This is a genomic window from Mangrovimonas sp. YM274, assembly GCF_030908385.1.
Taxonomy (GTDB): Bacteria; Bacteroidota; Bacteroidia; order Flavobacteriales; family Flavobacteriaceae; genus Mangrovimonas_A.
The window spans coordinates 519,043-634,385 of record NZ_CP133091.1; the positions used below are offsets into that span (position 1 = coordinate 519,043).

The 115,343-nt window shown below is 38.2% G+C and carries 106 protein-coding genes and 1 riboswitch (2 of these 107 only partly in view); of the genes, 55 read left to right on the forward strand and 51 right to left on the reverse strand.

Features of this window, described 5'->3' with window-relative positions; genetic code table 11:
* Window positions 1-378, forward strand: partial view of an LD-carboxypeptidase gene (locus tag RBH95_RS02285; protein ID WP_307901122.1) — the final stretch only. It extends 639 nt beyond the left edge of the window; only the last 378 of its 1,017 coding nucleotides appear in the window; the start codon falls outside the window, past its left edge; it ends in the stop codon at window positions 376-378.
* A gap of 392 nt (window positions 379-770) precedes the next feature.
* Here the strand turns inward: RBH95_RS02285 and RBH95_RS02290 are convergent, their stop codons facing one another.
* On the reverse strand, window positions 771-2,708 hold the full coding sequence (locus RBH95_RS02290) for a S9 family peptidase (RefSeq protein ID WP_307901123.1): 1,938 nt from the start codon (window positions 2,706-2,708) through the stop codon (window positions 771-773).
* Between the two features lie 127 nt (window positions 2,709-2,835).
* On the opposite strand from RBH95_RS02290, the gene RBH95_RS02295 reads away from it, so the two are divergent.
* A complete protein-coding gene (locus RBH95_RS02295; protein WP_307901124.1) occupies window positions 2,836-3,195 on the forward strand; it encodes a YraN family protein in 360 nt (119 codons plus the stop codon).
* 135 nt (window positions 3,196-3,330) lie between these two features.
* Complete coding sequence (locus RBH95_RS02300) at window positions 3,331-3,984, forward strand: hypothetical protein (protein ID WP_307901125.1); 654 nt, start codon at window positions 3,331-3,333, stop codon at window positions 3,982-3,984.
* A gap of 48 nt (window positions 3,985-4,032) precedes the next feature.
* On the opposite strand, the gene nadD is transcribed toward RBH95_RS02300, so the two are convergent.
* From nadD to RBH95_RS02315, 3 genes are read right to left on the reverse strand one after another with little or no spacing between them, the layout of a single operon-like run.
* Window positions 4,033-4,611 carry a nicotinate (nicotinamide) nucleotide adenylyltransferase gene (nadD, locus tag RBH95_RS02305; protein ID WP_307901126.1) on the reverse strand — a complete coding sequence of 193 codons (579 nt, stop codon included), beginning with the start codon at window positions 4,609-4,611 and terminating at the stop codon, window positions 4,033-4,035.
* Between the two features lie 3 nt (window positions 4,612-4,614).
* Entirely contained in the window at window positions 4,615-5,187 is a 573-nt protein-coding gene (gene gmk / locus RBH95_RS02310) for a guanylate kinase (protein ID WP_307901127.1), read from the reverse strand.
* A gap of 7 nt (window positions 5,188-5,194) precedes the next feature.
* Window positions 5,195-6,052, reverse strand: coding sequence for a YicC/YloC family endoribonuclease (locus RBH95_RS02315; RefSeq protein ID WP_307901128.1), 858 nt, complete (start codon window positions 6,050-6,052; stop codon window positions 5,195-5,197).
* 129 nt (window positions 6,053-6,181) lie between these two features.
* Here RBH95_RS02315 and RBH95_RS02320 point away from each other — a divergent pair, with 129 nt between their 5' ends.
* Window positions 6,182-6,658, forward strand: a complete 477-nt coding sequence (locus RBH95_RS02320; protein WP_307901129.1) for a thioesterase family protein — start codon at window positions 6,182-6,184, stop codon at window positions 6,656-6,658.
* Here RBH95_RS02320 and RBH95_RS02325 read toward each other — a convergent pair.
* A complete protein-coding gene (locus RBH95_RS02325) occupies window positions 6,655-7,542 on the reverse strand; it encodes a DMT family transporter (RefSeq protein ID WP_307901130.1) in 888 nt (295 codons plus the stop codon). The genes RBH95_RS02320 and RBH95_RS02325 overlap by 4 nt on opposite strands.
* Window positions 7,543-7,562: 20 nt before the next feature.
* Entirely contained in the window at window positions 7,563-7,919 is a 357-nt protein-coding gene (locus tag RBH95_RS02330; RefSeq protein WP_307901131.1) for an arsenate reductase family protein, read from the reverse strand.
* Window positions 7,920-8,018: 99 nt separating this feature from the next.
* Between RBH95_RS02330 and RBH95_RS02335 the strand changes: the two genes are divergently transcribed.
* On the forward strand, window positions 8,019-8,474 hold the full coding sequence (locus tag RBH95_RS02335) for a DinB family protein (RefSeq protein ID WP_307901132.1): 456 nt from the start codon (window positions 8,019-8,021) through the stop codon (window positions 8,472-8,474).
* 3 nt (window positions 8,475-8,477) lie between these two features.
* Window positions 8,478-9,725 (forward strand): sodium:proton antiporter, encoded by a 1,248-nt coding sequence (locus RBH95_RS02340; RefSeq protein ID WP_307901133.1) that lies wholly within the window; start codon window positions 8,478-8,480, stop codon window positions 9,723-9,725.
* Here RBH95_RS02340 and RBH95_RS02345 read toward each other — a convergent pair.
* Window positions 9,718-10,437, reverse strand: coding sequence for a DUF3298 and DUF4163 domain-containing protein (locus tag RBH95_RS02345; RefSeq protein WP_307901134.1), 720 nt, complete (start codon window positions 10,435-10,437; stop codon window positions 9,718-9,720). The two genes, RBH95_RS02340 and RBH95_RS02345, sit on opposite strands and share 8 nt — an antisense overlap.
* Before the next feature lie 87 nt (window positions 10,438-10,524).
* Here RBH95_RS02345 and RBH95_RS02350 point away from each other — a divergent pair, with 87 nt between their 5' ends.
* Complete coding sequence (locus tag RBH95_RS02350) at window positions 10,525-11,664, forward strand: cystathionine gamma-synthase (RefSeq protein WP_307901135.1); 1,140 nt, start codon at window positions 10,525-10,527, stop codon at window positions 11,662-11,664.
* A 63-nt stretch (window positions 11,665-11,727) separates the two neighbouring features.
* On the opposite strand, the gene RBH95_RS02355 is transcribed toward RBH95_RS02350, so the two are convergent.
* Entirely contained in the window at window positions 11,728-12,570 is an 843-nt protein-coding gene (locus RBH95_RS02355; protein WP_307901136.1) for a glutamate dehydrogenase, read from the reverse strand.
* Window positions 12,571-12,799: 229 nt separating this feature from the next.
* Between RBH95_RS02355 and gdhA the strand changes: the two genes are divergently transcribed.
* The 3 genes from gdhA (at window position 12,800) to recO (ending at window position 17,378) form a co-directional block, all read left to right on the forward strand.
* On the forward strand, window positions 12,800-14,143 hold the full coding sequence (gene gdhA / locus RBH95_RS02360; protein WP_307901137.1) for an NADP-specific glutamate dehydrogenase: 1,344 nt from the start codon (window positions 12,800-12,802) through the stop codon (window positions 14,141-14,143).
* Window positions 14,144-14,272: 129 nt separating this feature from the next.
* Window positions 14,273-16,645 (forward strand): two-component regulator propeller domain-containing protein, encoded by a 2,373-nt coding sequence (locus tag RBH95_RS02365; RefSeq protein ID WP_307901138.1) that lies wholly within the window; start codon window positions 14,273-14,275, stop codon window positions 16,643-16,645.
* 13 nt (window positions 16,646-16,658) lie between these two features.
* A complete protein-coding gene (gene recO, locus RBH95_RS02370; protein WP_307901139.1) occupies window positions 16,659-17,378 on the forward strand; it encodes a DNA repair protein RecO in 720 nt (239 codons plus the stop codon).
* A gap of 30 nt (window positions 17,379-17,408) precedes the next feature.
* On the opposite strand, the gene RBH95_RS02375 is transcribed toward recO, so the two are convergent.
* Window positions 17,409-21,845 carry a choice-of-anchor D domain-containing protein gene (locus tag RBH95_RS02375; protein ID WP_307901140.1) on the reverse strand — a complete coding sequence of 1,479 codons (4,437 nt, stop codon included), beginning with the start codon at window positions 21,843-21,845 and terminating at the stop codon, window positions 17,409-17,411.
* A gap of 115 nt (window positions 21,846-21,960) precedes the next feature.
* Between RBH95_RS02375 and RBH95_RS02380 the strand changes: the two genes are divergently transcribed.
* Window positions 21,961-22,434, forward strand: coding sequence for a regulatory protein RecX (locus RBH95_RS02380; RefSeq protein WP_307901141.1), 474 nt, complete (start codon window positions 21,961-21,963; stop codon window positions 22,432-22,434).
* 55 nt (window positions 22,435-22,489) lie between these two features.
* On the opposite strand, the gene RBH95_RS02385 is transcribed toward RBH95_RS02380, so the two are convergent.
* The 3 genes from RBH95_RS02385 to RBH95_RS02395 form a co-directional block, all read right to left on the reverse strand.
* Window positions 22,490-22,981 carry a DUF6646 family protein gene (locus RBH95_RS02385; protein ID WP_307901142.1) on the reverse strand — a complete coding sequence of 164 codons (492 nt, stop codon included), beginning with the start codon at window positions 22,979-22,981 and terminating at the stop codon, window positions 22,490-22,492.
* 48 nt (window positions 22,982-23,029) lie between these two features.
* Entirely contained in the window at window positions 23,030-23,896 is an 867-nt protein-coding gene (locus RBH95_RS02390) for a cupin-like domain-containing protein (protein WP_307901143.1), read from the reverse strand.
* Between the two features lie 92 nt (window positions 23,897-23,988).
* Window positions 23,989-25,809 carry a TonB-dependent siderophore receptor gene (locus tag RBH95_RS02395; RefSeq protein WP_307901144.1) on the reverse strand — a complete coding sequence of 607 codons (1,821 nt, stop codon included), beginning with the start codon at window positions 25,807-25,809 and terminating at the stop codon, window positions 23,989-23,991.
* A gap of 70 nt (window positions 25,810-25,879) precedes the next feature.
* On the opposite strand from RBH95_RS02395, the gene RBH95_RS02400 reads away from it, so the two are divergent.
* From RBH95_RS02400 to RBH95_RS02410, 3 genes are all read left to right on the forward strand, one after another.
* Window positions 25,880-27,370, forward strand: coding sequence for a PLP-dependent aminotransferase family protein (locus tag RBH95_RS02400; RefSeq protein ID WP_307901145.1), 1,491 nt, complete (start codon window positions 25,880-25,882; stop codon window positions 27,368-27,370).
* A gap of 78 nt (window positions 27,371-27,448) precedes the next feature.
* Window positions 27,449-27,964, forward strand: a complete 516-nt coding sequence (locus tag RBH95_RS02405) for a DUF2975 domain-containing protein (protein ID WP_307901146.1) — start codon at window positions 27,449-27,451, stop codon at window positions 27,962-27,964.
* A 2-nt stretch (window positions 27,965-27,966) separates the two neighbouring features.
* Window positions 27,967-28,173, forward strand: a complete 207-nt coding sequence (locus RBH95_RS02410; protein ID WP_053976844.1) for a helix-turn-helix transcriptional regulator — start codon at window positions 27,967-27,969, stop codon at window positions 28,171-28,173.
* 76 nt (window positions 28,174-28,249) lie between these two features.
* Here RBH95_RS02410 and RBH95_RS02415 read toward each other — a convergent pair whose 3' ends face one another.
* From RBH95_RS02415 to RBH95_RS02445, 7 genes are all read right to left on the reverse strand, one after another.
* Window positions 28,250-28,546, reverse strand: a complete 297-nt coding sequence (locus RBH95_RS02415) for a F0F1 ATP synthase subunit epsilon (protein ID WP_307901147.1) — start codon at window positions 28,544-28,546, stop codon at window positions 28,250-28,252.
* A 14-nt stretch (window positions 28,547-28,560) separates the two neighbouring features.
* Window positions 28,561-30,069 carry a F0F1 ATP synthase subunit beta gene (gene atpD, locus RBH95_RS02420; RefSeq protein ID WP_307901148.1) on the reverse strand — a complete coding sequence of 503 codons (1,509 nt, stop codon included), beginning with the start codon at window positions 30,067-30,069 and terminating at the stop codon, window positions 28,561-28,563.
* Between the two features lie 202 nt (window positions 30,070-30,271).
* On the reverse strand, window positions 30,272-31,876 hold the full coding sequence (locus RBH95_RS02425) for an SGNH/GDSL hydrolase family protein (protein ID WP_307901149.1): 1,605 nt from the start codon (window positions 31,874-31,876) through the stop codon (window positions 30,272-30,274).
* 20 nt (window positions 31,877-31,896) lie between these two features.
* Window positions 31,897-34,677 carry a TonB-dependent receptor domain-containing protein gene (locus RBH95_RS02430; protein ID WP_307901150.1) on the reverse strand — a complete coding sequence of 927 codons (2,781 nt, stop codon included), beginning with the start codon at window positions 34,675-34,677 and terminating at the stop codon, window positions 31,897-31,899.
* A 203-nt stretch (window positions 34,678-34,880) separates the two neighbouring features.
* Entirely contained in the window at window positions 34,881-36,728 is a 1,848-nt protein-coding gene (glmS, locus tag RBH95_RS02435) for a glutamine--fructose-6-phosphate transaminase (isomerizing) (protein ID WP_307901151.1), read from the reverse strand.
* A 6-nt stretch (window positions 36,729-36,734) separates the two neighbouring features.
* Complete coding sequence (locus tag RBH95_RS02440; protein WP_307901152.1) at window positions 36,735-38,450, reverse strand: DUF4270 domain-containing protein; 1,716 nt, start codon at window positions 38,448-38,450, stop codon at window positions 36,735-36,737.
* Between the two features lie 10 nt (window positions 38,451-38,460).
* Window positions 38,461-39,270 carry a glycogen/starch synthase gene (locus tag RBH95_RS02445; RefSeq protein WP_307901153.1) on the reverse strand — a complete coding sequence of 270 codons (810 nt, stop codon included), beginning with the start codon at window positions 39,268-39,270 and terminating at the stop codon, window positions 38,461-38,463.
* A 112-nt stretch (window positions 39,271-39,382) separates the two neighbouring features.
* Here RBH95_RS02445 and panC point away from each other — a divergent pair, with 112 nt between their 5' ends.
* From panC to RBH95_RS02490, 9 genes are all read left to right on the forward strand, one after another.
* On the forward strand, window positions 39,383-40,231 hold the full coding sequence (gene panC / locus RBH95_RS02450; protein ID WP_307901154.1) for a pantoate--beta-alanine ligase: 849 nt from the start codon (window positions 39,383-39,385) through the stop codon (window positions 40,229-40,231).
* 12 nt (window positions 40,232-40,243) lie between these two features.
* Entirely contained in the window at window positions 40,244-40,594 is a 351-nt protein-coding gene (gene panD, locus RBH95_RS02455; protein WP_307901155.1) for an aspartate 1-decarboxylase, read from the forward strand.
* 9 nt (window positions 40,595-40,603) lie between these two features.
* The gene (locus RBH95_RS02460) at window positions 40,604-41,557 is read left to right on the forward strand and encodes a lysylphosphatidylglycerol synthase transmembrane domain-containing protein (protein ID WP_307901156.1); all 954 of its coding nucleotides are present in this window, start codon (window positions 40,604-40,606) and stop codon (window positions 41,555-41,557) included.
* 39 nt (window positions 41,558-41,596) lie between these two features.
* Window positions 41,597-42,739, forward strand: coding sequence for an alpha/beta hydrolase (locus RBH95_RS02465; protein WP_307901157.1), 1,143 nt, complete (start codon window positions 41,597-41,599; stop codon window positions 42,737-42,739).
* Between the two features lie 83 nt (window positions 42,740-42,822).
* Window positions 42,823-43,995 (forward strand): alpha/beta hydrolase-fold protein, encoded by a 1,173-nt coding sequence (locus RBH95_RS02470; RefSeq protein WP_307901158.1) that lies wholly within the window; start codon window positions 42,823-42,825, stop codon window positions 43,993-43,995.
* Window positions 43,996-44,105: 110 nt separating this feature from the next.
* Complete coding sequence (gene radA, locus RBH95_RS02475) at window positions 44,106-45,467, forward strand: DNA repair protein RadA (protein ID WP_307901159.1); 1,362 nt, start codon at window positions 44,106-44,108, stop codon at window positions 45,465-45,467.
* A 93-nt stretch (window positions 45,468-45,560) separates the two neighbouring features.
* Window positions 45,561-48,965, forward strand: a complete 3,405-nt coding sequence (ileS, locus tag RBH95_RS02480) for an isoleucine--tRNA ligase (RefSeq protein ID WP_307901160.1) — start codon at window positions 45,561-45,563, stop codon at window positions 48,963-48,965.
* A gap of 4 nt (window positions 48,966-48,969) precedes the next feature.
* Window positions 48,970-49,353 (forward strand): TraR/DksA C4-type zinc finger protein, encoded by a 384-nt coding sequence (locus RBH95_RS02485; protein WP_053992681.1) that lies wholly within the window; start codon window positions 48,970-48,972, stop codon window positions 49,351-49,353.
* Window positions 49,354-49,467: 114 nt separating this feature from the next.
* Window positions 49,468-50,142: a lipoprotein signal peptidase gene (locus RBH95_RS02490; protein WP_307901161.1), complete on the forward strand. Its 675-nt coding sequence runs from the start codon at window positions 49,468-49,470 to the stop codon at window positions 50,140-50,142.
* On the opposite strand, the gene RBH95_RS02495 is transcribed toward RBH95_RS02490, so the two are convergent.
* From RBH95_RS02495 to RBH95_RS02510, 4 genes are read right to left on the reverse strand one after another with little or no spacing between them, the layout of a single operon-like run.
* Window positions 50,124-50,693 (reverse strand): 5-formyltetrahydrofolate cyclo-ligase, encoded by a 570-nt coding sequence (locus tag RBH95_RS02495; protein WP_307901162.1) that lies wholly within the window; start codon window positions 50,691-50,693, stop codon window positions 50,124-50,126. The two genes, RBH95_RS02490 and RBH95_RS02495, sit on opposite strands and share 19 nt — an antisense overlap.
* Window positions 50,680-51,663 (reverse strand): succinylglutamate desuccinylase/aspartoacylase family protein, encoded by a 984-nt coding sequence (locus RBH95_RS02500; RefSeq protein ID WP_307901163.1) that lies wholly within the window; start codon window positions 51,661-51,663, stop codon window positions 50,680-50,682. The genes RBH95_RS02495 and RBH95_RS02500 overlap by 14 nt, the downstream gene beginning before the upstream one ends.
* A complete protein-coding gene (gene rimK, locus RBH95_RS02505; protein WP_307901164.1) occupies window positions 51,664-52,536 on the reverse strand; it encodes a 30S ribosomal protein S6--L-glutamate ligase in 873 nt (290 codons plus the stop codon).
* Window positions 52,533-52,961, reverse strand: a complete 429-nt coding sequence (locus RBH95_RS02510; RefSeq protein WP_307901165.1) for a RimK/LysX family protein — start codon at window positions 52,959-52,961, stop codon at window positions 52,533-52,535. Before RBH95_RS02510 ends, rimK begins: the two co-directional genes overlap by 4 nt.
* Window positions 52,962-53,089: 128 nt before the next feature.
* Between RBH95_RS02510 and uvrC the strand changes: the two genes are divergently transcribed.
* The 10 genes from uvrC (at window position 53,090) to RBH95_RS02560 (ending at window position 69,002) form a co-directional block, all read left to right on the forward strand.
* Window positions 53,090-54,883: an excinuclease ABC subunit UvrC gene (uvrC, locus tag RBH95_RS02515; RefSeq protein ID WP_307901166.1), complete on the forward strand. Its 1,794-nt coding sequence runs from the start codon at window positions 53,090-53,092 to the stop codon at window positions 54,881-54,883.
* Window positions 54,880-57,132 carry a patatin-like phospholipase family protein gene (locus RBH95_RS02520; protein ID WP_307901167.1) on the forward strand — a complete coding sequence of 751 codons (2,253 nt, stop codon included), beginning with the start codon at window positions 54,880-54,882 and terminating at the stop codon, window positions 57,130-57,132. The genes uvrC and RBH95_RS02520 overlap by 4 nt, the downstream gene beginning before the upstream one ends.
* A gap of 301 nt (window positions 57,133-57,433) precedes the next feature.
* On the forward strand, window positions 57,434-58,594 hold the full coding sequence (locus RBH95_RS02525; RefSeq protein ID WP_307901168.1) for a homogentisate 1,2-dioxygenase: 1,161 nt from the start codon (window positions 57,434-57,436) through the stop codon (window positions 58,592-58,594).
* A gap of 13 nt (window positions 58,595-58,607) precedes the next feature.
* Window positions 58,608-59,768 (forward strand): 4-hydroxyphenylpyruvate dioxygenase, encoded by a 1,161-nt coding sequence (gene hppD, locus RBH95_RS02530; RefSeq protein WP_307901169.1) that lies wholly within the window; start codon window positions 58,608-58,610, stop codon window positions 59,766-59,768.
* Window positions 59,769-59,914: 146 nt separating this feature from the next.
* On the forward strand, window positions 59,915-60,694 hold the full coding sequence (locus RBH95_RS02535) for a DUF3108 domain-containing protein (RefSeq protein ID WP_307901170.1): 780 nt from the start codon (window positions 59,915-59,917) through the stop codon (window positions 60,692-60,694).
* Between the two features lie 6 nt (window positions 60,695-60,700).
* The gene (locus RBH95_RS02540) at window positions 60,701-61,633 is read left to right on the forward strand and encodes a tryptophan 2,3-dioxygenase family protein (protein WP_307901171.1); all 933 of its coding nucleotides are present in this window, start codon (window positions 60,701-60,703) and stop codon (window positions 61,631-61,633) included.
* Between the two features lie 15 nt (window positions 61,634-61,648).
* Window positions 61,649-62,950: a peptidoglycan DD-metalloendopeptidase family protein gene (locus RBH95_RS02545; RefSeq protein WP_307901172.1), complete on the forward strand. Its 1,302-nt coding sequence runs from the start codon at window positions 61,649-61,651 to the stop codon at window positions 62,948-62,950.
* A gap of 2 nt (window positions 62,951-62,952) precedes the next feature.
* Window positions 62,953-64,575, forward strand: coding sequence for a glucose-6-phosphate isomerase (pgi, locus tag RBH95_RS02550; protein WP_307901173.1), 1,623 nt, complete (start codon window positions 62,953-62,955; stop codon window positions 64,573-64,575).
* A gap of 159 nt (window positions 64,576-64,734) precedes the next feature.
* Window positions 64,735-67,284 carry a TonB-dependent receptor domain-containing protein gene (locus RBH95_RS02555; protein WP_307901174.1) on the forward strand — a complete coding sequence of 850 codons (2,550 nt, stop codon included), beginning with the start codon at window positions 64,735-64,737 and terminating at the stop codon, window positions 67,282-67,284.
* Window positions 67,285-67,295: 11 nt separating this feature from the next.
* Window positions 67,296-69,002 (forward strand): choice-of-anchor J domain-containing protein, encoded by a 1,707-nt coding sequence (locus tag RBH95_RS02560; protein WP_307901175.1) that lies wholly within the window; start codon window positions 67,296-67,298, stop codon window positions 69,000-69,002.
* Window positions 69,003-69,074: 72 nt separating this feature from the next.
* Here RBH95_RS02560 and gldD read toward each other — a convergent pair whose 3' ends face one another.
* The 4 genes from gldD to mutY form a co-directional block, all read right to left on the reverse strand.
* Window positions 69,075-69,647, reverse strand: a complete 573-nt coding sequence (gene gldD, locus RBH95_RS02565) for a gliding motility lipoprotein GldD (protein WP_307901176.1) — start codon at window positions 69,645-69,647, stop codon at window positions 69,075-69,077.
* 31 nt (window positions 69,648-69,678) lie between these two features.
* On the reverse strand, window positions 69,679-70,989 hold the full coding sequence (locus tag RBH95_RS02570; RefSeq protein WP_307901177.1) for a gliding motility-associated protein GldE: 1,311 nt from the start codon (window positions 70,987-70,989) through the stop codon (window positions 69,679-69,681).
* Window positions 70,990-71,013: 24 nt separating this feature from the next.
* Entirely contained in the window at window positions 71,014-71,454 is a 441-nt protein-coding gene (locus tag RBH95_RS02575) for a single-stranded DNA-binding protein (RefSeq protein WP_307901178.1), read from the reverse strand.
* A 77-nt stretch (window positions 71,455-71,531) separates the two neighbouring features.
* Window positions 71,532-72,578 carry an A/G-specific adenine glycosylase gene (gene mutY, locus RBH95_RS02580; protein ID WP_307901179.1) on the reverse strand — a complete coding sequence of 349 codons (1,047 nt, stop codon included), beginning with the start codon at window positions 72,576-72,578 and terminating at the stop codon, window positions 71,532-71,534.
* Between the two features lie 133 nt (window positions 72,579-72,711).
* Here mutY and RBH95_RS02585 point away from each other — a divergent pair, with 133 nt between their 5' ends.
* Window positions 72,712-73,002, forward strand: a complete 291-nt coding sequence (locus tag RBH95_RS02585) for an HU family DNA-binding protein (protein ID WP_053976877.1) — start codon at window positions 72,712-72,714, stop codon at window positions 73,000-73,002.
* Window positions 73,003-73,317: 315 nt separating this feature from the next.
* Window positions 73,318-74,859 (forward strand): ribonuclease E/G, encoded by a 1,542-nt coding sequence (locus RBH95_RS02590; RefSeq protein WP_307901180.1) that lies wholly within the window; start codon window positions 73,318-73,320, stop codon window positions 74,857-74,859.
* Between the two features lie 66 nt (window positions 74,860-74,925).
* Here the strand turns inward: RBH95_RS02590 and RBH95_RS02595 are convergent, their stop codons facing one another.
* The 3 genes from RBH95_RS02595 to RBH95_RS02605 all read right to left on the reverse strand — a co-directional run bounded on the left by RBH95_RS02595 (window position 74,926) and on the right by RBH95_RS02605 (window position 77,832).
* Window positions 74,926-75,966: an aldo/keto reductase gene (locus RBH95_RS02595; RefSeq protein WP_307901181.1), complete on the reverse strand. Its 1,041-nt coding sequence runs from the start codon at window positions 75,964-75,966 to the stop codon at window positions 74,926-74,928.
* Between the two features lie 102 nt (window positions 75,967-76,068).
* The gene (locus tag RBH95_RS02600) at window positions 76,069-77,028 is read right to left on the reverse strand and encodes an OmpA family protein (RefSeq protein WP_307901182.1); all 960 of its coding nucleotides are present in this window, start codon (window positions 77,026-77,028) and stop codon (window positions 76,069-76,071) included.
* 42 nt (window positions 77,029-77,070) lie between these two features.
* Complete coding sequence (locus tag RBH95_RS02605; protein WP_307901183.1) at window positions 77,071-77,832, reverse strand: exodeoxyribonuclease III; 762 nt, start codon at window positions 77,830-77,832, stop codon at window positions 77,071-77,073.
* 245 nt (window positions 77,833-78,077) lie between these two features.
* Between RBH95_RS02605 and RBH95_RS02610 the strand changes: the two genes are divergently transcribed.
* Window positions 78,078-81,488 carry a hypothetical protein gene (locus tag RBH95_RS02610; protein ID WP_307901184.1) on the forward strand — a complete coding sequence of 1,137 codons (3,411 nt, stop codon included), beginning with the start codon at window positions 78,078-78,080 and terminating at the stop codon, window positions 81,486-81,488.
* A 77-nt stretch (window positions 81,489-81,565) separates the two neighbouring features.
* A complete protein-coding gene (locus RBH95_RS02615) occupies window positions 81,566-82,177 on the forward strand; it encodes a DUF3575 domain-containing protein (protein ID WP_307901185.1) in 612 nt (203 codons plus the stop codon).
* Between the two features lie 72 nt (window positions 82,178-82,249).
* Here RBH95_RS02615 and RBH95_RS02620 read toward each other — a convergent pair whose 3' ends face one another.
* Together RBH95_RS02620 and RBH95_RS02625 are read right to left on the reverse strand one after the other, a co-directional pair.
* Window positions 82,250-83,791 carry a glycine--tRNA ligase gene (locus RBH95_RS02620; protein ID WP_307901186.1) on the reverse strand — a complete coding sequence of 514 codons (1,542 nt, stop codon included), beginning with the start codon at window positions 83,789-83,791 and terminating at the stop codon, window positions 82,250-82,252.
* Between the two features lie 60 nt (window positions 83,792-83,851).
* Complete coding sequence (locus RBH95_RS02625; protein ID WP_307901187.1) at window positions 83,852-84,736, reverse strand: hypothetical protein; 885 nt, start codon at window positions 84,734-84,736, stop codon at window positions 83,852-83,854.
* A gap of 72 nt (window positions 84,737-84,808) precedes the next feature.
* Between RBH95_RS02625 and RBH95_RS02630 the strand changes: the two genes are divergently transcribed.
* Window positions 84,809-85,486 carry a ComF family protein gene (locus tag RBH95_RS02630; RefSeq protein ID WP_307901188.1) on the forward strand — a complete coding sequence of 226 codons (678 nt, stop codon included), beginning with the start codon at window positions 84,809-84,811 and terminating at the stop codon, window positions 85,484-85,486.
* Between the two features lie 100 nt (window positions 85,487-85,586).
* Window positions 85,587-87,197, forward strand: a complete 1,611-nt coding sequence (locus tag RBH95_RS02635) for an Ig-like domain-containing protein (protein WP_307901189.1) — start codon at window positions 85,587-85,589, stop codon at window positions 87,195-87,197.
* On the opposite strand, the gene RBH95_RS02640 is transcribed toward RBH95_RS02635, so the two are convergent.
* Window positions 87,186-87,965: an amidohydrolase gene (locus tag RBH95_RS02640; RefSeq protein ID WP_307901190.1), complete on the reverse strand. Its 780-nt coding sequence runs from the start codon at window positions 87,963-87,965 to the stop codon at window positions 87,186-87,188. The genes RBH95_RS02635 and RBH95_RS02640 overlap by 12 nt on opposite strands.
* 175 nt (window positions 87,966-88,140) lie before the next feature.
* Between RBH95_RS02640 and RBH95_RS02645 the strand changes: the two genes are divergently transcribed.
* On the forward strand, window positions 88,141-90,243 hold the full coding sequence (locus RBH95_RS02645; RefSeq protein WP_307901191.1) for a S46 family peptidase: 2,103 nt from the start codon (window positions 88,141-88,143) through the stop codon (window positions 90,241-90,243).
* Between the two features lie 55 nt (window positions 90,244-90,298).
* On the opposite strand, the gene RBH95_RS02650 is transcribed toward RBH95_RS02645, so the two are convergent.
* Window positions 90,299-90,772 carry a very short patch repair endonuclease gene (locus tag RBH95_RS02650; protein WP_307901192.1) on the reverse strand — a complete coding sequence of 158 codons (474 nt, stop codon included), beginning with the start codon at window positions 90,770-90,772 and terminating at the stop codon, window positions 90,299-90,301.
* Window positions 90,773-90,890: 118 nt separating this feature from the next.
* Window positions 90,891-92,207, reverse strand: coding sequence for an adenosylhomocysteinase (ahcY, locus tag RBH95_RS02655; protein ID WP_307901193.1), 1,317 nt, complete (start codon window positions 92,205-92,207; stop codon window positions 90,891-90,893).
* Window positions 92,208-92,337: 130 nt separating this feature from the next.
* On the opposite strand from ahcY, the gene RBH95_RS02660 reads away from it, so the two are divergent.
* The 8 genes from RBH95_RS02660 (at window position 92,338) to RBH95_RS02695 (ending at window position 99,630) form a co-directional block, all read left to right on the forward strand.
* The gene (locus RBH95_RS02660) at window positions 92,338-92,964 is read left to right on the forward strand and encodes a 4'-phosphopantetheinyl transferase superfamily protein (protein WP_307901194.1); all 627 of its coding nucleotides are present in this window, start codon (window positions 92,338-92,340) and stop codon (window positions 92,962-92,964) included.
* 3 nt (window positions 92,965-92,967) lie between these two features.
* Window positions 92,968-93,732: a geranylgeranylglyceryl/heptaprenylglyceryl phosphate synthase gene (locus RBH95_RS02665; protein WP_307901195.1), complete on the forward strand. Its 765-nt coding sequence runs from the start codon at window positions 92,968-92,970 to the stop codon at window positions 93,730-93,732.
* Window positions 93,733-93,778: 46 nt separating this feature from the next.
* Entirely contained in the window at window positions 93,779-94,039 is a 261-nt protein-coding gene (locus tag RBH95_RS02670) for a thiamine-binding protein (protein WP_307901196.1), read from the forward strand.
* Window positions 94,023-94,655, forward strand: coding sequence for a nicotinamide riboside transporter PnuC (gene pnuC, locus RBH95_RS02675; protein ID WP_307901197.1), 633 nt, complete (start codon window positions 94,023-94,025; stop codon window positions 94,653-94,655). Before RBH95_RS02670 ends, pnuC begins: the two co-directional genes overlap by 17 nt.
* Complete coding sequence (locus RBH95_RS02680; RefSeq protein ID WP_307901198.1) at window positions 94,616-95,179, forward strand: ATP-binding protein; 564 nt, start codon at window positions 94,616-94,618, stop codon at window positions 95,177-95,179. Before pnuC ends, RBH95_RS02680 begins: the two co-directional genes overlap by 40 nt.
* Window positions 95,179-96,744 (forward strand): DUF4301 family protein, encoded by a 1,566-nt coding sequence (locus RBH95_RS02685; RefSeq protein ID WP_307901199.1) that lies wholly within the window; start codon window positions 95,179-95,181, stop codon window positions 96,742-96,744. Before RBH95_RS02680 ends, RBH95_RS02685 begins: the two co-directional genes overlap by 1 nt.
* Window positions 96,734-97,144 (forward strand): alternative ribosome rescue aminoacyl-tRNA hydrolase ArfB, encoded by a 411-nt coding sequence (arfB, locus tag RBH95_RS02690; protein ID WP_307901200.1) that lies wholly within the window; start codon window positions 96,734-96,736, stop codon window positions 97,142-97,144. Before RBH95_RS02685 ends, arfB begins: the two co-directional genes overlap by 11 nt.
* A 52-nt stretch (window positions 97,145-97,196) precedes the next feature.
* Window positions 97,197-97,288: riboswitch (TPP riboswitch) on the forward strand.
* 146 nt (window positions 97,289-97,434) lie between these two features.
* Complete coding sequence (locus RBH95_RS02695) at window positions 97,435-99,630, forward strand: TonB-dependent receptor (RefSeq protein ID WP_307902218.1); 2,196 nt, start codon at window positions 97,435-97,437, stop codon at window positions 99,628-99,630.
* Between the two features lie 77 nt (window positions 99,631-99,707).
* Here RBH95_RS02695 and RBH95_RS02700 read toward each other — a convergent pair whose 3' ends face one another.
* Window positions 99,708-100,139 (reverse strand): hypothetical protein, encoded by a 432-nt coding sequence (locus RBH95_RS02700; RefSeq protein WP_307901201.1) that lies wholly within the window; start codon window positions 100,137-100,139, stop codon window positions 99,708-99,710.
* Window positions 100,140-100,387: 248 nt separating this feature from the next.
* Here RBH95_RS02700 and greA point away from each other — a divergent pair, with 248 nt between their 5' ends.
* Both greA and RBH95_RS02710 read left to right on the forward strand, forming a co-directional pair.
* Window positions 100,388-100,864 carry a transcription elongation factor GreA gene (greA, locus tag RBH95_RS02705; RefSeq protein WP_053976903.1) on the forward strand — a complete coding sequence of 159 codons (477 nt, stop codon included), beginning with the start codon at window positions 100,388-100,390 and terminating at the stop codon, window positions 100,862-100,864.
* Window positions 100,865-100,952: 88 nt separating this feature from the next.
* Window positions 100,953-101,342, forward strand: coding sequence for an HIT family protein (locus RBH95_RS02710; RefSeq protein WP_307901202.1), 390 nt, complete (start codon window positions 100,953-100,955; stop codon window positions 101,340-101,342).
* Between the two features lie 4 nt (window positions 101,343-101,346).
* Here the strand turns inward: RBH95_RS02710 and RBH95_RS02715 are convergent, their stop codons facing one another.
* Together RBH95_RS02715 and RBH95_RS02720 are read right to left on the reverse strand one after the other, a co-directional pair.
* Window positions 101,347-101,703: a hypothetical protein gene (locus RBH95_RS02715; protein ID WP_307901203.1), complete on the reverse strand. Its 357-nt coding sequence runs from the start codon at window positions 101,701-101,703 to the stop codon at window positions 101,347-101,349.
* A 10-nt stretch (window positions 101,704-101,713) separates the two neighbouring features.
* Window positions 101,714-102,865 carry a HAMP domain-containing sensor histidine kinase gene (locus RBH95_RS02720; protein ID WP_307901204.1) on the reverse strand — a complete coding sequence of 384 codons (1,152 nt, stop codon included), beginning with the start codon at window positions 102,863-102,865 and terminating at the stop codon, window positions 101,714-101,716.
* Between the two features lie 122 nt (window positions 102,866-102,987).
* Between RBH95_RS02720 and RBH95_RS02725 the strand changes: the two genes are divergently transcribed.
* The 3 genes from RBH95_RS02725 (at window position 102,988) to aat (ending at window position 105,221) form a co-directional block, all read left to right on the forward strand.
* Complete coding sequence (locus RBH95_RS02725) at window positions 102,988-103,857, forward strand: flavin reductase family protein (protein WP_307901205.1); 870 nt, start codon at window positions 102,988-102,990, stop codon at window positions 103,855-103,857.
* A 51-nt stretch (window positions 103,858-103,908) separates the two neighbouring features.
* A complete protein-coding gene (locus RBH95_RS02730) occupies window positions 103,909-104,280 on the forward strand; it encodes a DUF3127 domain-containing protein (protein WP_307901206.1) in 372 nt (123 codons plus the stop codon).
* 302 nt (window positions 104,281-104,582) lie between these two features.
* A complete protein-coding gene (aat, locus tag RBH95_RS02735; protein WP_307901207.1) occupies window positions 104,583-105,221 on the forward strand; it encodes a leucyl/phenylalanyl-tRNA--protein transferase in 639 nt (212 codons plus the stop codon).
* A 37-nt stretch (window positions 105,222-105,258) separates the two neighbouring features.
* Here the strand turns inward: aat and RBH95_RS02740 are convergent, their stop codons facing one another.
* Window positions 105,259-105,822, reverse strand: coding sequence for a DNA-3-methyladenine glycosylase I (locus tag RBH95_RS02740; RefSeq protein ID WP_307901208.1), 564 nt, complete (start codon window positions 105,820-105,822; stop codon window positions 105,259-105,261).
* Window positions 105,823-105,915: 93 nt separating this feature from the next.
* On the opposite strand from RBH95_RS02740, the gene RBH95_RS02745 reads away from it, so the two are divergent.
* Both RBH95_RS02745 and RBH95_RS02750 read left to right on the forward strand, forming a co-directional pair.
* Complete coding sequence (locus RBH95_RS02745) at window positions 105,916-106,533, forward strand: thioredoxin family protein (RefSeq protein ID WP_307901209.1); 618 nt, start codon at window positions 105,916-105,918, stop codon at window positions 106,531-106,533.
* 62 nt (window positions 106,534-106,595) lie between these two features.
* Window positions 106,596-106,730 carry a hypothetical protein gene (locus RBH95_RS02750; RefSeq protein WP_307901210.1) on the forward strand — a complete coding sequence of 45 codons (135 nt, stop codon included), beginning with the start codon at window positions 106,596-106,598 and terminating at the stop codon, window positions 106,728-106,730.
* Window positions 106,731-106,811: 81 nt separating this feature from the next.
* Here the strand turns inward: RBH95_RS02750 and RBH95_RS02755 are convergent, their stop codons facing one another.
* The 12 genes from RBH95_RS02755 to RBH95_RS02810 form a co-directional block, all read right to left on the reverse strand.
* A complete protein-coding gene (locus RBH95_RS02755; protein ID WP_307901211.1) occupies window positions 106,812-107,501 on the reverse strand; it encodes an ATP-binding cassette domain-containing protein in 690 nt (229 codons plus the stop codon).
* 339 nt (window positions 107,502-107,840) lie between these two features.
* A complete protein-coding gene (locus RBH95_RS02760; RefSeq protein ID WP_307901212.1) occupies window positions 107,841-108,305 on the reverse strand; it encodes a hypothetical protein in 465 nt (154 codons plus the stop codon).
* A 54-nt stretch (window positions 108,306-108,359) separates the two neighbouring features.
* The gene (locus tag RBH95_RS02765) at window positions 108,360-108,824 is read right to left on the reverse strand and encodes a hypothetical protein (RefSeq protein ID WP_307901213.1); all 465 of its coding nucleotides are present in this window, start codon (window positions 108,822-108,824) and stop codon (window positions 108,360-108,362) included.
* A 108-nt stretch (window positions 108,825-108,932) separates the two neighbouring features.
* Window positions 108,933-109,373: a hypothetical protein gene (locus RBH95_RS02770; RefSeq protein ID WP_307901214.1), complete on the reverse strand. Its 441-nt coding sequence runs from the start codon at window positions 109,371-109,373 to the stop codon at window positions 108,933-108,935.
* An 18-nt stretch (window positions 109,374-109,391) separates the two neighbouring features.
* Window positions 109,392-109,667: a hypothetical protein gene (locus tag RBH95_RS02775; RefSeq protein ID WP_307901215.1), complete on the reverse strand. Its 276-nt coding sequence runs from the start codon at window positions 109,665-109,667 to the stop codon at window positions 109,392-109,394.
* A gap of 223 nt (window positions 109,668-109,890) precedes the next feature.
* On the reverse strand, window positions 109,891-110,607 hold the full coding sequence (locus tag RBH95_RS02780; protein ID WP_307901216.1) for a hypothetical protein: 717 nt from the start codon (window positions 110,605-110,607) through the stop codon (window positions 109,891-109,893).
* 54 nt (window positions 110,608-110,661) lie between these two features.
* Window positions 110,662-110,955 carry a hypothetical protein gene (locus RBH95_RS02785; protein ID WP_307901217.1) on the reverse strand — a complete coding sequence of 98 codons (294 nt, stop codon included), beginning with the start codon at window positions 110,953-110,955 and terminating at the stop codon, window positions 110,662-110,664.
* Window positions 110,956-111,159: 204 nt separating this feature from the next.
* A complete protein-coding gene (locus RBH95_RS02790) occupies window positions 111,160-112,065 on the reverse strand; it encodes a hypothetical protein (protein ID WP_307901218.1) in 906 nt (301 codons plus the stop codon).
* Window positions 112,066-112,237: 172 nt separating this feature from the next.
* Window positions 112,238-112,930 carry a hypothetical protein gene (locus RBH95_RS02795; protein ID WP_307901219.1) on the reverse strand — a complete coding sequence of 231 codons (693 nt, stop codon included), beginning with the start codon at window positions 112,928-112,930 and terminating at the stop codon, window positions 112,238-112,240.
* A gap of 130 nt (window positions 112,931-113,060) precedes the next feature.
* Window positions 113,061-113,462, reverse strand: a complete 402-nt coding sequence (locus RBH95_RS02800) for a hypothetical protein (RefSeq protein WP_307901220.1) — start codon at window positions 113,460-113,462, stop codon at window positions 113,061-113,063.
* A gap of 835 nt (window positions 113,463-114,297) precedes the next feature.
* Entirely contained in the window at window positions 114,298-114,789 is a 492-nt protein-coding gene (locus RBH95_RS02805) for a hypothetical protein (protein WP_307902276.1), read from the reverse strand.
* A protein-coding gene (locus tag RBH95_RS02810; RefSeq protein WP_307901221.1) for an energy transducer TonB crosses the window boundary here: on the reverse strand, window positions 114,731-115,343 show its 3' portion. The gene runs 128 nt beyond the window's last position; only the last 613 of its 741 coding nucleotides appear in the window; the start codon falls outside the window, past its right edge; the stop codon is at window positions 114,731-114,733. Before RBH95_RS02810 ends, RBH95_RS02805 begins: the two co-directional genes overlap by 59 nt.

A 115,343-nucleotide genomic window follows, 5' to 3' on the forward strand; every position in this document is an offset into this window, starting at 1 on the left:
GGAGGCAACCTCACCTTATTGCATACCATGTTGGGTTCAGAGACGAGTATTGATACCTCGGGAGATATCCTCTTTATTGAAGAAATAGGAGAGTATAAGTATCATATCGACCGCATGCTGCAAAGTTTAAAGCGTGCCGGCTATTTTGATAACTGTAAAGGTGTTTTGGTGGGTGATATGAGCAAGCTTAGAAAAAACACTACGCTTTGGGGCACTTCCATTGAGCAATTGATTTTGGATGCCTTGTCTGACTTTGATTTTCCAATTGCCTTTAACATGCCTGCCGGCCATGAAAAGGACAACCGTGCCATGATATTGGGGAGAACTATTGAAATGACCGTTACTAAAGAGGGAACTACGGTGGTATTCATGGAATAATTATGGTTTTTTTTTCTCCTTTGAAATAATTCAACTTCGGGACTTCTCGATACAATTGTTCTTAGTTGGCACTCAGAACAATTACTCGAAGTGACGTTTGGTACGGTGTCATTCCGACGAATGAGGAATCTCTTTTGGCTTTCTCAAGCTTAGAGTAAGGCGCTTCTCGATACTGTTATTTTCATTAGCATTTCAAATAACCATTCGAAGTGATGATGGTGTTGTTTGTTTAGAGTTTGTGATTAACGTCGGTTTGAGTGGAATGCTTGCAAAGCATTTTGTATCGAGAACAACCTTGTGGTGCAATCGTATTTCATTTCAATCCAAAAAAAACATCCCAAAAGCTAATGCTGCCTTTGGGATGTTTCGGAATATAGATATTGGGGCTTTTCTTATTCTGAAATGGTTTCAGAAGATTCGTTCATTAAGGTGTCATCTAACCACTTAAAGAACTCATGTTGCCAAACCAGTGCGTTTTGTGGGTTCAATACCCAGTGGTTTTCTTCTGGTAAGTACAATAGTTTGCTCTTCAATCCTAACATTTTAGCGGCTTGAAAAGCGCTTAATCCTTGCTCGATTGGCACACGGAAATCTTTACCTCCTTGAATGATAAAGATAGGCGCATTCCATTTGGAAACATGGTTGATAGGGTTGAATTCGTTATAGGCTTTTTGAGCCACTTTATTGTCCAAGTCCCAATAGTTGCCACCAAAGTCGTGGTTTACAAAAAACAACTCTTCGGTAGTACCAAACATGGTTCTGGTATCGAACACACCATCGTGGGCAATAAAGGTTTTGAAACGGTTGTTGTGGATTCCTGCCAAATAGAACACAGAATACCCCCCGTAACTGGCGCCAATAGCACCCAAACGGTCGTTGTCTACATAAGGCTCTTCAGCAATGGCGTCGATGGCCGATAGGTAATCTCTCATTACCTGACCTCCCCAATCCTTGCTGATGGCTTCGTTCCATTCTACACCGTGACCTGGCATCCCTCTTCTGTTAGGAGCTACCACAATATAGCCTTGGGAGGCCATTAATTGAAAATTCCAACGGTAAGAATAGAACTGCGATAGTGGCGATTGTGGGCCACCTTGTGCATATAATAGGGTTGGGTATTTTTTAGAGGCGTCAAAATTTGGAGGCAAAATTACCCATACCAACATTTGTTTGTTGTCTGTAGTGGTTACATAACGCTTTTCAACTTTTGGCAAATCGATGCTGCTGTAAAGCTCGTCGTTTACATTGGTAAGTTGTTTAAAGGTTTGCTTTTTTAGGTTGTAGGCAAACACTTCGGTAGCGTGGTTCATGTCGCCACGGGTAACAATAAGGGTATTGTCCAATTGAGCAACGATACCTCTAACGTCAAACTGCCCTTCGGAAATTTGGGTTACCACAGGCGCCATTCTTTTCTTGCCAGGATAGTTGACCTCAAACAATTGAATGGTACCATCTATAGGCGCTGTAAAGAATACTTTTTTACCGTCGTTGCTCCATTTAAAGCTGTTTACGGTACCGTCCCACTGTTGGGTTAGGTTTTGCTTTACACCGTTTTCAAGAACAATAATGTCGTTTTTATCACTTTCATAACCGTCGGTTTTCATTTGCAACCAAGACAAAGCACCTTTTGGGCTAAAGGTAGGATTGGTATCGTAGCCCATGTTTCCTTCGGTGATGTTGGTCGTGGTTTTAGTATCTAGGTCGTACTTGTAAATATCGGTGTTGGTGCTGGTAGCATAGGCTTTACCTTTCAGCTTCTTGCTTACGTAGTAAATGCTCTTGCTGTCTGGAGACCACACATAATCCTCGTCGCCACCAAATGGCATTTGTGGGGCGTAGTAAGGCTCGTTTGGCATGATATCAATTGCTGTATCATCCTCGGCATTGATAGCTTTATAGAATACATGATTGAAACTTCCATCTTGCCAAGTGTCCCAATGGCGGTTGTCCAAATCGGTAAACACATAGGCATCTGCTTTGTCCAAGTTTTTATAAATGTCGGTAGCTTTGATAGCTTCAATGTGCACCGCTTTGTGGAATACTTTATAAGCTCCGTTTGGGGCAATGTTTTTATCGGCTACGGAAATGGCTTCCTTTTCAATGGCTATTGCAGTGCCGCCTTCCACAGGAATTTGAAAGTAAGCGGTGTCAAAGCCATTCTCGGCAATATTTGGGGTTTTTACACTGTAGATAATGTGGGAATTATCATTAGATAATCCTAAAACGCTAATGCGCTTTACAGTCCACAACATTTCAGGATCCATCACTTGTTGGGCTTGGATGGTGTTGGCAGTAATCACTAAACTTAAGATTAAGATTAATTTCTTCATGTAGTTAATTTTTAAACAGCGCCAAATATATCAATTACTTCACGGTTACGGTATTAAAGTTTTTATAAAGTATCCCCATTTTTTTGAACAGGAAGTGTTAAATTCCCCTAAGCTTCTAATTTTTGCTATGGCGCAGCACAATACTTTAGGAAATAAGGGAGAGCAATTGGCAGTGGATTTTCTACTGAACAAGGGCTATGCCATCTTGGAGCGTAACTACAGATTTGATAAAGCCGAAGTGGACATTATTGCCCGAAAGGGCTCTGTTTTGGCTATTGTTGAAGTGAAAACACGCTCCACTGCCGATTTCGGCAATCCTGAGGAGTTTGTAAAACCAAAGCAGATCCAACGGTTGGTAAAGGCTGTAGACGCCTATGTCACAGAAAATGCATTGGACGTAGAAGTCCGTTTTGATATTGTGGCCATTGTTAAAACCGGCACTGACTTTTCCATTGAACATTTGGAAGATGCTTTTTATTATTTCTAGGAAGGTTGTTCATCGATTCTTGTAGGAAAAATTCTTTTCATTAGTATTAATTTGCGTCGTACATCGATTAAATTGTGATTTTGGTCATGCGTTCCGTAATTTCATCATTGATTTAACCCCAAATCTATTTTTATAATGAAAAAAATTACGATCACGCTTTCTGCGTTGTTGCTCCTACTAGGTACGAGCTGTCAGGTGGAAAGTGTCAATGCCGATGATTTTGAAAGTGCCAGTAAAAAGCCTCAAACTTCAAGTGCTCCGGAGGCTGTTGTAAATCCCGAAGAAGTTTCCTTGGGTGATTTAGATACCGATAATCCTTGCGTAAGTGTTAATTTGATTGCAGGACAGCATCATGTTGCTGGAGACGTTTCGGTTTACAATGACGGGGAGCATTTATTTGTTATCTTCAGCTCTAATGGCCAGTGGACGCTTGGAACCACGCACTTGAGCTTAGGAAATTGCGAGGATGATTGGGTGCCTTTAAACGGTGCCGGAAATCCCCAAATAGGGCAGTTTCCATTTACCGAGCCTATTTCCGCTACCGAGTACGAAGTGGTGTATGCCATTAGCTTGGAAAGTTTAGGAGATAACTATTGTTTTGCGGCACATGCCGAGGTTGAAGGGCCTACTGGAGGTGAAACGGCTTGGGCAGAAGGTGCCCAGTTTGATGGCAATAGTTGGGCTATGTTTGTAGAGGCTTCTCTATTGGATTGCCCAGATACTGCTACAGAAGATCCTACCGATGGTGGTGAAGATGACGGAGACGACGAGGCGCCAATACCATCCTAGTAAATGGTACTATTTGAATACTAAAAAAACCTGCATTTGCAGGTTTTTTTATTTATAGAAATTCATCTCATCTATGTACTTCCAGACAGGGGCAGGCAGCATTGGCCTTACATTTTGACCTTCTTTGATCGCTTTTCTTATAAAAGTTGAGGAGAGTTCCATAATGGGAGCATTCACGCGATGGATTTTTGGGTGGCCATCAAACTGTGTGTGCATTTTCCCTTCAGATAATCTCGGGTACACATAAAGGTTGTATTGTTCCAAGATGGCCTCATAGTTTTTCCATTTGTGAAAGCTCTTTAGGTTATCCTCACCCATAATCAATGAAAAGTTGTGTTTTGGGTACTTTTCCTGAAGGTAGGTTAAGGTATTGACTGTGTAATTGGGTTGAGGCAGTCCAAATTCAATATCGCTGGGCTCCAGTTTAAGATAGTCTTCGGTAGCTTGGTACACCATTTCCAATCGCTGGTGGTTATCCAACAGGGTGCTTTTCTTCTTAAAAGGATTATGTGGTGTTACCACAAACCATATTTTATCCAAATTGCTGTTCTCTGCAAGATGGTTGGCAATTATAAGGTGCCCTATGTGGATAGGATTGAAGGTTCCAAAATAGAGTCCGATGTTCATGGTTTACTCCTTTATAAAATTGGACACCAAATTGTAGGCTTCTTCCAAGGCGACATCAAGGTCTTTGTTAATCACAATTTTATCAAAAAGTGGAGCTGTAGCCAATTCGGCAGAGGCTTTGGACACACGCATGTTGATTTTGTCCTCACTTTCGGTTTTACGCTTTTTAAGGCGAATTTTCAACTCGTCGATGCTCGGAGGCTTTACAAAAATGGCCAAGGTGTCTTCTGGAAACTTACGTTTGATACGCAAACCTCCGGACACGTCGATATCAAAAATAACGTGCTTGCCTTTGGCCCAAATACGTTCTACTTCGCTTTTTAAAGTGCCGTAGAAATTATCTCTGTAGACTTCTTCCCATTCTAGGAATTCGTCGTTTTTAATTTTTTGTTTGAAATCCTCGAAGGATAAAAAGTAATAGTCTTTGCCGTCTACTTCTTCGCCTCTGGGAGCACGGGAAGTGGCTGAAATGGAAAATTCGAGGCCTAATTCTTCTTGCTTTAATAAATGTCTAACAATGGTGGTTTTACCCGAGCCTGAAGGCGCAGAAAATACAATTAATTTACCTTTGTTCATTACGGTATTATAATACGTTTAATAGTTGTTCTTTAATCTTTTCCAGTTCATCCTTCATTTGAACTACCAGTTTTTGCATTGGGGCATAATTGGATTTGGAACCTATGGTATTGATTTCACGACCCATTTCCTGACCAATGAATCCAAGTTTCTTACCGTTGGAATCGGGGGACTTTAAGGCTTTTAAAAAGTAATCCAAATGGTTTTGCAGGCGAACTTTTTCTTCGGTAATGTCAAACTTTTCAATGTAGTAGACCAATTCCTGCTCAAAGCGGTTTTCGTCCACCTTTTCTTTGATGTCGGCAATGCCTTTTTCCAATCGGGCACGCACCCCTTCAATACGTTCTGGGTCCATTTCAATCACGGCTTCCAAAAGTTTTCCAATGTTTTGAACGCGATCCTCAAAATCGGTTTCTAAAGCCTTCCCTTCATCCTTGCGGTATTTTTGAATCTTTTCAATGCTTTCGTTGATGGCGGCAGCAATGCTGGCCCACTCATCTTCGTCAATTTCGTCGCGCTCAGTGGTTACGGCATCCGGTAGGCGAACGGCCATTTTTAGGAGCTCGGTTTCATCACCATCCACCACATCCTTAAGCTGCTTGATGTATTCCTTAACGACAGTTTTATTGATTTGCGAAGAGGTTTCTTCCCCAGTGATTTCCATATAGAGAGAAAAATCAATCTTGCCACGCTCCAATTGGGAGGCGATGAGCTTTCTAATACTCAGTTCCTTCTCTCGATATACGGAAGGCATGCGGGTATTTAAATCTAAATTTTTACTGTTTAGAGATTTTATTTCAATGGAAATTTTTTTGCTTGGAAGCTGTAGTACAGATTTTCCATAGCCTGTCATTGACTGTATCATGAACTTAATTTATAAAGTTGTGCAAAGGTAAACAAAAAGCTAAAGGTAAGGATATTATAAAATAGGCCTTATTTGTTATGCTTGCATAGTAAAAATAGCATAAATTTGTTTGAAATAAAAAAGAAAGCTATGTATAAGAAAGCATTTGAGATACGATGGAGCGATGTAGATGCTAATAGACATTTGGCCAATTCGGCATATGTAAATTTTATGAGCCATACCCGTGTGTCTTTTTTTGAAGACCATGACTTCTCGTTGTCCAATCTAGTAAAATTCGACATTAGTCCCGTCATTTTTTATGAGCATATCTACTACTTTAAGGAAGCCTTTATGGGAACACCTATTACCGTGTCCTTGGAAATAAAGGGATTTAGTGACGACGGAATGTTCTTTAAATTTGAACACAACTTATACGATCATAAAGGAAACCATTTGGCAAATTGTGAATTGATGGGGGCTTGGATCAACTTAAAAACTAGAAAGCTTACCGGTTTGCCAGAAAATCTACTAGAGGAAATTATGTCGCTTCCCAAAGCTGAAGACTTTAAAATATTGACCAAAGAAGATACCCGCAAAAATGGGAAGTTACCCCAAAACCTGAATTAGTTTTTGGGTTTTTTAGTTACCAAAAATACCCCAGTCATAATTAAGGCTGCGGCACTTAACTTTATAACGTTTAAAGTGTCGCTGCCCATGGCTACTGCAAAGATGCCTGCTACAACGGGCTGCATATACAGGAATGTACCTACCGTGGACGCTCTTAATTTGGTAAGTGCAAACAAGTTGAGCAAATAGGTGCCAAAGGTCGCGCCAATTACCACAAAGCCCACTGCAAAATAAGTATAAGGAGTAAAGGTGCCAAGGTTGACACTTTGTAATTCACTAAACCCAAAAGGGATTACCCAAATAAGTCCAAAGGTGAACAACCATTTTATAAAGGTAAGCGGGTGGTATTTGTCTACCACTTTTTTAATGATGATAAGGTAGAAGCTATAGGATACAGCATTGATAAACACCAAGAAGTTTCCGAGTAAGATATGGTCGCCTACTTGAGTGGATCTTCCATAAACCGAAAGGACAATAGCTCCTGTGAAGCCAAGGAGCACTCCTAGTATTTTTAAGTTGGTAATCTTTTCTTTCAACAAAATAGCTGAAAACACGAGAACAACAATGGGAACCACGGTCATGATTACCGAAGCGTGGATGGGCGTAGTAAACTGCAATCCTTTAAAAAAAGTAAGCATATTCAAGCCAATTCCAAAAATAGAGGCCAAGAAAAACGTTCTAAAATCTTTGGGAGCTATCTTTTCTTTAGGAGCAAAAACACCAATGATCCAAAAAAGCATTGTTGCGCCCAATACCCTCAGTAGTATGAATGCAAAAGGCTGAACGTACCCAGCGTCAATAACGTCGTTGGCAAAGGTGAAATTTACCCCATAAAGCACCTGTACCACACATGCTGCGATGAGTGCCCATATCCTACCGTTCATATGTAATTTGCTGAGGAAGTTTAGTTGCTGTGGATAGCCTGTTTGGCAGCTTCCACCACTTTTTTGCTATTACCGATAAAGATGGCGTCGTTGTAAATGATTACTGGGCGACTCAAAAAGGTGTAATGTTCCAAAATGTAGTGTTTGAAATCTTTTTCAGTTAGGTTTTGGTCCTTGAGGCCCATTTCCTTGTATAACTTGGCACGTTTGCTGAACAAAGCTTCGTAACTACCAGCCAAAGCCTCCATGTCATCCAATTGTGCTACCGTAATGGGTTCGGTCTTAATGTCCTGGAATATGAAATCGGAAGGAAGATCCAACTCTTTAATGATTCTTACGCAGGTGCTACAGGTTTTTAGGGAGTATATTTTTTTCATGGCCAAGAATTGTAAAACCGAAAAGGAATCTTTTCTTTTGAGGTACAAAGTAAAATCATTTCAAAAGAAATTTACTTACTTTTAGTGAAAATTTAAGACATGGATTGGATTTTTGATGTCATTTACAAAAACAGAATTTTATTAAAGGGAATCTTGGAGCAGTTGAGTTTAAAGGAGCTTAATACCATTCCTTCGGGGTTTAAGAACAATGTTATTTGGAACATAGCCCACACCATTGCCACCCAACAAATTTTGGTTTATAAATTGTCTGGTTTGCCAACCTTGGTTTCGGATGAATTTATAGAGCAGTTTAGAAAGGGGACAAAACCGGAGCGTGAAGTGACACAAGAGGAAGTAGACAACATCAAGGACTTGTTGTTTGCTACTTTGGAACAAACAAAAATGGACTACGCCAATCAAATTTTTAATTCTTATAACGAATATACTACCAGTACAAATAGTACTTTGACCTGTGTGGAAGATGCCATAGGGTTTAATTGCTTTCACGAAGGGATACATCTAGGCTACATTTTGGCCTTAAAAAAATCAATTTAATTTATGGATTACTACGGTATTGCCACTATTTTAATAGTGCTTGCGGCCATTTTTGGCTATATCAATGTTAGATTTTTAAAATTGCCAATTACTATTGGCTTAATGGTCATTACCATTGTTTTTACTTTGGTTGTTTTGGGAGTTTCGCATTTTGACGATACCCTGTTGGCCCATGAAAAAGAGTTTATCTCGCAAATTGATTTTAAAACCGTCTTGCTGGATGTTATGCTTAGTTTTCTGTTGTTTGCAGGTGCTTTGCATACCAATTTTTCTCAATTAAAGGTGCAACGAGGCCCTGTATTGCTATTTGCAACTTTAGGGGTTTTGGCGTCTACGTTTTTGGTGGGAACCTTGATGTATTATCTTTTGTTGATTATTGGTTTGGACGTGGCGTATATATATTGTTTGCTATTTGGAGCATTAATATCGCCCACAGACCCTATTGCTGTTTTAGGAATTCTGAAAAAGGCTAATGCCCCTAAAATATTGGAAACAAAAATTGTGGGAGAATCTTTGTTTAATGACGGTGTTGGAGTGGTAGTGTTCTTAACTATTTTTTCGGTAGCTGCTTTTCCAAATTCGGAGTTGGTAGCGACTGATATTTTGAAGTTGTTTGGACAGGAAGTTCTAGGTGGAATTGCTTTAGGTTTGTTGTTGGGATGGGTGACCTATCGTTTGATGAAATCCATAGACAACTACGAAATTGAAGTCATCATCACCATTGCAGCCGTGATGGGAGGGACTTTATTATCCCACAAACTTCATGTGTCGGCACCCTTGGCCATTGTGGTGGCAGGTTTGATTGTTGGAAATGATACCGTACGGAATTCAGCCATGTCTGACGTTGTGGAACTTTACGTAGACAAGTTTTGGGAACTTATCGATGTGCTGTTGAATACCATTTTGTTTGTCATGATAGGGATGGAAATGTTGGTTTTGAGTTTTGAAACCAGTTATGTTTTGGCTGGTCTTATTGCAGTACCCATCGTTTTATTGTGTCGTTACATCTCCCTTTGGTTGCCAATTAAAGTTTATGCGGAACGATTGGGATTTGTGCCTTTTACCAATTTAATTATGACTTGGGGAGGTTTGCGCGGTGGTATTTCCATTGCCTTGGCACTTAGTTTGAAGCCAGAAATGCACCGTGATTTATTTTTGGTAATTACCTATATCATTGTAGTGTTCTCAATTATAGGGCAAGGCTTGACCGTAGAACCAGTCATCAAACGATTTACCAAAAAAATCAGTTGAAACTAAGAAAGGGATTGGCTTCACTATAAGGAATTAAAAACTCTGTAATGCCTTGAGCATAGGAAGCAATTTCATAGGTGTTGTAAAGGATGATAACACCGTCTTCATTAAAGCCGATAGATTCGGGCAGTTGGAAATCTTTTCCAAAGAAAAGGTCTTCCATGGCTTTATCCTTTGCCTTTTTGGCCTGCTCTTTTTTTAGGTTGTCTTCTACAAGCTTGCTAAACCCAGGTATGTCAGTAATGAGATCTTGGGTGGTATATGGTTGTCCTGTGTTGGGGTTGAAATTTAAAAAGTCAATACGATCGTTGCCATGAGCACCACCGGTATATAGATAGGTGTTTATAGAAATGCACAAAATTTCAGGTGAGTGGTACTGTACTTCTCCCTCAACCAAAGCTTCCCATCTAGCTTCACTATCTTCAAAATCTTCTTTAAATCCGGTATATTCTGTATTGAACTTTTCAATGGCATTTTTGACATCGGTAGTAGGAATGCTATCATTGAAAGATATTTGATTGGCGATATATGAATCGATGGCGGTGTTGATGTTTTTGGCCGCTTCCGTAGAACCTTTTGCTTTAGGATATAATACCTCGATTTTTGCTCCGGAAGGAAGTGAAATAAAGGTGTCTTCAAATTTCAGGGAAGCATCTTCGGCACAGTTGAAAAGATAAAGACTTAGGACAAATAGGGACAAGTATTTTTTCATGGGAAGGTTCAATTTTTGAAAGTTAAAGGTATAACATCCATTTGAATAGAGCGAATTAAAGCCTAAATTTGTTTAAAACCATTTTATATGAAATTTAATACCAAAACCATACATGGAGGGCAGGAACATGACAAGGCTTATGGCGCTGTGATGCCCCCAATATATCAAACATCAACTTACGCGCAATCTACCCCAGGAGGCCATAAAGGTTATGAATATTCGCGAAGCCAAAACCCAACACGCCATGCTTTGGAAAAGGCTTTGGCAAGTATTGAAAATGGGGATTATGGATTGGCTTTTGGTTCGGGGTTGGCTGCGATTGACGCCGTAATCAAATTATTGAATCCGGGTGATGAGGTAGTTTCAACTAATGATTTGTATGGAGGGAGTTACCGATTGTTCACACAAATTTTTGAGCGTTTTGGAATTGTATTTCATTTTGTGGGAATGGAAAATGCCAATACTATTGAAAACTATATAAATAGTAAAACCAAGCTTGTTTGGGTAGAAACACCAACCAACCCAATGATGAATATTATTGACATTAAGGCCATCGCTGAAATTGCTCAAAAGCATCAAATTTTATTGGCAGTCGACAATACGTTTGCGACGCCTTACCTGCAGCAGCCTTTGGATTTGGGAGCTGATATTGTTATGCATTCGGCAACTAAATATTTAGGAGGGCATAGTGATGTTGTCATGGGAGCCTTGATTGTAAAAGATAAGGCGTTGGCAGAGAAGCTGTACTTTATTCAAAATGCAAGTGGCGCTGTGTGCGGACCTCAGGATAGCTTTTTGGTATTAAGGGGTATTAAAACGTTGCATATACGGATGCAGCGGCATTGTGAGAATGGACGAGCCGTCGCTGAGTATTTGAAAGCACACCCTAAAATTGAAATGGTGTATTGGCCGGGGTTTGAATCGCATCCAAACCATGAAATCGCTAAGGCACAAATGAAAGATTTTGGTGGAATGGTGTCGTTTACCACAAAGGGCAATAATTATGAGGAAGCAATTAAAATTGTTGAAAATTTAAAGGTTTTCACCTTAGCGGAATCCTTGGGAGGAGTGGAGTCATTGGCTGGACATCCGGCAAGTATGACACATGCCAGTATTCCGAAAGAGAAACGGGAGCAAACAGGGGTAGTAGATTCCTTGATTAGATTAAGTGTGGGGATTGAAGATGTTGAGGATTTAATTGCTGATTTGGAGCAAGCTATTGGTTGAAAATAATATAGAAAGCAAAAAAGCAGGCCTAGAAGCCTGCTTTTTTTGTTATTGTAGGTTGTATTAATCGAGATAATAGATATATCCAAAATTCAACCAGATTAACCAGTCGTTATATTTGTTGTAGCTCAACTTATGGTTAAAGCCATCAATCCAATCACTAAAATAGTATTGCCAACGTAGATCTAGCATTAAATCGGATAATATACCAAGTTTATAGCGTACCCCAACACTGGTAACAACTGACCATGTGTTGATGTGATCGGTGTTAATGGGGTATTCTCTGGCTAAAGGAGAAGCCCCTGGAGGTAAAGGTGGCAAGTACACAGGGTTCTCATACCAATAAGAATAAATATTACTGGGGTCGTTAATATTACCATTGCCGTGTGTGGTACTGGCTTGAGGAGAAGCCGAAGTATAGTGGGCTCCCAAACTTACGAAAGGGGCAAACCTATAACTAAAGGCTTGAAAGGAACGAATACTCCTTGGAAAGTATTCCAACTGCATTCCAACATCAAAATTCTCTGCCACTCCATGATGGTCTCTTAAACGTTGTGCATTTTCACTGGTTCTGCTAGGCCTTACCCATTGTCCATGGTGATCCAAAATGGTTTTGTTCCAAGAAATTTCAGATCTTAATTTGAAATGGTCGTTAAAATAGGTGTCGGTGGAGTAACAGTTACAATCTGCCCTGTAAGCGAAATTGATGTAATGGATAATTCCAATACCAATTCCAGAATTCCCATAGTTGGTTTCTTCATCATTACGGCTTCCAAAATCAGATCGAAATTGTACAGGACCGATGATTGCCCCTATTTCATGAGAAAAACCTAATTGGGAAAATCCATCATAAGTAAAAACCAATAGGAAAAATATAATGGATAATAGTTTGGAATTAAGCGTCATATGGTTTAGTTTGTCAAAGGGCAAATGATGTTAACAAATATAGAAAAACTGCTTTAACAAACAAACAAATCAATTTTAACAAGTAATTAAGTACAATTTGAAGTGTTGATTATGAGATTAACATTGAGTTAAATTTATTTTGAGAATATCAAAAAAATAAGTTTAATTTTTTAAAGATTCCCTATCTTTGCGCCTCGAAAAGAACCTTTGATTTTAAATATTTTATATAATGAGAGAAAAAATAGACGCATTTTTAGACCTTATAAAAGAAAGAAATGGGCAGGAACCTGAGTTTCTACAGGCTGTAGAAGAGGTTGCTGAGACCGTTATCCCTTATATTGCCGAGCACGATATCTACCACGGTAAAAATATTCTTTTAAGAATGGCTGAGCCTGAGCGCGTGATAACCTTTAGGGTATGTTGGGTTGACGATGAAGGTGAAATCCAAGTAAACAGAGGGTATAGAGTTCAAATGAATTCGGCTATTGGCCCTTATAAAGGCGGGTTGCGTTTTCACCCTTCGGTAAACATGAGTATTTTGAAGTTTTTGGCATTCGAGCAAGTATTCAAGAACAGTTTGACCACGTTGCCAATGGGTGGTGGTAAAGGAGGAAGTGATTTCGATCCTAAAGGAAAAAGTGATAATGAAATCATGAGATTCTGTCACTCATTTATGAGTGAGATGTTCCGTCACATAGGTCCGCAAACTGATGTCCCTGCTGGAGATATTGGTGTTGGAGCTAGAGAAATTGGCTTCTTATTTGGGATGTACAAAAAATTGAGAAATGAGTTCTCTGGAGTACTAACAGGTAAGGGGTTATCATGGGGAGGATCTTTGATTCGTCCGGAAGCAACAGGTTACGGTAACGTATACTTTGCACAAAGTATGTTGCAGACAAAAGGAGATAGTTTTGAAGGAAAAACAGTAGTAGTCTCCGGATCAGGAAACGTTGCGCAATATGCTGCTGAAAAGGCAACCCAGTTAGGTGGTAAGGTGGTTACCTTATCTGATTCATCTGGATATATTTTGGATGAAGAAGGTATCGATGCCGATAAATTGGCCTATGTAATGGAGTTGAAAAATGTAAAAAGAGGCCGCATTAGTGAATATGTAAAAGAATATCCTAATGCTAAATTCTTTGAAGGAAAAACGCCTTGGGAAGTGACGTGTGATATCGCTCTACCATGTGCTACTCAAAACGAGCTTAATGGGGAAGATGCTAAAATGCTATTGAAAAATGGTTGTATATGTGTGAGTGAAGGCGCTAATATGCCATCTACAAAAGAGGCGATTACTGAGTTCCACAAGGCAAAAATCCTGTTCGCTCCAGGAAAGGCATCTAATGCTGGTGGTGTGGCAACTTCAGGTTTGGAAATGACCCAAAACTCTTTACGTTATAATTGGACAAGAGATGAGGTTGACAATAAACTGAAAGAAATCATGTCCAATATCCACGAAGCATGTATTGAATATGGAAAAGAAGAAGATGGTTATGTAGATTATGTTAAAGGTGCAAACATTGCCGGATTTGTTAAGGTAGCAGATGCTATGTTGGCTCAAGGAGTGGTGTAATAAGCCTTAATCAAATAAATTTTAGAAAGCTCCCACTGAAAAGTGGGAGCTTTTTTTATGCCCCTTATGCATATGATTATATCTAAATTCTCGTTTGTAATAAATATATTTGAACCTTAATATTTCAAGATGGTTTATAAAGCTGTACAACTGTTAGTTTTTTTATTTGCAATAAATTGTTTTTCACAGGACTATTCGGTGCTATGGGAAGGACATTTCTCATATTATAATATCAAGGACGTTGTACAGGGGAATGATAAAATATATGCCGCTTCAGAGAATGCCATCTTTATTTATGATGAATCAAATCAAGAATTAGAAACAGTCACTACAGTAGAAGGCCTATCCGGGGACGTTATTTCTACAATAGCATATAGTGAAATTTACGATTTGTTATTGGTAGGATATGAAAATGGGTTGATTGAGGTTGTGCAAGGTAGTGAACATGAGATTTTAACTGTAGTGGATATTCTGGAAAAGGAAACTATTTCTCCAACTTTAAAACGAATTAACGATTTTTACGAGTACGAAGGATTAGTTTATATTTCAACCGACTATGGTATATCAATTTATGATTTAGAGTATTTGGAGTTTGGTGATACTTATTTCATTGGGAATGGAGGTGCTCAAATAACTGTAAACCAGGTTTCAGTGCATGAAGGTTATATCTATGCTGCTTGTTCTAGTAGTATGGGTATAAAAAGAGCAGAGCTAAGCAATCCAAATTTAATAGACTATCAACAATGGCAAACAGTTGTAGGCGGTAATTATATTGGAATAAGTTCGGTAAATGAAAATCTATATACGATTAGAAGTAATAAAACAATTTATGAGATAGAACAAACTACTCTTAATCAATTATACACCTATACGGATATTCCTTTGGATATGAAATCTGTGGGTGAGTTTTTAGTTGTAATAACTAAAAAAGATGTATTTGTTTATGATGCCAATTTTATTCTAACTAGTAATGCCAACGTCACGGGAATTTATACAACTAATTTTAGTGCTGCCACAGTTTCAAATAACCATATTTACATAGGTACCGATAGTTTAGGTTTACTACAAACCGAACTTAATAGTCCCGCTAATTATTTTGAAATTCGTCCTGGAGGACCTTTAAGGAATAGTGCTTTTAAAATTCAGGCAGGGAATAATAATTTGTGGGTCACTTTTGGAGGATTTACTGTTGATTATGCCCCTTCTCCTTCTATATTATATGGAATTAGCCATTTGAAAGGGGAGGAATGGATCAATACTTCCAAGGATAGTGTATTCGGAGCAAGAAATCTTAATTACATAGCAGTAAATCCATTTAAATTGTCTCAGGTTTTTATCAGTTCTTTCCAAAACGGAATTCTGCAGATTGAAAATGAATTGCCAACAATATTGTTAGATAATACCAATAGCGGATTGGAATCTCTAGTTATTCCGGGAAATCCTGATTATTTCAGCATCAGACAAAGTGGTTCTCAATTTGATAGAAATGGTATTTTATGGACCATGACAGGTAGGGTGGATAGTCCTCTCAAATCTTATAATCCATCAACAGGGGATTGGAATTCGTATAGTTTTAATGAAATCATTCCTGATGGATTCAGTGGAGAGTGGGGATACTCAGATTTAGTAATAGATAATAATGGTACCAAATGGACTGGAGGATATCATAATGGCGTTATGGGGTATAATGAAAATGGTAATTCAATTAATAGGGTTTATAACCTTGAACAGAACATGCCATCTTCAGTTGTTAGGGCACTTGCCATGGATAATAGAAATCAATTATGGATAGGAACAATTAAGGGATTGCGTGTATTATATAATACGGCGAATTTTTTGGATAATCCTAATCCAACGGTTAATGAAATTGTGATTCTTGAAGATGATATACCTCAAGAACTACTGGCCGACCAATTTATAACCGATATAAAAGTGGACGGTTCCAATAACAAATGGATTGGGACCCTAACTTCGGGAGTATTTTATTTTTCACCGGATGGGCAGGAAACCATTTATCATTTTACAAAAAGCAACTCTCCATTACCTTCTGATGCCATTAATGACATATCCATTGATAGTGAAAATGGTAGGGTTTATTTTGCGACAGACAAAGGACTTGTTTCCTTTTTAGCGGGAGGCTCTAAAACAGAAGATGAATTGGAAAATGCTTTTGTATATCCTAATCCCGTTAGACCAGAATATAATGTCCTAGGTTTTGATGATCTAAATAACATTACTAAGGGCGTTAAAATAAAAGGTCTTACTGAAAATGTCAATATTAAAATTACCGATATAGAAGGGAATTTGGTAGCTGAAGCCCAATCACGAGTGAATCAGCGTACCTCTAGAGCTGGTTATAATTTTGCTATAGATGGGGGAACGGCCATTTGGAATGGTAAAAACCTTGCCAATAATGTGGTGGCTACCGGGGTGTATCTTATCATGATTTCCGATTTGGATTCTTTTGAGACTAAAGTATTGAAGTTGCTAATCGTAAGATAGAAGTTTATTAATAATGCTCTCTAAAAACAAGGTAATTGTATTATCCAAGCTTAGATACCGGGACCACGATTTGATCGTGAAATGCTATACGTATAATAGAGGGACCGTGAGCTATATTTTGCGAGGTGTTTTTAAAAGTAAAAAAGGGAACTCTAAAGTTGCTTATTTTCAAATGTTGTCTCAGCTCCAAATTGATGAAGACTACAAGCCCAATCATTCGCTTCAAACCGTCAAAGATATAAAAGTAGAGCACTCCTATGCGTCACTACACACAAATCTCCTTAAGGGGGCTATTGTGATGTTTTTAGCGGAAGTACTTTCTACTGCTTTAAGAGAGGAAGAGCCTAATGAAGCTCTTTATAACTATTTGGAAAATTCCCTACTGTTATTAGATCACGAAACCCAATTTTCCAATTTTCATTTGTTGTTTCTGTTACAATTGACTAGGCATTTGGGCTTTTATCCAGATATTTCCAATAGTTCTCAGCCTTATTTTAACCTAAGTAATGGTTTGTTTGAAAGTCATAATGACGGAATCTATTCAATATCTGATGAAAACCTAAGTATTTTAAAACAGTTGTTGAATACAAATTTTGAAGGCCTTTCCAATGTGAAACTGAACTCGAAACAGCGTCAATCCTTCTTGAATATGCTGTTGTTGTATTATGAATTGCATTTAGGTGATTTCAGAAAGCCGAAATCATTAACAGTATTAAATCAGGTTTTCAACTAATGGGTGTTTAGGTTTAATAAAAAGTGAAATTTAACGTTTTATAAATTTTTTGTTCAGAGTTTGCCCGTTGGATAAGCTGATTTTGGCAATATAGGATGCTGTGCTTAATTGTGATAAATTATAAATTTCACCATGATTAATTCCTTTCAAATGATAAATTTTTCTCCCCAACATGTCTGAAATTTCAACTTTGATGATTTGTAATTGGTCATCGTTTAGTTTGAATTTAACTTCGTCATTTTGAAGCTCAAAAACTGATAATTGGCTAGGGTTTGCAAAGTAATCGTTTGTTGACAGAGTATTGGATGTGAATACAATTTCAAACCTATTGTTAAAAGTTCCGATTTCCGAAGTGAACGAATAATTGGCTTCAGAAAGATCATGCGTAATGTTGAGCAAATTATCCTTCAAATAAATAGTATTTGACTCCATAAATGTACCTTCTATTTGAGCTATACTAATTGTGAATTGGGTTGATGATGGGGCCATAGTTTGAAATCCCAAAGGAATCACTTCTTCCAAATTTAAACTTGTTGGGGATTTCCCTTGAATGGCTAAATCTTTATCCATACCCTCAACTATAGAATAAAAAGAAGTATACACATTGTACGTTTGCCTAGGGGCATCATAGGACATGCCATCAAAGCCATTAGTAGCGCCTTCGAGATAGCTAATCAAAATTTGACTAAAACTATTTTCACTTGAAGTCATATTCAACCATAGTCTTTCATTGGGAGTGTTATTGGCAGTTCTAAAAAACTGACTGTTGCCATTCGTGTCCCGAACCCTCATGTCGTTGTTGAATGTAATCTGGGTACTGTAAATTGGGTTCGTGTCCGTTGCTTCTGCATCGTTACTCATTGTAACGAAAAAACCTTGGCAAGAAGGAATGTATCTGTCGTTATCAGTGCCAACTAGTGGGGAAACGCCATCTCCGCCAGCCGTTTGTCCAGACATATTAATAATGGCATAATCGGCTTGTGAAAAGTTTTGGCTTTCATTTCCATTGGCGGAGCTTGAAGGCGCTGTGTTTTGCGACCATAAATATATCGCTCCAGCTATTTTTCCTGTAAGATGGTTTTCTTCAAAGAACTTTTCCACGCTAATGGCAGAAGGGTACGGATTGCCTATAAGATTCCAATTGTCATCGTTAAGTTCTGTGTCATTTCTATAAATATCTACTTCAATACTGCCATTGTTGAATGGGCCTTCAAAGGTATATTTGAATTGAAAGGGAGGAGTTCCTAGTGTGCTGTTGAATAGTCCTGCATTATGGGTGGAAGCATAACCTTTGCCAATTTCCATTAACTCAGAACCTGGAACCCATGTCCAATCGTTGCCATCGTCGTCAATGCCATCTTGGCCAGGCGATGCACTGTTGTCATTGTTGGATTCCATAGTAGCATCCAAATAATTCTCGGCGGTAAATTTATAGCGTCTATTCACTGAAGATTCGGCTAGACCAGTTTGGATTTGTTCATTGGTAACAGGAGAGCTCCAATAGGTGTATTCATACCAATGGTTCATTGGAGCGGTAAATTTTTCGACTGTTATTTTTGAAGGATCATTCAATACGTCTCCCTCAATAATTCCATCGTCATTGAGTTGGACAAAAGCACCTTGAGAAGCTACAATGATATTGCCATTTACCGTTAAATCATTTGTCACCTCTACATAGGTGTTGTTGGCAATGGTAAGCGTATATTCTGAATTTACAATTAGGCTACAGGCTTCGAAACTGGTTTGTCCGTTAAGGTTAGTTCCAGTGTCATAATCTGCATTTATAATAACCGCTTTGTCTGCAGTAGGAGTAGACGACCATGAGCTACCGTCCCAAATAGCGGTAGTGGAAGGGATAGCAATGGCGCTAGAGTTTTGGTAACAGGTGGTGCCGCTTTCCATAACTTGGCAATAGTATTGTGAGCCTTCGAGTGTTGTATTATCCGAAATAATAAGAGTGTTTGAAATCGTTCCTGAATAGATGGTATTGTTGGTAAGTGGAATCCAATCAGACTGGGATGGAGAATTGTAATACCATTGATAAGTCAGGTTATTAGTATCATCCATTTCATTGTAGCCTTCCGTTGCCTCTACAGTTATGGAGGATGAAGTACATCCTAAACTCGTGGCGTAAATAGTGTTCACGGTAGGAGGTATGCCCGTAGAAAAATCATAGTTTCCGATATCGGAATAATCTACATCATTACAATCTTCCCAATTGGAAATGTTCCAATCTGAAGTACTAAATGTAGCATTAGGTAAAGACAAAGAAGCAATACGTTCAAAAGTGGCGCCACTTTCTCCAAGCCACAATCCGTAGGCCCAAGTTTGGTCCCCAAAAACACCAAAAGCATCTATTAAAGAACTGTCTTCATAAAGTCCAATAAAATCATGGCCAATACTGGTATTGTAGTCTTTATGGAAATTAATGCTCACACCCACTGTGGTAATTTCCAATTCAGCCAAAGATCCATCGGCGCCATCGGCAGCACATTGGGTGTCCGTGGTTCCCATAACAATAACAAAAGTGCTATCTTGAAGGATTGTCCCAGAGTTTAAAGAAATAGTATTGTAGCTGGAGGTGTTCCCATTGTTATAGATTCTCAAACTGTAATTGGTAGATGAAAAATCAATATCGGAATTGGTAGCATTGTATAATTCCACATAAGATAAACTTCCGGTTGGTGAATCCGTTACTTGACTAATGAACAGGTTGTCCAAATTTGCCGAATTACTGGTGTCACATCCAGAGATTGATTGGTCAATAAGCGTAAATGTATTGCTGAAGATACAACCACTGGCCAATTCTACACTGATGGGACCACCTATGGTTACGTTCGATGGGATGCTAACTGTTAGTTCTTCAGAAGAGTTTGAAACTATGGGAAGAGATGTGCCGTTAAGGGATGCAGTGGCTCCCAAAAGATTATTTGTGGAACTTATAGAGACCTCTGTTCCAATAGGACCTTCGGTAGGGGAAATTGTGCCACTTGTAGAAGGACAGGTTGCCGTGCCTTCAATCGTAAACGTATAAGGGTTTTTGTTGGGATCGGAATTTGCAATGGAAACTAAGCAGCTTCTGGTCCCCGAATCTGTTGTGGGTTGAAAGGTAATGCTGAAGTCTGCAAAGCTGCCAATGGAAATGACGTAGGGCGTGGAGGCCGTTACATAGAAATCGGCCGTATCTCCAGAAAGGGAAATGTTGGAAACTTCAAGAGCGTCACTGCCAGTTTCGTTTGCAATGCGAAAACTCTTGGTTTGACTCCCGGAATTGATGGTTTGTGATGCGAAAAGGGTATTGTTTAATCCAGAAGTTGTGGTGCTACCATTAGCAATGGTGGGATTGGCGCCAATCACACCTCTCACAATAATATTTGGAGCGGGCGTATAGCCTTCTCCTAATAAATTGATTACGCAATTGCTTTCATTGGCATCATTATTAACGATTTCTAAAGTACCATTTAAAATCCCATCACTTAGAGGTGAAAATCTTACAGTAACAGTAGTGCTGGAGCTTGGATTGACCACAAGAGGCGTTGTAACACTTGGAAGGGTTATGGGATCAATAATTGAAAAATCCCCTGTTAGGTTAAAATTGCTAATTTCCAAATCGGCATTGCCAATATTTTCAATGGTGAAATTGACATCTGTATAGCCATTGTTACTTTCTGTACTCCCAAAGTCCATAGTGTAGCCGCAATTTTGCGGATTGGCATCGGCGTCCAAGAGTTTCAATTCAGGATTAGGGCTTCCACTAAAGGCTGTAATTGAAATGTTGTCTATGGCAAATTCATCTCTAGATTCTGAGCCCGAAATGTCATCGCCACTCCAACGCAAATAATAAAAGGAACCATTTGCAATAGCCAAACCTGTGAGAGTGATACTTTTTTGGGACGTTATTAAAACATCGGTTGCTGCTTGTGGAGAATTGTAGTCCAGTGTTGTTTCATTGGTATATGTTGAGTTATCATCGGAATGTGAGAAATTGAAGCTATTGCTTCGTTCTTGGTCATTAAAACAGAGAATGTCGTAAGTCAATTCCAAAGAATTAATAAGGTCACCTGTGTTATTTTGAATGCGCAGTGTTAGGTTTCCTGGAGTCCAATCGCTGCCACCGGGTTGAATTCCTAATGCGATATCGCCATTATTACTAAAGGCATACCAACCTCCTGTTGATTCGCCATAAGCAGAAGTGCCTCTAGCATAATCTCCTGAATCTCCAGTATCTCCAAAGCTTAGATTTCCATCACTGTTTCCAGTATGGGACCAGGCATCGGAATCTAATTGTCCACTGTTGGGGTTAGGAGACCAGCCACTACCAGTAAAGGCATTGCTGTTTACATTGGTCACGGTGTTGTCAAAATCAATTGTGTATGAGACACCAGTTGAGTTGATTTCTAATTGTCCAAAACTATATGTTGCCAAAAAGGCGATAGCAACAAAACTGAGGGTTGGTTGTTTTGTCATTACGGATTAATTAATTGGTTGGTTAAAAAAGAAGACTTAAATATAATGAAAATATCTAATATTCAGTTAGTTGAGTGTTTTCGGTGATTTGTTTAATTGTTTTTATTTTTGAAACATGCAAACACACAAAACTTATACGGTTGAGGAAGCGGTTAAAAAGTTGGAGCATTATTGCGCCTACCAGGAGCGTTGCCATAAGGAAGTTGTTCAAAAATTACGAACAATGCATATGATTCCAGAGGCTATAGATCATATCGTGGTACACTTGCTTGAACATAAATTCTTAAGTGAAGAACGCTTTGCGAAAAGTTTTGTGAGAGGGAAGTTCCGAATCAAGAAATGGGGAAGAAATAGATTGAAGAATGAACTCAAAGCAAAGGAGATTTCTTCTTATAATATCAACACGGCCTTAAAAGAAATTGATGAGCAGGAATATTTTGAAGTGTTTAATAGCTTGGCAGAAAAGAAATACGAAACTATCAGAGAAACCAATACTTTTAAGAAAAAGAAAAAGTTAGCAGACTACCTGCTGTACCGTGGTTGGGAATCTCATTTGGTCTATGAAAAGGTAAATGAATTGATCAAATAAAAAAAGGCTGTTCTCTAAACAGCCTTTTTTTATATATATGATTTGTTACTTCAATTTACAGATTGAAGGAAGCTCCAAAGCTAATGGTAAATTGATTGTGTAATTTCTCGGCAGGTGTTAAATCGCCAGTATCGTAAAAAGCAATAGGGTAGGTAGCCTCGGTATATACACCAAAACCAGATGTAAAGAAATAACGAGCTCCTAAGTGCCCTCCAAAATTCTTTAAACTAAAATCCAGTCCAGGGTATAAATCGAAATCTTCGTGAATGTTGATAACATTTCCCAAATGTGCATTAAATCTTGCTTTAGCATCAAAACGGTCTATAAAATCAGCGTCAAGGTCTTCTGGCACATCCAAAGCGTATGTCGAGGCAAATCCTAAAGAGATATTTTCTCCTAAACCGAAGTCATAGGTAGCATTGATTCCTGTTGCGTTATCTTGAAAATTGGCTCCAATTTGGAATTTTTTGTCACCTTTGCCTTGAAAGGCTTGCGAGTAGGTTAGTGTGGCGCATAACAAAAATGCCGCCAAAATGATATTTTTCATGTTATTTGGTTTTTTTGTGTGCGCAAATATAGTATAACCTAGACGAAGTTATACGTTTAGATTTATTCTATTATGGGTCCTTGTAATGGCTTGTTCGTTTTTCCAGTCAATCCATTTTTGTCCTTGCAAGCGTCTCATTAAATTGTCTAAATGTCGTAAGACAAAGACGTTGTATATAGCTGTTCCTAAATTTTTGGGATGTCTTGGGATAGCACGTAAACTCATGGAAAATCCAGGTGTTAAATATTTCATGTAGTGCCAGTAGCCTTCGGGCATGTACAATACCTCTCCATGTTTTAATTGGGTAGTATAGCCTTCCACATTTTTTAGAGCAGGCCATTGGTTGAAATCTGGATTTGAAAAATCGATATCCTCCCTGGTGATTAAGGAGTAAGGAATTTTATAGAGATACTTGTTTTGCTTTTGATTAAACAGAATGATTTGTTTTGAGCCTTCAAAATGAAAATGAAAAATGTTGGCTAAATCAATATCGTAGTGCATAAATGTATGCGAATTCTCTCCTCCAAAAAATAACATTGGCAGCTTCTTCATAAGCTTAATACCAAAATCTGGAAAGGAGAAATCACTTTGTAGTTCTGGGACTTCTTTGAGAATGTTCCAAAGGAAAATGCGGTATTTGGTGGGTTCACTTTTTAAAAGGTCGATGTATTCGGCCATTTTCATAGTGGCATGGGGCTGGTTGAAACCATCTTCATGATGTACTGGGCGATCATCGTAAAGGGGAACCGTTTTGTCTCCCGAAACCAATTTCATATACTCGAGCGACCATTTGGAATAGGCCGGCCAATCTTCAGTTAAAGATTCAATAACCACAGGTTTCTGTGGCTTGAAGTAGTTTGCAATAAAGTCCTCTTTGGTTATTGTTTTTATGCGAGGAATGTTATGAAGCTTCAATAGAAAAGTATGAATAGTTAACGTCTAAAGTTAAGAAAACGTTAGGACATGATATTCATACTTTTGCTATTGTTGAAAACTTGCTTTGATCCTTAATTGAAATGATAAGTTGCCCCGAACAGTACATTGCCTTTAGGCATTGGTACTAAGTTAGTTTCGTAATATTTTTCATTGAAAATGTTGTTGGCGTAAAAAGACAAGTCCAATTGTTGAATACTCACTGTAAGTCCTACATCAAAGACAGTATAGGCTTGTCCGGAGGTGCGTTCGGCGTATTTATAGGCCAAACTAGGCTGAACTATTTTAAAGAAATGACCTCGATAGGTTGCTGTTACTTGATGTTTCAAAGAGTTGATAGAATATCTTGAATAGTCGATATCCAAATCTTTAATTTCATCTTCTATAAAGGTATAGCCAAGGTCGATGTGTTGTGTGAGTCCTGAAATCTCAAAATGATAGTTGAGGTTAGCTTCAAAACCTTTGGTGTTCAAATCTCGGATATTCTCTGCTTGCCAAAGATCGTCTTCGTTTACTTTAACATAATCAATAAGTTTTTGGGAATCTCTGTTAAAGAACGCCACAGAGGCATTGATGGATTTTCCTAGGAATTTAATCCCTATCTCCTCTGCAATGGCCTCTTCAGGATCCAATTGGTCATTTCCTAAAGTTGTTGGGTCGCTGTAGTACAAATCGGTGTAGGTTGGAATACGGTAAGTATACCCAATGTTTCCATATAGCTTTAATTGCTCGGAAACAGAATACCCTACATCTACCCCAGGAAATGCATGGAATTTGAAATCGGAAAAATAGGTTACTGCCACTCCAGGAGTCACGTCAAATTTGTTGTTGAAAAATTTGAAACGATGCTCCAAAAATAAGTTGGTCATAAAACGATCACGCTTTCCAAGATTGTTACTTGAGAGGTAGATTTGAGCTAAATCCACTCCAAAACCGGTAGTTCCAATCTTGGTGTTATAAGAACCGTGAAGTTCCGCAGCAATTTTATTGGTTTGGTGTAAGTTTCGGTAGCCTTCAGGATTGGTTCTTGTATATAAGTACATGTCTTGGTTGCGTCTCCAATACAATCTAGGTTTAAGAGTTAGGCTATTATTTCTGTAAGTAGAGGATAGGCCAACCAAACTAGCTTGAGTTTCTTCATATTGATTAATTGCCGAAGGGGAGGCATAAAATCCGTTGGCGCCAAAATCACGTTCTTGGAATGTGGCAATTAAATCGATTGGCATATGGTTTTTATTGAAGCTGCTTTTCAAAAAGTAATTTTGGTTGTCATAATCGGTGTTATGGCGATAGCCTTCAGACGTATTTCTTGAATAGTGAATGATGTGTGAGGTATTGTTAAGTTCGCTGCCTACTGTTACCGAAGCATTTTTTTGTCCGAAAGAGCCTGCTTGCACCCCTAAATCTACTCGGTTGTCCATAGATTTTTTGGTAACGATATTGACTGCTCCGGTAAAGGCATTTTGGCCAAATACTCTAGCGGCAGGCCCTTTGATGATTTCGATGCGTTCAATTACTTCTAGGGGCAAGGCCAAGTTCATACTATGGTGCCCCGTTTGGGCATCTTCCAATTTAATACCATCAATTAACAACAAGGTCTGGTCAAAACTGCCTCCACGAATATAAAGGTCTGCTTGGGAACCAAAAGTTCCACGACGACGAACATCCACTCCGGCTACTTGTTGTAATAAATCGGGAAGATTGGTGGCGGGGCTTTCTTTAATGTCTCTTGAGGTGATTACAGTAATGGTTCTTGAGTTTTCTTTAAAGGGAAGGTCAATACGCGTAGAGGTAATGATGACTTCGTCTAGGGAATCCATTTTTACAGGTTCCACTTGGGCAGTTGCCATAAAGGTTGACAATATCAATGCTGATGACAATAATTTGGTTTTCATGAAATGATGTAATTTAAGACTGCAAAAGTCGTAACTTTCCGGACGAGTAAACTAGTCCAGTTTTAAAACTATGAATAGTCCGGTTAATGACCTCTTAAAACAGCTGATTTTTTTTGAAAAATCAAGTTCAACAGCTGTTTATATTCAAATAGCACAACAAATTATCAATGCCATTCAGAGGGGGTATCTTTCCAAAGGAACGGCATTGCCTGGAACGCGAAGTTTTAGTCAAATTTTCGGTATCCATAGGAATACGGCTGTAGCGGTTTATGACGAATTGGCCTCGCAGGGTTGGGTAGAGATTCTTCCCAATAAAGGAACCTTTGTATTGTTACCAGAACAACGAACGGCTCCCATTAAAGCTTCGGCGCAGCAAATTGACCAGGTTTATAACTATTCAAAAACAACTGGGTTTCCATTTCAACAGTCGTTTCATTTGGCATCCACGGCTCAGGAAACCAATGCGAAATACACCATTAATGACGGGCAACCTGATTTGAGGCTGCATCCCGTCCATCAATTTACAAGATGGTACAGTGCGGCTATGAAGCGGAAGTCCTTAATCGCAAAATGGAATCATACAAGTGAATTGTCGGCTTCATTATTTGAAACCCAATTGTGTAATTATTTAAATGCAACTAGGGGATTCCATATTCAACCAAACAATTTGTTGAGTACCCGAAGTACCGAAATGAGCCTGTACATCGTTTCTCAGCTTTTGATGAATCAAGGGGATCTGGTGTTGGTAGGGCAGTTGAGTAATTATGCTTCCAACATGATTTTTCAGCAGGCCGGTGCTGTTATAAGGACAATTCCTGTGGACGAATATGGTTTGGACGTAGATTATATTAGGACTCATTTTATAAAACGAAGTATTCGCTGTGTATATGTGTGTGCTCATCGACACTATCCAACCACTAAAACTTTGAGTGCAGAGCGTCGTTTAAAGCTTTTGGAGTTGGCCAAAGAATATCAGTTTGCAATTATCGAGGATGATTATGATTACGATTTCCAATTTGAAGGCTCTGCCATGTTACCTATGGCTAGCGCCGATGCCAATGGCTTGGTGATTTATTTGGGGAAATTGGGGCAGTCCTTGTTCCCTAGTTTTCAAACAGGCTTTGTAGTAGCTCCTGAGAACTTGATTTTGGAGGCAAAAAACTATTTGCAATTATTGGATCGTCAAGGTGATTTAATTCAGGAGCAAATGCTTTCGGAATTGATTAGTGAAGGGGAAATGTACCGATTGATTAAAAAGAATGTCATTGTTTATAAACAACGGCGTGATTGTTTGTGTAATTTGTTGAAGATTCATTTTAAGGATGGCATTTCTTATGAGATTCCAACAGGAGGTTTGGCCATTTGGTTGGAATTCAAATCCAAAATTTCTTTGGTAAAATTATCCGAACAAGCTGAAAAGCATGATTTGTTTTTGCCAAAAACCATTTTGTATCAAGATGTAGAAACTTGTGCCATTAGGTTCGGCTTTGGGCATCTAAATCAAGAAGAAATTCAATTTGTTGTGGAACAATTGAAAAGGGCCTATGATGAGGTGGTTTAACTATATTTTATCTTTTTACGGTTAAAAATTATTGAAAAACGATAATTTTGTATAAGTTTGTTTGAAAGAATTGACTGAATGAGAAAATTGAATATTTTAAAGACCTTAATTTGGTATTTATGGTTTTTTGGGGCGTTAACCTTGGTATTACTTATAATTGCGTATATCAATTTTTTATACACTGGAAATGCTGACTTTTTTATCAAGGTACATGGCGATCCTATTGGAACTTATGGCTCTACATATGTAGAATACATTTTGGCTTTTTTGGCAATAGTTTCCTTTGCCATGTTTGTTAGGGCTGTTTATCTATTTGATAAGGTTTTGTACTATTTTAAATTATTAAAGCCTTTTGATGGGTATGTTATAAAGAACTTTAGTATTATAGGAAAGCTTTTTGTGATGAGTGGTATGGTTTCTGTAGTTCCGCTATTATTGTTTTCAGCAATTGTAAAAAGGAGAATAGAGTTTGTATCTTCTACAACTGCCAGTTCTTTTATTCCTATTATATGTATTGGATTGTTTTTTATGGTTTTAAGTGAGTTGTTTAAAATAGCCAAAGCTGCTAAAGAGGAAAATGAATTAACAGTTTAGGGATGGGGATTATTGTGAATGTAGATGTGATGTTGGCCAAGCGTAAAATGAAAAGTAATGAGCTTGCAGAGGCTATTGGGATTACCACGGCTAATCTTTCAATTTTAAAAACTGGCAAAGCCAAGGCAATTCGGTTTTCGACTTTGGAAGCCATTTGCAGAGAACTCGATTGTCAACCAGGCGATATTTTGGAGTATGTGGAGGATTAAATTTTATGAACTGAGTCATAAAAGCAAAAAAGCCAAACAATACTGTTTGGCTTTTTTATATTTAAGTTTCTGAATCTTATTTTTCAACAAGAATGATTACTTTATTGTCTTTCATTTCAACAGTTCCAGAATCTATTTTTAAGGTCAAGACCTTATCATCTGTATGTAAAGGGATGATTTCGGCAGGCAATTCCTTAAATCCAGGTTGACTTTTGGTGTGCGTATGGATTTTGATGATGCCTTGTTGCAACAACGAGATAATAGGCGCGTGGTTTTGCAACATTTGGAATTCACCATCAACTCCAGGCAACACTACTGAGTCCACTTCTGAACTGAACAATGTAGCTTCTGGCGATACTATTTCTAAATACATAGTTTAGTGTTTTATTAAGCTTCAGCAAGCATTTTTTCTCCAGCTTCGATAGCTTCCTCGATAGTTCCTTTAAGGTTGAACGCTGCTTCTGGTAAGTGATCCAATTCACCGTCCATAATCATGTTAAACCCTTTGATAGTTTCTTTAATATCTACCAATACTCCAGGAATTCCAGTAAACTGTTCTGCTACGTGGAAAGGCTGAGACAAGAAACGTTGTACACGTCTTGCGCGAGATACAGCCAATTTATCTTCTTCAGACAATTCTTCCATACCAAGGATGGCGATAATGTCTTGTAATTCTTTATAGCGTTGCAATAACTCTTTTACACGTTGTGCACAGTTGTAGTGCTCATTTCCTAAAATTTCAGCAGTAAGAATTCTAGAAGTAGAATCTAATGGGTCTACCGCAGGGTAGATACCAAGCTCAGCAATTTTACGAGACAATACCGTTGTAGCATCCAAGTGGGCAAACGTTGTTGCAGGTGCCGGGTCAGTTAAGTCATCCGCAGGTACGTAAACCGCCTGTACAGATGTAATAGATCCTTTTTTGGTAGAAGTAATACGCTCTTGCATCGCACCCATTTCAGTTGCCAATGTTGGTTGGTAACCTACCGCAGATGGCATACGTCCAAGAAGTGCAGATACCTCAGAACCAGCTTGTGTAAAACGGAAGATGTTATCTACGAAGAACAATACATCTTTTCCTTGTCCATCGCCAGCGCCATCACGGAAGTACTCAGCAATTGTTAAACCAGACAAAGCAACACGTGCACGTGCTCCTGGTGGCTCGTTCATCTGTCCGAATACGAAAGTTGCTTTAGATTCTTTCATTTTAGACTTATCTACTTTAGATAAATCCCATCCACCATCTTCCATAGAGTGCATGAAGTCTTCACCGTAACGGATAATTCCAGACTCTAACATCTCTCTCAAAAGGTCATTTCCTTCACGAGTTCTTTCACCTACACCAGCAAATACTGATAAACCACCGTGACCTTTTGCAATATTGTTAATCAACTCCTGAATCAATACTGTTTTACCTACACCGGCACCACCAAATAATCCAATTTTACCTCCTTTTGCGTAAGGCTCAATCAAGTCGATTACTTTAATCCCTGTAAATAATACTTCAGTAGAAGTTGATAAATCTTCAAATTTTGGAGCCTCTCTGTGAATTGGCAAACCAGATGTTCCAGCTTTTGGCAAATCACCAAGACCGTCGATAGCATCTCCAATTACATTAAACAAACGTCCGTAAACATCATCTCCAATTGGCATTTGGATAGGAGCACCAGTAGCGATAACTTCTGTCCCTCTGCTCAAACCATCAGATGAATCCATCGCAATTGTTCTAACAGTATCTTCACCAATGTGAGACTGTACTTCTAGAACAAGAGTGGAACCATCAGGTCTCTTAATCTCTAACGAATCGTAAATTTTTGGAAGTTCTGAATCAGCACCGAATTCAACATCGATAACCGGTCCTACAATCTGTGCAACTTTACCTGTAACTTTTGACATTACTTATATGTTTAATGTTTAGATATTTTAATACTGAAAAACAAGGATAAGGCACAAATGTGAGCTCCCCGTTTTTTGCGCTGCAAAGATATATTTTTTTAATTTAATAATAAAGCCATTTTTTTAGGTTTTTCGGGATAAAAAAACGCCTACTTGCAATCCTGAGACAAGTAGGCGTTTTTTATGAAAATTCTTAGCTATATTATTGAAGTGTAGGAGCGTAGTTTGTTGGGAAGTTTCCTATATCAACTAAATTTCCGGAAGCTTCAAAGTTAGATCCGTAAGTTTGGTCAATGGCCTTTAGGAAGGCATTTGCTATTGCTGCATAACCTCTAGAGGTTAGGTGCACGCCATCCAAGGACATAGCGCCTCCAGTTACCAAATTGGCGTTTAAGGTAAAATCGCCGTCTGTTAAACCGCCGTTGGCCAATTGATGTAACATAGCGTTGGCATCAACCATTGCCAAGCCGGCAGAAGAGGCCGCCGTTTGAATGGTGGCGTTAAAACTATTGGTGGCAGTTGCTATTTCGGTTTGCTCTGTTGGAATCAATACCCATTTGTCTTCCAAAGGTAAGGTGATCCCCTCTATTGAAAACTGTCCAGCTAAAGCTTGAGGTAATCCTTGCGCCATTAAAGCTCCGGCATAAGAGGTATTCACTGTGCCAATTACAGTACTACTGGTCAACACAAATAAATCATTTTCGTTGGCTTGTCTTGTCTGTCCGTAGGTTTGTCCTAATAAGGCGGCTACCAATGGAGCTGCTTCCTCCGGAAGTCCAAATTGGCCTATGAATGCAGGGAAAGTTGGGCTGGCCATTAAGGCTCCCGTGATAGTAGATGAAATATCTTCTAAGCTTTCGTCCTTAATCACTACGGCACTTGCTTCTGTTTCTGAAAACACAATGGCTCTTTCAGAAGCACCAATAGCTACGTAAACTTGGTTTAAAGCACCAAAAATAGCATTCAAGGTCGGAATTTGTGGCCCGAAATCAGGGTTGGAAGGATCCAGCGGATTGTAAGGAACAGTTGTGAAATGAGGAATTGTTGTGATGTCCGGAATGTTTGCAACCACCCCTTTGGCTCCTCCTGAGGTTAATGTGGTCACCAACGTAGAGATGGCATAATCAAAGGTTGCCTGGTCTGTGATAGGTGAGGACCCATCGGCACCACTTAAAGCATATCCCAAAACATCATTGTTTCCAATCCACATAGTAAAGAAGGATGGGTTTTGAGCCATGGCCATTTCAATAACACTTGCATCTGGAGTGGCTCCCGTCATTCTTACAAAATAAGGATTCGCCAATCCTGCTGAAAGGTTGGCTAAATTTCCATAACCCGGAGCCAAAAGGTGAAAACTTTTTGCCCCTGGAACTCCCATATTGTTGAAAGGACCAGTTGGATTGTTGGTAGCAATATCCGTAGTGACGGTTACTGGCCCAATCACCGACTCTAAAGGTACGGGTCCAGCCCCGCCAAACACCAATCTTGGGGAGGCAATACGGTTGCCTGCTAGGGCCAAACCACCGTAATTGTCGTTCATTAAAGGTTGGGTGAAACTTCCGCCACCTGCCAAACTGAATTGCGAGGCCAAAATGTTCGGGAAGGAGTTCTCTTGAGAGGCTATAAATAGGGCTCCATCGGTATAACCAGAGGTTAATGAGTTTCCTAAAGAAACGTAATTTGAAAAGTCGGCTTCTCCCGCGGTTAATTCCGGTAGGGGTTCTGTAGAAGGCGCTATTGTGTCGTCACTGTCGCAGGCCATGAATCCTAAGGAGATGGCGAGCAACCATATATATTTTGTATTCATATTAAAATGTTTGGTAATTTTTATAGGTTATTGATGGTCCATGAAACGTAGTACATAGATCCTATGTATCCTGTACCAATGGCAGTAAAGTACTCATCGCCCAATAGGTTGGTGGCTCCTGCTTTGAAACTGGATTTAATGGAAGGTACTCTATAATTAACTTGAGCATCTAAGGTGTGGTATGCTGGAATAGCGCCGTCACCAAAAGTTGCTTGCCAGTAGTAGTCATCGCTCCATCTCCAAGCTAGATTAAATCCAAAGTTTTTGAATAAATCTGTGTGTCCAAAAGAGGCCTTTACCTTGTGCTCTGGAGTGTTGAAATTGGTTCTGAAATCTGGATAGGCTGCTTGATCAAAATCTTGTTTGGTGTAAGTATAGCTTCCTCCTAAATCGAAATCACCAAATATTTTGGTAGAAATCCCAAGAGAACCTCCATAAGAATTCACATCAGCTTCTGAATTGGTATAGGTTTGGTATACATTGTAATCACCATTTGCAATGGCTGCAATGGAAAGTCCGTTGTCACCAACTTCTCCATAAAGAGGCGCCACTACATTTTCATTTGAAATAAAGTCTTTATATCGATTGTAGTAAACACTTAAGTCGATAATGTTCTTTTCCAATTTACCACGGTAGCCAACTTCAAAGGAAGTAACACGTTCTGGTTTTACTAAGTCTGGATTTCCTATTTCCAATAGGGCAGGATTACCGGCTTGTCCAAAGGCTTGTACTGAAGATGCTGAGTAAGAGTTGTTATAGGCTGCCGCTCCTGTTTGCGTAATATTGGAAGGTTGCCCTAATAATTGTCCTGAAGCACTAATGGCATAATCTCTAGAGTAACGGTCTAAATTGTCTGGGGCGGCACCCACCAAAACAGCGCGTCCGGCATCCAATCCAATGAATAAATCCTGTGTAGTTGGGTTTCTGAATCCTGTTTGTACGGAGGCACGAATGTTATGGTCTTCGTGTAGTGTTAACCCTGCCGATAACCTTGGAGATAGAAAGCCGTCAAAGAATTCTGATTTGTCATAGCGAATGGACCCTGTTAATTTTAAGGACATATCGTTATTGAATTTGAAAAGTTTCTGCATTTGCGTATAAACCCCAAACTCAGAATAATCAATGGCTCCGTCATAGTCGGTATAGATAGTTCCAAAAGAATTTAAGTTGTATTGTCTGTAAGAACCTCCAACTTGAATTTCTACAACATCCCATAAATGAGTAAAGTTATAGTTGGCATCTGCATGGTAATATTTGGAAGCATCCTGAAATTTTGATCCAGTACTTAAGTTTGGATCGCTGATACTTCTGTTGAAGGCCGCTTGGAATTCAGGAGACCCTGGTTCATATCTGCCTGTATCGGCTTGAGCACGTGCAATGGCATGGGCTTGTTCATTGGTAGCTCCAGCCAAGGTGGCCTGTACATAGGTTCCAGTATATTCTCCAAACCAAGTTTGATCGTCTTTCCACGCTCTGTTAATATTGATTCCCGTGAAAACCATATCGTAAGAATCTCCAGCTTTATCGGATACTACATAACCTCTTACAAAGAAGTTGTTGTTGCGAACTTCCAATTTGTGTTGTTGTTGGAAGAAGTTGTCAATGGTATATCTATTAGTCCCTTGATAAATAGTTGAACCTGTTCCAACTTTACCAACATAGGCAATTTCAAAATCATCAGCCATAGGTCTGAAATACAATCCCCAATCGGCCTTGATGCTTTCTGCATTATAATTAGTAAGGTCACGTTCTTCATATCCAGTTCTACTTACATCTACCGAAGGCACCAAAGCTTCTGCTCCACTTGGAAGGATACCTAATCCAACCAAGGCAATGGCAACATCTCTGATATTTGTAGAAACTTCATCTCCATAAATATTATATCCGTCATAACCAACGCTTTCTCTAGTGGCTCCAGTACCTGGTTTCCCTTCGTAGTTGTTGGCAACCCAATCAGTACCTTTTAACCAACCAAAATTCACCTTTGCAGCAAATTTGTCACTGAATTTGTAGGCTGCTCTAATTCCTGCATCACGGTAGGTGTTATCTCCAGCGGCATCCTGAGAAGTGATTCCTTGTTTGTAATACCCACTAATGCCTTGGTGGTCAAATGGATTTTTACTGCGCATGAACAAAATACCATTAAAGGCGTTGGCCCCGTATAATGCGGAAGCAGCTCCCGGTAATAATTCTACACTTTGAATATCGGTTTCGTTCATCCCAACCAAATTTCCGATTGGGAAGTTAAGGGCAGGAGTAGAGTTGTCCATTCCGTCCACCAACTGCATGAATCGGGTATTGGAGAAAGTGGCAAAACCTCTCGTATTAATGGCTTTAAAAGTTAAACTGTTGGTGTTGATATCCACACCTTTTAAGTTTTCAAGACCGTCATAGAAATCGGCAGAAGCTGTGTTTTTAATTTCTTTCAAACCGAAGCGCTCTACCGTTACAGGGGATTCAAAAATACGTTCTGGTGTTCTTGAGGCAGAAATGACTATTTCATCCAGTTCTGTTCCTTCGGTTAAAATAATGTCTATGGTTTGAGGGTTGGTAGTAACTTCTTTAGTGACACTTTGAAATCCAACGCTACTCACTTGGATGCTAAATGGAGGTTGTTGATTCACAACAAAGGAATAATTACCATCAAAATCTGATATGGTACCTTCGGAGGAACCAATGGCGATGATGTTCGCTCCAGGGAGTGGTTGTCCATTTTGGTCGGTAATTTTTCCTGATACGGTTGTTTGTGCAAACGAAAAGGCACAAAAAAGCAGCATGAGAATCTTAGGGAGTGTTTTCATTATTAAGAATTAGTTATTAGTGGTGGCAATATATATAATCTTGGAGAACTTTCAATGAGGAATTGTTAGAAAACTATGCGTGCATAGTAATTTTTAGCAAAAAAGCATATCAGATAATGGTAAATAGATAAAAAAAACCTCTAAAAATGCTAAATTCATATTGCATTCTTAGAGGTTTTTTAGGTTTAACCTAGATGTTTTTGTTATTCCACGGTCACCGATTTTGCTAAATTTCGTGGTTGATCCACATTTTTTCCTAGCATTACGGCTATATGGTACGATAGTAATTGAAGTGGAATAGTGGTTAATAACGGTGATAAAGACTCTAAAGTTTCAGGAACTTCAATGACGTGATCAGCCAATTCCTTAACACTCTCGTCACCCTCCATTACAATTCCTATGATTTTTCCTTTTCTTGATTTAATTTCTTGTATGTTACTTACCACTTTTTCATAATGTCCTTTTTTGGTAGCAATAACAACAATTGGCATGTTTTCATCTATCAAGGCAATTGGACCGTGCTTCATTTCCGCTGCAGGGTAGCCCTCTGCATGTATGTACGAAATCTCTTTAAGTTTCAGAGCGCCTTCCAATGCAACAGGGAAATTGTATCCTCTTCCTAGGTAAAGGCAGTTTTTGGAATCTTTGTAGATATCTGCAATTTTTTTAACAATTTCATCAGACTCCAATGCCTTTTGTACTTTTTCAGGAATGAGTTCCAATTCAATTAAATGATGACGGAAGTCGGAACTAGAAATGGTACCTTTAGCTCTTGCCAATCTCAGGGCTATCAAGGACAGTACAGTAATTTGAGTGGTAAATGCTTTAGTGGATGCCACCCCAATTTCAGGTCCTGCATGAGTGTACGCTCCCGCATCGGTTTCTCTAGCGATGGAAGATCCTACTACATTGCAAACTCCAAATACAAAGGCGCCCTTGGATTTTGCCAATTTGATGGCTGCCAAGGTGTCTGCTGTTTCACCGGATTGTGAAATAGCAATCACGATATCTTTCTCAGTAATGATAGGATTTCTATATCTGAATTCCGAAGCATATTCAACTTCAACAGGAATTCTTGCCAAATCTTCAAAAATATATTCGGCAACTAAACCTGCATGCCATGATGTTCCGCAGGCTACAATTATAATTCTTTCTGCATTGAGGAATTTTTTCATGTTGTCCTCTACACCAGCCATTTTTATAATGGCTTGGTCAGTTAGCAAGCGCCCTCTAAAGGTGTCCAAGATAGCGCTTGGCTGCTCGTATATTTCCTTAAGCATGAAATGAGGGTAACCTCCTTTTTCAATTTGCTCAAGGTTTAGTTGTAACTGTTGAATATAAGGATCTACTTTGGTGTCGTCGTAGATTTTTCGAATTTTGATGTCCTTGTCACGACGGATAATAGCCATCTCCTCATCTTCAAGATATACCGCATTTTTGGTGTATTCTAGGAAAGGAGACGCATCACTGGCAATAAAGAATTCTCCTTCACCAATACCAATGGCTAATGGGCTTCCCAATCTAGCAACGACAATTTCATTAGGTTTGGTCTTGTCAAAAACTGCAATGGCATAAGCACCGATGACTTGATTTAAAGCAACTTGAACCGCTTTGCCAAGCTTTAGGTTTTCTTTTTGCATGACATCCTCAATCAGGTTGACCAATACTTCGGTATCGGTATCTGATTTGAATGTAAACCCTCTTTGAATCAATTCTTTCTTTAAGGATTCATAGTTTTCAATAATTCCATTATGAATGATTACCAAATTCCCTGAGTTAGAAAGATGAGGATGTGAATTGATATCGTTGGGAACTCCATGGGTTGCCCAACGCGTGTGGCCTATTCCTAAGGTTCCTTCTGTTGTTATTTCTTTACTGATCCGATCTTCTAGGTCAGTTACTTTTCCTTTTGTCTTGGAAAGTTTGATCTCGCAATTATCAAAAAGTGCGATTCCCGCACTGTCATACCCTCTATATTCTAGTCGCTTAAGTCCTTTTATAATGATGGGATGGGCGTCACGATGCCCAATGTACCCTACAATGCCGCACATAATTGTTTAATTTTCTGGTTCCGTGTAAAAAATTTCTAAATATACCTTCTTCTCCTCGTCCGCTGTATTGTTTCCGTAAAGAACCGTTCCTCTAGGGGATAGGATGGAACTTACAGGGACTTTCACATCATCTTGGGTTAATATTTTGGCCTGTTTAGTGGCAGCACCAGTGCTATTGTTGATTTCCAAATTTACATTGGTGGACACTACCAAACCTAATTTTACATTTGTAGAGTCGTTTTCTATGAGGCTTTTTACGTGTTCCGTAATTCTTAATTTATACTTGACACCTTCACCTGTGACTTCGTCATTGACGCGTTCCAGTTTGCCTAAGTGGTTTGTTCTAGAATAAAGAGGGGAAGTTGTACTAGGGATGTCTCCCAAGTAATCGGCTAGGTATCTCTCATTATCGATGTCGTAAAGATAGATACGATCCGGTTCTTGGCCATTTACCTGGGATTGATCTACATAAAAAACAAGATTAGCCTCATTAATCAATCGTTTTCTCTTAACAAAGTTTCCGTCTTCGTCTGTTTGGGCAAAGAAGTTTTTGAAATTTTCGAAGGTATTTGTGTTTTCTGGGTTTTCATCAATATTTTCACCGTCAAACAATTTTACAATGGCCATGGAACCTTGTCCGCCTTTAAGATATAATTTTTCGTCTCCATCCAATTCATTACCATCCATTAAAGGAAGGTTGAATGCATTGTCGAAAAAGTTTACACTATTGCCGGTAAAGGTTAGGGTGTAAGTAGCTTCTATTCTATCTCCATCTTCAACACTAGGGTCTTTGGTATAATAAATTGTAATGTTTGCTGAGGAGGAAGACAAGTTGAGCATGGACATATTTCCGGAATCACCAATAGCTTCTACCTTAAAATAAATACCTCTAAAGTAATCGTTGAAATTGTTTGAATTACTCAATACAGGATCCCCTTCCTTTGCAATTATTTTTTGGTGCCAATAACTAGGATTTAATTTTACTCTTAAGGCTGGAGCCAAACGCTCGCTAACTTCGTTTTCAGGTTCCTGACCTTCTTCAACTTCTGAGGGTTGCGTAAGTACTATTTGTCCTTCACTAGGTCTGAAGTTGTCAAGTGTTGGAGGTTCGGTTAAGCTAGGTACTTCCGTAATCGGTGTGCCTTCCAAAGTGGCAGGATCAATCATTTCGGTTAAGGAGGTAGCCTTATTGGAATAATAGCGTTGGCTCTCATCAAACTCGGAGCTGGGATCAAAACCTCTCAAGAAATAATTGCTTTCAAAAAGTGATAGTTTAATGTGTCCATCTCCAAAGATAGAATCCAATTCATAGGTGTTCCCTCCTTCGTCAGCAATACCGGTGACATTGCTGAAGTAAGGAATGGTCATAACTACAGAGTCAATTTGGGTGCCTTCACCAAAGCTAGGGTCAGAGGTGGATTGCGCTAATTGGGTTACAAAACTTGCCGTGGTACGACCATAAGTAGGATCGTCATAAATCCCTAAAAGGGAGGAAGGTAAATTGTTGGTTTGAACCGGTCTAAATTGATCTCCTTCTCCTCCTAAAGCTCTATTGTAGGTAATTACATCGTATAGGCTTGTTTCTGAATTAAAATGGGAATTGTTATCGCTATTGATAAGATCCGAATCCAGAGTTGAAAAATCCTCATTACAGCCAATAGCAGCCAACGATAGTACTGCCAGTACCGCAATGTTTTTTAGGGCAATTGTTTTCTTTTTCATGTAAGCGCTTCTATTTTAATACTTCGGTAGTGTAAAACTCTGTATATGGCTCCATAAATTCATCTGGAGCATAGTAGTCGAGTACGGGTTTGCCGGAAGCTTTTAAATATTCTGTCAATTCGTCTGGGATGCTTTCAGAACCTTGAATCAACGCGTCAGAGTGGTCTATGGCCACTTTCATGATGTTGTTGTAATTAGGTGTTTCTAAAGCTTTAACCAGACCTTCATCGATATTGTCAAACTTTATTTTATTGATCATTTCACTATCTAACGTTCCATCGAAGCTTTGATTGTATACCGAAGTTACAATTTTACTTTCATTGAAAAGAGGTTCGTTCTTATAAAACTCTTTTAAATATAGCGGAAGCAAAGAAGCCATCCATCCATTTACGTGAATGATGTCTGGTGACCAATTGAGTTTTTTAACGGTTTCAATCACCCCTTTTGCAAAAAATATAGCGCGTTCGTCGTTGTCTGGAAATAACTTTCCTTCCTCGTCTGTCAAGGTCGCTTTTCGCTTGAAATATTCTTCGTTGTCAATAAAATAAACCTGGATACGTTCTTTAGGGATAGAGGCCACTTTGATAATCAATGGCATGTCTAAATCGTTAATCACTAGGTTGATACCTGAAAGGCGTATTACTTCGTGTAATTGGTGTCTTCTTTCATTAATGTTACCATACCTAGGCATAAATATTCGTATCTGGCCTCCTTGTTTGTTTACCATTTTGGGAGCTTCAAATGACATTGATGAGATCTCTGTTTCTGGTAAATATGGTACAACTTCGGAAGACACATACAATATTCGCTTATCTTTCATAAAATAGGTTCGATTTAGTAAATTAGAAATAAAAAACATGCAAAATTACAAAATTTTATGCAGATTGCCAGTAAAATATTAGTTTTGCACGCTGTTAATGTTTTGTTGTCACGTGAGAATTTATTACAAATCCAGTGAGTTAAAAAGCACTGTCGAAGAATTAAAATCCCAAGGAAGAAGCATTGGATTGGTGCCTACCATGGGAGCTCTGCATCAAGGACACCTGTCCTTAACCAAGCAGGCAATGGACGAAAATGATGCCGTAGTGGTCAGCATTTTCGTGAACCCTACCCAATTTAATAATCCGGAAGATCTTGAAAAATATCCAAGAATGCTGGAAACGGATGTTGAGTGTTTGAAGGAACTTAGTGAGGATATCATGGTATTTGCGCCTTCTGTGGAGGATATCTATGGAACCGAGGTGACTTCAACCGCTTTTTCTTACGATGGATTGGAGCACGAAATGGAAGGGCGTTTTAGGAACGGACATTTTGACGGAGTTGGAACCATTGTAAAACGTTTGTTTGAAATTGGACAGCCCGATAAAGCTTATTTTGGAGAAAAGGATTTTCAGCAGTTGATGATCATTAAAAAGTTGGTTGAGAAATACGAGATTCCAGTAAATGTTATAGGTTGTCCCATTTACAGGGAAGCTGATGGTTTGGCAATGAGCTCTAGAAACATTCGATTGACACCTGCTCACAGAGAGGCTGCGCCCTTTATCTACAAAACGCTGCAGACTGCCAAAAAGAAGTTTGGCACAGAAAGTGCTAAGGCAGTTACCGAATGGGTTGAAAACGAATTTGCGTCTAATGAATTATTGGAACTGGAATATTTCATTATTGCAGATGAGCAAACCCTAAAGACGATTACAGAAAAAACTAATACAAATTCATATCGCGGTTTTATCGCTGTATATGCGGGTGATGTTAGGCTTATAGATAACATTGCTTTAAATTAATATTTTTGCCTCATGCAAATTCAAGTAGTAAAATCTAAGATTCATAGAGTTAAATGTACAGGTGCAGATCTTAATTACATTGGTAGTATTACCATTGACGAAGATCTTATGGATGCCGCTAATATTATTCAAGGAGAGAAAGTTCAGATTGTGAATAACGATAACGGCGAGCGATTGGAAACTTATGTAATTCCTGGACCTCGTAACAGTGGTGAAATTACCTTAAATGGAGCAGCTGCTCGTAAGGTGGCTGTTGGTGATACGTTGATTTTGATCACTTATGCCTTTATGGATATTGAAGAGGCTAAGACCTTCAAGCCCGCATTGGTGTTTCCCAACGAAGCTAATAACTTGTTAAACTAAATCCCGAGATTGAATTCGAAGCTTAAAACCATCCTTAAATTAGCACTGCCATTATTGTTGGGTGTTGTTTTAGTATGGTATTCGCTGTCCAAAATTTCAATAGGGGAACTAATCTCACATTTTAAAAAGGCAAACTATTTTTGGATTGCCTTAGGAATTATTTTTGGGTTTTTTAGCCACTTGTCAAGGGCCTATCGTTGGAAGTTTTTGCTGGAACCATTGGGGTACCACCCCAAAATGCCTAATCGATTGATGGCTGTCTTTGCGGGTTACTTGGTGAATTTTACCATTCCAAGGGCAGGCGAAGTAACAAGGGCTACGGTACTTACCAATTATGAAAGCGTGCCTTTTGAAAAGGGGTTTGGAACTATAGTCTCAGAGCGAGTGGCCGATCTTGTGGTGTTGCTTCTCATTATTCTAGTGACTTTGTTTTTGGAGTTTGAATTCATTTATAATTTCTTCATAAATAAATTTGATACCTTTAAGGTGCTTTCTGCTGCAGGTTTACTAGTTGTATTAGCCTCAGGGATGATTATCTACTTTAAAAACGGGAAATCCCAGTTTGCAATTAAGGTAAGGGCATTTGTAATAGGACTGATGGAAGGGGTGTTGAGTATTGTAAAAATGAAGAAGAAATGGGCCTTCATTGGTCATACCTTTTTTATTTGGATTATGTACTTGTTGATGTTTTATGTCACGTCTTTGGGTATAGAAGATTTACAGCCCATCCCTTTAGCGGCTATTTTGGTAGGATTTATTTCGGCAACATTTAGTATTGCAGCTACAAATGGGGGGATTGGTTCGTATCCAGAAGCGGTGGTTTTGGCTTTCATGCTGTTTGCGCTGCCAGAAGACTCCAGTAGGGCATTTGGGTGGATTATGTGGTCCACACAAACCTTAATGCTTACACTTTTGGGAGGAATGTCTTTAATTTGCCTTCCAATCTATAATAGAACCAAATAATTTTATAAATTGCCGTAACAATATAAACGAAGAAAAATTATGCATAAGTTTTTCACGCTTTTGGTATTTGTTTTGGGCTTTCAGGTTTTGCATTCCCAAGTGCTGTTCGAAACGATGGAGTCATCCATTTTAGGGGAGACTAGGGAATTAAAAATTCAGTTGCCTTCCAATTACAACCCTGAAGACAAAACAGAGTATCCACTTATCATTGTATTTGATGGGGATTATCTTTTTGAACCAGTAATTGGTAATGTTAATTACCAGTCTTATTGGGGAGAAATGCCAAAGTGTATTGTAGTAGGGATTAACCAAGCGTCAAGTAGGGAGATAGACTTCTTTTACGATGATGAAACCTACTTTCCTGCTCATGAAGGAGCACGTTTTTTTGAGTTTGTTGGGGTAGAGTTGATCCCGTATATTGAGAGTAAGTTTAAAGCGTCAAAATTCAGAATTGGGGTAGGACATAACTTAAGCGCTAATTTTATGAACTATTATGTGTTTAAGGAATTCCCGATTTTTAGAGCCTTTGTGGAATTTAGCCCTGATTTGGCTCCGGAAATGGCTAATCGTTTGGAGCAGCGTTTGAATAACATTCCTATTGACACCTTCTTTTATTTGGCGACTGCCGAGAATGATTTGGGCAACTTAAACGAGAGTATTGTCAATCTTGATAGAACGATAAGTGCTATTGAAAATCCAAAATTGCATTACAGGTTTGATAATTTTGATGATGCCAATCACTATTCATTGGTAGGGCTTGCCATACCAAAGGCCATGAATCAGATATTTTCCTTATACAAGCCAATCAATAAAAAGGAATATTCCGAAAAGGTACTTACTTATGAAGGGTCTCCTTACGAGTATTTAATGAAAAAATACGAGGATATTGAATTGTTTTATGGTTTTGAGAAAAAGGTTGTGGAAATAGATTTAAAGGCTATTTCGGCAGCCTCTAAGAAAAAAGGAGATATGGAATCTTTGAAAAATGTCTCTAAATTGGCCAAAAAAGAATATCCGGATTCCATGATAAGTGCTTATTATCAAGGCATGTATTATGAAGAAGAAGGTAACTTAAAGAAGGCCCTGCAATACTACCAATCAGGCCTGATGTTAAATGAGTCTGAGTACATTGACAAGGATATGTTATTGGAAAAGGTTTACAGTATTAAAGACCAAAATTAATACAAATAGTTGCATTTCGTCGATTTTTTTTAGCAGGTTAACTTATTTTTGGTATGTTTACTATTCTAAACTAAACCTACTAAATGATGAATAGAAATCTACTTTTTGTCTTAGCACTACTTGCCTTTAGTGTTAGTTTTGCCCAGGTTACACGAGAAAAGTTTCAGTCCAGAAAACTAAATACTACTCGAGAAATAAAAATTAAATTGCCAGCAGGCTATGATCCAAGTTCGCCGTTAAAGCACCCTGTAATTGTGGTGTTTGATGGCGATTATCTTTTTGAGGCGGTTGCTGGTCAGGTTGCTTTTCAAACGTATTTCGATGAAATGCCAAAATCCATTATTGTAGGGATTGAGCAGGGAAAGCAAAGGTTCTATGACAGTTATTACGATGAAGTAACTGGTATGCCAATAGAATCTGGGGAGCGCTTCTATAGATTTGTTTCCGAGGAATTGCTGCCATACATAGATGGCAAGTTTAATACCAGTAAATTTAGAGTGGCAGTTGGGCATAATGTAATGGGTAACTTTATTAATTCTTTTCTGTTAAGTGCAGATCCAATGTTTCATGCTTATGTGAATTTAAGCCCAGACTTTAAAGGTGAAATGAAAGAAAATGTCGTGTCTCGATTAAAGTGGATTGATGAGGATATTTTCTATTACATGGTAACAAGCGATCATGATTTATCTTCCTTAAAAGGCAATATTCGTGAGGTTGATGCTAATTTAAAAGGGGCTAAGAACAATTCGCTTACCTATTATTTTGATGAGTTCAAAGGCGATACGCACTACATGTTGGTTACGGGGGGTATTTCAAAAGCTTTGGATAAAATTTTTGAGCTTTACAAGCCATTGGATGAAAAGGAACTCAAAGAGAAAGTGTTCCCTTACGAAGGAACCTTGGATCGATATATTGTAGATAGATACGAGAGAATTGAAGATCTTTTTGGAATCTATAAGCCAATTAGTGAAGAGGAATTTGAGAAAATTGTACAGGTGGCCGAAGAGCGTAAAGACATCGAGTCTTTAGAAAAAATTGGGAAGTTGGCAAATAAGCAGGATCCAAACTCTTCTTTAGGAACTTATTATTTGGCACTATATGCTGAAAAAATAGGGAAAACTAAAAAGGCGGTTAAATTATATGAAAGTGCTTTGGAGCTAAATGAAATGGCTCATATAGATAAAGATTTTATTTTGTCGAAAGTAGAAGATTTAAAGTTTGCTGCTGAAGAAGTCGAAGAAGAAGCAGACAACTAAACAAATAAAGAAATACCAATCAGTCAATTATTCTGCAGTCCCCAATGCTAATGTGTTGGGGACTATTTTTTTGAGTTAATTATTCCTTATTTTAGCCTAAATTTTAGAATATGGCCAAAGTAAAAACAACATTCTATTGTCAAAATTGTGGAACGCAATATTCCAAGTGGCAAGGGCAGTGTACAGCTTGCAAAGAGTGGAACACCATTGCAGAAGAAGTGTTGCAAACTCCAGAAAAGAGTGGATGGAAAACACCGGATTCAACTTCTGTTAAACGTGTGGCAAAACCTTTGCTCATAAATGAAATTGATGCTTCTCAAGATGCTCGGATAGATGTTGTGGATAAAGAATTTAATAGAGTACTGGGAGGTGGTTTAGTGCCAGGGTCTTTAACACTTTTGGGAGGGGAGCCTGGAATTGGAAAAAGTACATTGTTACTACAAATGGCTTTGCGATTGCCTTATAAAACACTTTATGTATCTGGTGAGGAAAGTCAAAAGCAGATAAAAATGCGTGCCGAACGCATCAATCCAGTCGCTAGTAATTGTTATATTTTAACGGAAACCAAAACCCAAAATATCTTTAAGCAGATTGAAGATTTGCAACCGGATGTGGTGGTGGTGGATTCTATTCAAACACTGCATAGTGATTATATTGAATCCTCTGCGGGTAGTATTTCCCAAATTAAGGAATGTACTACTGAACTTATCAAATTCGCCAAAGAAACGGCAACCCCGGTAATTCTTGTTGGTCACATTACCAAAGATGGACACATTGCTGGGCCTAAAATTTTAGAGCATATGGTGGATACGGTGTTGCAGTTTGAGGGAGACCGAAACCATGTGTTTAGAATTTTGCGAGCCAATAAAAACCGTTTTGGATCCACTAACGAATTGGGGATTTATGAAATGCAGGGAGCAGGTTTAAGGGAGGTTAGTAATCCATCGGAAATTCTTATTTCTAGAAAAGATGATGAACTCTCTGGGAATGCCGTGGCAGCCACTTTGGAAGGGATGCGTCCTTTGATGATCGAAGTTCAGGCTTTGGTGAGTACGGCGGTTTATGGAACACCGCAGCGTAGTGCCACGGGGTTTAATGCCAAACGTCTCAACATGTTGTTGGCAGTGTTGGAAAAACGTGCCGGTTTTAGGTTGGGAGCCAAAGACGTATTCTTAAATATCACGGGAGGAATTACCGTTGACGATCCCGCAATCGACCTTGGGGTCGTGGCGGCTATCCTGTCATCAAATGAAGATGAAGCTTTACCAAAAGATTATTGTTTTGCTGCCGAGGTTGGTCTCTCTGGTGAAATCAGACCGGTTCAGCGAGTTGAACAGCGTATTTTAGAAGCTGAGAAACTAGGGTTTTCAACCATTTTTGTGTCCAAATACAATAAAATATCACTCAAAAAAACAACTATTAAAATTCAAATGATTTCTAAAATTGAAGACTTGGTAGGCTTTATTGTATAAGACCTGTGTGTTAAGTGACCATTTTCCTCCAATTTACACCACTATTTCTCTAAAAATCATTAATTTCGCAGGTCCAAAAGAATTAATGACAATATGAGTACGAAATTCCCTGAATACAAAGGTCTTGACTTACCTAAAGTAGCCGATGAAATGTTGGCCTATTGGAAAGAACATTCCATTTTTGAAAAAAGTGTCACGTCTCGAGATAACGCAAAGCCTTTTGTGTTTTTTGAAGGGCCTCCGTCGGCAAATGGTCTTCCTGGAGTGCACCACGTATTGGCACGTGCTATCAAGGATATCTTTCCTCGCTACAAAACCATGAAAGGGTTTCAGGTAAAAAGAAAGGCTGGATGGGATACTCATGGACTTCCTATTGAACTGGGTGTTGAAAAGGAATTAGGAATTACCAAAGAAGATATTGGAAAAACTATTTCGGTAGAAGATTATAATGCCGCTTGTCGTAAAGCGGTAATGCGCTATACGGATGTGTGGAACGATCTTACCGAAAAAATGGGGTATTGGGTAGATATGGATGACCCCTACATCACCTACGAGCCAAAATACATGGAAAGTGTATGGTGGTTGTTGAAAGAAATTTACAATAAGAATTTATTATATAAAGGCTATACTATTCAGCCATATTCGCCTAAGGCAGGAACTGGTTTGAGTTCTCATGAGCTAAACCAGCCGGGGACTTATCAAGATGTTACCGATACGACGGTAGTTGCACAATTCAAGGCGAAACAAGAAACTTTGCCAGAGTTTTTGCAAAACGAAGGAGATATTCATTTTTTGGCTTGGACGACCACTCCTTGGACTTTGCCAAGTAACACAGCTTTAACCGTTGGGCCAAAAATTGACTATGTGTTGATTGAAACGTTTAATCAATACACTTTTGAGCCAATTAAAGTGGTGGTTGGAAAACCATTGGTTGGAAAACAGTTTTCTGGAAAGTATGCTTTAGCGGAGTCACAAGCTGATATTGATAATTATTCAAAAGAAAATAAAAAGATTCCTTATCGTGTGATTAAGGAATTCAAAGGAGCAGATTTAGTAGGGATTACCTATGAGCAATTATTGCCTTACGCGTTGCCACATAACAATCCTGAGAATGCCTTTAGGGTGATTTCTGGAGATTTCGTGACCACGGAAGATGGTACTGGAATTGTTCACACCGCGCCAACTTTTGGTGCCGATGATGCCCTGGTAGCAAAACAAGCGACTCCAGAAGTGCCACCAATGTTGGTGATGGACGATCAAGGGAATTTGGTGCCTTTGGTAGACTTACAAGGGAAGTTCAGACCAGAAATGGGAGAGCATGCAGGGAAATATGTGAAGAACGAATATTATGCCGATGGTGAAGCTCCTGAGCGCTCTGTAGATGTTGAGATCGCCATCCGTTTGAAAGAAGAGAATAAAGCCTTTAAGGTTGAGAAATACAAACACAGCTACCCTAACTGTTGGAGAACCGATAAACCAATCTTGTATTATCCTTTGGATTCTTGGTTTATCAAGGTGACCGATGTGAAGGAACGTATGTTTGAATTGAACGAAACCATTAACTGGAAACCTAAAGCTACAGGAACAGGACGTTTCGGAAATTGGTTGGCAAATGCCAATGATTGGAACCTGTCACGTTCTCGTTATTGGGGAATTCCATTGCCAATTTGGAGAACTGAAGATGGCAAGGAAGAAATCTGTATTGGTTCCGTAGAAGAATTAAAAGCAGAAATGCAACGTGCTATTGACGCAGGCGTTTTGGCGGAAGATATTTTCAAGGATTTTGAAGTAGGTAACAACGATGATGCTAACTATGCAAAATTAGATTTACATAAAAACATTGTGGACCAAATCACTTTGGTGTCGGCTTCAGGAAAGCCAATGAAGCGTGAAAGTGACTTGATAGATGTTTGGTTTGATTCTGGGTCGATGCCTTATGCACAGTGGCACTATCCTTTTGAAAATAAAGAGAAAATTGATGCACATACCTCTTTCCCTGCCGATTTTATTGCAGAAGGTGTAGACCAAACGCGTGGATGGTTCTATACCCTTCATGCCATTGCAACGATGGTGTTTGATTCGGTGGCTTATAAGAATGTGGTGTCCAACGGACTTGTGTTGGATAAAAACGGACAAAAAATGTCCAAGCGCTTGGGGAATGCCGTAGATCCATTTGAAACCTTGTCCAATTATGGAGCCGATGCGACACGTTGGTACATGATTTCCAATGCGAATCCTTGGGATAACTTAAAATTTGACCTTGAAGGTGTAGAAGAGGTAAAGCGTAAATTCTTCGGTACCCTATACAATACCTATTCTTTCTTTACTTTATATACCAATTTGGACAACTTCACCTATAGTGAGGCGGATATTCCTTTGGAAGAAAGACCGGAGATTGATCGTTGGATTTTATCTGAATTACACACATTGATTCAAAAAGTTGATGAGTACTATGCCGAATACGAACCTACAAAAGCGGCTAGAGCAATTTCAGACTTCACACAGGATTACTTGAGTAACTGGTATGTGCGTTTAAGTAGAAGACGTTTCTGGAAGGGGGATTACCAATCCGATAAGATTTCAGCTTACCAAACCTTGTACACCTGTATGGTAACCTTGGCGAAACTTGGAGCGCCGATTGCGCCATTCTACATGGATAAAATTTACCAGGATTTAACAAAGGTGACACAAAAAGAAAACTTTGAAAGTGTACATTTGGCCGAGTTCCCTGTAAGCGATCCTGCTTTTATTGATAAAGAATTGGAGCGTAAAATGGAAAGCGCCCAAACCATTTCATCGTTGGTCTTGTCCTTACGTGCCAAGGAAAAGATAAAAGTGCGTCAGCCGTTGCAAAAAATCATGGTTCCTGTGAACAGTGAACAACAAAAAGCTGAGATTTTGGCGGTTGCAGATTTGATTGCTTCAGAAGTAAACGTTAAGGAAATTGAGGTTTTGGAAGATGCTTCTGAGATTTTGGTGAAGCAGATTAAGCCAAATTTCAAGGTTTTAGGTCCTCGTTTTGGAAAAGATATGAAATCCATCGCTCAGATTATCAGCGGATTTACATCTGAAGACATAAAAAAAATGGAGCAAAGCGGGGAAATGGATGTTGAAATTAATGGAAAAAGTATTACATTAGAACGTTCTGATGTGGAAATTACCTCACAAGACATCGAAGGTTGGCTTGTAGCAAACGAAGGGGCTTTAACGGTAGCTTTGGATGTTACAATCAATGATGAACTTAAAAAAGAGGGTATCGCCAGAGAGTTGGTAAACAGAATACAAAACCTTAGAAAAGATTCAGGGTTTGAACTTACCGACAGGATTGCAGTCCACTTACAAAACGATGAACAGATTAGTAATGCGGTAAAACAAAATATTGATTATATAAAAACAGAAACGTTAACAGATCAATTGGAGATTTTGGACATTGTAAACAATGGAATTGAGATTGCCTTTGATGATGTAAATACCAAACTGTTTATTGAAAAATTATAAGATTATGGCAGTAGAAACTAACAACAGGTATTCCGATAAGGATTTGGCAGAGTTTAAAGTGTTGATTCTAGATAAAATTGAAAAGGCTGAACATGATTTGGGGCTTTTAAAAAGTGCTTACATGAACGACCTCAATAATGGAACAGATGATACCTCTCCAACGTTCAAAGCTTTTGAAGAAGGTAGTGAAACCATGAGTAAGGAAGCTAACTCACAATTGGCAATTAGACAGGAAAAGTTTATTCGAGACTTGAAAAATGCCCTTATTAGAGTAGAAAATAAAACCTATGGTATTTGTCGTGTAACGGGTAAATTAATCAGTAAGGAGCGCCTAAAGTTAGTGCCGCACGCTACATTGAGTATTGAGGCAAAAAATATGCAGCAATAATTGAACTTATAATATAAAAACAGCGCCCTGTATTTACAGGGCGTTTGTTTTTTAGTGTTCTCAGTAAGTTCTCAATTTATAAATCCTATTTTTGTGTTTCACCAATATTAAACCATGTCAATAAAAAAAGCATTTCTGTTAATTCTTTTGATTTTGTTGGTTGACCAAATCAGCAAAGTATACATTAAAACCCATTTTGAACTTAGGGATCGAATAGAAGTGTTTGAGTGGTTCCATATTGCATTTGTTGAAAATGATGGGATGGCTTGGGGCACTAAAATCAGTGATTTTGTCTCCTTTATTTCAGATGAAACTGCTAAGTTGAGTTTGACCCTGTTCAGAATTGTGGCTGTTTTTGGTATCGGTTATTGGATGGTGTCTTCCATAAAAAAGAGGGCTTCCAGAACTTTGATTTGGGCTGTAGCTTTGATTTTTGCGGGAGCCTTGGGTAATATTATCGATTCTGTTTTTTACGGGGTTTTGTTTAGTGATAGCATCAATAGGGTTGCTACTTTCTTGCCTGAAGAAGGAGGTTATGCAGGGGTGTTTTATGGCAACGTGGTGGATATGTTACATTTTCCAATTTATAGTGGTATTTATCCAGAATGGTTGCCTGTTTTAGGAGGAAAAAGCTTTTCCTTTTTTGAGCCCGTATTTAATATTGCTGATATGGCCATAAGTACAGGAATTGGTATCCTGATTGTGTTTAATAGAAAAGCATTTCCAAAACCTTCAGATCAAGTGGAAGTTGTCAATGAAAATGAAAATACTCAGTTAGAGAATGTATAGATATTTTTGGGTGTAACGCAGTAGTCGAGAGGTATATCCGCTTCGTGCATGTCTTCAAATTGAGATTCTGCTTCAAAAAAGGATAGGCCAATTTTTATAGCGCTGGGGTTGCAGTTAACCAGAAATCTATCGTAGAAACCTTTGCCATAACCAATTCTTTGTCCTTTTTCGTCGAATGCCAAAAGAGGAATAAAAATCACATTCAATTTATCGTTGGCTATTTCTATCCCATCCTCAGGTTCAGGAATACCGTAAGCATTAACTTTAATGACGGTATTGTCGGTCAATAAGAAATTGGTCATGGTACCCGATTTGAAGTCGCTTTTTGAAATGACGATATTTTTGTCTTTTCCTGAAAGAATATTAAGGATAAAATCGGTTTGGATTTCTTTTTTCGAAGCAATACTTAAGAATAGGTGGTAGAAGGAGTGATTCCAAATATCCATTCTTAAAAGTTGATTGGCAATATCGATGCTTAATTGGTCTACCTCATCTTCGGAAAGGGCAGCTCGTTTGGATTTATAAAGGGACCTCAATTCAGATTTCGTCATGTTTTAGTTTTGTGCTAATATGGAATAGGGCGTCTCCTTGATAAACAATAGGCAATTCATTGACATTAATAATATACCCTGAATAAATAGCTTTTACAAAATGGTTGAATTTGCCGTAGGGGTCCGTTATATTACCAATAATATCACCTTTGGTTACTTTGGAATTTAAAGTTGCCGTAGGTTTGAACATTCCTGAATAGTTGGCTCTTTGCCAGCTGCTGTCTAAAATGGTAACCGTTTCTACTTTTGGTTTGGATACTTTGTATTTTGTTGAAAGCATGCCTAAGTGATGTAAAACCCGCTTTACCCCGTTTACTCCAGTATTTGTTATGTTAACATCAATGTGGGTGGATTTACCGCCTTCAAACAACAAGATTGGTTTGCCCTGTTTGCTGCAGGTATTCCGAAATGATTTCTTGATGTTTTTGGAATATAAAATAAAAGGAGCACCAAATACATTGGCCAATTCGTCCAGAGTTGGATTGTTTTTGGTAATCCGTATTTGGGGAGCATTGAATCTCCCTGAGCCTCCAGTATGAAAATCCATAACGATATCCACATCCGGAATTACTTCGCTTACCAATTTATGAGCTACTCGGCTTGCCAAAGAACCTTTTTTCGTTCCGGGAAAAACACGGTTTAAATCTCTGCCATCCGGAAATTCCCTTTTTAGGGTTATAAATCCAAATACATTGATAATAGGAATGCATATAATAGTGCCACATTTAGGCTTGTTGATGCCTTTGGCAATAATCTGTCTAATAATTTCAACACCATTTACTTCATCACCATGAATACCGGCTGTAAAAAGAACTACAGGCCCTGGTTTTTTGGAGCGTTCTATTATAACGGGTACATCGATGCTTGACGTAGTGTGTAGGTTAGCTACCCCAAAATTCAATTCACAACGCTCACCCGCTTTAATATCTTTGCCAAGTATGGATATGATTGGTTTTTGGGTGTAGATCATTTATCGGTTCCTTTCAATGTAAGTTATTATGGCTCTAGCAATATTTTTACCCGTAGCTTCTTCGATACCTTCAAGGCCGGGAGTGGAGTTTACTTCCAGTAGTAGTGGGCCTCTGGCAGACTGTAGCATATCAACACCGCAAACAGGTAGCTTTAATGCTTTTGAGGCCTGCATAGCCAACTTAAGTTCAGCTTCATTAAGTTTAATAATTTTAGCTGTACCTCCTCGGTGTAAGTTGGAGCGGAATTCCCCTTCTTTGCCTTGACGTTTCATTGCGCCAACCACTTGTCCGTCTACAACCAAAGCTCTAATATCTGCTCCTTTTGCTTCTTTTATAAACTCTTGTACAATTACCCTGGCCTGTAAACCATTAAACGCTTCCAATACAGATTCGGCAGCATTTTTTGTTTCGGCCAAAACAACACCAAGACCTTGGGTGCCTTCAAGTAATTTTATGATTACGGGAGTACCTCCCACATGATCAATAACTTCCTCTACATCTCTGGAATAGTTTGTAAATACCGTTTTAGGCATTCCAATTCCAGCTTTGCTAAGGCGCTGTAAACTGCGCAGTTTATCTCTTGAGCGTTGGATGGCGTCTGAGGTGACAATGGTGAAAACGTTCATCATCTCAAATTGGCGCACTACGGCGCAACCGTAAAAAGTTATGGAAGCTCCAACTCTAGGAATAATAGCATCTACATAGTCCAGATATCGATCTTTATAAAAGATGGTAGGCTTTTCCTTTTCAATAATAATGTCACATTTCAAAGGGTCGATCACTTCAACATGATGCCCTCGTTTTCGCCCTTCTTCAATGAGTCGTTGGGTAGAGTATAAATAAGAGTTTCTAGATAGAATTACTATGTTCATGCGCGTTTGCTTGCGTTAAAAGATATGTTTTTCTGATCTACATCAACGAGAAATTTTTTGCTTAAAAACTGTCTGCCAATAAGAACAGGGAATTTCATATCGTCTCTGGTGCTTAAAGTTAAGTTAATCTTATAGGTTTTACCAAAAATTATGACATCGGTTTTTATTTTGAACCTGTTTTCCTTAAAGCCGTTACTGCTTTTTACATTAGTTCTTGAAAACGAGGAGAAAGTAACCTCGACACCACTAAAGTTTGGATGCCCCTCACTGTGAAAGGTACAGATAAGGCTATTGTTTTTTTCGATGATTTTTGAGCAATGGATAGCAGAAGTATAGGCGCCAGTATCTATCTTGACATCTACTTCAAACAGCTGTAGTTCAGGAAAATCAATTTTATCTGTGCGGCCAATGGTTTGTGTTTTCATTGCTGAAATTAAAAGGTACCAAGTTAGTGAATTACTAATTTCAAAATTAGGTTTGTCAATATAATTTTTAAGGCATTTAACATTTACGGCCTCGATAGCAAAACATTAAAATGGTTACCTTTGGGGTGATGAGTAAAACTTCACTTGAAATTCAGTTGCAAACATTGCCTAATCAGCCGGGAGTCTACCAATATTATGATGCTGAGGGTAAGATTTTATACGTAGGAAAAGCAAAGAATCTTAAAAAAAGAGTCAGTTCTTATTTTACAAAACAGCACGATTATGGGAAGACCAGGGTGTTGGTAAAAAAAATTGCCAGTATCAAACATATTGTGGTCGATACAGAGACTGATGCACTGCTTTTAGAGAATAATCTAATTAAGAAATATCAGCCCAAATATAATGTGATGCTCAAGGATGATAAATCCTATCCGTGGATTTGTATCAAAAAGGAGCGCTTTCCAAGAGTGTTTTCTACAAGAAGGGTAATCAAGGATGGATCGGAATATTTTGGTCCTTACACCAGTATGAAAACAGTATCTACCTTATTGGAGTTGATTAGGGGACTGTTTCAGTTGAGGACCTGTAATTATGACTTGGCTGAAGAAAAAATAGACGCCGACAAGTATAAAGTTTGTTTAGAATATCATCTGGGAAATTGTAACGGACCTTGTGAAGGATATGAGACGGAAGCAGAATACCATGCCAACATTGCCTCGATCAAGGAAATTTTGAAGGGAAATTTTAAGGACTCCCTTTTTCAGTTTAAAAAACAAATGCAGTCTTTGGCTCAAGACATGAAGTTTGAAGAAGCCCAGAAAATAAAGGAAAAGATTGAGGTGCTGGAAAACTATCAAGCAAAATCTACCATTGTTAACCCGAAAATCAGTAATGTAGATGTGTTCTCTATAGTGAGCGATGAAGGCTATGGTTATGTTAATTTTCTTCAATTGTCCTATGGTTCCATTATCCGTTCACATACTTTGGAAATAAAAAAGAAATTGGAAGAGACCGATAAGGAATTGTTGGAATTGGCAATTACCGAACTCCGGCAACGATTTAACTCCAATTCAAGAGAAATCTATGTGCCTTTTAAAGTGGATATTGGAGATAATTTAAAAGTGACGGTTCCAAAACTAGGCGACAAAAAGCACATTTTGGATCTTTCCATTCGAAATGCCAAATATTATCGTATGGAGCGATTCAAGCAAGTGAAAATTACCGATCCCGATAGGCATGCTAATCGTATTATGGCACAAATGAAGTCCGATCTAAGGTTGCATGAGGAGCCCAGGCATATAGAATGTTTTGATAACTCCAATATTCAAGGGACCAATCCAGTGGCGGCTTGTGTAGTATTTAAAAATGGGAAACCGAGTAAAAAGGATTATCGCCATTTCAATATAAAAACGGTAGAAGGACCAGATGATTTTGCTTCTATGGAAGAGGTGGTTCACAGACGTTATAAAAGACTTTTGGATGAAGGGCAACCGCTTCCGCAATTGATTATTATTGATGGAGGAAAGGGGCAATTGTCTTCCGCGCTTAATAGTTTGGAAATATTAGGTTTACGTGGAAAAATTGCAATCATCGGAATTGCGAAGCGTTTGGAAGAATTATTTTATCCAGGAGATCCAATTCCCTTATATTTAGATAAAAAAAGCGAAACCCTTAAAGTTATTCAGCAATTGCGAAACGAAGCGCACCGCTTTGGGATAGAACACCATAGGAATAGAAGAAGTAAAAGTGCTCTGAATACAGAGCTTGAAACAATTCCTGGCATTGGTGAGAAAACCATTGTGGAGTTGATGACGCATTTTAAGTCGGTTAAGCGAATTTCTCAGGCTTCTCTTGAAGATCTTACAACAGTGGTGGGGCCTTCCAGAGCGCAAAAAATAAAAGCCTTTTATGTAAATAAATGAAACAGTATCTACTATTTATAATCATTATACTTTGCTTTTCAGGAATTGGGGTTGCCCAAGAAGCTCCTGTGAGGGATTCCTTGAAGATAGGTTTGGTGTTAAGTGGAGGTGGTGCTAAAGGTTTTGCCCATATTGGGGTGTTAAAGGTGCTGGATAGCATTGGACTAAAAGTAGATTATATTGCAGGTTCCAGTATGGGGGCCATTGTTGGGGCTTTATATGCTTCGGGCTATTCGGGGAAGCAATTGGATTCCATTTTTGGCAGTGTCAATTTTGATGAAGTTATTACAGATTTTCTGCCTAGGGAATCCAAGACTTTCTATGAGCGTGAAAATTCGGAAAAATATGCCTTAACCTTACCGTTTAATAAATTCAGGTTAAAGTTACCTTCGGCTATTTCAACAGGGCAAAATGTCTATAATTTATTGACCTATCTAACCTTGCCAGTAAGTGATGTCAGGGAATTTGATCAATTGCCAATTCCGTTTTTTTGCACGGCTACCAATGTGGAAACCGGGAAAGCAGTATATTTGGAAAGGGGCAATTTGGCTCAGGCCATTACGGCTAGTGGCGCTTTCCCTTCCTTGTTTCAGCCCGTCATAATCGATGATCAATTGCTCATAGACGGAGGAGTAACCAATAATTACCCTATCGAAGAATTAAAGGCAAAAGGAATGGACCTTATTATTGGAGTGGATGTTCAAGATGATTTGGCTACGCGTGACGAATTGACTTCTGCTCCCGATATTCTTCTTCAAATTAATAATTACAGGACCATAAATGACATGGTTTGGAAATCTGAGAAAACAGATATTTACATAAAACCGGATATCAAGGATTTCTCTGTAATTTCTTTTAGTGAAGGACAAAGAATTGTGAAAAATGGCGAAAAGGCCGCAAGAGTAAAACTTGAAGAGATTGTTGCGCTTTCTGAGAAATCTGGCACAACAAAAATAGCTTCAGAAACTAATTTGAAAAGTCCTGATAGCATTAGGATAAATGCTATTAGAATTGATGGTTACGAAAAGTATACCAGGGCTTATGTGCTGGGAAAATTGAAGCTTAAAAGTAATTCTACAGTAAGCTATACGGAATTTAGTAGAGGTGTGAATAATTTGATGGCGACCAACAATTTTGACAGTTTTGAGTATCGGTTTCAAAAATCCAGAGGCGTTGAAGGCTACGATTTGTTGGCGACCATTAATGAAAATAAAACAACAACCTACTTGCGGTTGGGCTTACATTATGACGAACTCTATAAAAGTGCGGCCATACTGAACTTAACGCGCAAACGAGTTCTTTTTGATAATGATGTGTTGTCATTTGATGTGATGTTGGGCGATAACATTCGTTATAATTTTGATTATTTCATAGACCGGGGGTTTTATTGGAGTATTGGATTAAAAACAAGATTTAACCAGTTTCATCGAGATGTCAATTCCCAATTGATTTTTAGAGCCTTTGAAGAAGAGGTGTCCAATGTAAACAAGGTGGATGTAGAATTGCAGGATTTCAATACGCAATTTTATGTGCAGACTTTATTTAGGAAGGATTTTGCTTTAATTGCCGGAGCCGAGCATAAACATTTAAGGATTGCATCCCAAACTTTGATCAGTCAGTTTAGCAATAATACCGATGATGAGTATCAGTTTGAGAATACAGATTATTTAAGTCTCTACGGGAACATTAAGTTGGACGCCTACAGCCATAGATATTTTCCTAAAAAAGGGTTTTATTTTAATGGGGATATACATTGGTATTTTTATGCGTCAAGTTTTAATGAAAACTTTGAACCTTTTACCATTGCCAAGGCAGATATAGGATATGCTTTTAAGATAACAAAAAGATTGTCCATGAATATTCTTGAACAGGGAGGTTTTAAAATGGGAGATAATTCAACGGCCTCTTTAGATTTTGCCCTAGGGGGCTATGCCAATAACTTCATTAACAATTTTGTTTCTTTTTACGGATATGATTTTATGTCAATTCCGGGGAATAGTTTTGTGAAAAGTACGTTTACATTGGATTATGAGATCTTTAAAAAAAATCACCTTTTGCTAGCGGCTAATGTTGCCAACATAGAAGATGATATCTTTGAAACAGGTGAATGGTTTACTACTCCAGACTATTCTGGTTTTGCTGTTGGCTATTCTTTCGAAACGTTTTTAGGGCCTATTGAGGCCAAATACACTTGGTCTCCCGAAACAAAAAACGACTATTGGTTTTTTAACTTGGGTTTTTGGTTTTAGGGTTTGAAAAATCTACATGATGGCTTGTGTTGAGGGAGTGTTTGGATTTTATTAAAAATCTCCAAAATTTTTACGATATTTGCAGAACACCGCATGGTTTTAAGAGAAAACTATAAGGTTGCAAAACGCTCCTGATAAATATTAAACAAGAATTTTAAGTGACACATTTTTGGACAGGTTTATTGGCGCATCTTCATTTTCTTATCAAGAGAAATCCTGAGTAAGTAGGCGTTTTGTGCCTTCAATGCAAGTGGCGGCGCCATTTGTTACATTTTACTTTCAACTATTAAAATAATTAACAATGCCTTTTTATCATAAACTAGGGAACATACCCCCAAAACGTCATATACAATTCCGAAAGCCAGATGGAAGTTTGTACAGCGAGCAGCTTTTTGGGACTATAGGTTTTGATGGGATGTCCACCAACTCCTATCACGAACAACGACCAACTCAGGTCAAAGCTATTCAAAATCAATATAGCGTCGCTCCAAAAATTGCTAGAGAAAACAACATGCAATCCTATCGGTTTAGAGGGTTTCAAGTGAAGCCGGAAAACGATTATTTGGAAAGTAGAAAAACGGTGCTAACCAATAGCGATTGTAGTATTATTTTAGCTGCTCCAAAGCAATCTACAACAGAATATTTCTATAAAAATACGGATGCCGATGAATTGATTTTCATCCATAAGGGAACAGGTAAATTACGTACGCATCTCGGGAATCTTGACTTTAAATATGGAGACTATCTGTTGGTGCCAAGAGGGACTATCTATAAAATAGATTTTGACACCGAAGATAATCGCTTGTTCATAGTGGAATCGCGCCGTCCTATTTACACGCCTAAGCGTTACCGTAACTGGTTTGGGCAATTGTTGGAGCATTCGCCTTTCTGCGAGCGGGATATCAGACGCCCAGAAGAATTGGAAACTTATAATGAATCGGGAGACTTTTTAATCAAGGTTAAAAAACAAGATGATATGTTTGATATGGTGTATGCCTCTCATCCTTTTGATGTGGTTGGCTATGATGGCTATTGCTATCCGTATGCCTTTTCAATCCATGATTTTGAACCTATAACCGGACGTATCCACCAACCGCCACCAGTACACCAAACTTTCGAGACTGATGCCTTTGTGGTGTGTAGTTTTGTGCCGCGTTTGTATGATTATCATCCAGAAAGTATTCCTGCGCCATACAACCATAGTAATATTGATAGCGATGAGGTGTTGTATTATGTAGATGGTGATTTTATGAGTAGAAATGACATTGCTGCGGGGCATATTTCATTGCATCCAGCGGGTATACCCCATGGACCGCATCCGGGAGCAACAGAACGCAGTATCGGAAAGGAAAAAACAGATGAATTGGCGGTAATGGTTGATACCTTTAAGCCTTTAAAAGTAACAGAAGAAGCATTAAAAATAGCAGACGAAGATTATTTTAAATCTTGGTTGGAACACTAAAAAAATAAAGATTATGAGTAAAGAAATTAAGTCGGTTGAATACGGACTGGAAAAAATATTTGAAGGAGCAGAGGACTTTTTGCCTTTGTTGGGAACGGATTATGTAGAGTTGTATGTAGGAAATGCTAAACAAGCTGCTCACTTTTATAAAACCGCCTTCGGATTTCAATCTTATGCCTACAAAGGTTTGGAAACAGGTTCGAGAGATGAAGTGAGCTATGTGCTGCTTCAGGATAAAATTAGATTGGTGTTAACGACTCCGTTGAATAGTAAGTCGCCAATTAATGATCATATAGTGAAGCATGGAGATGGTGTGAAAGTTGTGGCGCTATGGGTAGATGATGCTAGAAGTGCTTATGAAGAAACTACCAAAAGAGGTGCCAAGTCCTTTATGGAGCCTACGGTTGAGAAAGACGAATTTGGGGAAGTAGTGAAAGCAGGTATTTATACCTATGGAGAGACCGTTCATATGTTTGTAGAACGTAAAAACTACAATGGACAGTTCATGCCTGGGTTTGTAAAATGGGAATCGGAGTACAATCCAACCCCGACAGGTTTAAAATTCATAGACCACATGGTAGGAAATGTAGGTTGGGGTGAAATGAACACATGGGTAAAGTGGTATGAAGATGTGATGGGCTTTGTGAACTTCCTATCGTTTGATGATAAGCAAATCCATACAGAATATTCTGCTTTGATGAGTAAGGTAATGAGTAATGGGAACGGTCGTATCAAATTTCCTATCAACGAACCTGCCGAAGGAAAAAAACGTTCTCAAATTGAAGAATATCTTGATTTTTATGAAGGTTCAGGGGTGCAGCACATTGCGGTAGCTACAGATGACATTATCAAAACTGTTTCTGATTTGCGTTCTAGAGGCGTGGAATTCTTGTCAACACCTCCAGAAGAATATTATAGAGCAGTTCCTGGAAGGTTGGAAGAGTTCAGCCATGAGCTTCGTGAGGATATCGAAACCTTGAAAGGTTTGGGAATCATGATCGATGCCGATGAAGAAGGATATCTATTACAGATTTTTACCAAGCCGGTTGAAGATAGACCAACCCTGTTTTTTGAAATTATCCAAAGAATGGGAGCTCGCGGATTTGGAGCTGGAAATTTTAAAGCTCTTTTTGAATCCATCGAAAGAGAGCAAGAAAAAAGAGGTACTCTGTAAAAAAATAAGATTTAACATTATCAAAAAACTCCACTGGGCAACTATGGAGTTTTTTGTTTTTTATACATTTGGAACAGTAATTGTTTGTCAACTTTTTTAACAGCCTGATAAATTGTCAAAAGTTAGGAGGGCAATATACTTTTAACATGAAATTTAACCTTTTTTTTCTCAGTTTTCTTTTCTTTGCGCAAATTGCTTCTGCTCAGGACAAAACAGCTTTTGGTGGAGGTGAATGGTTCAAGTTTAAGATGAGTTACAGTGGGTTTTTAAAGGCCGGTAACGCAACACTTGAAGTGCATGAAAAAGTGCTGGATGGTAAAGAGGTGTACCATGTTGTTGGTAAGGGGTGGACAACGGGAGCTATTGGATGGTTCTTTAAAGTAGATGACCATTACGAAAGTTATTTCGACAGAGAGACAGGGGCACCCTATAGGTTCATTAGAAAGATTGACGAAGGTGGACATACCAAGAATCTTGAAATAAGATTTGATCACGATCAAAATAAGGCTCATGTTAACAACTATAAAAATGGGAGAAGACAGGAGTTTGCCACAGAAAATGATGTTCAGGACATGGTATCGGCGTTTTATTATTTGCGCAATAATTATGATACGGAAAGAATAAAGGTTGGGGATGTGGTGAAATTGAACATGTTTTTTGATGAAGAAAACTACGTGTTCAAACTTAAATTTTTGGGAAGGGAAACCATTGAGACAGAATTTGGAAAAGTAAAGACACTTAAATTCAGACCGTATGTAATGGCGGGACGAGTATTTAAGGAACAAGAAAGTTTAACCTTGTGGGTGAGTGCAGATGACAACAAAATCCCATTAAAAATAAAAGCAGATTTGGCAGTGGGATCGTTACGGGCAGAACTGGAATCCTTCAGGGGCTTGAAACACTCATTCCAAATTCAATTTGATTAACTACATATGGCCAACCCAAATAAATTTGACAATGTAATTGAGGAGCTTGAAGATAAGTTCCAATCCATCAATCAAAATACCGAAGACCACTTAAAAGGGCTACTTTATAGTAAGCCTATAACCTATTGGGATTATATCCAAACAGACGCTCTTTTGGGGCTACAGATTCAGCGCACGCAATTGCCGGATGAAATGGTGTTTATAGCTTATCACCAAATCAATGAGCTGTTATTTAAAATGATTTTGTGGGAAATTGAGCAGGTGGCAGAATGTAAGGAGCTAAAAGCCGATTTCTTTGCAGAAAAGGTAATGCGTGTTAGTCGATATTTTGATATGTTGACCACCTCTTTCAATATCATGCGAGAGGGTATGGAAGTGGAGCAGTACATGAAGTTTCGACATACATTGACTCCTGCCAGTGGGTTCCAAAGTGCACAATATCGTATGATAGAATTTGCTTCAACAGAGCTTATCAATTTGATAGATTATAGGTTCCGTGCCACCATAGATAGAAATACGCCGTATACGCATGCTTTTGAACATTTGTATTGGCAAGCCGCAGGAAAGGATTACAAAACTGGGAAAAAATCAACGCTTTTAGTTAATTTTGAAAAGCGCTACAAAGAGGAGTTCCTTAGGTTTATGGAGGGGTATAATACCAAAAATCTTTGGACTAGATTCAAGGAGTTGCCTACGGAGGCACAAAAGGATGAGAATCTGGTAAAAGCTATGAGACATTATGACTATACAGTAAACATTACATGGGTCATGGCACATTACAATACCGCAAGGCATTATATAGAAAGTGGTCTTGGAGATGGCGAAGCAACTGGAGGAAGCGATTGGAAGAAATATATGCATCCCAAATACCAAAGGCGTATATTTTTCCCGGAATTATGGTCGCAGGAGGAGTTGGATAACTGGGGAGAGAATATTTAAAAATGATATAATTTAATGCAAACAAGATTATTAACAGCACTATTTGTGTGTGTGGCATTTTTATCATGTAAGGATGATAAAAAGGTGAATGAAGAGAAAATTGAGCCGTTACAAACTTTTGTTGAACCTGCAGAAATTCATGAGTTTGGATTCAATCTTAACGATTTTGTCGTAAAACGGGATACCATTCAATCCGGTGATAGCTTTGGGGCTATCATGGAGCGCAACAAGATTGGGTACCCTATGATTTATAATATTGTAGAAAGCGCTAAGGATAGCTTCGATATTGCAAGAAGACTTCAAGTAGGAAAGCCTTATACCTTATTGTGTTCTAAAGATTCACTGGAATTACCACAGTGTTTTATTTATCAGCCTAACCAAGAAGAATATGTGGTGATTAATTTTAAAGATTCCATTCATGCATATACCAATAGGAAACCTATAAAGTATGTTGAAAAGGAAGCTACCGGAATTATAGACAGCAACATTTCCGAAACTTTGGAGTCCCAAGGCTTGAGTCCGAGACTAGCCTATATGATGGCGGACGATATTTACGCTTGGACTATAGATTTTAGACGCCTGCAACGAGGAGATCGCTTTAAAGTGATTTACACCGATAAATATATTGACGATAGTATTTATGTAGGAGTAGACAAAATTAAAGCTGCGTATTTCGAACATAACAACGAACCTTTTTACGCCTTCCGATTTAAAACAGATACTGTTAAGGGTATCGTTGATTATTTTAATGAGGAGGCTAAAAATTTACGTCGCGCTTTCTTGAAGTCGCCAGTTAAATTTGGACGAATTTCATCTAGATACAATCTAAAACGCCGCATTGCCTATTATGGGTATAAGGTTAGGCCTCATAAAGGAACCGATTTTGCCGCCTCTATTGGGACGCCTATTATGGCAACTGCCAATGGAACCGTGACAGAGTCTACAAGACGTGGTGGTAATGGAAAATATGTGAAGATAAGGCATAATGCTACTTACGAAACACAGTATCTGCACATGAAAGCCCAAAATGTTAAAAAAGGGCAATTTGTAAAGCAAGGAGACATTATTGGTTGGGTTGGTATGACTGGTAATACTGGTGGGCCTCACGTATGCTACCGCTTCTGGAAGAATGGTAGGCAAGTAGACCCTCTAAGGGAAAAACTGCCAGAGGCCAAACCTATTTCGGATAGTTTAAAAACAAGATATTTAGATTTTATAACGCCAATAAGAGAACGCTTGGATGGAATTCAGTTTAATGAAACCCGAATAGATGAAGATTTGTTGGCAGAAGAAACATTAATTACTCAAGCAAAATAAAAATGGCATTAAAAGCAATAAACCCGACGACTACAGAGGCATGGAAGCAGCTGAAAGAGCATTTTGAAACCGTGAAAGATGCGCATGTGAAAGATTGGTTTGCTCAGGACTCTCAAAGAGCAGATAGTATGAGTATTGCATGGGAAGACTTTTATGTAGATTTTTCCAAAAATAGGATAACTGCAGAAACTCTTGGTTTGTTGTTAAAATTGGCAGAAGAAGTAGATCTTAAGGATGCTATTGCTAAATATTTTGAGGGAGATATCATCAATGAAACTGAAGGTAGGGCGGTTTTGCATACGGCTTTGAGAGCGCCAAAAACTGCTGAAGTGTTTGTGGATGGAGAAAATGTTATGCCCGAGATTTATGAGGTAAAGGAAAAGATGAAAGCTTTTACCAATCAAGTTGTTTCCGGCGAATTAAAAGGATATACAGGCAAACCTTTTACAGATATCGTAAACATAGGAATTGGTGGATCCGATTTGGGGCCGGCTATGGTTGTGGATTCGCTTACCTATTATAAAAATCACTTAAAGACACATTTTGTAAGCAATGTTGATGGCGATCATGTCAATGAAGTTATCAAGCACTTGGATCCAGAAACAACATTGTTTGTTATAGTTTCAAAAACCTTTACAACACAAGAAACTTTGTCTAATGCCAATACCATTAGAAATTGGTTCTTAATCAATGCTCCGGAAGAAGCTGTTGCCAAGCATTTTGTGGCAGTATCTACTAATATTGAGCGTGTAAAGGCCTTTGGAATTGATGAAACCAATATTTTCCCAATGTGGAATTGGGTTGGAGGACGGTTCTCTTTATGGAGTGCAGTAGGTTTGTCAATCAGTCTTTCTGTAGGCTTTGAGAATTTTGATAAACTATTGTTGGGAGCCCACAAAATGGATGACCATTTTAGAACCTCTAGTTTCGATACCAATATTCCTGTGATATCTGCACTGTTAAGTGTATGGTACAATAACTTCTTCGGTGTTGAAACCGAGGCAGTAATTCCTTATTCTCAATACTTAAATCAGTTTGCTACCTATTTGCAGCAAGGGATTATGGAAAGTAACGGAAAGAGTATCGACCGAAGTGGAGCCCCTGTAAATTATCAAACAGGAACTATTATATGGGGAGAGCCAGGAACTAATTCGCAACATGCCTTTTTTCAATTAATTCATCAAGGAACAAAATTGATTCCGGCAGAATTTATTGGTTTTGCACAAGCATTGCATGGAGATAAAGACCATCAAGATAAATTGATGTCCAACTTTTTGGCGCAAACTGAAGCCCTGTTAAATGGAAAAACAAAGCAACAGGTTATAGATGAAGGCGCAGCGGACACTTTGGTGCCTTTTAAGGTCTTTGAAGGCAATAAGCCTACAACTTCTATCTTAATTGAGAAATTAACGCCAGAGAGCCTAGGAAAGCTTATTGCTATGTATGAGCATAAGATTTTTGTACAAGGGGTCGTTTGGAATATTTTTAGTTATGATCAGTTTGGTGTAGAGTTGGGAAAACAATTGGCAAATACTATTCTGGAAGACATCAATGCTTCAGGAAATGGTAATAACCACGATGCCTCTACTCAAAATCTTTTAGAGTTTTACAAAAAACAAGGTTAATAAATGTTAAAAAACATTTATTAGCTTTCATTTTTTAATTGTTGATAATTTAGGATTAATCATTAACTTTCAGGTGCTTAATTGCTAACATTGAGGTAATATTTGATTATTTTTAATGAGTAATTTTGCCAAGACTAATTCAAATTTCAACAATTAAACATGAAAAACATTTACCAGTTACTATGTGCAGCTGCAGTATTTTTATGTACTTCGGCGCTGTATTCACAGAGCACTATCAAGGGTAAAATAATTGGCTCGGATTTTAGCGAGCCATTACCTGGTGCAAACATTATTGAAAAGGGAACATCGAACGGAACCACCACCGATTTTGATGGAAATTTCACAATTACTACACAAGCAAGTTCGGGAGAATTGGTGATTACCTATGTAGGGTATACCACCCAGACCATAACCTTTAGTGGTGATCAGGATTTTGGAGTTATTACTTTGGAGTCTAGCGAGGTGGGGTTGCAAGAAGTTCAAATTATTGCTTCTGTTGCCGTTGACAGGAAAACGCCAGTGGCAGTGTCTACGGTAAAGGCAGAAGAAATTGAATTGAAGCTAGGAACACAAGAGTTTCCCGAAGTGCTAAAATCTACTCCAGGGGTATATGCTACCAAATCCGGAGGAGGGTTTGGTGATGGACGTATCAATTTAAGGGGTTTCGAATCTGATAACGTAGCGGTTCTTATCAATGGTATTCCAGTTAACGATATGGAAAATGGTCGTGTATACTGGAGTAACTGGGCAGGTCTTTCGGATGTGACCAGCTCCATGCAGGTGCAGCGCGGTTTAGGAGCTTCTAAAGTGGCGGTACCCTCAGTAGGAGGAACTATCAATATTTTATCCAAAACTACCGATGTGGAAGCAGGAGGTAACATTTCTACTCAAGTGGCTAATGATGGTTATTTCAAGTTTGGGGCAACCTATTCAACAGGGTTAATGGACAATGGTTTTGCAGCTACCATATCTGCCGCAAAAACGGATGGTGACGGGTACGTAGACGGTACAGAGTTCAGCGCATTTTCATATTTCATTAATTTATCAAAAGAAATTGGTGAAAACCACAAATTGTCCTTTACAGCATTTGGTGCTAAGCAACGTCACGGACAACGTCAAAATAGACAGTTAGTTTCTACGTACCAGGCTACCGAAAGTGGTAAGCGCTTTAATGCTGATTGGGGATATAAAAATGGACAGGTACTTCATCAAGAGGATAACTTTTACCATAAGCCACAATTATCTTTAAATCATTATTGGGACATTTCAGATGTAACTACATTGTCAACGGCCTTATATGCTTCCTTTGGTTCTGGAGGTGGAGGAGGTTTCACTGGTACCAATAAATTTGGTTTAGGGGAAGGTGGAGTTAGTGACTACAGATTTGGGTTATATGGCCCTATAAACTTCGATAAGATAGTTGAAGAAAATGAGGAATTGGGAGCTATGGGGTCGGAAACGATTCTTAGGGCGTCTCGTAATGACCATATTTGGTACGGGATATTGTCTACTTTAAAAACAGATTTATCAGATAACCTAGTGCTTTTAGCAGGATTGGATTTGAGAAATTATAAAGGAATTCATTTTACTGAATTGACCGATCTTTTAGGGGGGCAACATTTTGCCGATGACAGCGATGAAAATAATCCAAACGGAACCTATCAAGTAGGTGACAAAATTCTATATTACAATGATGGGCTTGTTGGATGGCAAGGGGTATTTGGTCAATTGGAATATTCTCAAGACAGATTGGCCGCTTTTGTGTCGTTGGCCGCATCTAATACATCGTATAAACGTATAGATTACTTTAACTATCTTGATAGCGACCCTCTTCAGGAAACCGATCGTTATAATTTCTTTGGTTACAGTGCCAAGGGAGGGGCTAATTTCAATTTAACAGACAATCATAACATATTTGCAAATATTGGGTATTTTGAAAAAGCGCCTGGCTTCGATGCCGTATTTCTGAATTTTGATAATGAGCATATCAACGATGGTGCTGAGAACCAAAAGATTTTCAGTGTTGAATTTGGGTATGGCTTTAGAAGCGATAAGCTATCGGCCAATGTAAACCTTTATAGAACGGCTTGGAGAGATAGAACGGAAACGTTTAACTTTCAACAACCAGATGGCACCAATTCTACAGCCAATATATTAGGTGTAAATGCAATCCATCAAGGGCTTGAAATTGATTTTGTTTACAAGCCTTTTGATAAAATGCGAATTACAGGAATGGCTTCTTTTGGTGATTGGAGATGGGAAGACAATGTTGAAAATGTACAGATTTTTGATGATGAACAAAACCTAATCAATACAGTAGATTTATTTATAAAGGATCTCCATGTAGGGGATGCTGCTCAAACCACTATGGCACTAGGTCTAAATTACGAGATCATGAATAAGACTAATTTGATGATAGACTATAATTACTACGATCGTCTTTATGCCGATTTTGATCCTAGTGATAGAGGTACAGAAGGAGCGCCTGATGCTTGGGAAGTGCCTGCTTATGGTTTGTTTGATATGGCGTTATCTCACGAATTTGATTTTGGACCATTTAATATGCGCTTGATAGGAAGAATGAATAATGTGTTCAATACCGAATATATTTCGGATGCCTTAGACGGCTCCGGATCTCAAGCATCTACTGCATTGGTGTATTATGGTTATGGTAGAACATTTAGTGTAGGAGCTAAGCTTAATTTTTAAAAAAAAAAGACATGAAAAGAATATTTTATCTAATGGTATTTATAGGGGTCACGTTTTTAGCGTGCGACCCTATGGAAGATATTTATAATGATTTGGATAGTCAAGAGAACCCAGTTGTGGGGACAGATCAATATACATTAACGGATGATGATTACGAGACCTTGGACTTGCCCTTTGGAAGTTTTGATTCAGAAGATGATGCTCGCGAATTGATCCCGGGATTATTGGCAGATATGTATCCTTTTTGGGGAGAAGGTTCTTCGGTTGTAGTAGGGTACAATCTTTATGTAGGGAATGCGGAAGGGATAGATGATTTGACCGGAGCAGGAATTTACGAATTGACCACGGCTGACTATGCAGCTTCGGGAAGTGATGCTTTTGGGTATTATCCTGAAGCCGATGCTACTGAAGAAATTATCTCTGTTTTGGAGATGCAATTTGATGCTCCGGAAGAGGGCCAAATTGTATTGGCTCAATACAGGCAATACTTGGAAACACCTGAAGTTGGATTTGCGAACCTTTACGAATATAATTTTAATGGCTCTTTGGATGGCTTTGAAAGCATTAGCGTAGTGGGCGATCAAGTTTGGGAGGCTGCTTCTTTTGGAGGTGTAGAATATGCCTATATGAGTGGGTTTGAAGACGGAAATATTATTAATGAGGATTGGTTGATTTCACCAGAAATGGATTTGTCCAGTGAGACTGATATTAGAGTACAAATTAATCAAGCCATCAATTATGCTGATGATTTATCGTTGCTGAGTGTTTGGGTTTCTTCAGATTATACTACGGGAGGAGATGTGGCTGCTGCTACTTGGGAACCCATTGATTTTGAAAATACCCCTGCAGGGAACAACTGGAACTTTGTGCTTTCTGAGGATTATGATTTGTCTGCTTATGATGGAGAAACCATTCATATTGCATTCAAATATGAATCTACAGAAGGGGAAGCGGCATCATGGGAAATAGATCAGTTACTTGTAAAAGCACTAGGTGTTTCTGGTGATTTTGATTCCAAAGGTGAGTACTTTGTTTATACTGAAGGCGCTTGGGAGGTAATGGAAGATGTGTACTACCTAAGTTCTGCAGATTATAACTCTATGGGAGAAAGCTCAGGGCAACCTGGACAATATGATAACTTCAGCAGTTCAACACCTGCGGATAGCTATCTTCCAACGTTCTTGGGTATCAAATACCCTTATGCTCAGGAAGAAGATCAAATTTTTGTGATTTTTAAATATTATTCAAGTTCAGCAGGAGCTGTCCAAATCAGAGGAAATTCGTATACTCTTGTTGAAGGAGAATGGGCGCCTCATGAGTCTACTATAGAGACGACACTGCAGTTTGGTCATGATGGAACCGAATGGGTTCCAGATAACACTATTCAATATACCTTAACTGGAGATGATTACGATTATATTGTGTCTCAATTGGAAAATGAACCTGGTTATGAGGCGGCTACTTCAAGTATGGCAAATTATGGAAATTTAGACAGAAGAATTAGTCAAGCAGCCTATTGGAGTGATGCGGATACTGAAAATAGTGCTGGTATTACGGATATGATTGCAAATGCCATGGGTATTTTACTAGATCATATTGATCCTGCAGCAGAAGAAGGTCAAAAGTATGTCATGACTTACGATATATACAATGGTACCAATACCACAGAGAGCGCAGCCATGATTAAGGTTGATGGAGTTTGGGTGAGAAATGACTAGTAATTAATAAAAGTATTTAGATAAAAAAACCATCGGTATTGCCGATGGTTTTTTTGTGTATTTAAAATGAGCTTAGTTCCAGGTAATGGTTTCCATTATGTGCTTAATGTCGTTTTTTAAATACACGGCAGCAGGATAAATGGAATCGTAGTTTGGTTTTGCATAAAAGTATAAAGAACCCGTTAGAAAGTGGTTTACACTATCTGTAACGTAGAATTGCGATTGGCTGGCGGCATTACCTCCAACTTCGTAAAACATGCCAAAAACATTGTGTAATTTGTTTTCGTAGGGTTGCTCTACAATCTCATCGGCTTTTACTACGTGCTTTTGAGTGAGGTTTTGTGCATCTTTGATCAGGGACTCCAAATTGCCCTCGTTCACTTGTTTGTAGGTTAGGTAGATGGTGCCTTTCATGTCTGGATATTGAATATCTAATCCAAAGGTTTTTTTAGATTGGTCTACTTTTATGTTGTCTATGTCCTCCGCCAATTCATTCTGTTCAAAAGAAAAGGGTAAAGCAGTACGTACAGGATGATAGTTGGCCTGAGGGTAGTCCAAGCGTAAAAATGCTTTGGGCTTTGGGATAGGGTCTTCTGCGCATGAAAAACAAAGTCCTGCCATTATAACTGCTACTAATCTCTTCATTTTAATCTGATATTGTCCTAAAAAGGGATTTTTAGGCGTCTAAAATAGTAAACTTTACCTGTTTAATACGCTTTTTGTCCAAAGCCTCTATAGTAAAAACGTAGTTTTTGAAATTTATTTTGCTGTTGCGTTTTGGAAAAAGGCCAGAAATCTCCAAGACAAATCCAGCAATGGTTTCAGCTTCACCTTTGTGGTCTTCAAAAACAGATTCATCATCAATCTTGATGATTTTGTAAAAGTCCTTTAATGGTGTTTTTCCTTCAAAAGAATAGTTTTTATCATCAATGATAGTGTATGATAGATCATCGTCATCGTACTCGTCGCTAATGTCACCAACAATTTCTTCGATAACATCTTCTAAAGAAATAACGCCTGATGTTCCTCCGTATTCATCTACCACAATGGCCAAATGAACTTTTTTACTTTGGAATTCAAGCATTAAATCGTCCAATTTTTTGTTTTCTGGCACAAAGAAGGGCTCTCTCAGAAGGGAAGTCCAGTCAAATTGTTTTTTGTCTATATGGGGGAGTAAGTCTTTGATATATAGAATGCCAACAACAGAGTCGATACTGTCTTTGTATACGGGAATTCTTGAATAACCATTTTTTGTGATTTCCTCAATGACCTCGCTGTACGTTTGATCGGTTTGTAGAGCAAAAATGTCCATTCTAGGTTTCATGACCTGTTTGGTGTCGGTATTTCCAAAAGAGACAATGCCCTGTAATATTTTATGTTCTTCACGTGTAGTGTCCTGCTCGCTTGTAAGTTCTAAAGCTTGAGATAGTTGGTCGACACTTAAATTGGATTTTTGCTTGCCCAATTTATTGTGAATAGCAATAGTAAAATAACGCATTGGTAGTGTGAACGGCGTAAAAATAATGTCCAATACCTGAAGCGGAATTGTCATAAATGTGGAAAACTTTACTCTGTTTCTACTGGCATATATTTTTGGGATGATTTCGCCAAATAGCAAAATAAGAAAGGTTATGACCACCACTTCCAAAAAGAATTTCAGCAAATAGCTATCTATAGAAGCAAAGAGGTGCTCTCCTAAAAAGGCAAACAATATTACAATGCCTACATTTATAAAGTTATTGGCCACTAAAATTGTAGCCAATAGCTTTTTTGGGCGTTCCAAAAGTTTGGAAATAATCTTAAAGGTGTTTGGTTTTTCCTCAAGTCCCGTGTCAATGTCTGATCTGGTCAATGAAAAGAAAGCAACTTCGGCACCAGAGATAAGTGCAGAGCAAATCAATAAAACAATGAGCAGAACAATTCCAGAAATTAAGGGAATGTTGATGGATAATAATGGTAATATTAAACTCGGGGGTTCAGGGTCCAATTCACGAAAGTTTAGTTAAACATATTAAAATGGAAGATCGTCGTTGTCATCCATTGTATCGGGAGCTACGTTAGGTGTAGTTTGCGCTTGTGGTTGCTGAGGGCTCGATGTAGAGTTTTGAGACTCGCTTTTTGTGGTTAGAAAAGTAAAGTCGGTACATTGTATTTCTGTAGAATAACGGTCCATACCCTTTTCATCTTGCCATTTTCTAGTTTTAATGCGACCTTCTACATAAATGCGATCCCCTTTAGTTAGGTATTTTTCGCAAATTTCAGCAGCTTTGTTTCTTACCACGATATTGTGCCACTCGGTATTGGTAACGCGTTCGTTAGTTTGTTTGTTTGTGTATGTTTCGTTGGTGGCCAACGGAAAACGACCTACACAATTACCTCCTTCAAAATAATGCAGTTTGACTTCATCTCCCAAATGCCCAATAAGCATTACTTTATTTAAGGTTCCTGACATATACTTACGATGTTAATGTTAGCAAAATTAACTTTTTTTAAATGACTTTCTTAAAAGTAAGAAAAAATTGTGAGTCTTTATAATGGGAATCGAAATTCCTCAAGAAAGTTGCCAATTAGGATGGGTGTTGGGAGCTTTTCTATGGCAGAAATGGGGATGCCTTCTTCGGGTAACTCCTCTACTTCTATAATCCAGAATTTGGTGTGTAAATGTTGATGTGACAATTTATGAACTATAGTGTCCTTATTATATAGGGAAAACTCAAAATCGATACCCTTTAAATAATCTTGAACCAATGGATTTGTAATAAATGAAGAAGCTGATAATGGTTTCTCCGTTTCTATTAGGGGAAATTGATACAGGTTTTGCCAAATGCCTTTTCCTACACGTTGTTTAAAAATGGTTTTGCCATTTGAGGCTATGAGCACTAAAAAGTTGAAATGCTTTTTAGACACTTTTACCTTTTTCAATTTTACTGGCAGTGTATTTACTGTGTCATTTTTGAATGCCACGCAGCTATCTTGAAGGACACACTGCCCGCAGTTAGGAGAATTGGGTTTACATTGAATTGCTCCAAATTCCATGATAGCTTGGTTGTAATCGGCTGGATTACTGGTGTCAATAAGAGAGGAGGCCAATTGTTTAAACTCCTTGTTCCCTTGGGTAGTATTAATAGGAGTGTCAATTCCAAAATAACGAGATAATACTCGGTATACATTTCCGTCTACTACGGCCGCAGCTTCATCAAAACAAATAGAAGCAATGGCACTAGCGGTATAGTCGCCTACACCTTTTAGTTTTAATAGTTCCTTGTAATTGTTGGGGAATACACCATTAAGATTATGGGCAATGTGCTTGGCAGTGGCATGCAAATTTCGGGCCCTAGAATAATACCCAAGGCCTTGCCAAAGTTTTAAAACCTCCTGTTCACTTGCGTTAGCGAGCTCGAAGACGCTTGGAAATTCCTTAACAAAAGCTTCATAATAGGGTAATCCCTGTTTGATTTGGGTTTGCTGTAAAATTATTTCGGAGAGCCAAATGTTATATGGGTTTTTTGTTTTTCGCCACGGCAGACTTCGTTTGTTTACTGAGTACCAGTGAGTTATTTTCTCCTTGAAATTCATTTCTAATTTTTAATTTTTGCGAAAATAATCCTTTATAAGCTTAAATTTTAATTAATTAGGTTTGAAATATTGAAATTAAAATTCCTATATTTGCATCCCTTAATAATTAATAATAACCCTAAAATTAAATACGATGACAAAAGCTGATATAGTAGCGAAGATTTCCGATAAATTAGGAATGGAGAAAGGCGACGTGCAAGCAACAGTAGAAACTTTCATGGAAGAAGTTAAGGCTTCTTTAGAGAATGGAGACAATGTTTATTTGAGAGGATTTGGAAGTTTCATCATCAAAACTAGAGCAGAAAAAACAGGAAGAAATATTTCTAAGAATACAACTATCAAAATTCCTGCTCACAATATTCCAGCGTTCAAACCTGCAAAAGTATTTGTAGAAGGCGTAAAAACAAATGTAGAAGTTAACTAACTTTTTAACCTAAATATTAATTTTTAAAAATACAATTTATGCCAAGTGGTAAAAAGAGAAAGAGACACAAGGTAGCGACGCACAAGCGTAAAAAAAGAAGACGCGCTAACCGTCACAAAAAGAAATAAAATGAAAAAGTAGTTTTTTAACTACTTTTTCATTTTTTTAAGTAACGTTCTTTGATATTTAGTTCATAATAATTTTGCCCTTACCTTGGCAAGATATGGACTTAACGGAAAATACTTTCTGTGTCAAAAATAAAGAGTATAATCCATCTGCTTCCAAAGCTTTTTGGAGTGGATATAAATTTACAGTATGGATAAAGAATTGATTATAAGATCTGGTTCCGATATTGTTGATTTTGCCTTATTAAAAGATGGAAAACTTATTGAATTACATAAAGATGAAGAAGATAACAACTTTTCGGTTGGTGATGTGTTTATAGCCAAAATTAGAAAAGCTGTTCCGGGCCTGAATGCCGCATTCGTGAATGTGGGGTATGAAAAGGATGCTTTTTTGCACTATCATGATTTAGGACCTAAATTACCTTCGCTTTTAAAATTCGTAAAACGTGTAAGCACAGGAAAAAACACCGATTTTTTACTCAAAAACTTTCAGTTTGAAAAGGATATCGATAAGGATGGCAGCATTTCAAATGTATTAAAAGCCAACCAATCTATCTTAGTTCAAATTGTAAAGGAGCCAATTTCCACCAAAGGTCCCCGCATTAGTTCAGAACTGTCTATTGCAGGGCGTTATTTGGTGTTGGTGCCGTTTTCAGATCGCATTTCAATTTCTCAAAAAATTGAATCCAAAGAGGAAAAAGACCGTTTGAAACGCTTGGTAAAAAGCATTACGCCAAAGGGATTTGGAGTCATTGTACGTACCGTAGCCGAAGACAAAAAGGTTGCCGAATTGGACAAAGACCTGCAAAACTTGCTCAACAGGTGGACGGCCATGTGTAAAAAATTGAACAGAGCACATCATCCAAGCAAAGTGCTGGGAGAAATGAACAAAGCATCCTCTATTTTGAGGGATATTTTTAACGATTCATTCTCTAGCATTATTGTAGATGATGAAGCTATGTACGGTCAAATTAAAGATTATGTGCAAGAAATTGCACCTAATAAAGAGTCCATTGTAAAGTTGTATAAAAATGGCGTGCCAATCTTTGAAAAGTTTGGTATAGAACGCCAAATAAAAACATCTTTCGGACGCACAGTATCTATGGCCAAGGGCGCCTATTTGGTAATTGAACACACCGAAGCCCTTCACGTTATAGATGTTAACAGTGGTAATCGCTCCAACAAAGAAAAAAATCAAGAGGACACTGCTTTAGAAGTCAATTTAATATCAGCATCAGAAATAGCCCGACAGCTGCGCTTGCGCGATATGGGCGGTATCATCGTAGTGGATTTCATTGACATGGGGAAAGCAGAGAACCGGAAAAAACTTTACAATCATCTTCGCGACGAAATGCAGGATGATAAAGCAAAGCATAAAATATTGCCTCCTAGTAAGTTTGGGCTGGTACAAATCACCAGACAACGTGTACGCCCAGAGCGCAATATTGAAACCAAGGAAGAAAATCCTAACGGTGCTGGAGATGAAATAGAAGCGCCAATTAAAATTGTGCAAAAGATTACCCAGGACATGGAACGTATTTTCAAAAAAGACTACAAAAAGGTGACCCTAAACACACATCCTTTTATAGCGGCCTTTTTAACAAAAGGCTTTCCTTCAATACGTTCTAAATGGTTTTTAGAACATAAAAAATGGGTAAAGGTATTACCCAGAGATGCTTACACATATCTTGAATATCATTTTTTTGACAAAAATGGTAAGGAAATCAAATAATATCAAAAACAAACCCCTTTCAAATAATATTGGAAGGGGTTTTTTGTTTGTAATGTTGAATTTTGCTTAAGTGGCGGGATTTGGCATTAGTGTGTGCACTTCATTGATAGCTTTTAAAAGATCATCATTTAAGGCTACATGAATACTTCCGATATTTTCTTCAAGTTGTTCTAGGCTGGTAGCGCCTATAATATTACTGGTTACAAAAGGTTGTTGCGTAACAAAAGCCAACGACATTTGGGCCAATGTCATATTGTTACCTTCTGCAATTTCTAGGTAGCGTTTGGTGGCTTCGGTACATTGTTCGCTGCTATATCTAGAGAATCTAGGGAATAGTTTTAATCTAGCATTGTCGGCTGCCGTGCCTTTGATATATTTTCCAGACAAGACTCCAAAGGCCATAGGTGAATAGGCCAATAAACCAATATTTTCCCGAATGGAGATTTCTGCCAAATCGCCTTCAAAAGTTCTGTTTAAAAGAGAGTAGGCATTTTGAATGGTTTTCATTCTTGGTAAGCTGTTCTTTTTGGATTCTTCCAAAAAACGCATGGTTCCCCAAGCCTTTTCATTGCTTAAACCAATATGACGGATTTTTCCAGCTTTAATTTGAAGATCTAATTTATGAAGGACTTCCTTAAAGTTGTCTTCCCATGCATCATTGGGATTGTGTTTGTAATCACGAGTTCCAAAGGTGTTGGTTTCACGTTCTGGCCAATGAATTTGATAGAGGTCTATATAATCCGTTTGAAGACGTTTTAATTCATTATTTACGGCTTCTTCAATGGAATCTCCTTGAAGTCCTGTAGTTCTAATATGGGCTGTATAATCACTAGGGCGGCCTACAATTTTACTAGCGATAATCACCTTGTCGCGATTTCCCCGTTCCTTTAACCAGTTGCCTATAATCTTACTAGTGGATCCTTGGGTTTCAGGGCTTGCAGGTACTGGATACATTTCTGCCGTATCAAAGAAATTGATGCCTTTATCCAAAGCCATGTCCATTTGGGCAAAACCTTCTTCTTGGGTGTTTTGGTTGCCCCAAGTCATGGTGCCTAAACAAATTTTACTAACTTTTATGTCGGTATGAGGTATAGTGGTGTATTTCATTGTATGTTGCTGTTTTGTATTCGAAAAAAAGAAGGTTAAAGATAAAAAAACCTTTCCGCGCTAAGCATGGAAAGGTTTTAAAACTATGTTAATGTTATTGGTTTAGATATCCTCCAACAGTTTCGATATTTCGTCCAATTTAGGTGTTAGAATAACTTCAATACGTCTGTTTTTAGCTCTCCCTTCTGGAGTATCATTGGAAGCTATTGGCGCAAATTCCCCACGTCCGGCCGCCGTTAAGTTTTCAGGGTTGATGGAAGGGTTTTCTCTTAAAATGTTTACAATGGCTGTAGCACGTTTTGTAGACAAATCCCAGTTTCCTTTTAACTGCCCATTGCCTTGGTAAGGCACGTCATCTGTATGGCCTTCAATTAAAATAGCAATATCTGGATTTTCTGCCAATACGCTACCCAATTGCTGAACGGCCTCTTTACCATTCGCACCTACAGCCCAGCTTCCAGATTGGAATAATAATTTATTCTCCATAGAAATGTAAACTTTTCCACCGCGTTGCTCAACGGTTAATCCTTTACCTTCAAAGTTGGTCAAGGCTTTGGAAATGGCGTCCTTAAGTTGTCCCATGGCGGCATCTTTGGAAGCAATCACGTGCTCCAATTCTGCCACACGTTGTGAGCGAGCTTCCAATTCTTGCTTTAGTTTCTCCAAACGGGCATTTTCGTTTGCCAAAGCTTGCTCTTTAGCTTCCAATTGGGCTAAAAGCTCTCGGTTTTTCTGTGCGTTCTTTGCAATTTCCGAAGAACTGTTTTTCTCAAGGGCGTCGTAAGACGACTTCAAGTTGGATAAGTTGGCTTTGGTAGCTTCGTAGTCACTTTTTAAGGCGTCACGCTGTGCCACGGCAGCATCATATTCTTTTTGTAATCTGTCAAGATCGTTTTTGGTCTTGTTCAAGTTTTCCGAAAGGCTGCTGTTTTGGTCAGCCAAATCGCGATTTTCTTTCTTCAATTCGGCATATTTGTCTTCCAAATCGGTGTAGATTTTTTTGGAAACACAGGAAGTGGCCAACATAAGTGAAAGGGCAACAACTGAAATTTTTTTAAGCATACGGGATAAATTTTTAAATGTTGTTTAGTAATAAAATTTGGTTTAAGCTTCTATTTCCAATAAAATTGGACAGTGGTCGCTATGAACTGCTTCTGACAGGATAACGCTTCTTTTGATTTTTTCTTGTAAAGGCTCGGTTACCATGCTGTAATCCAAACGCCAGCCTTTATTATTGGCTCTGGAATTGGCTCTATAGCTCCACCAAGTGTATTCTTGTTTTTCGGGGTGCAAATGTCTGAAGGCATCTATAAATCCGCTATCGATAAACTGTCCCAACCATTCGCGTTCTTCTGGTAAAAACCCGGAAACTCCCTTCATTTTAGGATTGTGGATATCAATTTCTTCATGACAAATATTGTAATCGCCACACACAATTAGGTTTGGGTGGGTTTCACGCAAGTTGTCTAAATATTCATGAATCATGTTCATATATTCAAATTTGTGGGCCAACCTATCGTCATTGGTTCCTGAAGGCAAATACATGCTCATTACAGAAACCCCATTAAAGTCAGCTCTTAGGTTGCGACCTTCAAAATCCATGGACTCAATTCCTGTGCCATACTCCACATGGTCGGGTTCAATTTTGCTTAAAATGGCAACCCCGCTATAGCCTTTTTTTTGTGCGCTGAACCAATAGTTGTGGGTATAGCCTGCTTCGGTAAAAAGATCGAGGTCTAATTGGCTTTCCATAGCCTTTATTTCTTGAAGGCAGATAACATCAGGATTTGCACTTTTGAGCCAGTCCATAAATCCTTTGTTAATAGCTGCCCTGATGCCATTGACATTGTAAGAAATGATTTTCATATATGATTGTAAATTAAATAGAATGCTGCCGTTTGTTCTGTTTTGTACAGATGCGATTTAAGAAACGGCAAATTTCAGCTAAAATAAATAATACAGTACTTTTACGCCATTATTTTATGGAGCTTTTAACGATAAAATAATTTTTATCTTATGAAGTTTTAGTATCAGATGAAATACTACGGTCTTAAAGGTGATATGTAAGACCAAAGTTTGACATCTGCTGAAAAGGAAGTTTAAATCCCGTAATGAGAATACCGCTAAGTGTTATATGTTTATTCCTGTCGTTTTGTGCATTTGCGCAGGAGCTTCCGTCACATTACAGGACTAAAAAACTGGCGGTTCGCGATACTGTTCAAATTGATACCGTGAGTATTAATTCCAGTAGGTTTTTGGTAAAAACAAAACGGAACACTCCTGTAGATTCATCCTTTTATTTCATCGATTTTTCAAAAGCCTTGTTGGTGTTTAAAAAGCCAATTGAAACGGATACTATTGTTGTAGACTATTTGCGGTTCCCTGATTTTATGACACGGCGTTATTTTCAGTTGGACGACAAAATCATTGTTGAAGATACCAAAGACATGCAGCGTTTGTACAAACTGCAGCAGTCTACTGTGGAGAAAACATTTACGCCTTTTGAAGGATTGTCTACTTCGGGTAGTATTTCTCGTGGAGTCACCATTGGGAACAACCAGAATTCTGTATTGAATAGTGAATTGGATTTGCAGATTTCTGGTAAATTGAGTGATAAAGTATCGCTTAGGGCATCTATTCAAGATGCTAATATTCCTCTGCAGGAAAGTGGCTATTCCCAACGTTTGGATGAATTTGATCAGGTATTTATTGAACTGATGAGCGACCGATGGAACATCAGGGCGGGAGATATCGATTTGGGTACGACCAATACCTATTTTGGAAATTTCAGCAAGCGGGTTCAGGGTTTGTTGGTAAATGCCAATTTGGAGCATCCTAACTCCGAAACAAACCTATTTGCTTCGGGTGCTTTGGTGAGAGGGCAGTTTACCACGAGTAAATTTACGGCAGAAGAAGGAAATCAAGGGCCTTATAAATTGCGTGGCCCCAATAATGAGTTGTTTGTGTTGATAGTATCTGGGAGTGAAACGGTGTATGTAAATGGCGTTCCTGTGGAGCGGGGCGAAAACAAGGATTATATCATAGATTACAATGCGGGAGAGATTATTTTCAATTCTACCTATCCCATTACTTCGGAAATGCGGATCACGGTCGATTATCAATTTAGTGAGCGCAATTATTCCAGGTTTATAGTGTTTGGAGGTGGTGCCCACGAAACCGAAAAGCTCAAAATAGGCGCTTCTGTCTATTCCGAAGTAGATGCTAAAAATCAACCTTTGCAGCAAAACTTGTCCGACGATCAAAAGGAAATTTTGTTCAACGCAGGAGACGACAATTCATTGATGGTGGCACCATCTGCCATTCCTGAAACCTTTAGCGATAACAGGATTCTCTACAGGAAGGAGGTGGTTGATGGAGAAGAAATTTATGTGTTCTCCAGTAATCCTGAGGATGAACTGTACAGTGTGAAGTTTACTTTGGTAGGAGACAATCAAGGCAATTATATTTTGGTGAGCAGCGATGCTATTTCCAATATTTATGAATACGTTGCACCGATAAATGGTGTGCCACAAGGAAATTATGAGCCTGTTGTAAAACTAATAGCGCCTACCAAATTGCAATTGGCAGTGGTAAATGCTTCCTATCAACCTACGGATAAAACCGATATTTATTTTGAAGTAGCTGGGAGCAAAAATGATGAAAACCTATTTTCTACTTTGGACGATGGCAATAACGATGGTTTTGCGGCGAAGTTGAAAGTGAAACAGGCTTTGGTGAAAACGGATAGTCTGTGGAACTTAAACGTGTTTGTGGATGGCGATATCATCCAAAAGAATTTTAAGACAATCCAGCGGTTGTACTATGCTGAATTTAACAGAGACTGGAATTTGGAAGATCCCTTAGGCAATCAAAGTTTATTGACTGCTGGAGTGGAGTTGTTGCACTCTAAAAAAGGGACAGCCAATTATAGGTTTGAACATCTCAACTTCTCTGAAAACTTTAATGGGAATAAACACAATGTTTTTGCCAACTTATATTTGAATAAGTGGAGTATTTATTCAAATTCTAGCTTTTTGGATAATAGAAGTAGCTTAACGACATCTACGTTCTTAAGAAGTTTTAACCGTTTAACGTATAGTTTAAAAAAGCAATGGGTGGGAGGCAAATTCGCCATGGAAGATAATGAGCAAAGAGAACGCGCTACAGATGACCTTACTAATTTGAGTCAGCGTTTTAAAGCTTATGAAGTTTTTACTGGGGTTGGGGACAGTACAGGGGTATTTGTGGAGTTGGGCTATAAACATCGCGTCAATGATAGTTTAAGGGAAAACAGAATTACTAAGGTGAGCCATTCCAATACATACTATTTGAAATCCAAACTCATACAAAATACCAATACCAATCTTGGGGTGTATGTCAATTATAGAAATCTAAAGTCGGTGGATGCTCAAGTCGAGAATGAACAATCTTTAAACTCAAGAGTGGTGTTCAATCAAAAGTTGTTTAAACAAATCGTACTTTGGAATACCATTTATGAAACTAACTCGGGGACTTTGCCTCAGCAAGACTTTACCTATGTAGAAGTAGAGCCTGGCCAGGGAACATACAAATGGATTGATTATAATGATAATGGTGTTCAGGAACTCAATGAATTTGAAGTGGCGCAATTTCAGGATGAGGGACAATTCATTAGGGTGTTGTTGCCTAACCAAGTATTTGTAAAGACCCATCAAAACAGATTGAGCCAAACGCTAACTTTAAACCCTGCTCAATGGTCTGTTGAGGAGCCGGGGACCAAGAAGTTTTTGTCTCATTTCTATAACCAAACTTCTTTTTTGATTGATAGTAAAAACAAAAGGGAAGGCGGAGAGTTCAATTTAAACCCGTTTGTAACGGAAGAGGATGATCTTTTAGCCTTGAGCCAAAGTATTCGTAATGTGTTGTTCTTTAATCGCGGCAAACAGCGTTATACAACCTCGTACACGTTTTTGAGCAATCGAAACAGGACGGTATTGTCTATAGGATTTCAAGAGAATAAATTAAAAAGTCATCAGCTAAACTTTAACCATAAGTTTGCCAAGAGTTGGTTGTTTAATTTTCAAAATAGTGTGGGAACCAATGAAAGTTTGAGTGAAAATTATGCCAGTAGAAATTATGAGATTGAAGAGGTGAGGTGTCATCCAAAACTATCGTATTTATTCAATGAAAATGCGCGATTTGATGTGTTTTACCAATACACGACCAAAGAAAATGGTATTGGAGGTATGGAGTCACTTTCCCAAAACAATTACGGGGTGTCATTTACTTATAATAAAGCTCAAAAAGTGTCCTTGACGGGAGAACTCAACATGTTCCAAAATACTTTTGAAGGAAATTTGAATACGCCGGTTTCCTATCAGATTTTGGAAGGCTTGCAGCCTGGTAAAAACTTTACTTGGACCCTTTTGGCACAAAAGAAATTGACGAAGTTTTTAGACCTTAATCTTAACTATTTTGGACGCAAGACCGAAACCTCAGAAACCATACATACGGGAACGGTTCAATTGAAAGCATATTTTTAGAGATAAAGTAAAATTCTTACGCAACCTTTTTGTAGATTTCACATCTTAATTGGGATAACCAATCAATCATTAATGCTATGAAACATTTTAAACAAATGACTTTGTCAAAGGTGCTTACATTTTGTGCTTTTGCATTATTTTCTTCTGCAGTTGTAGCTCAAGAAACTCTTCATGATAATGAGGATGTGCCGAAAAGAATGGAGCTTAAAGCCAATGCCTTCAATCTTATTATCTTTAAAACAGTAGATATTTCGTTTGAATATTTAATCGATTCAGAATCTTCGATTGGGGTTTCAGCCCTTTTCAATCTCAACGATCCGGAAGAGGATCATTATGATGAACCATACTACAATGAAAGATTTGCGTTAACCCCTTATTATCGTCGTTATTTTTCAAGTAAATATGCTTGGGGGTTTTTCTTAGAAGCTTTTGGTATGTATAATCTGCAAGAAGATGGGTATTGGGAATATTCATATGATTCAGTGAATGATATCCAAAATAAAAGATATATTGAGGACACCTCTGGTAATATTGCCTTTGGGATGTCTGTTGGGGCTAAGTTTGTTAGTAGTAAAGGGTTTTTGTTTGAGTTTTATGGAGGAGTTGGAAGAAATATTTTCACCTCTAATGATGATGCCGCTTCCGAGCTGGTGCCGCGTTTAGGGGCTACTTTTGGGTATAGATTTTAAAGTTACTATAAGTGTAAATAAAAAATCCCAACCATTCGGTTGGGATTTTTTGTTCTGTAATGGAGATGAAGTTTACATCTTCATCAACCAATTTTTAACATCCACCTCTTGTTTGATAAGGTCTCTTAGTTCTTCAATTTTCACGCGCTTTTGCTCCATGGTGTCTCTATGACGTATGGTTACCGTTTGGTCTTCCAAAGTGTCATGGTCTACGGTAATACAAAATGGCGTTCCTAAGGCGTCCTGTCTTCTATAGCGTCTTCCAACGGCATCCTTTTCATCGTATACTACATTGAAATCCCATTTCAAGTCTTCTACAATTTGTCTTGCAACTTCTGGTAAGCCATCTTTCTTCACTAAAGGCAAAATAGCCGCTTTCGTAGGGGCTAAAACCGCAGGTAATTTCAATACCGTTCTGGTTGTATTGTTCTCCAATTCTTCTTCTTCCAAAGCATTTGAGAAAACGGCCAAGAACATACGATCTAAACCAATGGAGGTTTCCAAAACATAAGGTGTATAGCTGGCGTTTTCTTCATGATCGAAGTACTGAAGTTTTTTACCAGAAAACTCTTCATGCTGTTTCAAGTCGAAATCGGTGCGGGAATGGATGCCTTCCAATTCCTTAAATCCGAATGGGAACTTGAATTCTATATCGGTAGCGGCATCGGCATAGTGCGCCAATTTTTCGTGGTCGTGGTAACGGTAGTTATCAGGGCCTAGTCCTAAGGATAAATGCCATTTTAAACGATGTTCTTTCCAATAGTCAAACCATTCTTTTTGAGTGCCCGGCTTGATGAAAAATTGCATTTCCATTTGTTCAAACTCCCGCATTCTGAAGATGAATTGTCTGGCTACAATTTCATTTCTAAACGCTTTACCGGTTTGCGCAATTCCAAAAGGAATCTTCATACGTCCGGTTTTTTGAACATTCAAGAAGTTAACAAAAATCCCTTGAGCCGTTTCGGGGCGCAAGTACAAATCCATGGCGCTTTCTGCCGAAGCACCAAGCTTGGTTCCAAACATTAGGTTGAATTGCTTCACATCGGTCCAGTTTTTTGAACCTGTTAGAGGATCTGCAATTTCCAATTCTTCTATCAAGGCTTTAACATCGGCCAAATCCTCATTTTCCAAAGATTTTCCCATGCGGGACAAAATGCTGTTTATCTTTTCCTGGTATCCAAGAACCCTTGCGTTGGTAGAGATAAATTCTTCCTTGTTGAAAGCCTCTCCAAAACGTTTTTCGGCCTTTTTGATTTCTTTGTCAATTTTAGCCTCTATTTTAGCGCAATAGTCTTCAATTAAAACATCGGCTCTGTATCGTTTTTTAGAATCTTTATTGTCTATCAATGGGTCGTTAAAGGCATCGACGTGCCCAGACGCTTTCCAAGTTGTAGGATGCATAAAAATTGCAGCATCGATACCCACAATGTTTTCATGCATCTGTACCATGGCTTTCCACCAATAGTCGCGTATGTTTTTCTTTAGTTCAGCACCATTTTGTGCGTAGTCGTAAACAGCACTCAATCCGTCATATATTTCACTGCTTTGAAATATATATCCGTACTCCTTTGCGTGCGATATTACTTTTTTAAATTGATCGTCTTGATTTGCCATGCTGCAAAAATAAAAAACCGCTCTGATTATGGGAGCGGTTTTTAAAAATATATTTAAGGATTATTGTAGTGTAACTTGCGTGGCTCCCAGTTTTCTGTCTTTATAAAATACATTGACAAAATAGGTGCCTTTTATAAGAGGCTTTTCTTTTTCATTAGGCTCAATATCGATGGCAATATCCATGACGTTACCAAGATAGTTTACCGTTTTTTTGGAACTGTAAATGAGCGAAGAATCACCAAAAGTGGTAGAGCCTTTATCGGCCATTACATTGTTGTTGGGATTCACAATTTGAATGTAAAGATCCTTGTCGCCTTCTTCTGCTAACGCATTTTCGGCCAGAGTGAAATTTACCTCGATACGGTCTGCTTTGGTGGCACGTCTGGTCTCTTTTTTACGGCCTAAAAAGCTTTTGTAAGCTCGGGCTTCAAAGGAATTCGCGGTAAGAAGTGCTCCTTTCTTAAGATGGTTACTCAGGATTCTGTTTTCTTTCTTTAAACTGTTGTTTGTACTGCGCTCTTTTTTTAATTCATTATATGCCAAAAGTTTTTCGCGCTGCAATAACATGTTTGCATCCTTTAGTGAATCGATTGCCTTGAACAGATGATCGTTTCTTGTCTTTAAAAGGGAAAGCTGGTGTTTGAATTTAGAGATGACAGATAGGTCGCTGCGAAGGATTCGAAGAGAATCTAAGGTAAGCTCTGCATTTCTTTTAGCCTCTTTTACCTGAGAGGACATTAAATTATTGGACTCCATAATGTCGTCGTATCTCAAAATCATTTGAGATAGTTCGTTTTCCATTAAGTGTTTTTCACTCTCTAAAAATTGCTCGTTAGCTCTAATGGATTGGTAACTTGTAAAACTGTATACAGTTAAAACAGCTAAAGCAATAATTAATGAACCAATAATTAATCTGTAGTTAAAAAATTGAGGGTTAACTATCATTATTAATTCGTTATTTATCGCATCCAAAATATAGTTTTATGTTAAGTTTAGATTATTTTTATCGATGAAGTGATGAAAAATTTGTTAAACTTATTCTTTCCGAAGGTTTGCCCAGGGTGTAGTGCCCATTTGGGCGACTATGAGGACTATGTTTGTTTGGAGTGTAGGCATGAGTTACCTCTTACAAATTTCCACTTTAATGGAGATGAGCGTGTTAAAAATGTACTCTATGGAAGGGTGCCTTTGGAACATGCTACTTCCTTATTGCATTTTTCAAAAAAGGGGATTGTCCAGCAGTTATTACATAATTTAAAGTATCGAGGTCAAGAAGATGTAGGATTGTTTTTAGGGAAATGGTTGGGACAAGAACTTAAAAATTTGGAGGCCTATCGAAATATTGACTTGGTCGTGCCAGTCCCCATTCATAAGGCTAAGATGCGAAAGCGTGGCTATAACCAAGTGCATAAATTTGGAGAAGAAATTGCAGCAGCTTTACAGGTGCCCTTCAACAACAAAATTTTACAAAAGAGGTCTTCAACCAAAACACAGGTTTTTAAAGATCGCTTACGGCGATTGGATACCGATAAATCTACTTTTCGAGTTGCTGATGAAAATGAATTAAAAGGAAAGCATTTGTTGCTAGTAGACGATATTATAACCACTGGAGCTACGGTGGAAGCCTGTGCCCAGGTATTGTTGAATATTGAAGGGGTGTCCTTAAGTTTGGCAACAATGGCTATGACTGATTAATGAAAAGACTTTAAGCCTTCCTGTAAACGACAATTTTCAATAGAGCATACCGTTTGTATACCAAATAAGTTGTTAATTTGCGTAAAAATTAAGCCTTAGGATGTTACAAAAGTGTATTAAAACGTTAGCGGTCTTTACTGTAGTTCTTAGTATTGTGGGGTGTGCCAATAGGGGGACGCCAACAGGCGGGGAGAAGGATATGGAGCCACCAAAAATTGTAAAGTCCGTTCCTGAAAATTTTTCCACAAATTTCAAGGCTTCCGAGATTAGAATTTACTTCGATGAGTATATCAAGGTGAAAAACATGCAAAAGCAATTGATTATTTCACCGCCTATGGAATACCAACCGGATATTACACCCATGGGGTCGGCAAGTAAGTATATCAAAATTAAAATAAAAGATACCCTTCAGCCTAATACTACCTATGCTTTCAATTTTGGACAAAGTATTGTGGATAACAATGAAGAGAACCCTTATCCGTATTACAAATATGTGTTTTCAACAGGAAGTTATATCGATTCGCTTTCGGTAAAAGGTTTGATTTTGGATGCTGAAAATAAAGAGCCAGATACATTTGTATCCGTAATGCTTTATGAAATGGATTCAACCTATACGGATTCTGTAATCTATAAAAAGAAGCCTAAATATATCACCAATACCTTGGACAGCTTGACTACATTTAGCCTTGAAAACCTTAAGGAGGGAAAATATATGATGGTGGCGCTTAACGATAAAAATGGGAACTATACCTTTGAACCCAAAGTTGATAAAATTGGGTTTCATAGAGGGGTTGTAAAGGTGCCAAACGATACTATTTATACGTTAAAGCTATTTTCTGAGGAATTGGATTTTAGAGCCATCAAACCAAAGCAGATTGCTGAAGAAAAAATAGCATTTGGTTACGAGGGGAATGCCAAAAATATGGAAATTCAGCTTTTGGAAGACATGCCTTCCGATTATGAAACTAGAATTACCAAAGATGCCAAAGCTGATACCTTGTATTATTGGTACAAACCAAAAATGGAACTTGATTCGGCGCGATTTGTGGTTAGAAATGACAAGTATACAGATACCTTGATTCATATTTATAGAGAATTGGAAAGGGATAGTTTGGAAGTGAAAGCGCTAAAACCTGGAACACTATCTTTTAACGAGGATTTTGCCCTAGAAGGGACTACGCCTTTTGTGAAGATTAATGAGCAAAAGATTAAAATTACCGATAAAGATACGCTTGAAGTGCCTTACAAAACAGAGTTCGACACCTTAAACAATATCTATACGTTTAAGTTTGATAAAACAGAAGCTAACAATTACAATATTGAAATGTTGCCAGAAGCTTTGACTGGATTTTTTGGTCATGTTAATGATACCCTAAACTTCAACGTAAAGACCAAAAACTACACCGATTACTCCAACATGCGTGTGACTTTGCAGAATGCCAAGTTTCCAGTGATTGTTCAATTAACAACGGAAAAGGGCGAGGTGAAATATGAACAATTCGCTACCGAGAATAGAGTGTTCGATTTTAGGTATATTGAACCTGTGAATTATTACTTAAGAGTAATTTTTGACACGAACGGCAACCAAAAATGGGATACTGGTAACTATTTGCAAAAACGTCAGCCAGAGCGTATCAGTTACTATCCTGAGTTAATAAAAGATGCTAGAGCCAATTGGGATCCAATTATTGAGTTTCCGTTATTGGATTAAAAATGTATCCCTATCGTTTAAAAACTTCAGTTTATTTCTGTAAAAGTTTAGGTGATTACGCTCTAAAGTAAGGATGCCAACATATTCTTTGTTGGGTCTTATCGGTGAAATATTGTTGCCTAAAATATCATAGGCTGTAGAATGGCCACAATACTCATTGTCTTTTTCGTCTAGGCCAACCCTGTTCACGCCAATAGTGTAGCACATATTTTCAATAGCTCTAGCTTTTAATAAAGTGTCCCAGGCTACAATGCGGGGTTTGGGCCAATTGGCAACGTAAATCAGTAGGTCGTAATCCTCTTTGTTACGGCTCCAAACAGGAAAGCGTAGATCGTAGCAAATTAAAGGGCAAATTTTCCAACCACGATAGTCTACAATCAGCTTTTCTGTTCCGGAAGCATAGACTTTGTCTTCGCCTACCAAGGAAAAGGTGTGACGTTTATCGTAATGCTCAATTGTTCCATCTGGTTGAACAAACAACAGGCGGTTGTAGACTTTTGAGTCGTCCTCAATAATCAGGCTTCCCACAATAGCGGCATCTTTTTCCGAAGCCAGTTTCTTCATCCAATCTACAGATTTGCCATCCATAGTTTCGGCCTGTGCTTTGGCATTCATGGTAAAGCCTGTAGTGAACATTTCGGGTAGTACAATGAGGTCTACCTTTTGGTTGATGCTTTCAATGGATTCTTTGAATTGTTTGCGGTTCTGTTTAGGGTTTTCCCAAGCCAGTTCCTGTTGGATAAATGCTACTTTAAGTTGGTCCTGCATACAGTAAATGTAATCATATTACTATAAATCCGCTCTTCAAAATCTAAGTTTTTTTATGTTAATGAAATATAGGAGTGTTCCCTTTTTGTAAGCGAGTTCTTGCGTTAAAGGTTTGATAAAGAGCTCTTGGTTTTCAAAAGGGTTTCTTAAATTTGCGCCTCTTAAAAACTTACTTATGAAATATTTCAAGATACTATTACTCTTTATTACACTTCAGGTGACTGCCCAACAAGGGGGGATGTGGATTCCTTCACTTTTAGAAGGGATGAATGAAGCCGAAATGGAGTCTTTAGGAAGTAAACTGACCGCTCAGGATATTTACGATGTCAACAATTCCAGTTTAAAGGATGCCGTTGTGCATTTCAATGGCGGGTGTACTGCTGAGGTGATTTCTCCAAAGGGATTGATTTTGACTAACCATCACTGCGGATATGGACAAATTCAAGCACATTCTTCATTGGAAAATGATTATTTGAAGAATGGATTTTGGGCCATGAGCTTGGAAGAAGAATTGCCAAACAATGATCTTTATGTGGAATTCATTGTTCGAATTGATGATGTTACTGAGCAGGTTTTGGAAGGAACCAATGGCGAAATGTCTGCCAAAGAATTACAGTCGTTAACCGATTCTAATAGCAGCAAAGTGCTCAAAGACGTGAAGAAAGAAGATTGGCAGAGAGCAAAAATCAAGTCTTTTTACAAAGGAAACCAGTACTTTTTGTTTGTAACAGAACGCTTCGAAGACGTACGTTTGGTGGGAACACCTCCAAACAGTATTGGTAAGTTTGGTAGCGATACCGACAATTGGGTGTGGCCTCGCCATACTGGTGATTTTTCTATGTTTAGAATTTATGCCGACCAAAATAACCGCCCAGCAAAATACGCAGCAGACAATGTGCCTTACACGCCTAAACACTATTTACCGGTGTCCTTGGACGGGGTTTCCGAAGATGATTTTACTATGGTATTTGGTTTTCCAGGACGCACCAATGAGTATTTACCAGCAGTGGCAGTTGAGCAGATTGTAAAAAAAGTGAACCCAAGTAATATTGCTATTAGGGAAGCGGCTTTAAAGGTGATTGATGGGTATATGAAACAGAATGACGAAATACGAATTCAATATGCTTCAAAGCAAGCTAGAATTGCCAACTATTGGAAAAAATGGATTGGTGAAAATCTAGGCTTGGAAAAAAGCAATGCTGTAGCCATTAAACGCAATATGGAAGCTGAGTTTACAAGTCTTTTAAAAGAGAAGGGCCTTGTTGAGCAGTATGGAAATGTTTTGCCACAGTTGGAACAATTATATGCGCAGATTGAAGCTGTTAATGTTAAGCGTGGAAATTTCAATGAGATTTTTAAGCGTAATAATGAGCTTATGGACATCATGTTCAGATTGGACCAAATGGAGCGCGCTGCAGCTAAAGGAGAGGAAGCTTTTGATCGTTCAAGAGATATCGTTGTAGATAAGTTGATCAGTATTTATAAGGATTTTAATGCAGATGTAGATCAAGGTGTTTTTGAAGCCATCATGCCTTTGTATACCCAAAATGTGGATGCCACCATTTATAAAAACACCAGTTTCACCGATTTAAAATCGGCCATGAAAGTTTTGGATGGAGATGCCAAGGAGGTTATTAAAAAACTGAATAAGGATAAGGCCTATAAATATGCGAAACCTTTTATTGAAGAATATCATAGCTCTTTAGATCCCGATTACAATGCCTTGAATGCTGAAATCAATAAATATCAAAAGCTCTATATGAAGGCCTTGATGGAGGTAATGCCAGATGAGCGTTATTTTCCAGATGCCAATAGTACCCTTCGTGTCACTTATGGAAAGGTAAAAGGATACGAGCCTAAGGATGCCGTGTATTATGATCCTATCACCTATTTGGATGGTGTGATGGAAAAATATGTGCCGGGTGATTATGAGTTTGAGGTTCCTGAAAGATTAAGAGAATTGTATGCTACAAAAGACTATGGTAATTATGCCGATACCAATGGGAAATTACCGGTTTGTTTTATCGGGACGAACCATACCACCGGAGGGAACTCAGGAAGTCCAGCCTTGGATGCCCATGGCAACTTGATAGGCTTGAATTTTGATCGTGTCTGGGAAGGCACTATGAGTGACATTTATTACAGCCCTGAAATTTGTAGAAACATTATGGTGGATGTGCGCTACATTTTATTCGTGATTGATAAATATGCGGGAGCTTCGAATTTAATTGAGGAAATGACTTTGGTCCACCCCAAGCAAGAACAAAACCTAAACTAAACAATGAGCCCTTTCAGATTTGAAAGGGCTTTTTTGTCTTATTTATTGAGTTTGCCTACCAATCATTCCGGCCTGTAGAGATATAGACCAAAACATCATTGATACATTGGTCCAGGTTGGTCTTGATTTCATGTGCCCAAAACCTGAAAACGGTAAATCCCATGGCTTCCAATGCTTGGTTTACTTGATAGTCTCGTTGCATATTGCGTTCTATTTTGGGAATCCAAAACTTACGGTTGCTTTTTATCTGGTCCTTTCGTTCGTCCCAATTGTAGCCATGCCAAAATTCCCCATCAATAAAAATAGCAAGGTTATACTTCTTAATGGAAACATCTGGTTTGCCTGGTAAGCTTTTACTATCCACGCGATACCTCACATTTTTTTGCCAAAGCGCTTTCCTAAAGCGCAGCTCTGGATTGGTGTTTTTACCACGAATACGGCTCATAATCTTGGAGCGTTGTTTAGTGGTGTAAAACCCTGCTTCCTCACTAAAACGAGGCACTTTAATATTGTCTTCTGGATATGCCATGACGTCTATGGAATATACGGAATTTTAAGGAGATATTTAGGATTGAAACATTCAGCCTAAAACAAAAAATCCCAAACCTTGAGGTTTGGGATTTGTATCATAAAGAATTTGAATTCTCTTAGTATCTGTAGTATTCTGGTTTGAAAGGACCTTCCACTTGTACACCGATATAATCGGCTTGGTCTTGTTTCAACTCAGTAAGTTCTACACCAATTTTGGCAAGGTGCAATTTGGCTACTTTCTCATCCAAATGCTTTGGCAACATATATACTTTGTTTTCGTAAGCATCTTTATTGGTCCAAAGTTCAATTTGTGCCAAAGTTTGGTTGGTAAACGAGTTGCTCATTACAAAACTTGGGTGTCCAGTCGCACAACCAAGGTTCACCAAACGTCCTTCTGCTAAAAGGATAATATCATTTCCGTTAACAGTATATTTATCAACCTGAGGCTTGATTTCAACTTTTGTTTCGCCGTGATTGGTTTTTAACCAAGCAACATCAATTTCGTTGTCAAAATGCCCAATGTTACAAACGATGGTTTTGTCTTTCATAGCTTCAAAGTGCTCACCGCGAACGATGTCTTTGTTTCCAGTTGTTGTGATTACGATATCAGCTTTTCCAACAACAGTTTCCAAACGTTTTACTTCGTATCCATCCATAGCTGCCTGTAAAGCACAAATAGGATCAATTTCAGTCACGGTTACAATACTTCCGGCACCTCTAAAAGAAGCGGCAGTCCCTTTACCTACGTCTCCATAACCACAAACTACAACACGTTTTCCTGCCAACATCACATCGGTAGCACGACGAATAGCGTCAACCGCACTTTCGCGACATCCGTATTTGTTGTCGAATTTAGATTTGGTTACAGAATCATTCACGTTGATAGCTGGCATTGGCAAAGTTCCGGCTTTCATACGTTCGTACAATCTGTGAACTCCAGTAGTCGTTTCTTCACTTAAACCGTTGATGCCTTCAACCAAATGTGGGTAACGGTCCAATACCATATTGGTAAGGTCTCCACCGTCATCCAAAATCATGTTAAGCGGTTGGCGGTCTTCACCAAAAAATAAGGTTTGCTCAATACACCAATCAAACTCCTCTTCCGTCATGTTTTTCCAAGCATAAACAGCCGTTCCCGCAGCGGCAATAGCAGCAGCAGCTTGATCTTGGGTAGAAAAAATGTTGCAAGAACTCCAGGTAACTTCGGCACCAAGGGCTTGAAGGGTTTCAATCAAAACAGCCGTTTGAATGGTCATGTGCAAACATCCAGCAATACGAGCACCTTTAAGCGGTTGAGACTCTTTGTATTCCTTACGTAAGCTCATCAATCCAGGCATTTCTGCTTCTGCCAATTCAATCTCTTTGCGTCCCCAGTCAGCCAATGACAGGTCTTTTACCTTAAATGGCTCGTAAGCCACAGTTTTTGTATCCATGTTTTATGTTTTTCTAGTGTTATAAGATGACACCTTTGGCAATACTCCCTAAAATAGTTAAATTCGCTTACCCAAAGTGGCATTGCTTTTTAAGCGGTGCAAAGATAACCAATAACTTTCAGAAAAGTAAATGCCTCTATATAAAACCCTTAATCCTAGTGCACAAACTTCTGTTAAAATCTGGAAGATAACAGAGTCCTATCAGGAGTTGTTTCAGCCTGTTACCCTAAAACCAGAAAGTTTACAGCGTGTGCAAAACATGAAAAGTGAATTGCACCAGCGAGGTTTTTTAAGCGTTCGTCATTTGCTGGCCGAATTTGGCTATACCGATGAGGATTTGTTTTATGACGAAAATGGGAAACCCCATTTAAAAGATGGAAAGCATATTTCTATAACCCATTCTTTTACCTTTTCTGCCGTAGTGGTAAGTGATGATGTGGTTGGGATTGATATTGAAAAACAGCGGGAAAAAATAGGGGTGATAGCTCATAAGTTTATGGACTATGAGTTTAAGTATTTGAAGAATAACGAGGCCGATTATATCAATAAGCTTACAGTGATTTGGTGTGTTAAAGAGTCTTTGTATAAGCTTTTTGCAACCCCTGGATTGAGTTTTTTGCAGCATACTTTAGTGATTCCGTTTATGATGAATGATGGCGAAACCACGGCGTGGATAGATTATAAAAACAAAAAGAGCCGCTATCACGTGGCGTTTTTGGAGTTTGAAGGATTTACCTGTGCTTATACACTTCCGTAACTGATGATTTATAAGGATATTTTAATAAGAAGCGCCGCAGGCGAACGATTGTTGGCAGTGTTGTTGGACCCCGATAAACTCCAAATTGATAGGGTTGCCACTTTGATGGAGAAGATTAACAAATCTATCGCCACCCATATTTTTGTTGGCGGGAGTGAAGTTGATGAACATGTTACGCCAATTTTGGTGGCAGAGATAAAGAAGCATACTTTATTACCTGTTATTATTTTTCCCGGGGACGTTTCCCAAATTTCAGAACAGGCAGATGCCCTTTTGTTTTTATCCTTAATTTCAGGAAGAAACCCCGATTACCTTATCGGGAAACAAGTGCAGGCGGTTCAAAAGTTGAGAGATGCCAATTTGGAAATCATCCCTACAGGCTATTTACTTATTGAAAATGGAAAGGAAACAGCAGTTCAGCGCGTGACACATACTTTGCCAATGCCCAAGAAGAATGTTCAGGACATTGTAGATACGGCCAAAGCAGGGGAGTTGTTGGGGATGAAATTGATCTATTTGGAAGCAGGTAGTGGAGCCATGCATTCTATTGATGCCGATATTATCAAGAAAGTAAAAGAGGATTTAAGGATTCCTTTGATTGTTGGAGGAGGCATCAGAAATATGGATGCCTTAGGTCAAGCCTATAATGCAGGTGCCGATATGGTTGTGATTGGAACGGCTTTCGAACAAGACGAGACCTTTTTTGAAAGACTTCAGCAAAAAGAAACCATTCTAGAAATACCAAAACCGTTGAACGGATTTGGTTGAACAAAAACATAACTATAAATAAGCCCTTTTAGGGAATTAAAACACCATGAAAATTTCAGTAGAATTAACGTTGACGCCGCTTCAAGATAATTACGAACCGGCTATTATTCACTTTATAAAAAAACTGCGAGCTTCAGGGCTTACCGTTTTGGAAAACCCTTTGAGCACTCAAGTGTATGGCGATTATGATGAGGTGATGAGTTTGTTGACAAGCGAAATCAAGGAAGCTTTTGAATTGATAGAACGAGGATTGTTGTACATGAAAATTGTGAAATCCGACCGTCACGACTATGAACCACATTTTTGATTTTTTCATAGATCCCTATCGTGGTACTCCTGCATTGTTTATTGTCTTGGAAGCCATTGCCTTTGTCTTCGGGATTTTAAGTGTTTACTATGCCCAAAAGGAAAATATTTTGGTGTATCCAACAGGCTTGGTGGCAACGGTAATCACGGTGTACCTATTGTGCAAGGCTGGGTATTTGGGAGACATGATGATGAATTTCTACTATTCGGTGATGAGTATTTACGGATGGTGGAACTGGGCCAGAAAAAAGGAGGACAAGCATGTAGTGGCTATATCCAGAACCAATACCAAAGAAAAATTAATTGGAGTGGGCATGTTTTTGTTGACAATGTTGGTGACTTATTTGGTCTACACGGCTTATGGTTACCAATTGGAAATTCCTAACTACATAGACATTTTTACTTCTGGTATTTTCTTTACAGCAATGTGGTATATGGCCATCAAGAAACTGGAGAATTGGACCCTTTGGATTTTCGCCGATCTTATTACTGTACCGCTGTATGCCTATAGAGGTTTAGGGATGTTATCTCTACAGTACCTCATTTTTACGTTTTTAGCAATTCAAGGATATCGCCAATGGAAGCAGAGCTTAGACAACAAGATTCAAACTGTATAAAGATCGTGCTTTTTGGTCCTGAATCGACAGGAAAGACAGTGTTGGCACAACGCTTGGCCAAGCATTACAATACGCTTTGGGTCCCTGAATTTTCAAGAAGTTATGCTGAAGAAAAAATGAAAAAGGGAGAACTACTCACTGAAGACGATGTGCTACCCATTGCTATTGGACAAATAAAACTGGAAAATGAACTGACTTCAAAGGTTGAAAAACTATTGATTTGTGATACCGATTTATTGGAGACAAAAGTTTACAGTTCAATATATTATGGTGGTTTTTGTCCAGAGGTTTTAAATAAAATAGTTGGAAAGAATCAGTATAATCTTTATTTTTTGACTAATATTGATGTACCGTGGGAAGCGGATGACATTCGTGGCAGACCTGATGATAGGGAGCGCATGTTCAAAGCTTTTGAAACGGCTTTAAGAACGCATAACAAACCATATGTTTTACTAAAAGGTTCTGAAGAAGAACGTTTTAAAATTGCAGTAAAGCATATTGATAATCTATTAAAACATTCTTGATGAAATTTTCTGAAGCAGATTTAGAACAGATAGAAAAAAAGGGACTTACCCTAAAAAAAGTAAAACACCAAGTAAAAATATTTAAAAATGGGCTTCCGTTTACCCATCTTGTAGCTGCTGCTACCATTGGAAAGGGCATTACAAAGCTTACTCCAGAAGAAGAAGGGGCCTACATTAAAGTTTTTGAAGAAAAAAAGAATGAGAGTGATTTGCTCAAGTTTGTACCTGCTTCGGGTGCTGCAACTAGAATGTTCAAGTTTTTATTCCAGTTTGTTCAAGATTATGATCCTGAAGAAGAAAGCTTAAATTCTTATATTAACAATACAGAAGGTAAGGATCTCTCGCTGTTTTTTCTTGGACTTAAAAAATTTCCGTTTTACGATGAGGTAAAAGCAAAACTTTTGGAGGTTTATCCAAACTACGAAAAAATGTCCAGAGATGAAAAGTCTTGGTTGTTTGTAAAAGCTATGTTGGACGAGGATATGTTGGATTATGGTAACTATCCAAAGGGATTGTTGCCGTTTCACGAATATAAAAACAAGGTAATTTCAACTGCTTTTGAAGAGCATTTGTTTGAAACCGCTCTGTATTCCTCAGATAATTGCAAAGCAAAATTGCACTTTACCATTTCAGAAAAATATAAAGACAAGTTTAAGGACGAGTTTGACAGAATTCAACAAAAAGTAGAGACCAAAACAGGGGTGAAGTTCGAAATATCTTTTTCCTATCAAAAGGAATCTACCGATACTGTTGCAGTAACCCCAAAAAACAAGTTGTTTAGGGAAGAGGATGGTTCTTTGTTGTTTAGACCTTCTGGTCATGGTGCCCTTATTGAAAACCTAAACGATCTAGAGGCCGATGTCATTTTTATGAAGAACATCGACAATGTGGTGGTTTATAAATACAAGGAAGAAGTCGCGAAGTACAAAAAAGTATTGGCTGGAATTTTAATGGAGCTGCAAGAGCAGGCCTTTGCTTATCTAAGAAAATTGGATGAAGACAATTTAGAGGAGAAGGATCTGAAAGAAATTGCCAAATTCTTGAGCAAAAAAATGGATGTCAAGATTTCTCCAGAATTCAAGAAATATAAATCTAAATATCAAAAAGAGTACCTTCAGGAAAAACTTAACCGTCCTATCCGTATTTGTGGAATGGTTAAAAATGAAGGGGAACCAGGAGGAGGTCCTTTTTGGGTAAAAGATGAAGATGGGGTGATTTCACTTCAAATTGTAGAGTCGGCCCAAATTAATATGAAGGATAAGCAGCAAAAATCCATTTTAAAGAAATCTACACATTTCAACCCTGTTGATATTGTGTGTAGTGTTAAGAATTATAAGGGTGAAAAATTTAACTTGACCCAATATGTCGATCCTTCGGCGGCCTTTATTACCGAAAAAACCAAAAATGGTAGAAACCTCAAAGCTTTGGAACTCCCAGGGCTTTGGAACGGAAGTATGGCCAATTGGAACACCGTGTTTGTGGAGGTGCCATTGATAACCTTTAACCCAGTAAAAACGGTGAACGATTTGTTGAAAGCACCACACCAAGTTCTTAATGGACATTAATCAGGAAGCACTTATTTCAGAACTGACCTTTAAGGCGGTTCGTAGTTCAGGATCGGGAGGGCAACATGTTAATAAAGTCGCTACTAAAGTGGAGCTGTTTTTTGATGTGATGGCCTCCAAGGTTTTGGAGGAAGATGAAAAACAGCGGGTGCTTGAAGCGCTTTCCAATAGGGTGAACAAAGGGCAGGTTTTGTTATTGTATAGTGACGACAGCAGGAGTCAATTCAAAAATAAAAACCTTGTTATCCAGAAGTTCTTGAACCTGATAGAAGAGGCTTTAGAGGCGCAAAAGGAACGTGTGCCGACCAAAATTCCAAAAGGCGTCAAGAAAAAGCGACTTCAGGACAAACGGAAACAGTCTGAAAAAAAGAGTTTTAGGAAACCGCCTAGCTTGAATTGAAAATATCTTTGTTTAGGTAGGTTAATTCTCTATTCTTCCCTAAATTTGCAGCGTTCTCAAAAAGGGGTGCCTAATATCGGCTGAGATCATACCCATTGAACCTAGAACAGGTAATGCTGTTTAGGAATGAAGCGTTAAAAATGTCTGCAGGCATTTTGTACCGGTTAACCAAAATTAGTAAGGTAACAAAATTTTAACGCATGGTAATCGAAGCATTTGCTTCAAAATCTATTGTAAAACAACAAAAGAATAATGACCTCTTTTTATTCGATTATGATTTTTTAATCGATATGAAAAAACTATTTCTTTTTTTAACACTTTTGGTGCTATCAGTCACCGCAAACGCACAGGAACAACAGCAACAACAAACAAAAGATTCTACCGAAGTTGAAAAACTGGACGAAGTTCTGGTAAAGGCTGTTAGGGTAGAGGCTTCATCTCCAATCACACACTCCAATGTTACCAAGGAGCAGCTTGAAAAGCGCAATTTGGGACAGGATATTCCGGTGCTTTTAAACTATTTACCGTCGGTAGTAACCACAACCGATGCCGGAGCAGGAATAGGATATACCTATATTCGTGTACGTGGTATCAATGCCCAATCTACCAATGTGACCATTAACGGAATCCCTTATAACGATGCCGAATCTATGGGGACATTTTGGGTGAATTTGGGAGATTTTGCCTCTTCAGTAGAAAGTTTGCAGTTACAGCGTGGCGTGGGAACTTCCACCAATGGTTCTGGGGCTTTCGGAGCTAGCATTAACGTGCTGACCGATGCTGTGTCAAAAGACGCAAGTGCCGAAATTTCCAATTCCTTCGGAAGTTATAACACACGCAAACATACGGTGAAGTTCAGTACTGGATTGATGAACGATCACTTTGAGTTTGCAGGCCGTTTGTCGAAAATTAAATCGGATGGCTATATTGATAGAGCTTCTTCCGATTTGCAATCTTACTTTCTGCAGGGGGCTTATGTAGATGGTAAAACCTTGATTAAAGCCTTGGCTTTTGGAGGAAAGGAGAAAACCTATCAGTCTTGGAATGGTTTGGAGGATTTGGACCTATTGGAAAATGACAGAACCTTTAATACGGCAGGAATGTATTTTGATGCCGATGGGAACATGCAATTTTATGACAATGAGGTAGATGATTATAAACAGGACCATTACCAATTGCATTGGAACCAACGTTACAATAACCATTGGTCTACCAACCTAGGTTTAAATTATACCTATGGTCGCGGGTTCTTTGAACAATACAAGGAAGATGAAGATTTTGCCGATTACGATTTGACGGAAATTCAAATTGGAGGGGAAACCATCAATACCACAGATTTGATTCGTCGTCGTTGGTTGGATAACGACTTTTATGTGGTGAATGCCAATGTCAACTATAAAAATGATGCTTTAAATATGACTTTGGGGACGTCTTATAGTTTTTATGATGGCGACCATTTTGGAGAAATTATTTGGGCACAGTATGCAAGTGATAGTGAGATACGAGATCATTATTACGATGGTAATGGAAAGAAAGGCGATTTTAGTGTGTTTGCCAAGGCTACCTATAGGTTTAATGAGAAGTTGAGCCTTTATGGCGATGTTCAGGTTAGAAATGTAGATTACACAACATCGGGCTTGACCTCTGATAGAGTGCCTTTTAATGTGGATGAAAATTATACGTTTTTTAATCCAAAAGCAGGGGTGACCTATAAGATGAATGACTATAATAACTTGTATTTTTCTTATGCTAGAGCCAATAGAGAGCCTAACAGAGACGATTTTGAAAACAATGCCACTGTAAAACCTGAGCAGCTTAACGATTTTGAATTGGGTTGGAGACACGACGCTCAAAAACTGAGATTGAATGTGAATGCCTACTATATGCTATACAACGAACAATTGGTACTAACAGGTAATTTGGACGATGTAGGGAACCCAATTAGAACTAATAGTGGGGATAGTTATCGATTAGGGTTGGAAGTGGAAGCAGCCGTAGCTTTGTCTAAAAAGTTTTCTATTCAGCCTAACTTTACTTTGAGTTCCAATAAGAATAAAGAAACTTTTGCTTCCTTAGATGGGGAATTGGTCAACTTAGGAAAAACAAACATCTCTTATTCACCAGAGTTTATTGCGGCCAATGCTTTAGTGTTCCAGCCAATGGCAAACCTACAAATGTCTGTATTGAGCAAATATGTTGGGGAGCAGTACATGGGAAATACTGATGCTGAGAATTCAAAATTGGACAGCTATTTTGTAAACGATTTCAACATCACTTACGAGCTAAAAACGAAATCAATCTTTAAATCTATTTTGTTTACAGGATTGGTGAACAATATTTTCAATGAAAAGTATGTGTCTAATGGGTATTACTACACTTACGATGATACTTGGTCTGATCCAAACCAAGTAACCACCATTGAAGGTGCTGGCTATTATCCACAGGCTACCACTAACTTTTTGTTGGGAGTGACCTTGAAATTCTAAAAACGTATCTTTTAAAAACTAAAAAAGCCAAAACGAGATTTAAGTTTTGGCTTTTCTATTTCAAATTGGAGAGTTTTTTAATTGTAAACGTACAGCATGTTGCCACTTTGTTCCACTACATACATCCTAAGTCCACAAGGTAATTCGGAGTTGTAAAGTGGTTGTCCAGTAATTAAGCTATAGGTATTGGCATCGGTGCAGCCACAAACACCTTCAATGCCATCAATGCTCAAAGTTGAACAATTGCTCACGGTGTGGTTGGGATCGGCGGCATCAAAAGCCATAAATCCAAAACCAGTATTCACCACAAAAAAGCCTCCAACACCACCTTGGTTGCCCACATAAACAGGATTGCTTGGAAATTGCAATTGGCTGTACTGGGGTAAGTTCATATTAAGGGAGGCATTTACCCCAACATTAGGTAGGAAATTACATTCGTTTTGGTCGTCGTTACCACCACAGGCTACCAATAAAGGTAGTAGGGTTAAAAAGGTTATTAGTTTTTTCATAGCTGTAAAATAGAAGTGCAAATTACGATAAAATTAAGGCTTTCTGTAGGCCTTGCATATGAGCTCTTTAAAAATTTAACGAATAATTATAAAGTACCACCTACTTTGAACTCCCATTTTTTTAGTTACCTTTAGACCTAGTTAACATTTAAAAAAATTGTGTAAATTTGTATGTAATCTCGTGCTAGCGGGATTTTTTTTATGCTGAACGAACTTCGGCTACAGTTTACAATTTAAATAATGAAGTTATGAGTAAAGTATCTTATTACACTGCGGAAGGACTGAAGAAATTGAGAGATGAGTTAAGACAACTTAAGGATATAGAACGCCCAAAAGCCTCTCAAGCTATTGCTGAAGCAAGGGACAAAGGAGATTTGAGTGAAAATGCCGAATATGATGCCGCTAAAGAGGCACAAGGTTTATTGGAAATGAAAATTTCCAAGTTGGAAGATATTTTGGCTGGAGCTCGTTTGATTGACGAATCGCAATTGGATACCTCTAAGGTATTGGTCCTCTCAAAAGTGAAAATCAAAAACCAAACCAATGGTATGGAAATGACCTATACCTTGGTTGCTGATGGAGAAGCCGATTTGGCTTCCGGTAAAATCTCTGTAAACTCTCCAATTGGTAAAGGGTTATTAGGGAAATCTGTTGGAGAAGTTGCAGACATTCAAGTGCCAAATGGCGTTATGAAATTTGATATTCTAGAAATTTCAAGATCATAGGCGGTCTCGATAGGCCAGTTTAAAATTTAAGTAAAAGATTCCCGTTCTGCGGGAATCTTTTTATCTTTAAATCTAATTCTTTAAAACAATGGCATCAATATTTACAAAGATTATCAACGGAGAGATTCCGTGCTATAAAGTGGCGGAGACTGATGAGTTTTTGGCTTTCTTGGACATCAATCCCAATGCCAAAGGACATACCTTATGTATTCCCAAAAAGGAAGTCGATAAGATTTTCGATTTAGATGAAGCTACCTATATGGGGCTGATGGCATTTTCAAGACGTGTAGCCATTGCACTGGAAAAGGCAGTTCCTTGTAAACGTGTAGGCGTTTCGGTGATAGGTTTGGAAGTGCCACATGTGCATGTACACTTAATTCCGTTAAATAGAATGGATGATGCCCGTTTTCTTTCCAAAGAAACCTTGCAACCTGAAGAATTTGAGGTAATTGCCAAGGCCATTGCCTCGCATTTGTAATTCATTAGTACTTGTCAAAAACTCCAAATACGTAAAGGATAATAGCCAAAATTAGTAAGATATCTATGCTAATGAGAATCCAAGATAGTTTGGTAAGCTTTACAGATCTTGGTTTGGCAGGTGTGGCACGCTGTTGGTAGGCGAATACCTGCTCTATTTCATGGGTCCACTGTACAGGATAGATTTCGTTGTTACAGGTATGACAGTAAAGGGTATGTGTAGTATCTTTGGTGACAGCCTTGTAAAATGCATTTTCAACCAACTTTTGCTTAAAGGTTAAATGCAATCCTTTAGTAGAATAACACTCGGGGCAATTGTTGTTAAGATCAACTTCTTTTAGGGTGAAAAATGATGCGCTCATAAACTCAAATTTACGAAAGAATTTTTAAACTTATTTGCATGGTCGTGCCCTTGCCTATTTCCGAGTGTAGGACCTTTATTTTGCCGTTATGGTAATCTTCTACAATGCGTTTGGCTAAAGATAGCCCAAGTCCCCAACCCCGCTTTTTGCTGGTGTAACCAGGTTCAAAAATTTGATGGAACTGCTGTTTAGAAATTCCTTTTCCGGTATCGCTAACATTCACTTTTACATGTTTGGCATCTTGCTCTATGGCAATGCTTAATTTGCCTTTGCCTTTCATGGCGTCAATAGCATTTTTCACAAGGTTTTCTATGGTCCAGCTGTAGAGTTGCGAGTTGAGGTCTACATAGATTTTATTGTTTGGGGCAGAGATATCAAAATCAATGAGTTTTGAAGAACGCGATTTTAGATAGGCGTAACTGTCTAGAGTTTCTTGAACAATATCTGTTTTTGAAAGGGTAGGAACCGAACCTATTTTGCTAAAACGCTCAGTTATGGTTTGGAGACGTTGTATGTCTTTTTCCATTTCCATGATATAATCTGGGTCTACATTTTCGGACCTTAAAATTTCTATCCATCCTACAAGTGAGGAAAGTGGGGTGCCTATTTGGTGGGCCGTTTCTTTGGCCATTCCCGTCCAAAGTTTGTTTTGTTCGGCATTTTTGTTGCTTCGGTAGAAAAAATATACCACGGCACCAAACAAAAAGATGATGAGCAACAGTGCCATAGGGTAGTACTTCAGTTTGTTCAACAAGGGAGAATTGCCGTAGTACAAAGTAGAAAGGACTTTGTTTTTATAGCGAATTTCGATGGGTTGGTTTTCGCTTTTAAACTTTTCTATCAGTGATTGAATATATAAGGAATCCTGAGCCTTGGTTTCATCAATATTATTATAGGTAATACCTTCTAGACTTACCAATATCATGGGGGTTGTGGTATTGCTCTTTAAAATTTCCAAGGGCAGTTCGCCAACATTGGATTTTAAATCGGTAACCTTGCTCACTTCTTCCTGTGCCAAAGACCAATTTTCCATTTTGGTGCGCTCTTCGGCCTTAAAGTTTTGAAAGAATATATAGGTGTTCCAAAGGATGAGAGAAATCGTTACAAAAGACACAACAATGATGGTCCAACGTAAAATGTTTCTATTGGTGGATAAGGTCATTCTAAAATTTTTGTAATTCTAAATATAATGGAATTCTGTTAATAATATTGTGCGTTAAGGGTTTCAAATCATTTTTATTCCTATGCTAATATGGTTACATTTGTGCCAAATCAATTAAGCTTATGATCTCATTTAGCCCAAAGGACATGTCTACTGCAAAAGTGCACGGGTATCTGTTAAGTGCCGTGGCACCTAGGCCAATAGCATTTGCCAGTACCATTGATGAGGAGGGTAATCCTAATTTGTCACCTTTCAGTTTTTTTAACGTGTTTAGTGCCAATCCGCCGATATTGATTTTTTCGCCAGCACGTCGGGTTAGAGATAATACGGTAAAGCATACATTGGAAAATGTGGAAGCTGTTAGGGAGGTAGTGATTAATGTGGTGAATTACGATTTGGTTCAACAGACCTCTTTGAGTAGTACCGAATACGATAGGGGTGTAAATGAGTTTGAAAAAGCGGGATTGACCATGCTAAAATCTGATGAGGTAAAGCCTTTTAGAGTAGCGGAATCTCCTGTGCAATTTGAGTGTAAGGTAAACGACATTGTAAAGCTGGGGAATGAAGGAGGTGCAGGAAACCTTGTGATATGCGAAGTAGTAAAATTTCACATATCAGAGGAGGTCTTAGATGAGGAACAGCGTATAGACCAGGATAAATTGGACTTGGTTGCCAGAGCCGGTGGGAGTTATTACAACAGAGCCAAAAGTGGCTTTTTTGAAATTCCAAAGCCATTACAAACTTTAGGAATTGGTGTTGATGCCCTTCCCGAAGAAGTTAAGAACAGTATGATCTTGACAGGTAATGATTTGGGAATGTTAGGTAATGTGGAACAATTGCCCTCGGCAGAAGACATCGAGGCCTTTGTTAAAGATATTAGTGAACGCTACCCAAACATAAAGAGCATGACCCATCGCGAAAAGCATAAATTGGCACAAAACTATTTGAGTTTTGGAGATGTGGCCAGTGCATGGAAATTATTGCTATCTTAACGGTTTGGCAGGATTATAGAAAAATACAAATTAGAATAAATAGTAAGAAGAATGGAAATTCAGGGAAAAATTAAAATGATTGGAGCAACCCAAACTTTTGGTAGTAACGGGTTTAGAAAAAGAGAGATTGTAATTACTACAGAAGAGCAATATCCACAACACATTATGGTGGAATTTGTACAGGATAAAACCGACTTATTAAATACTTACCAAGTAGGGCAACCCGTAAAAATTAGCATCAACCTTAGAGGAAGAGAGTGGGTAAACCCTCAAGGGGAAACCAAATATTTCAATTCTATTCAAGGATGGCGTATTGAAGCTGTACAGGCAGATGCTGGTAACATGCCGCCAATGCCTCCAACAGATGCTTTTGAGCCTGCAGGAAACCTTAACGAAGAGGAACACGACGATTTGCCATTCTAGAAGATTAGAATGTAAATTTTAATTTAAGAACCCCACTTTTAGTGGGGTTTTTTGTATGTTGAAATCTATTGCAATTCTTTTCGAAGCCGTTAAAAAGAATGTATTTTTAAGGAAACTCATAAAAAAAGCTCCGAGAATTTCAGAGCTTTAGTATTGTGGTTTTAGGTGTGGCCTTTCAATAAGTAGTTATCAAAATGCAATGATGAATAAATAATTTATTGTACAGGCCATATCAAATGTGATAAAAATTATTGAGTTTTAAAAGGAAAATTGTGTGAATATTCACGAAAACGTTATAGTAAATGGTAAGTATTCTTACAGGAGAACTGAAGTTTCCGAGCGTAAGCGAGACCTCGCCTGAGGGGCTTTTGGCCATAGGTGGTGATTTGTCAGTAGAACGATTGCTCTTGGCCTATCGCAATGGTATTTTTCCATGGTTTGATGACGACGATCCTATTTTGTGGTGGTCTCCAGATCCGCGTTTTGTGCTTTTTCCAGAGCGTTTAAAGGTGTCTAAGAGCATGAAGCAGGTGCTCCGTAATACAGACTTTGTGGTTACGGTTAATAAAGCGTTTAGGGAAGTGATTACCTCGTGTTCTAAAATAAAGAGACATGGGCAGCCTAGTAGTTGGATTACCCAGGATATGATTACCGGATATATGGCCTTGCATGAATTGGGTTATGCAAAATCGGTGGAGGTATGGTTGAACGGTGAATTGGCAGGAGGACTCTATGGCGTTGATTTGGGAAATGGCGTGTTTTGTGGAGAGAGTATGTTTACCAATGTGAGCAATGCCAGCAAAGCTGGATTTATCACCTTTATCCAAAATACCAATTATAAGCTAATAGATTGCCAAGTGTATACCAATCACCTCGAAAGTTTAGGTGCTGAGGACATGACTAGAGAGGAGTTTTTGAAATATCTAACAGGAGATGAATGAACGTCTGCGATGAACTTGACAAAACCTTCCTAACATTTTAAACTTCATGATACCTGAAACATTTGGTTTCATGGTCATTTACCATGCCGGTAGCTTGCATATGGGCATAGACTACCGTCGAGCCTACAAATTTAAAGCCTCTTTTCTTTAAGTCTTTACTAATAGTATCACTTAAAGGGGTGGTGGCAGGAGCCGTTTTGTAGTGTTCTATATTGTTGGTAATTGGCTGTCCATCTACAAAACCCCAAATGTATTTGCTGAAACTTCCAAATTCTTCCTGTACTTTCATAAATGCTTGTGCATTGGTGACCGTAGCTTTTACCTTCAATTTATTCCTGATAATTCCTGTATCCTGTAATAGGGATTCTAATTTAACCTCATCGTAGGTGGCAATGGCTTTATAGTCAAAATTATCAAAGGCTTTTCTAAAGTTTTCACGCTTTCTAAGAACCGTTATCCAACTTAGGCCAGCCTGAAAGGTTTCCAATATCAAAAACTCAAAAAGCTTGGCATCGTCATATACGGGGACACCCCATTCTTCATCATGATAGGTCTCGTAAAGAGGATCTCCAACGCACCATCCGCATCTGTGTTTTTCCATAGTAATTTTGATTGTAAAAAGAGCTAATTTATGTAACATCGGTTACCTAAAAATAGGCATTTTAGGCTTAATTTTGTCAAAAAATTTTAGAGTATGGATATATCACAAATTAACAAAGTAGACGAGATTGTCAAAGCGAGCTTGGCACAAGGTATAACCTATGAACAATATCGCGAAAAGGTCAAGGACCTGGTAGCTCAACAATCTACCTCTGGATTGGAACAATCTGAGGACAGAGTTAATTTTACAGTACTCAACGACCGCCGTATGAAACGGTGGGATAAAACCATAAAAGTACCCCAAGATATTCAGGAAGCTGTTTCTAAATTTCAAACTAAAGTAACTTGGTTGGTGATTACCGAAAGTTGGTGTGGTGATGCCGCTCACGTGGTGCCTGCCATTAATAAAGTGGCCGAACTAAATGATAATATTACACTCAAGTTGGTATTTAGAGACGAACATGAAGCCTTGATGGATGAGTTTTTAACCAATGGCGGACGCTCAATTCCTAAATTAATCATGGTTGAGGATGCTACAGGAGAGGTAATAAACACTTTTGGGCCAAGGCCAACTAAAGCCACCGAAATGGTGGAGGCTTATAAGGCTGAGCACGGTGCATTGACGCCTGAATTTAAAGAAGAATTACAGGTTTGGTACAATACCGATAAAGGACAATCTGTAATTAGTGATTTGGTACGGTTGTTGCTATAAGTTTATTAGAAGGTCAATTGAAATAAAAGTTGACTCAGCAACATAACCGTAATAGAATTTTAATGATGATAACAATAGTAATAGCAACAGTGGTTCTTTTAGGCTCTGTAACGGGCCTAGGAATGTATAAAACAAGAAAACAATTGGTGCCTCAAAGAGTACCAGTAAAGCATAAAGACAATAATAGTAGGTTTTAATTAGATTGGTTAATATGTGTAAAAAAGCCCCGCAGTAATGTGGGGCTTTTTTTGTACTACATTGTTTGTTAAGTTGTCAATTTACTGTTGTAGTTTTTGAATGTTTTCAAAGCTTCCTTCAGACATATATCCCAGGTTAACCAATTCGCTTAAATCTTGTATCGACTTTAAAAAGCCGTTTTGTAAATAAACAATGCGATCTGCCAAATGGATGACATTTTCATAATCGTGGTCTGTAATGATAAAACCTTTGGAAGATTTTAAATCGTTGATATAATCAATTACATAGGTTTTCATAATAGGGCTCAGTCCATTAAAGGGTTCGTCTAAGAGCACAAATTTGGCATTGGAATGTACCATCAGCAAAATTTCAACAATTCGTTTTTCGCCACCACTTAACTGCTGGTTCTGTTTACTTAATAAGGGTTGTATGTACTCATTTTCAAGTACCGCTGCTCTGTGTTCTTTAGCAAGAAACAAATGAATTAAAGATTTGATGGCAATATTGTTGGGTAAAAAGTTGTCTTGGGGCAGGTAATTGATCAATCCTCTGCCGTCGGCCACGCTTTTAATAATAGTGTTACCTATTCTTATAAATTTAAAGTCGGCTTTTTCAATACCAAAAACAATTTTAAGTAAGGTGGATTTGCCAGAGCCATTGCGTCCAATTAAGCCTACTGTTTCCCCTTCTTTACAGGAGAGGTATACATCGCTTAGGATTACTTTATGGTCGTAGGCTTTTGAAAGACTGTCTATGTGTAAATTACTCATAATATTGACAGTATTAAAAAGTTGATTAGCGCAACAGCAATTGTTGATCCCCACAACATGCTTTTTTTCAATCCTAAATTATAATAATAGTAGTATTGATTTTTGTCCTTTAGGTCGTAGAAGAAGAATTGCATCTGTGGGGCTGTAAACAAAAAACTCCACCCAATAGTTGTTAGTTCGCCTCCAAACAAAATGCCAAGTATAATGGCAATGGCATAGGCTATGAAAAAATGTTTTTTCTGAAATAACAAAAGGTTTTTTAAGAGTCTCAAGGTTTGTGGGAGTAATTGTATTGATTTGTAAAATTTAGGGGTAAAGCTGGATTGAAATGTTAATTGTCTAATATTTTAATTCCAAATCCAGTTGTCTGCCTTCGGCTTGAGCCTTTTTGTCTTTTTCTGTGCCAACGGCAATGCCCATAGCCATTCCTATGGGGAGGCCAATACCTAAAAATGCCATATTACCGAAACTGGTGCCAAAGACAACTCCAAGTGGAATCCCAAAAACAGATATTCCAATGGCTAACCATTTTTGACGGTAATAGTTTTTAGGTACTAATTGCAATTCTTTTTCCAGCAATGTCACAATCTTGGTCTGACGCTTTTTTAGTTGTATTCTCAAGGTTTTATCACTGTCGGGGAGGGTGTTTATGGCTTCAATATGTGTGTTGATGGTATTTATAATAGCCTCCGGAAGTTCTCTTTTTTGCAATTCGCTCAGGAGTTTTTCAAATTGAAGATAGACTTGTTCCAGTTTTGGGCTGTCTTTAATGGTAGTGCGTGGTTTAAGTGCCGTAAATGTCATTTAAAAAGTATTGGTTGTTGGGGCTAACCTTGACAATTATAAAGGTACTTGCCTTTAAATTCTCTTCAACTGATTTTGGTTTATAAAAAAGTCTTCGCGCTCTATGTTGTTTTCAAAGAAACTTATAAGCTCCGATTCTGATGTGAATTCCTTCTTATGAAGCTTATCATTCACTTCGGAAAAGGTTAGAGTGTTGTCCTGCACTGTAAAGCCATAAAACGTATATATGGTCTTGCCTCTGTTTTCTGTTTTAACATTCATGATGGAAACCCCTTTGATGGTCTTTTGATATCCCTGCAGTTCCTCTATTTCTTTACCATCTTTAATTGCTAATTTGTAGGTGGTGTCACTAGTTTTTTGAATAGTAATTTTTTCAACATCATTGTTTGTAATACCCCATTCTCCAATTAGTTCAGGGTTGATGTTTTCGTCGTTAGGCAATCCAAATTCAGATTCTATAGTACAGCCCATTAATAGGAGGAATGCTAGACATCCTAAAATATTTTTAACCGTATTCATAAGTTCTTTGTTTTGGTTGGTCCGCTAACTAAATTAATAAAAAAAAGACTTAAGACTTTGTAAATGTTAGAATTAATTCTAAAAAAGTAAACTGAGGAATCCTTCTTTTTAGTTCTTTAAATTCATGTTTAAGGTTCCAGATTCGTCAATGGCCTGTTTGCCACTTGCCGGTAAAGTGAATCTTAAATCAGTCCAAGCTGTTCCCTCTATACCTTTAAGTATATAGCTGTTTTCAGTTTTGGTTATTGTAAAAAGGAAGTTAGCTAGATTAGGTTCTGTATTTGGATAACCTTTACTCAATTGTGACATACCGTATTGGTCGACTGCTTGGGGTTGATTGGGCTTTAGGCTAAAAGATAGTTTAAGCCATGCTGTCCCTTCTATCCCCATTAGTTTAATACCGTTTTCTACTTCTTCAATAACAATTGTAAAATTCTTTAATGTTACTGGTTGATGTTCCTGAGCAAATGATTGGAAACTACAGAAGAGCGTTAGTAGAGCAATTAGTGTTTTTAAAAATTCGGGTTTCAATATTATCTGATTTTTCATTGTTCTCGATACAATTTTTTAAAAGAAACTTCCAATGGTAATCATTGTACAAATGGCTAAAGCCAATAGGCTAATAATGGTCAGTAAGTTTTTGTTGTTTTTTATTAAATACACTACCCCGATAATCAAGAACACAATTTGTGCAGCAAGAAATGGCAGTGTCAAAAGTTCTCTGAAAACACCAATTACAACAAAATCTATGTTATAAAAATTAATGAGCCAGATAAGACCAAAATAGGCCACAATTACAAAATTTATAATTGTTAAAATTCTATTCGTAATCAGGTTGCTCATGTTTCTGAAATGAGGAAGGTCTCGGGGGATTATGCGCAGATTGAATGTGGTTTTGGTGGTTTAAATTCCGATAGTTTACTTCCATTAGGAAACTAAGATAGTAAAATTAAGGGTTTTTTCCTACAGATTGATTAAGGGGAGTTTTCTTCTCAGTTGCTTTATGGTTATTATTTTTTTAAAAGGGATGTTTGGTTTTCATCTTAAAAGGATTTAGGCTTGTGTTTCATTCCATTTTCCCGAACCAATTGATGCTTCCCTTGTAATTGATTTGCTCGTTTTTGTATGTTCTATAAATCGGTTTGATTGCTGTTTTGTTAAGGAGTTGTTTGATGGAGTCTATGTCAGATTTAGCTATGTTTTTGTCGGCTACAAGGTTAAATTTCAAGAAAGGTTTTAATTCCTCTCTTGAATTTGTAACAAAGGCATCAACCTCATACTTCAAGTTGTTTAGGTTGGCAGATGTGTCGGTTTTAAGGGTTAGGGTATTGTTGTTGTAACCGGCGTAAATATTGAAAGCCGTATTATTTTCATTGAGATAGTTAAGTTTACTCTCGGTTGTTGGCAATTCAATTTCCATGTCTATCATTTTCAGGAAAAAAGCATACGGATTTTTTGCTTTGGTTAAGGTGGGGAGTACCGAAGCTTCACCCCCAATCAATTTAAGTTTTAATGTTTGTTTACGCTCATCAAGGGTGTAATTGTAGGTGATGCCTTCTTCTTTTAGATAATAGACATATATTTTATCTCTCTTGGTACTCCATTTTAAAGTTTTCTTTCCAAATTGGGTATAAAGAACCAAGGAATCTTTGTAAAACTGAAGGGCTTCTTCAATCCTGTTATCCTTTCCCGAATACCAATTCCCAATAAGTTTGTTTTCTTGTTTTGAAGCCGAACAGCCAATTAGTAGCAATAATGAAATATATGTAGAGATGTGCTTCATTCTAATTTAAGCCTGCAGTTTCACAACATCCAAGGGGTTTACTTATTTGATTTTTCAATTCTGGTCACTTGAAATTAAAATCCCTTCATCATTATAAGTTAGGGCAAATGAATTAAATACAATAATAAACTCATTGCCTTTTTGAAAATTTTCATAAGCAATCAAATTGTTATCAAGGAATTCAATAGCCTCTTTTTGAGATTTTTTTGAATCCAAAATCTGTTTGAATTGTAACATATCTTGATAATATTCATTGCAAGATACTATATAGTAATCCTGTCCAACGGCATTATCAATGGTTTGATAAACCCAAAAAGTATTTGAGATTATCAAAAAAAGCAATGTCATCCAAAACAGTATATTATAGGGTCTTTTCATCTTTACTCAAATGTGATATTACAATCTCATAAATCCAATTACTATCTTTAACTAGGCTTGTCTCCACCTACCTTAAGGTATACAATTTTCATTTGAAATGTGATATTATCTAAATGGAACTGTTATGGTTTTTTAGTTGAAAATATAGATGATTTATTGGGAGGTACTATTTTTTTATTGATATTCATAAACAGTAATAACTTTATAAGTTTCACCATTAGACGAAGTAATATTTTCAGTTTGTTTGGTTATATAATCATTAGAATCAAATTCGTAGTTAAATGTACCCGTAACAGAAGAGTTAAGTGTAAAATTATGTTTATAATAATCTAAAATATAGCTTTCACTAACTTCATGTGTTGCATATTGCCCTAAGCCAAACTGTTTGTCAAGAGAGCTGTTTGTTTTCCAATGGCTGCCAAATAAGTATTGGCTATACCTATACTCTTTAGACCCTATTTTGTTTAAATAATTATAAGTCTCTTCGTATATGATATTCTCCTCAGGGTCTTTTAAAATTTGTTTAGTCAAATTGTTGTTTGAATATTCAAAAAGCCTTGTATTCACTAGTTCGTTACCTATGTCAAACATTTTGTCTTCGGTTATAAAATTGTCGTTATTCAGTGATATGATATTTTTGTGAAATCCACCATCACTCCATGAATTTTCAGATTGAATTAAATTTCCGCTGTAAGCAAAGTTTTTTTGGCGGCTAACATTTGTAAGTGTATTGTTAGGGCTAGGGGTTACTTTCTTTTGCGTTAATTGGTTGAGGCTGTTATATGTGTAGGTAGTAGTCCATTCCCAATCATTGTTCGCATCAAATCCTAAAATTCGTTCAATGACATCTCCTTCGTAATATAAGTCATCATAACTGTCGTCAGAATATTGTATGTTAATTAATTTATCGTAATAAAAATTAAACTTAGTAGATGAGGTTAAAACATTGTTTGTGTAGTAATTTTTTGTAATAGAAATTAAACTTTGTGTAGTATTTGAAGGGCCACAGTCGTCATCAGATTTGCAAGAGGTTAGTAATAATCCAAATGACATGATAAAGAGTAAATTCAGCTGTTTCATTGCGTATTGGTTGGTTTAAGTTAATTTTAATGATGTTATAAATTAAATTAGTATCTATTTAATCTCCTATCTCCATCTCCCCTAAATATACGCTTTTTCATTACAAACACTAGCTTAACGGAACGGAGCTAACCTAAACTAAATACCTGTTGCAAGGTGTTGCAGGCCATCTTTATTTTAAATAATCTCCTTCAAAGGGGCATCGCATACCGTGCCAATTGCAGTCATCTTCGGTAATATGAATCTTTTTACTATCCCATTTAAAAGTTAAATTATTACATGTGTCATCAGTATAAGTTCCTAAGCCGGCGCCGGAAAGTTCAATTAAACCTTTTAGATATCCAACACATCCTGTTTCAGTGCCATTAGAAATTTCGAAGCAGAATAAATTGCCTGTTATATGTTTTAATTCAACGGAGCCAGAGTATTTGTCTGAATTAAATTTGTCTTGATAGGTTCCTTGAATTTCTAGGGTTTCTGGTTTTATTACTTTTTCTATGTCAGATGCAATGACGGCTTCAAAATTCAATTCTTTATTATGTGTAGCATCTTTCCATACTCCTTGAAAGTGCCCATTTCTTATGTTGCCAACAAATCCCTTTTTAAACTCGTTTTCATAATCAGGTGCTTCTTTTAAAGTAATCCTATCATTTATTAAATGTCCCTCCAAAAGTATTTTTGTTTGATACTTTTCATAGAAATAGTAACCTAGCACATCATCCTCATTTATAACCAAAATCATTTTTACGGGATATTTATCTGCGATATTGCCAGATAGATTTATAATTCTATTTGATTGAGAAAATGAACTTATGGAAGCTAAAAGTCCAATAATGATTAATATAAATTTTGTCATTGGTTTCATTGGGGCCTTTGTTAGGTCACAACATTATTAAAAAAGCAATCAGTACCTATTGCTATGCCTGTTTTTTATCTCCCCTAAATATACTCTTTTCCTTTTCAGTATCTACAATCTATACGCTTAAATGGGAGTGTTATTCTTTCTTTTGTGATGAATAACTGAAATATAGAAAGACTAAACCGCTTATAAAAAACGGAATCCAAGTGGTAAATTCGAATGTCCAGCTGTGCACATTTTTCCATTTCGTTGTCATTGGTATTCCAATAAAGAGCATGCCTACAGCAATGCTTCCCAAAAAAGCTGTTCTAGTAATTTTTTTACTAAATAATGACCAAATAAGTGCAATTTGACCAATTAATATTGCTTTAGTTCCAATACCTGCCATGTCCATATTCTTTGAAAGCGCCTCTTGGATCACACCATCTTCCATAATTATTAAAGGCAGTGGTATCATATCAGTTTCATAAAAACAGAAGAGGCTTGTTAATAGAACAACACCTAAATTCCACTTTAATAACCTTAGGTTCTTTGTCATCTTTAATGATTACTCTTGATGAATGTATTTAACAAATTACTACTAATAGCTTCCACTATCTCCATCTCTCCTAAATATACACTTTTCCACCATACCCCTCGCGTTTTTACCTTCGTTTTGTAATCATAGCGCTACAAAGATGCCTTTGTTTGGGAGTGAAGCCCGTTTTAGGGTGAGCTGTAGTTTCCAAACCCTTGTACCTACTGTGGTTAGTGCTTACTTCGGCATTTGTTCGGGGAGGGGTGCCTCCTGACCAAATAGCCTCAAGCCATCCTCGAACAAACCTCGAACCATCCTCGAACAAAACCCCTAAAAAAAATGGGTTGAGCAGTCATTAAGCGTCAAGAGCAGTCATAAACGGTCATAACACGTCATAAGCAGTCATAAGACGTCACCTTATTGCATATGTGAAATATTTTTTGTAAGTGCTATGAGGTCAGGTGATTAATTAAGGAGGGGAGTGGTTTGAGTTTGCTAGATGGGTTGGGATTGTAAAGCACTTCTCGATACTATTGTCCTGCATTAGCATGTAGACCAATCACTCGAAGTGACGTGGAGCCTAATTGTTACAGGGGATAACACTTAGCCAGCATGAGCACCGTCAGTTCGAGTGCCATCGGCAAGGCAGATGGTGTATCGAGAACAATGGCGTGATAGGTAAACACTTCTCGTTACTATTGTCCTGCATTGCCATGGAGACCAATCACTCGAAGTGCAAGGTAGGTAAGGGTAAGAAATGGTTGGGGCCTAAACAAAATGGTAATAAATTTGACAAAATATTAGTGACACAATCTCTTGGTTGTACAGTATACCTTGTGGTTTTCTCTAAAGTGGTTTACTTTAAATCAAAACGAGTAAACGTATAGGATAAACTGTCGGAAGGGGAAATATTGAAATGATTAGGGATAAACAAAAAGTCGTCATAGATTACATACGTACTTTCATACTCTCCTTTTAAACCTGAAGTTTTAAAAACTCTACCGTCATTAACTCTTTCAATTATTACATTATAAACCCATGGAAAAAGTAATTCCTTTTTTGTCTTTTTTACATATCTCTTAGGTTCATTTATTTCAATATAGCTAACCTTGAAGATTTGTTGTTTTACCTCAGTGGGTAAATCTTGATAAGCAACTATAGTTTGGTCGAGTTCATCCACTTGAGAAGAATTACAACCAAGAGTGAGAATCATGAATGATAGAAAATATCTTTTCATACTAATTTTTGGGAATACAGATGCAATAATTGTTTGCATGCCGAGCCTCCATTTAGCGTTTCCCCTTAAAATAAAAAGTAATGGACCCCAATTGGCTATCACTGCTGCCATTGTTAAACTGTGCCGATTTTGCGTATTCCAAAGCGTGGTCCAAAAGGCATTGGTTGGTAGAGGTTGAGGATTTGTTAATGTAGGCATCGGTTACTTCGCCTGTGTTGTTCACTGTAATATTCACCACAATTTTACCGCTTTCCTCACACAGGTAACGCGGGGTTTCGTTGCTTAAAAGTTCACGACCTTTTAATGAATAGGTCAAGGTACTTAAAGGGTTGTTATTGGCATTTTTCTCACTGCTGTCCGCTGTTTTCATGGCCAGCATGTCCTTGGCCTTTTTATAGCGCTCCAATTCGTCTTGGTTTACACTGTAGTCGCCAGAACCATTAAAAGTATTGGTAGACGTCACCACATCGTTGGCCTCCATTTCAGCCGCCTCTGCTTCCAATTGTTGGGTAGTTTTGTCAAAATCGTTCGCGTTCATGGACTTGAAGTTTTTCATCATGTCCTTAAACTCTTGGTCTTCATTAAATGCCTGATTGGTAGTTTTTCCCATGGCTTCTTCCAGAGCTTCCAATTCCTTGAGTTCTTCGATTTCCTCTTGAGTGGGC

What these genes read in the sequence shown, in the direction of transcription:
- RBH95_RS02290 (WP_307901123.1), bottom strand. Translation starts at nt 2,708, where the DNA reads ATGAAGAAATTAATCTTAATCTTAAGTTTAGTGATTACTGCCAACACC.
- RBH95_RS02295 (WP_307901124.1), top strand. Translation starts at nt 2,836, where the DNA reads ATGGCGCAGCACAATACTTTAGGAAATAAGGGAGAGCAATTGGCAGTG.
- RBH95_RS02300 (WP_307901125.1), top strand. Translation starts at nt 3,331, where the DNA reads ATGAAAAAAATTACGATCACGCTTTCTGCGTTGTTGCTCCTACTAGGT.
- nadD (WP_307901126.1), bottom strand. Translation starts at nt 4,611, where the DNA reads ATGAACATCGGACTCTATTTTGGAACCTTCAATCCTATCCACATAGGG.
- gmk (WP_307901127.1), bottom strand. Translation starts at nt 5,187, where the DNA reads ATGAACAAAGGTAAATTAATTGTATTTTCTGCGCCTTCAGGCTCGGGT.
- RBH95_RS02315 (WP_307901128.1), bottom strand. Translation starts at nt 6,052, where the DNA reads ATGATACAGTCAATGACAGGCTATGGAAAATCTGTACTACAGCTTCCA.
- RBH95_RS02320 (WP_307901129.1), top strand. Translation starts at nt 6,182, where the DNA reads ATGTATAAGAAAGCATTTGAGATACGATGGAGCGATGTAGATGCTAAT.
- RBH95_RS02325 (WP_307901130.1), bottom strand. Translation starts at nt 7,542, where the DNA reads ATGAACGGTAGGATATGGGCACTCATCGCAGCATGTGTGGTACAGGTG.
- RBH95_RS02330 (WP_307901131.1), bottom strand. Translation starts at nt 7,919, where the DNA reads ATGAAAAAAATATACTCCCTAAAAACCTGTAGCACCTGCGTAAGAATC.
- RBH95_RS02335 (WP_307901132.1), top strand. Translation starts at nt 8,019, where the DNA reads ATGGATTGGATTTTTGATGTCATTTACAAAAACAGAATTTTATTAAAG.
- RBH95_RS02340 (WP_307901133.1), top strand. Translation starts at nt 8,478, where the DNA reads ATGGATTACTACGGTATTGCCACTATTTTAATAGTGCTTGCGGCCATT.
- RBH95_RS02345 (WP_307901134.1), bottom strand. Translation starts at nt 10,437, where the DNA reads ATGAAAAAATACTTGTCCCTATTTGTCCTAAGTCTTTATCTTTTCAAC.
- RBH95_RS02350 (WP_307901135.1), top strand. Translation starts at nt 10,525, where the DNA reads ATGAAATTTAATACCAAAACCATACATGGAGGGCAGGAACATGACAAG.
- RBH95_RS02355 (WP_307901136.1), bottom strand. Translation starts at nt 12,570, where the DNA reads ATGACGCTTAATTCCAAACTATTATCCATTATATTTTTCCTATTGGTT.
- gdhA (WP_307901137.1), top strand. Translation starts at nt 12,800, where the DNA reads ATGAGAGAAAAAATAGACGCATTTTTAGACCTTATAAAAGAAAGAAAT.
- RBH95_RS02365 (WP_307901138.1), top strand. Translation starts at nt 14,273, where the DNA reads ATGGTTTATAAAGCTGTACAACTGTTAGTTTTTTTATTTGCAATAAAT.
- recO (WP_307901139.1), top strand. Translation starts at nt 16,659, where the DNA reads ATGCTCTCTAAAAACAAGGTAATTGTATTATCCAAGCTTAGATACCGG.
- RBH95_RS02375 (WP_307901140.1), bottom strand. Translation starts at nt 21,845, where the DNA reads ATGACAAAACAACCAACCCTCAGTTTTGTTGCTATCGCCTTTTTGGCA.
- RBH95_RS02380 (WP_307901141.1), top strand. Translation starts at nt 21,961, where the DNA reads ATGCAAACACACAAAACTTATACGGTTGAGGAAGCGGTTAAAAAGTTG.
- RBH95_RS02385 (WP_307901142.1), bottom strand. Translation starts at nt 22,981, where the DNA reads ATGAAAAATATCATTTTGGCGGCATTTTTGTTATGCGCCACACTAACC.
- RBH95_RS02395 (WP_307901144.1), bottom strand. Translation starts at nt 25,809, where the DNA reads ATGAAAACCAAATTATTGTCATCAGCATTGATATTGTCAACCTTTATG.
- RBH95_RS02400 (WP_307901145.1), top strand. Translation starts at nt 25,880, where the DNA reads ATGAATAGTCCGGTTAATGACCTCTTAAAACAGCTGATTTTTTTTGAA.
- RBH95_RS02405 (WP_307901146.1), top strand. Translation starts at nt 27,449, where the DNA reads ATGAGAAAATTGAATATTTTAAAGACCTTAATTTGGTATTTATGGTTT.
- RBH95_RS02410 (WP_053976844.1), top strand. Translation starts at nt 27,967, where the DNA reads ATGGGGATTATTGTGAATGTAGATGTGATGTTGGCCAAGCGTAAAATG.
- RBH95_RS02415 (WP_307901147.1), bottom strand. Translation starts at nt 28,546, where the DNA reads ATGTATTTAGAAATAGTATCGCCAGAAGCTACATTGTTCAGTTCAGAA.
- atpD (WP_307901148.1), bottom strand. Translation starts at nt 30,069, where the DNA reads ATGTCAAAAGTTACAGGTAAAGTTGCACAGATTGTAGGACCGGTTATC.
- RBH95_RS02425 (WP_307901149.1), bottom strand. Translation starts at nt 31,876, where the DNA reads ATGAATACAAAATATATATGGTTGCTCGCCATCTCCTTAGGATTCATG.
- RBH95_RS02430 (WP_307901150.1), bottom strand. Translation starts at nt 34,677, where the DNA reads ATGAAAACACTCCCTAAGATTCTCATGCTGCTTTTTTGTGCCTTTTCG.
- glmS (WP_307901151.1), bottom strand. Translation starts at nt 36,728, where the DNA reads ATGTGCGGCATTGTAGGGTACATTGGGCATCGTGACGCCCATCCCATC.
- RBH95_RS02440 (WP_307901152.1), bottom strand. Translation starts at nt 38,450, where the DNA reads ATGAAAAAGAAAACAATTGCCCTAAAAAACATTGCGGTACTGGCAGTA.
- RBH95_RS02445 (WP_307901153.1), bottom strand. Translation starts at nt 39,270, where the DNA reads ATGAAAGATAAGCGAATATTGTATGTGTCTTCCGAAGTTGTACCATAT.
- panD (WP_307901155.1), top strand. Translation starts at nt 40,244, where the DNA reads ATGCAAATTCAAGTAGTAAAATCTAAGATTCATAGAGTTAAATGTACA.
- RBH95_RS02465 (WP_307901157.1), top strand. Translation starts at nt 41,597, where the DNA reads ATGCATAAGTTTTTCACGCTTTTGGTATTTGTTTTGGGCTTTCAGGTT.
- RBH95_RS02470 (WP_307901158.1), top strand. Translation starts at nt 42,823, where the DNA reads ATGATGAATAGAAATCTACTTTTTGTCTTAGCACTACTTGCCTTTAGT.
- radA (WP_307901159.1), top strand. Translation starts at nt 44,106, where the DNA reads ATGGCCAAAGTAAAAACAACATTCTATTGTCAAAATTGTGGAACGCAA.
- ileS (WP_307901160.1), top strand. Translation starts at nt 45,561, where the DNA reads ATGAGTACGAAATTCCCTGAATACAAAGGTCTTGACTTACCTAAAGTA.
- RBH95_RS02485 (WP_053992681.1), top strand. Translation starts at nt 48,970, where the DNA reads ATGGCAGTAGAAACTAACAACAGGTATTCCGATAAGGATTTGGCAGAG.
- RBH95_RS02490 (WP_307901161.1), top strand. Translation starts at nt 49,468, where the DNA reads ATGTCAATAAAAAAAGCATTTCTGTTAATTCTTTTGATTTTGTTGGTT.
- RBH95_RS02495 (WP_307901162.1), bottom strand. Translation starts at nt 50,693, where the DNA reads ATGACGAAATCTGAATTGAGGTCCCTTTATAAATCCAAACGAGCTGCC.
- RBH95_RS02500 (WP_307901163.1), bottom strand. Translation starts at nt 51,663, where the DNA reads ATGATCTACACCCAAAAACCAATCATATCCATACTTGGCAAAGATATT.
- rimK (WP_307901164.1), bottom strand. Translation starts at nt 52,536, where the DNA reads ATGAACATAGTAATTCTATCTAGAAACTCTTATTTATACTCTACCCAA.
- RBH95_RS02510 (WP_307901165.1), bottom strand. Translation starts at nt 52,961, where the DNA reads ATGAAAACACAAACCATTGGCCGCACAGATAAAATTGATTTTCCTGAA.
- uvrC (WP_307901166.1), top strand. Translation starts at nt 53,090, where the DNA reads ATGAGTAAAACTTCACTTGAAATTCAGTTGCAAACATTGCCTAATCAG.
- RBH95_RS02520 (WP_307901167.1), top strand. Translation starts at nt 54,880, where the DNA reads ATGAAACAGTATCTACTATTTATAATCATTATACTTTGCTTTTCAGGA.
- RBH95_RS02525 (WP_307901168.1), top strand. Translation starts at nt 57,434, where the DNA reads ATGCCTTTTTATCATAAACTAGGGAACATACCCCCAAAACGTCATATA.
- hppD (WP_307901169.1), top strand. Translation starts at nt 58,608, where the DNA reads ATGAGTAAAGAAATTAAGTCGGTTGAATACGGACTGGAAAAAATATTT.
- RBH95_RS02535 (WP_307901170.1), top strand. Translation starts at nt 59,915, where the DNA reads ATGAAATTTAACCTTTTTTTTCTCAGTTTTCTTTTCTTTGCGCAAATT.
- RBH95_RS02540 (WP_307901171.1), top strand. Translation starts at nt 60,701, where the DNA reads ATGGCCAACCCAAATAAATTTGACAATGTAATTGAGGAGCTTGAAGAT.
- RBH95_RS02545 (WP_307901172.1), top strand. Translation starts at nt 61,649, where the DNA reads ATGCAAACAAGATTATTAACAGCACTATTTGTGTGTGTGGCATTTTTA.
- pgi (WP_307901173.1), top strand. Translation starts at nt 62,953, where the DNA reads ATGGCATTAAAAGCAATAAACCCGACGACTACAGAGGCATGGAAGCAG.
- RBH95_RS02555 (WP_307901174.1), top strand. Translation starts at nt 64,735, where the DNA reads ATGAAAAACATTTACCAGTTACTATGTGCAGCTGCAGTATTTTTATGT.
- RBH95_RS02560 (WP_307901175.1), top strand. Translation starts at nt 67,296, where the DNA reads ATGAAAAGAATATTTTATCTAATGGTATTTATAGGGGTCACGTTTTTA.
- gldD (WP_307901176.1), bottom strand. Translation starts at nt 69,647, where the DNA reads ATGAAGAGATTAGTAGCAGTTATAATGGCAGGACTTTGTTTTTCATGC.
- RBH95_RS02575 (WP_307901178.1), bottom strand. Translation starts at nt 71,454, where the DNA reads ATGTCAGGAACCTTAAATAAAGTAATGCTTATTGGGCATTTGGGAGAT.
- mutY (WP_307901179.1), bottom strand. Translation starts at nt 72,578, where the DNA reads ATGAATTTCAAGGAGAAAATAACTCACTGGTACTCAGTAAACAAACGA.
- RBH95_RS02585 (WP_053976877.1), top strand. Translation starts at nt 72,712, where the DNA reads ATGACAAAAGCTGATATAGTAGCGAAGATTTCCGATAAATTAGGAATG.
- RBH95_RS02590 (WP_307901180.1), top strand. Translation starts at nt 73,318, where the DNA reads ATGGATAAAGAATTGATTATAAGATCTGGTTCCGATATTGTTGATTTT.
- RBH95_RS02595 (WP_307901181.1), bottom strand. Translation starts at nt 75,966, where the DNA reads ATGAAATACACCACTATACCTCATACCGACATAAAAGTTAGTAAAATT.
- RBH95_RS02600 (WP_307901182.1), bottom strand. Translation starts at nt 77,028, where the DNA reads ATGCTTAAAAAAATTTCAGTTGTTGCCCTTTCACTTATGTTGGCCACT.
- RBH95_RS02605 (WP_307901183.1), bottom strand. Translation starts at nt 77,832, where the DNA reads ATGAAAATCATTTCTTACAATGTCAATGGCATCAGGGCAGCTATTAAC.
- RBH95_RS02610 (WP_307901184.1), top strand. Translation starts at nt 78,078, where the DNA reads ATGAGAATACCGCTAAGTGTTATATGTTTATTCCTGTCGTTTTGTGCA.
- RBH95_RS02615 (WP_307901185.1), top strand. Translation starts at nt 81,566, where the DNA reads ATGAAACATTTTAAACAAATGACTTTGTCAAAGGTGCTTACATTTTGT.
- RBH95_RS02620 (WP_307901186.1), bottom strand. Translation starts at nt 83,791, where the DNA reads ATGGCAAATCAAGACGATCAATTTAAAAAAGTAATATCGCACGCAAAG.
- RBH95_RS02625 (WP_307901187.1), bottom strand. Translation starts at nt 84,736, where the DNA reads ATGATAGTTAACCCTCAATTTTTTAACTACAGATTAATTATTGGTTCA.
- RBH95_RS02630 (WP_307901188.1), top strand. Translation starts at nt 84,809, where the DNA reads ATGAAAAATTTGTTAAACTTATTCTTTCCGAAGGTTTGCCCAGGGTGT.
- RBH95_RS02635 (WP_307901189.1), top strand. Translation starts at nt 85,587, where the DNA reads ATGTTACAAAAGTGTATTAAAACGTTAGCGGTCTTTACTGTAGTTCTT.
- RBH95_RS02640 (WP_307901190.1), bottom strand. Translation starts at nt 87,965, where the DNA reads ATGCAGGACCAACTTAAAGTAGCATTTATCCAACAGGAACTGGCTTGG.
- RBH95_RS02645 (WP_307901191.1), top strand. Translation starts at nt 88,141, where the DNA reads ATGAAATATTTCAAGATACTATTACTCTTTATTACACTTCAGGTGACT.
- RBH95_RS02650 (WP_307901192.1), bottom strand. Translation starts at nt 90,772, where the DNA reads ATGGCATATCCAGAAGACAATATTAAAGTGCCTCGTTTTAGTGAGGAA.
- ahcY (WP_307901193.1), bottom strand. Translation starts at nt 92,207, where the DNA reads ATGGATACAAAAACTGTGGCTTACGAGCCATTTAAGGTAAAAGACCTG.
- RBH95_RS02660 (WP_307901194.1), top strand. Translation starts at nt 92,338, where the DNA reads ATGCCTCTATATAAAACCCTTAATCCTAGTGCACAAACTTCTGTTAAA.
- RBH95_RS02665 (WP_307901195.1), top strand. Translation starts at nt 92,968, where the DNA reads ATGATTTATAAGGATATTTTAATAAGAAGCGCCGCAGGCGAACGATTG.
- RBH95_RS02670 (WP_307901196.1), top strand. Translation starts at nt 93,779, where the DNA reads ATGAAAATTTCAGTAGAATTAACGTTGACGCCGCTTCAAGATAATTAC.
- pnuC (WP_307901197.1), top strand. Translation starts at nt 94,023, where the DNA reads ATGAACCACATTTTTGATTTTTTCATAGATCCCTATCGTGGTACTCCT.
- RBH95_RS02680 (WP_307901198.1), top strand. Translation starts at nt 94,616, where the DNA reads ATGGAAGCAGAGCTTAGACAACAAGATTCAAACTGTATAAAGATCGTG.
- RBH95_RS02685 (WP_307901199.1), top strand. Translation starts at nt 95,179, where the DNA reads ATGAAATTTTCTGAAGCAGATTTAGAACAGATAGAAAAAAAGGGACTT.
- arfB (WP_307901200.1), top strand. Translation starts at nt 96,734, where the DNA reads ATGGACATTAATCAGGAAGCACTTATTTCAGAACTGACCTTTAAGGCG.
- RBH95_RS02695 (WP_307902218.1), top strand. Translation starts at nt 97,435, where the DNA reads ATGAAAAAACTATTTCTTTTTTTAACACTTTTGGTGCTATCAGTCACC.
- RBH95_RS02700 (WP_307901201.1), bottom strand. Translation starts at nt 100,139, where the DNA reads ATGAAAAAACTAATAACCTTTTTAACCCTACTACCTTTATTGGTAGCC.
- greA (WP_053976903.1), top strand. Translation starts at nt 100,388, where the DNA reads ATGAGTAAAGTATCTTATTACACTGCGGAAGGACTGAAGAAATTGAGA.
- RBH95_RS02710 (WP_307901202.1), top strand. Translation starts at nt 100,953, where the DNA reads ATGGCATCAATATTTACAAAGATTATCAACGGAGAGATTCCGTGCTAT.
- RBH95_RS02715 (WP_307901203.1), bottom strand. Translation starts at nt 101,703, where the DNA reads ATGAGCGCATCATTTTTCACCCTAAAAGAAGTTGATCTTAACAACAAT.
- RBH95_RS02720 (WP_307901204.1), bottom strand. Translation starts at nt 102,865, where the DNA reads ATGACCTTATCCACCAATAGAAACATTTTACGTTGGACCATCATTGTT.
- RBH95_RS02725 (WP_307901205.1), top strand. Translation starts at nt 102,988, where the DNA reads ATGATCTCATTTAGCCCAAAGGACATGTCTACTGCAAAAGTGCACGGG.
- RBH95_RS02730 (WP_307901206.1), top strand. Translation starts at nt 103,909, where the DNA reads ATGGAAATTCAGGGAAAAATTAAAATGATTGGAGCAACCCAAACTTTT.
- aat (WP_307901207.1), top strand. Translation starts at nt 104,583, where the DNA reads ATGGTAAGTATTCTTACAGGAGAACTGAAGTTTCCGAGCGTAAGCGAG.
- RBH95_RS02740 (WP_307901208.1), bottom strand. Translation starts at nt 105,822, where the DNA reads ATGGAAAAACACAGATGCGGATGGTGCGTTGGAGATCCTCTTTACGAG.
- RBH95_RS02745 (WP_307901209.1), top strand. Translation starts at nt 105,916, where the DNA reads ATGGATATATCACAAATTAACAAAGTAGACGAGATTGTCAAAGCGAGC.
- RBH95_RS02750 (WP_307901210.1), top strand. Translation starts at nt 106,596, where the DNA reads ATGATGATAACAATAGTAATAGCAACAGTGGTTCTTTTAGGCTCTGTA.
- RBH95_RS02755 (WP_307901211.1), bottom strand. Translation starts at nt 107,501, where the DNA reads ATGAGTAATTTACACATAGACAGTCTTTCAAAAGCCTACGACCATAAA.
- RBH95_RS02760 (WP_307901212.1), bottom strand. Translation starts at nt 108,305, where the DNA reads ATGACATTTACGGCACTTAAACCACGCACTACCATTAAAGACAGCCCA.
- RBH95_RS02765 (WP_307901213.1), bottom strand. Translation starts at nt 108,824, where the DNA reads ATGAATACGGTTAAAAATATTTTAGGATGTCTAGCATTCCTCCTATTA.
- RBH95_RS02770 (WP_307901214.1), bottom strand. Translation starts at nt 109,373, where the DNA reads ATGAAAAATCAGATAATATTGAAACCCGAATTTTTAAAAACACTAATT.
- RBH95_RS02775 (WP_307901215.1), bottom strand. Translation starts at nt 109,667, where the DNA reads ATGAGCAACCTGATTACGAATAGAATTTTAACAATTATAAATTTTGTA.
- RBH95_RS02780 (WP_307901216.1), bottom strand. Translation starts at nt 110,607, where the DNA reads ATGAAGCACATCTCTACATATATTTCATTATTGCTACTAATTGGCTGT.
- RBH95_RS02785 (WP_307901217.1), bottom strand. Translation starts at nt 110,955, where the DNA reads ATGACATTGCTTTTTTTGATAATCTCAAATACTTTTTGGGTTTATCAA.
- RBH95_RS02790 (WP_307901218.1), bottom strand. Translation starts at nt 112,065, where the DNA reads ATGAAACAGCTGAATTTACTCTTTATCATGTCATTTGGATTATTACTA.
- RBH95_RS02795 (WP_307901219.1), bottom strand. Translation starts at nt 112,930, where the DNA reads ATGAAACCAATGACAAAATTTATATTAATCATTATTGGACTTTTAGCT.
- RBH95_RS02800 (WP_307901220.1), bottom strand. Translation starts at nt 113,462, where the DNA reads ATGACAAAGAACCTAAGGTTATTAAAGTGGAATTTAGGTGTTGTTCTA.
- RBH95_RS02805 (WP_307902276.1), bottom strand. Translation starts at nt 114,789, where the DNA reads ATGGCAGCAGTGATAGCCAATTGGGGTCCATTACTTTTTATTTTAAGG.